Here is a 111804-nt window from a genome sequence, read left to right as displayed (position 1 = left end):
GATCCATGGAGCACGCCGAGCCGGCGGGGGCGCTCGTGTTCGCGCCGCCAGGCACGGGGAAATCCCGCTTGCGGCACGAGCTTTTGCGAAGGCTGCTGGCGCGCCCGCTCGCGATCCTGGTGCTCGTCGGGAGCGGCGCGCCGCTCAGCGCGGGGTCGCCTTATGGGGTGCTCGGCGAGGCATTGCGGAGGCTTTGCGAGGTCGAGGTCGTAGATACGCCGGTTCGAAAAGCGGAAAAGATCCGCCAGCGCATCGGGCTCTCCGTGGCGCCCGCGGAGCAGCGGCGGGTGAGCGAATTTCTGGCCACGATGTGCGGCGTCGCCGTGGAAGAGCCGAGCGCCCTGCTCCGCGCGGCCTTTCGGGATCCGAAAATCATGAACGAGCAGATCCAGCGGGCCTTTCTGGATCTCCTCGCCGCCGAATGCGCGCAACACCCCGTCCTCCTGGTGCTCGAGGATCTCCACTGGGGAGACCCCGCGACGGTGAAGCTCGTCGACGCGGCCCTCGTGGAGCGGCGGGAGTTGCCCTTTTTCGTGCTGGCGTTCGGCCGCCCCGAGGTGGTCGAAGTGTTCCCGCGGTTATGGGAGGGCCGCATCGTCCACCGCGTCCGGCTCGGCGGGCTCCGCGACGGCGCGGCCGGCGAGTTGGTCAAGGCCGTGCTCGGCCCCGAGGTGCCCGCGGCCTCGGTCAAGCGGATCGTCGAGCAGGCCGCGGGCAATGCGTTGTTCCTGGAGGAGCTCATCCGCGCCGCCGCCGACGGCAAAGCGGAAGGACAGCCGGAGACGGTGCTGGCGATGCTCCAGGCGCGGCTCTCGTGCCTCGAACCGGCCTCCCGCCGCGCGCTCTCCGCGGCGAGCATCTTCGGACAAACCTTCTGGCGCGGCGGCCTGCTCACGCTCCTCGGACGAACACGCGACGCCGCGTCGACGGACGAGCGGCTCGAAGAGCTGCTTCATGCCGAGATCCTCGAGCGCCGCGCGCAATGCCGTTTTTCCGGCGAGACGGAGTACGGGTTCCGCCACGTGCTCCTGCGCGACGCCGCGTATGGACTCTTGACCGACGCGGATCGGGCGCTCGGGCATCGGCTTTCGTGTGCGTACCTGGAGCAGATCGGCGAGACGGATCCGATGGTGCTCGCCGAGCACGCCCGCGCGGGCGGCGACCTCGCGCGGGCCGCCGCCCATTACTTCCGCGCGGCGCAGCAATCCTACCAGCAGGACGATATCGACGGGATGGGGATCCGCGCCGAGCGCGGCCTCCAGTGCGGCGCCTCCGGCGAGGTCCGGGGAAAACTCCTCGCGCTCGAGTTCGAGGTTTGTGTCTGGCGCCTCGACTGGGAAACGGGCATTCGTCTCGGCAAGGAAGCGCTCTCGCTCCTGCCTGTCGGGAGCGTCGCCTGGAACCAGGCGGCGGCGTCCTTCCTCGTCATCGCGGTGAACAGGAACCTGCGGGACGAGATGGCCATGCTCGCCCGTGTCCTCCAGGACCTCGCGCCCCCGCCGGATGCGGTCGCCTCGTTCCTCCTGCTCCTCGCGGCGACGACGTCCGCGTTCGGCATGTTGGGGAGCCGCGAGCCCGCGGCGCGCCTGCTCTCGCGGCTGGAGGCGCTCGCGCCGCGCCTGCCGGAGGGGGAGCTGCTCGCCGGCGGCCACATTCACCAGGCGCGGGCGATTTTCACGTTCCTCATCGAGGGGGATCTCTGGGCGACCCACACGTCCTTGCGTGTCTGCGTCGAGCTGTATACGGCGGCGTGCTCCTCGAACTGGTGGGGCATGGCCTTGTGCCTGCACAGCGCGACGCTCGCGGCGCTCGGGGACGAAGCCGCGGCGGAGCGAGGGATCGACGAGGTTCTGGAGAGCGCCCTCCGCAGGAACGACATGTTCCTCGCGTCCACGGCGCGCTTTTATCGAATGCTCGTCCTCGCGGAGCGATGTGCAGCGGATCGGCGGGCGGAAATCGAGGGCCTCGCCAGGCTGCTCATCGAGCAGGGCGCGATGGAAGACACGGTCGCGGTCTCGTACGGCGCGCTCGCCCGGGTTTTCCTGGCCGAGGGGCGCGTCGTGGAGGCCCGAGAGGCCGCGGAGAAGGCCCTCTCGATCCTGCAAAACGTCCGTTGCTGGCGACCGCACATCGAGAGGACGCTGATCGTCGCGTGGCTCCGCGAAGGGCGCCCGGACGAAGCGCGCCGCGTCGCCGAGGAGGTCGCGGGCCGAATGGAGGCGGAAGGCGGCAGCGCCGGGTACGCGGAAATCCCCCTGCGCCTCGCGATGGCCGAGGCGCGCGCCGCGACCGGGGACATGCCCGCCGCCCGCGAGGCGCTCGCGCAGGCGATTCGCCGGCTCGCATGGCGGCTCGAAAGGATCGAGGACCCGGCGATGCGTGCGCTTCATGGAGCGATCCCCGAGCACGTGCGTCTACGGGAGCTCGAACGAGATTGGGCCGAACGCTAGACGTCCCACGACGACCCTGCCGAGCCGCGTGACACGTCCGAGACCGTCCGCGCGCCGGGCCCACGCATGCGCAGGGCCCGCCGATTGCATCCCGAGGACGACGTGGGCAAACCCAGGCGTGTCGAGGTGCGGCGGGGCGCGGCGCAGCCGGAGGGGCCGCCGCCGTCGGGCGTTGCTCCGTCGTCGCATCGACTGCGCGCCACGGAGATCCACGCGCGGCTCGCCCGGGCGATCCCGGCGCCGCGGATCGAGCTGGATTTCCGCAATCCGTGGGAGCTCCTCGTCGCGACCATCCTCGCGGCGCAGAGCACGGACCGGAAGATCAACCTCGTCACGCCAGCGCTCTTTCAATCCTACCCCACGCCGGCCGCGCTCGGCGCCGCGCCGCAAGACGAGGTCGAGCGCCTCGTGCACGAGACCGGTTTCTTCCGGAACAAGGCCCGCGCGATCCGCGAGGCGAGCCGCACCATCGCAGAGCACTTCGGCGGCGAGGTCCCGCGCACGCTCGACGCGTTGATCACGTTGCCCGGCGTGGCGCGCAAGACCGCGAACGTCGTGCTCGCGAACGCCTACCGGATCGCGGAGGGCATCGCCGTCGATCGCCACACGGCCCGGGTCGCGCGCAGGCTCGTGCTCACGGAAGAAGAAGATCCTGCGGCGGTGGAGGTCGATCTCTGCCGCTCGTTCCCGACGAACGAATGGATCGACGTGGGGCTGCGCCTCCAGCTCCACGGGCGTTACGTCTGCACCGCGCGTGCCCCCGATTGTCGCCATTGCCCGCTGAACGAGCTCTGCCCGAGCAAGCGGGCCGCCCCCGAGGGCACGCTGGACGCGCGCGCGGCGCTCGAAGCGCTTCGTATCAAGGCCCAGGGCGAGCCCGAGGCCGATCCGCCCGGATGACCGGGCCGCCTCGGTTCACTTGCAATTCGGGCACTCGCACAGGACGTTCTTGCCCGAGGCCTGGATGCAGGCGAAGCTGTCCCCGCAGAGAGACTCCGCGCAGGCGCACGAAAGCGGCTCCGGCCCGCAAGGATCGAGGGCGCATTCGTACGTGGCCACGAAGGCCTGCTTCGTGACGCAGATATACCCCTCGAGGCATTGGAGCATGTCGCCGCAGGTCATGGCGCCCTGGCACAAGGTCGGCATGTCGCTGTGCCAGAGATTGTCGTCCCCGCACGTCACGGTGAACGACGCGCCGCCCGCCTCGCAGGCATAGGTGCACGGCGAGGTTTGCCCACACGGACCTGCGCAAGCCGCGCCGTCGAGCGGCGGTGACGCGGGGCACGGCAGCGGCGCCTCACACGCGACGAGGGTCTCGACCCAGCTCCCCGCCTCGCAGGTGAACATCTGCGGGCAACATTCGCCGTACGAGCAGGGTTGGTTTTCCGGCACGTCACAAGGCGCGCCGGCGACGGGGAGCTCGGCGGGGCAATCGCCGGAGCCGCCGGCGCCACCGGCGCCACCCGAGCCGCCCTGGCCCCCGCCGCCGGTGCTTGTCGAGGTGTGATCGACGTCGACCTTCCCGCTGCAGGCCACGAGGATGGGAAGGACAAGGAAAAAAGCGCGAGCGATGGGAAAAAGCATGCGCGCGATTCTACACGAGCTCGCACGCTCGGCGCACCTTCTCCGCAGCGGAGAGGCGGGCACCGCCGTTGCAACCTGGGCGCGCATGCCAGCGACCGTCGCCCTCGTGCTCGCCTGTCTCCTCGGTGCGCACCCTGCCCTCGCGCTCGCGTGTCCGGACTGCGCGCTCGCGCGGAGGACACGCGCATTCATCCGGGAGGATCCGAATACGTGGGACCACCTTGCTCTCCTGCTCCTTCCCTTCCTGGTCGTCTGGCTCGTGGCTTTCGTGTTGCACAAGCGCGGACGAACCGCGGGAACGGGAAAGGACGGGTGACGTGATGGGACGAGACAATCAAAAGGACGGGGGCCTCGTCGCGGCGGGGATCCTGCTCGGCGTAGGGCTCGGGGGATTCGTGGACGGCATCGTGCTCCACCAGCTCCTCCAGTGGCACAACATGCTCTCGTCGATCCTGCCTCCGACGAACCTCCGGGACATGAAGATCAACATGTTCTTCGACGGCCTCTTCCACGCGATCGCGTGGCTGACGACCGTGATCGGCCTCGCCGTGCTCTGGCGTGGCATCAAGAAGGACACGATCCCCCGCTCGACGCCGACCTTCGTGGGCGCGATGTCGCTCGGCTGGGGCCTCTTCAACTTCGTGGAGGGCCTCATCGACCATCAGCTCTTCGGCATCCACCACGTCCGGCCCGGCGCGCACGCGCTGCTCTGGGACATCGGCTTCCTCGGCTCCGGGCTTTTGCTCGGCGGCCTCGGGTGGGCGCTCATTCGAAAGGGGCGCGCCCTCAGTACGTCGAGAACCCAGCGCAGCTCGACGTGATCTGCATCGACTGCGAACCGCTCGCCACGAAGCTCGAAATGCCCTGATCCCGATCGTCCACGATCCACACCGTCTTCGGCCCCGCGCCCGAATACGACGACGTCGAGTTCGACCCGAGCGACGTCCGCGTCCCGCTGCCGAACTTCGGGTTGTCCCCGAAGAACAATTTGATCGTTCGCGAGCAACTGTTGTGCAGCCGGAGCGAATACGTGGACCCGCCACCGCCCGTGCTCCCCGCCCCTGCCCGCGCGGCCCGCTCCTGCTCCGAGCGCCTGCGGCTCGCGTCGAAGTCCGCCTGCATCTGCGCCGAGTGCGCCTCCTGCTCGGCCCGGTACGCCGCCTTTTCCCGGACGATCTCGTCCGTCTTCTGGTTGTAGAAATCGATGTCCGCCTGCCCCGCCCACGCGAGCCCCTTCTCCGCGGCGCCGCCATGCGAATGCTGGAGGCAACTATCGAGCAACGTGTACCGCTCCTCGTCATCGCGCGCCGCCGGCCGCGCCTTCTTGCAATGGCCGACGACCTCCCCGGATCGCCCCGCGTCGTCGAGCTCCTTGAGGAGCGGCACGCACGCGAACACCGTGGGCCGCACGGCCATCGAGGCCTCGAGCGTCGTGAGGGCCTCCGCGTTTCGCTTCGCGTGGAGGAACAAGATCCCCTTCGACGCGAGCGCCTCGGCCTTCTGGTCGGGGTTTTTCTTCGTGGCCTCTTCGAGCGCCACATCCACCTCGGCGATCGCCGCCTCGCCATCGATCTTCTTCCGATCGACGAGCCCCAGGATGAAACAAGCCCCCACGCGCTGCGCGAGCACCCGCGCCGCGTTCATGTCGCCCGGGCTCGCTTTCACGGCAGCGCGTGAATCTTCGAGCTGCGCGAGGATCTGCGCGTCGTTCTGCGCCTGCGCGTCGGCCATCACCTGCGCCTGCTGCGCCTGCATCGCCGCGGGATCGAAGAGGCCCGCGTACGGATTGAAGCAACCCGCCGCGGCGAACGAGGCGACCGTGGCCATGAGGAGAGAAAAACGTGTCATCACGAGAAGCCTTCTACCAGAGCGGCGCCGGGCGGGAAGAGAGAAGCTCTCGGGCAGGGCAAACCGCTTCGTGGTATCGTCCCCTCCGCGGGAGGCCCTCCATGACGACCGAAGCCGGGACGTTCCAGAAGACCGCGTGTATCCTCTGCAGCCTGAACTGCGGCATCGAGGTGCTCGTCGAGGATCGCAGGCTCACGCGCGTGCGCGGCGATCGAAAGCACCCAGGATCGCACGGATATCTCTGCGAGAAGGCCCAGCGGCTCGACCATTACCAGAACGCCAAGGACCGCCTGCGCACGCCGCTCCGCCGCCGTCCCGACGGATCGTTCGAGCCGATCGACTGGGACACAGCGATCCGCGAGATCACGGCGAAGCTCGTCGGCATCCGCGATACCCACGGCGGCAGCTCCATCTTTTATTACGGCGGCGGCGGCCAGGGCAATCACCTCTGCGGCACCTACGCCACCGCGACGCTCGCGGCGCTCGGCGCGGTCTACCGCTCGAACGCCCTCGCCCAGGAAAAGACCGGCGAGTTCTGGGTCGACGGCAAGCTCTTCGGCCGCCCCCGCTGCCACACCGCGCCCGATTTCGAGCACGCCGAGGTCGCCGTCTTCGTCGGGAAGAACCCCTGGCACTCGCACGGCTTTCCCCGCGCCCGCCACGTGCTCAAGGAGATCGCAGCCGACCCCACGCGCGCGCTCGTCGTCATCGATCCCCGGCGCTCCGAGACCGCACGGCTCGCGCAGTACCACCTCGCCGTCCATCCCGGCACGGACGCCTTTTGCCTCGCCGCGATCCTCGGCACGCTCGTGCAAGAAGACCTCGTCAATCACTCCTTCCTCGCCGAGCACACGACCGACGCGGAGCCCATCCTCGACGCCCTCGCGCGCGTGCCCGTCGCCGAATTCGCGCGGCGCTCCGGCGTCGAGGAGGCCCTCGTGCGCGAGGTCGCGCGCCGCATCGCCCGCGCGAAGAGCGTCGCCATCCAGGAGGATCTCGGCGTCCAGCAGGCGCCCCATTCCACGCTCGACTCGTGGCTGGAGAAGCTCGTCTACCTCCTCGTCGGAAGCTTCGCCAAAGAGGGCGGAATGAACATCCATTCCCGCATGGCCTCGCTCGGCGGAGGCGGCGGCGGCGGCAAGCGCGGGAGCACCACGCCCGTCACCGGCGCGCGTATCATCACAGGGCTCGTGCCCTGCAACGTGATCCCGGACGAGATCCTGACGGACCACCCGAAGCGGTTCCGGGCGATGATCGTCGAGAGCGCGAACCCCGCGCACTCGCTCGCCGATTCCAAGCGCTTCCGCGAGGCCTTCGCCGCGCTCGACTGTCTCGTCGTGATCGACGTCGCGCTCACGGAGACGGCGCGGCTCGCCCATTACGTGCTACCCACCGCGTCGCAGTTCGAGAAATGGGAAGCAACGTTCTTCACGCTGGAGTTCCCGCGCAACGCCTTCCAGCTCCGCGCCCCCCTCCTCGCGCCGCTCCCGGGGACGTTGCCCGAGCCCGAGATCCATCGCCGCCTCGTGCGCGCAACGGGCGCGCTCGACGGCGTGGATCTCACCCCGCTCGCCGAAGCCGCGCGGTCCTCACGAGGCGAATTCGCCATGGCCTTCATGGGCCTCGTCGGAGCGCGGCCCGACCTCATGGCGCTCGCGCCCGTGATCCTCTACGAGACGCTCGGCCCAACGTTGCCCGAGGGCGCCAAGGCCACCGCCGTGCTCTGGGGCATCGCGCAAACATGCTTCATGACCTTCCCGGAGAGCGTGCAGCGCGCAGGCTTCCCCGACGCCGACGCACTCTTCGACGCGATTCTCCGGGAGCGCTCCGGCATCACCTTCACCGTCGACCCCTACGAAGAGACGTGGGCGCGGCTCGACACCCCGGACAAACGAATTCGCCTCACAGTCCCGGAGCTCCTGCCCGAGCTGCTCGGCCTGGCGACGGAGCCCGCCCGAGCCCGCGACGCGCACTATCCGTTCATCCTCGCCGCCGGCGAGCGAAGATCCTCCTCGGCGAACACCATTTTCCGCGACCCCGCATGGCGCAAGGTCGACCTCGAAGGCGCCCTTCGCATGAGCCCAGCAGACGCAGCGGAGCTCGGCCTCTCCACAGGCAGCGTCGTACGAATCGTGACGGAGGGCGGCAGCGCAACCGCAACGGTAGAAGTAAACGACGGCATGCGAGCCGGCCACGTGAGCCTGCCCAATGGAGGCGGTCTCCTGTACCCCGACGAAGCCGGCAGCGAGCGCAAGCACGGCACAGCACCAAACGAGCTCACCCACCACGCACAGCGAGATTGGCTCGCAGGCACGCCATGGCACAAGCACGTGCCAGCACGAATCGAGCGAATCGAGGCGTCCTGACCGGGCGAGGATCGAAGGCGTCGCGCCGGGGCGCTGCCCCGGACCCCGCGGGGGCTGTCCGCCCCTCGACCCGGACCAGGCACGGCCTGGACCGGTGATGGAAGAACTGCGCGGTGCGCAGTTCTTCCAACGGGCCCGTGGCAAGACCATGGAGGTGGGGTTCAAGCTGGCGACGGGCACGTCGCCGGTTGAACCTGCAGCGCTGCGGCCTTGGTGGGCAGGGTCGTGGCAGTCTTGACCTGGCTGGTCGATGAACTGCGCATCGCGCAGTTCATCGACCCCGCGTCCAGCGCTTGCGCTGGTCCGGGTCCAGGGGTGGACAACCCCTGGTCGGGGTCCGGGGTGAAACCCCGGCTCTGCGCCCCCAAGCGAGGCACGAACGCGGCGCGACGAGCGCGGCGCGCGCGGTTGACGCCGTGCTACTCGTCAGCGCCCACCCCTGGAGGAACCCCCATGCCCGAACGGACCATCGCTTTCCTCGTCTTCCCCGAGATTACGCCCCTCGACCTCGTCGGGCCCTTGCAGGTGCTCCAGGCCCTCGAAGGCTCGTCCGATCTCCGGACCGTCACCGTGGGCGAGCGCATCGAGCCTGTCGCGACGGACCTGCCTTTTCATATCGTCCCTGCGCGTACGCTCGATGAGGTCCCGGAACCCTACGGCATCGTCGTCCCGGGGGGCCTCCTCGGACCCTTTCATGCGATGGCCAGCGATCGACTCATGGGCTGGCTCCAGCGAGCCGCTTCGAAGGCCTCCTTCGTCAGCTCGGTTTGCACTGGCTCGCTCGTGCTCGCGGCGCTCGGCCTGCTCGAAGGCAAGAAGGCCACGACGCATTGGTCGTTCCTGCCGCACCTCGCGCGCTTCGGGGCGACGCCCGTCAAGGGGCGCTGGGTCGAGGACGGCAACGTGATCACGGCGGCCGGCGTCTCGGCGGGCATCGACATGGCGCTTGCGCTTGCCGCCCGCCTCACGAACGAGTCGGCTGCGAAGGCGGCCCAGCTCATCCTCGAATATGAGCCCCAGCCGCCCTTTGGGCCGATCGCCTGGGAGGGCAGCGCGCCCCTCCTCCAGGCCATGGGCGGCGTCGTCGCGCAGAAGCTCCCCACGATTCTCCGCGAAAAGCCGGAGCTCCTCGCGAAGTTCGCGCCGTAGCCCTCGTCCTCGGGGGCGCGGATGTGCAAGGATGCGACACGCATGCCCTTGCCCAACGTGCTCCTCCACTTCAACTGGAAGGAGCTCCAGCCCGGCCCGGTGCGCGACGCATTTGACCGGCTCTTCGCGGACGACGTCGCGGACGAGGAGCGCGTCCGGATCGCCCGGAAGATCCTGGCGCAGGACATCGTCACGGCGCATTGCATGCTCTTTGATGTCTACCAGCGCATGGCCATGGATTCACGCTGGGGTGCCTCGAATCTCCTCGACGAGCTGGTCGGCCCGATGCGGGTGAAGGCCATGGCGATCCTCCGGCGGCCCGACGACCACGACGGCAGAAAACACGCGGCGGCTGCGCAGATCGTCGCACGGACCGCGAAGCCGAAGGACATCCCGCTGCTCCTCGAGCGCCTCGATCATCCCACCCACCCGGAGCTGCCCATGTGGATGTACTGGGCGCTCCGCCATGTCGTGGAGGACCTTCGCGCCACGGACACGACGCTCATCGCTGCCATGGGAAAACGCCTCGTGCCCGGCCGGGACCGGGTGACGTGCAACGAGCGCGTCGAGGCGAGCCGCCTCCTCGGCGTGTATCGCGTGCAGCCTGCCGAGGAGGCGCTCCTCCGCGCCCTGGAAAAACTCGCGCCCGACGAGGCGATCCCCGTCGCGACCGCGCTCCTCTGGCACGATCCCGTCCGCCACCTCCACGCCGCCCGCCGCATCCGCGACGCGCTGCCGAAAGGATTTCCGCGGGACGAGGATCACGAGAACGGTATGGGGTACCCCTTCACCGAGCTCCGCATCGCGATCGAGGAGTCCGAGGAGGAGGGAGCGCTGGCGCTCGAAATTCGCGCGCAGATCGCGGCGATGCGCCGTGACCTCGCAACCGATCCCCGCGCGGCGCTGGCGAAGATCCTGCCGGACCTCGATCGAGACACCTGCTACGAGCTCACGCCGACCTTGTGCCAGCTCCTCGCATCGGCGAACGAAGCCCTCGCGCGGGACGTCCTCCGCGCGCTCGGGCGCGGGGCGGCGCCGACGTATACCTTGTTCCACACGATCGAGCCGTGGCTCCACCACGAAGACCTCGAGCTCCGCGGCCTCGCGATGGGCGCGGCGCTGAACAGCCCGTCCGATCAGGCGCGGGCCCGGCTCCTGGCCCGCTTTCGCCGCGCCTGCGTGAGCGACGCGGCCGACGCCTGCACGATGCTCCGCGCGCTCGCCGCCACGAATCAGCTTTATCTCCTGGACCGGGCCCTCACCGCGTCGAGCCCGCTGCCCGAGGTGCGGCAGACCGCGGCAACGCTCCTCGCCGAGGAGGCCCGACGCCGCGCGGCCGAAGAAGACCACCACGAGCCGGGGGCCCGCCCCCCTCCCTCACGAACCCGGAGCCCGAATCATGACGGATGACGAACGAGGTCGAACCCTCGTATTTGGCCCCCATCACGCGCGGCTCTATCCCCCCGACGTCGTCCGCGTCTTCTGGATCGGCACGATGACGGCCGAGGACATCGAGACCCTCTACACGTGGACGGACGAGGTGGTCCCGGCGCGCGTGCGCCATTTCGTGATCGCCGACATGTCGCGCCTCCAGACGATGACGGCGGCCGCGCGCAAGGCTGCGGCGACGGATCCGCGGGCGCAACGCGTCGCGGGTCTCACCGTCCTCGGCGCGAACTTCCACATGCGCGTGCTCATGGGGATGTTCGTCAAGGCCCTCGGGCTCTTTTATCGCGGCTGGACCTTCCGGATGGAGTTTTTCGAGCGCGACGCCGAGGCGCTTGCCTGGGTGGAGGCCGAGCGCGCCGAGCACGCGCCTACTTCGGAATGATGATCGGATCGCAGTTCGTGAAGCTCAGGGTCGATTGCACCTTGAAGTTCGACCCCGTGCTGTGCCGCTCGGCGTGGAAGAAGTCGAGCGCATACTCGCCGCCGGGCACGATCCCGAGCTCGGCGGCCTTCGCGTCGAGGTTCAGCGTGTCGGTCTGCGGCGGGTGCAGGCCGCCGAGATCGATGGCGAGGCGGTTGTTCACGAAGACCCAAAGGTCGTCGTCGCCGCTGAACGCGAACGTCTCGCCGCCCTTGTACTTGAACGTCATGTGGAGCTCGTACGTGAACCCGTAGTTGTGGTCGAAGCCCTCGTTGCCGAAGAGCTGATTGTCGATCGGGAAAAACGCGGTGCTCTCGAAGGTGGCAATCCCGGTCGCCGGGTCCTCGGTCAACGTGACTTTGAACGGCATCGGCATGTTCACGCCTTCGACGTCGCGGTACCACTGGTCGAACTCCGCAGCGCCGGTCGTGTGCGCGGTGGGGCCGTCGGGCGCGTAGACGGGCTTCTTGTCGGGGCCGAGATCGAACTTCACGAGGCCCTTCAGGCCGTCGCCGCCGAAATGCTCGAAATCAGGGTGGCCATTCGGATACCCCTTGAAATCGCGTACGATGCCGACGAGCTCCGGCGTGCAGTTGCCGCCCGCGCCGCCGCCGCCGCCCGAGCCGCCGGAGCCGACGAACACGATGCCACCGTCACCGCCCTGGCCGCCCATGCCGCCGAGGCCTCCCTGGCCTCCCGAGCCACTCAGAGAGGAAGAACTGCCAGCGCCCTGGCCGCCGGCCGCGCTGCCGCTGCTGTCGCCGCTGCCGCCGCTGCAGCCCATCGCGGCGCCGATCAGCAGGAGCGACGAGGTGAAGGTGAGGGTCAGGGCCGCCTGTCGTAAAAGCATATTTCCTCCTAGGTGAAGCCGAAACACATCCGCCGGAGCAGACGAGCGCGAGGGTACAGCCGGAAATTCTTTCTTGCGAGCATGAACGAGGCTGCTATCTTGCTCGCCCCCTTCGGAGGATTCCGCCCTTGCGCCTGTTTTCCTGAATCCAGCCGTTCATAGACGTGCCGTGACGCCCGGCGCCCCACCCCGACGAGACGAACCGCGGGGAACGCGCCGGCCACCGATTCAGGAGAACAGAATATGTTATCGCTTCATGCGCTTCGCATGGCGTTTTCCCATGGGGATGCCACGTCGCTGCTCGAAGACGTCGAGCTGCACCTCGGGCCCGGATGGGCCGGGATCGTCGGCGAAAACGGCGCCGGCAAGACCACGCTGCTCCGTCTGCTCGCAGGCGATTTGCGCCCCGAGCGCGGCCACGTGCGGCGTGATCCCGCCGAAGCACGCGTCGTGCTCTGCCCGCAGACCGTCGATTCCCTCTCCGATGCAATCCTCCGATTCGCCGAGGATCTCGACGGAGAAGCCGTCGCACTCCGCGGCAGGCTCGATCTCATCGTCGAAGACCTCGAGCGCTGGCCCACGCTCTCCCCCGGCGAGCGGAAGCGTTGGCAAATCGGCGCCGCGCTCTTCGAAGCGCCCGACATCCTGCTGCTCGACGAGCCCGCAAACCACCTCGACGTCGAAGCGCGGCGGCTCCTCGTCGGCGCCCTCCGTCGTTTCGACGGCCTCGGGCTCTTGGTGTCGCACGATCGAACGCTGCTCGACGCACTCACCACGACGACGCTGCGCATTCACCAAGGTCACGTGCACGTCTACCGCGGTCGTTATGCCGACGCACGCGCAGCGTGGGAAGCCGAAGCCGCCCACGCCCAGGGCGAGCGCGAAGCCGCCAAAGGCGAGGAGAAGCGCGCCGCGCGCAGGCTCGACCAAGCGAGGCGCGAGCACGCAATGGTCGACGCGGCGCGAAGCATGAAGAGCCAGATGAAAAACAAGAACGATCACGACGGCCGGGGCATGCTCCGAAAAATCGCGATCGAATCCGCAGAAAAAAGCGCCGGGCGCCACGTCGGCGTGGCACGCGCCGATCTCGCGCGCGCCAGCGCCGAGCTCGCACGTCACCGCATCGAAAAGGAGCACGGCGGCGAAATCTACGTCGGCTGGGAGCGGCCAACCCAGCCCTGGCCCTTCCTCCTGGATCTGCCCGTCCTGCGCGCAGGCGAAGCGGAGCTACTCCACGACGTGCGTCTCTCCGTCCCCCGCGACGGTCGCATCCGCATCGAAGGCCGCAACGGCGCAGGCAAAAGCACATTGCTCGGCGCCCTCGCCGCCGCCGCGCGTATCCCCCGGGACCAGGTGCTCTATCTGCCGCAGGACCTCCCCGCAGAAGCCCGGCGCGCCCTGCTCGCGGACGTTCGCGCCCAGAGCCCCGAGGCCCGCGGGCGCACCCTCGCCCTCGTCGCCGCATTGGGCACGGACCCCGAGCAAATCCTGGCCTCCGCCGAGCCCTCCCCCGGCGAATCCCGCAAGCTCGCCATCGCCCTCGGTCTCAGCCGAAGAGCCGCCGCCCTCCTCCTCGACGAGCCCGAAAACCACCTCGACTTGCCCTCCCTCGAACGTCTCGAACGAGCCCTGGAAGGGTATCCCGGGGCCATCGTGATGGTCAGCCACGATGCCTCGTTCGCCCGACGCGCGACGCGTGTGGTGTGGCGGATCGAGGGAGGTCGCGTCCACGAGAGCGACGTCGACACCGGGGCGCAGCCGGGGCGGGTCGATATCGTCGGGTAGCCTCTTTCGTGCTCCGCTGCGTCGAAGGCGTCGGTCCGCGGCCATCTCGACGAGCGGGAGCGGAAGCGGGGGCGCAAGCGCAAGCGGGAGCGGGAGCGCAAGCGGGAGCGCAAGCGCAAGCGCAGGCGGGAGCCGTGTTCAGGAGATCCCGCTCGGGGACGGCCAGCGTACCGTCGTGCTCGGCCTCTTCAAGGCCAGGCCGTGCTCGCCGTGCTCGCAGCACTGCGTGCTGCTCCGCGCGGCTCCGCGCGGTGCTGCGCAGCCTTGAAGAGGCCTGCGCGCGACGGTGTGGGACGGGGGTCCCGGCGAAAGGGTCGTCGGGCGGAGGTTCTTTATGCTGAGGATTTACGAGGTCGTTCTGGCCATGGCGGGGGACGCGGCAGGCATTGCGGAGCAGATCGAACGGCGGGATTCGGATCTGGCTCGGCAAATGCGCAGGGCCACGCATAGCGTCGCGCTGAATGTGGCGGAGGGAATGGGCAATCAGGGCGGGACGAAACGGCAGCGCTACGCCTCCGCACTCGGCTCGGCAAGGGAAGTGCTCGCTTGCGTCCAGGTCGCCCAGGCCATGCGCTACATCGGCAGCGTCGACGCGCAGGCACTGGACCGAATGGACCACGTCATCGCCACCCTCGGCCGCCTCGTCTACCGCCGCGCATCGTGAAACCAAGGGCGGGCCGACCTCCCTTCAGGTCGGCCCGCCCGTTCCGCCAGGATCACGGCCCCCATTCCAAGGTCCCTCGCCCCATTCCCTTGGGTTCGCGGGGTTTCCCGCGACGAACCAATCTCTGCGTTTGGGGATTTTCTTCCCCGCCAACCTGTGCGACAAAGAAGCGACGCCAGCCGGCGCTTGCAACACCGACCGGCGTCTGACCCGCAAACACCAAACCACCTGGAGTTCACGAGCTGTGAGCAACGTAGACGTCCATCCTGAATCCGCCAAGAAACCTACACTCCTTCCCTCCCCCGAGGCGTCCTTCGCGGGGTTTTACCGCGAATGCCGGGGGTTCGTCCGCTCCATCCTCCGCGCCCGCGGCGTCTCGGATCGCGAGGCTGACGATCTCGTGCAGGAGGTCTTCGTGCTCGCCTGGCAGCGCCACGATCGCCTCGCGCTCGGCGATCAAGCACGACCCTGGCTCTACACGGTCGCGCTCTACATGGCCTCGAACCATCGCAAACTCGCCCGGAACCGAGTCGAGGACCTCAGGGCCGATCTCCCCGAGCCGCCAGTCTTTCCACGAATGATCCAGGCCATGGAGGCGACCCGCCTCCTGGCGAGGGTCCTCGGCAGGCTCGGCCGGAAGGTCGCCGCTGTGCTGATTGCGTACGAGATCGAGGGACGCTCGATGGTGGAGATTGCCCGCAGGTTGCGGATACGGTTGAAGACGGCCTACGCGCGGCTGCATCTAGCGCGGGAAAAACTGGTCAATCTCGCGCCGACCTTCCTGAAATGTCGACATCGATTGCCCCTCGGAAGCTTGGGTCGAAGGATTCGGGCCAGCGAGTAAGCGCATTGTAGAGAGCGCCGCTGAGATTCGCACCGCTGAGGTGCGCGCCGATGAGGTCCGCGCCGATCAGGTGCGCACCGCTGAGGTGCGCGCCGATGAGGTCCGCACCTCGGAGGTGCGCGCCGATCAGGTTCGCGCCGATCAGGTACGCACCTCGGAGGTGCGCACCGAAGAGGTACGCACCGCTGAGGTCCGCACCGAAGAGGTACGCCTCACTAAGGTTCGCCTCGCTGAAGTTCGCACCGCTGAGGTCCGCACCGCTGAGCTCCGCACGTCTGAGGTCCGTACGTTCCAGGCTAACACCCTCTGCGCTGATCCCTGTCGCGTACAAGCACACCCACTCCTGACGCATCCAAAACCATGCCAGCATGGAACGCAGCGCCGACGTCTTGACCTTCAATGGTTCCAGTCCGTGAAGGGAGCACCGGATCGCCAACGCAGCATGTCGAAGTTGAACGCGCTGGTCATCTCGCCATGACCGTTCCTCCTCGTGCTTGCCTTCGTCAAAATCCGGCCGTTCATCGACGAAGCAGCCCTCCGCCCAACCCCCAAGGTTCTTTCTTTCGTCCTCCCTCCACTGGACGCCGTTGAGAATGGCCATCAAAAACTCGAAGCTGCGGTTGTCTTCTTCGATCAACATCGCACCATAAAGCTCACGCTCCAGGCTCCTCTGCCTCGATTCCCTGCGTTCCTGGAGAATCGCCCGCAGCCGATCCGCCCACCAGCGCGCCACCAAGAACTCCCGAAGCTCTTGTGGCCGAACAGGATCACGTGATTCTGATCCCGCAGGTCGGCCTGCAACACGAGCATCGCTCCCATGCGGATCATCTCCTGCACCTGCGACTCTCCGCGGAGGTCGAGCACCTTCCGGAGGAGGTTGTTGACGTCCTGCAAATCGAGATGCTCGCCCCGCGCTTCACGCCTCCGGTGCTCCCACGCAAGACGCGACATGAGCCACAACATCGCATCCTCCAGCGAGGATTCCTTCCCGATGTGGCCATGCTCGCGCAGCTTCTCCCGGAGTTTCTCGGACGCCTCCGCCACGCGAGGATGCCGATCCCGGTCGTGCTTGCACTTCCCGGCGGCGATCTGCTTGAAGAAATGCTCGTAGATCGCCACCTGGCTCGTTTGGTCCTCCTCAATCCGGGTAGGATCCCAGGTGACGGCGATCATGAAGAGCAGGATGGGCGTCGTCGCCAGCTCCAGAAGTTTGGCGTTTTTTAGTCCCTCGACCGTGACGGGCTCGCTTCCGCTGATTTGGTTCCAGCGATCGAGCCAAGCCCCGATCTGATCCTCCTCACGGAAGGGCTGCACATCGATGACGGGAATGCCCTTGAGCTTGTCCTCCTGTGGCAACGCGCCCTTTCGCGAGAACACCACCACCCGATGCCGATCACTCGTCGCCCCCTTCAGCTCCCGAAAAAGCTGCTCCACCTCCGCATGCGACAACGCGACCTCGTCCAGCCCATCCACAATGTACACGACACGCATCGTATCGGGCGGCATCGCCAAAGCCTCGTCACTCCGCAGCAAAGAGATCCCGATCGCCTCGGCCTGGTTGCGGACCGCCTCCCGGACCGTCGCAGCAAAAGACTCGCGCTGAAAGTCTCGCGCGCACTTGATGAAGATCGGATACACGAGCTCCGCGGACGGTTGGTCGACGACCCGCATGTACCTCTGCGCCCACTCAAAGGCGAGCATCCGCGCGGTGAGGGACTTGCCCATACCGAAATCCCCACGCACGACGACGATGGGATGCTTCCCGAGCAGGTCACCAATGAACTCGCGAAGAGGCTTGCGCGTCGTTCCCGATTCGCCGTTCGGCTCCACATACATGAAACCGAGCGGCATCATCGGCACGCCCGGCGTGGCCGTCCCGAAGACGTGCCGCCTGTCCGAAATCGACCCCTCCTCCATCAACCGTCGCCGAAGCTGCCTCCCGCGATCCTTGTCGACCTCCAGCAAAAACCGCCCCAGCTCCTGCCCCGCCCCCGTCACCAGCAGCTCGGCATACGCCATCTGAAACGCGCCCTCGAACTGGAGCCGCGCCCCCTCGCGCCGCATGTCGAGCAATGCCGTGTCCTCGCCCCCCTCGAACCGCCCATCGGCGAACGCCGTGTACAACGCCTGATAAATCGGCGTGGCCATCGGATCGGGATGCATCGCATGCATCGCCGAAAGTCTCTCCCCCGCGGCCCGCTCCTCGAATTCCGACCGCAGCCACCCCAACGCGAGCCGGAGCCGCGTCTGGATCTCCTCCTCCCGCGCAGCCTTGTCGTTCGACCGGAGGGCCCGATGAATCCAGGACCGCTCCTGCAACCCGGGCGCCATCCGCTCGTCCCCCGCCCAGTGCTCGTAAAATGCCGTGCCGAACGCCTGGAGCACGAGCGCCGTATGCAGCGCCGTCATCCGTGTCCGCGGCTTGGCCGTCGCCACCCCGTGCACGGCGCCGAGGGCCTCGACGACGGCGCTGATCGCGCTGACGTCCGACTCGTCAAACCCCTGTTTGGCCTCGCCAAGGTAGCTGAGCGCCCCCGCGGCGAAGACCTTGCCGAGCGTCGTGAGGATCGTGATGGGTTCCATGATTGAACGCTCTCCGTTCAGAGAGAAGAAGATAGCCCCGGTGGGGCCCAAGGCAAAGCCCCAGCGAGGCGCCCCCGCCAAACACATCACCACCCATAATGTTGAAATATGCTTTCGGGCTTGGCGATCTCCACGGGCGTGCGCTGCACGGGATCGCGGTCGCCGAGATCGAACACGCTCCCCCAGCAATACACCTCTCCCTCTCGTGTGCGGCCGCAGTCGCCCCCGAGTTGTACGATCGCGCCGTCGGGGAGCCCCTCGATGCGACGGAAGGAGGCGATCTCGCCTTTTTTCTTTGGCATGCGGTCGAAGCAAAAGACTTCGCCTCGGGTGGTGCTCACGCAATCGGCGTCGACGTCTGCGACGTCGGTCAGGACGACCTTGGGCCCCTCGGGTGCGCCCATGCAGAGGAGACGCGCGCTCGCGTCGACGGCGCAATGGGCTGAGCGCAGCACGGCGCGGAACTTCCCAGGGACCCGCTCATGATCGCCGCTCGTGTCCTTCCGGAGGAAGGTTGTCCCGTTGGCTAGCTTCACGGCGCGGAACTTCGCGGGGACTCGCTCATGATCGCCGCTCGTGTCCTTCTGGAGGATGGCCGTCCCGTCGGCGAGGATGGCGTTGCTGCTCAGGTCGAGGTAGGTGGCGTTTGCCAGCTCGTCCTTCGGGTCGATCCATTGCACGCGGAGGGGCTTCGGGCTTCCCGCGTAATGGAACCTCCCTGCGCCGCCGCTGCGCTTGGCGACTGCGATGCCGCTCCCGTTGTCGATGGACAGGGTGACGTCTTTCACCGGTGCGCCGCCGGTGTCGACGAGCAAGGTGAAGTCGTCCTTCAGGTTCCCTGGGAAAAATGCCTTGTTCCGGCAGTACCAGCGGCCTGACTTTGCGCCGCGCACGCAGAGCCCCACGCCGCCAACGATTGCGTCGACGGCTGGCTCGGGCAGCACGAGATCGTGCCGGGGCACGTGCTCGACGCCGGCGATCGCGCCCCAGCAGGAGACGCGGGTCGTCCCGAAGCGCGCGCAGACGACGCCGTCGTCGGCGCTGATCTCGCTCGCTCCCGTGATCCCGGGGGCCTTTGTGGCCCGTTCGAGCTCGATCTCCTGGCCGTCGCCGAGCCGGCCCCCCATGCGCTCGCCGAAGCACCGCACGCGATGATCCTTCCCGAGCGCGCAGATGTTTCCTACGGACACCGCCACCCCGAGCGACGCATCGACCGACGGGAGTACGTCGAACGTCGTCTGCGTGTCTCCGCAGGGCTGCGCGACGTCGCAGGTGCAGCGCGACACACCGTCCTCGCGGCTCACGCACAGGCTCTGCCCCGGGAGGGTGAAGAGCCGCGTCACCAGCTTGCCCTCGGCGATCTCCCGGAGCTTCTGGTCGACGAGCCAATCGTGGCAGAAGACGGTGCCGTCGGGCCGCCGCGCGCATACCTGCGGCTTGCCCGGCTGGAAGCGGGCGAGGAGCGCTTCTGCCACGGGCCCTTTCAGGGGCACGGACGCCACGCCGTAACCGGGGGCGGGCTTGTCGAGGAGCGTCGTTTCCTGTCTGTCGAGGTTCCAGCAATGGAACCCGCCGTCCACGCCCACGCCGCATGTGGTATCGGCGAGGGTGCGCATGGGCGGGACCGGCACCCGCAAGAACGGCGAGTTCGTGAAATCGCCGCCGATTTGGCAAAAGACCTCGCCCTTGTCGGAGAGCAAGCAATCGTGGCTGCCGGCGACGATGCGTGAGGTCACCTGGGCCGGCACGCCCAAGGAGAACTTCGCGATCTCCTCGGGCGTGGGCTGCACCGAAAGGAAGCCACGCGTGATGTAGAAGGGTTTTGTCGGGTCCTCTCGCACCAAGCGAATCACCGTGCCGGCCGCGTTCCAGCCGACGATTTGCCCCTCCTTGAGGATGGTGAAGCCTTTCAGGTTGGTGAAGCCCGGCATGAGCGTGGGGCGGTAGTGCGTGCGTTTGGCCATTTCGCCGGGGAGGACCACGAGGCCCCAGCAATGGAGAAAGCCGCGCTCCGTGCGGGCGCAAAAGGTGCCGTACCCGGTGCGGACCTCGACGAACGTGGAATCCTGTGCGGATAGCGCGACCGGGGCGGCCTTGGCGGTGGGGGCCGGGGCGGCGATCGAGGCGGAAGGCGCGGGCGTGAGGTCACGCGCGGTGGGCGGCGGCGGCGCGCCGGTCGTGCAGCCGACGAGGACGAGGGCGGAGGCGGGGGCGAATGCGCGGCGCATGGCGGTCACTGTACCGCAGGGGACAGCGACCGCCGAAGGATTTGGCCGGCCGCGCGAATCAGGACGGCTACGTGGTGGAGCCGGGGGCGATGGGCTGCTTGGCGCGCGTCGTGGGCTGTTTGGTTTTCAACGATGCGGCCGCCTTCTCGCGGAGGAAAAATGCCTCGGCGGCGGCCGGTTTTGCCTTGTAATGGTCGCGCAGACGGCCGTGGGCGCTGGCGAGCTGCTCGCGAACGGCCCGGCGCGCCTCGCGCTCCTCGGCGAACCGCAGATCGACCTCGGCCACGGCCAGGTCCAGGGCGTCGAGGGCGGCGCGGTGGAGCATCTCCGCGTAATCGAGGCTCGCGAGGGCGTCGCCCATGTCGCCTTTCTCTGCGAAGGGCGCCATCCGAATGCGCACGGCGGGCAAGACGTCGAGTTGCGCCTGGCCGTCGGGCTTGATCACCGGGCTGATGCCAGCCGGGAAGATCGTGCGTTGCGCCGCGAGGGCGGGCGCCTTGCGGTCGAGCTTCTTGGCCGCGGCGTCGATCTCCCGGATCGCATTTTCGACCATCACCTCCGTGCGCTGGAGCCCGGCGGACGCGGCGGTGGCCCCGTCCTCGGCGTCTTCGCGGGCGCGCTGGCTGTCTCGTAGCTTCGTGTACGCGGCGCTCGCCTCGGCGTGCAGGATGTCGTGAAGCGGGCTCACGTCCTTGCAGGTCGTCATATGAAAATGAATGTGGCGGCGATACACGGGGCTTCCATCCTTCTCACGAAGATGTCGCATGGATCCTCTCTTCCCTACCGCTTGCAAGAAGCGGCGGGGTGGTCATGGGTTCGCGTTTTGGACGTGCGCCGAGGATCAATCATCGCCGTGAGGGAACCCCAAAGCACGAAAACGTCGGGAGCCCGCCCGGAAACGGTGAAACGCTCGCTCCCGAAGTTCGGAACGAGCCACGCGGCGAAAGAAACCGCGCTTCCGGGGGATGGGAACGTGCCCGGACGTGGATCCCGGAGCGTTGCACGGTTCGGGAGCGGGCACAGATGCGGCGTCGATCGGCGTTGCGAAAAAGCGGAAGCCGCTCGGAGGCGAAGCGGGGTGCGCTCCGAGAAAGGGAAAACGGTTCGGGAGGTGGATCGACGCGCGTTCCGGAAAGGAGGAATCGGCGTGGGGGCGGAAGCGGGGGCGTTCCGACAAGGGGGAAGCGGACGCGCGGCGGTTCCGGGGGCGTTGCGAGGGCGTGGAGGCGGCTTGGATGGGGATCGGGCCGCCGTGAGAGAGGGAGGAGGTGGCGGCGGCGGGGAGACCGTCCGCCTACAGAGGCGCGCCCTCCGGATACATCAGCTTCAGTCGTTTCTCCCGCAGCCGGGCTTCTTCGAGACAGACGTCTTCGATCTGCCTGACCAGCTCTTCCGTGATCCCGAGCTTCGCGGCCATGCGGGTCACCGTGGCCCGCTCCAGGTCCGAGTATTGTCCATCCGCGGTGCAAGCTCGAATTGCGTCGTAGACGAGGAAACGCCGTGAAGCACTCGACGCCGGCGTTGCAGCGACGAGCATCTCGATATCCTCGTCCGCTTTGTACGATTTGAGCTCGTCCACCAGCGCATCCGCGGCACCAAAAGCAGCCGCGTGGCCGACCGCCCAGTCTCTCTCTTCGGGCGCCAATTTTCCATCTCCATTGGCGCAGAGGAGGACTGCCTTCATGTACCCTTCGAACCATTCCTTGGACGGAAGGGTGCGAACATTGGCCTTGTCTTTGAACAGCCACAGAAACCCGGCGTCTCGGTTCGTCGTCATGTTCGCACCTTCCGTGTTATGGCAGCGCGCGATCGTGCGCGCACCACCTGATGGTTCTCCCGTTTCGTGCCTTCCAGGAGGAGTCAATCTTTCTCGTGTTACGACGCGCCTTTCTCTTTCTCGCGTCACGAGGCGTCTCTATTCCCCTCTGCCATGTGGTGGTAGAGTCTTTTTATGGGGCGCGCTTCTCCTTCCTTCGCGCCTTCGGCTCCTCGTCTTTCTGAACCCCGAAAGTGACACCTCCTATGAAGAGGAACATTTTTCCCCACGCACGTTCCCTCACAGCCACAGGTATCCTCCTCGCATTGCCCCTCGTGTTCGTCGTCGCATGCAGCGGCGAAAACAACCCCGGAGATCCAAGCGGCGGCAGCGGCGGAAACGGCGCCGGCGCAGGGGGAGGAAGCGCGAGCAGCTCGGGCGCAGGTGCAGGGAGTTCTTCCGGCTCCGGCGGTAACGGTGGCATGACTGGAAACCCCATGCAAGGCCAGTGCAGCACTCCGACGCTGACGGTCACCGAGGTCGAGCTCCCCATCGCCGTCGAACAAAACGAAGACGAGGTCAATCTCCGCCCCCTCGCAATCTCACCAAGGCCCTCCGGCGGCTCCCGCCTCGCCTTCATGGGCGCCGACGACAAAGTCCACGTCGCCGAGCTCGACGTGAGCGACAAACTCGTCGGCGAACTCGTCGATATCAACGCCCACGATTTCGCCGACCTCTACGCCGACGACAAAGGCGGCGTCCTCCTCCTCACGCGCGACGCCCAAGGCGGCGGGACACTCAACTGCGGAAACCCGACAAACCTCTGCGGCAACCCGCCGAGCCCGCCCGTCGCATGTCACGACATGTACATGGTGCGTTTCGACGGCACGAGCGAATCCTGGGCGACGAAGCTCACGAGCTCGAGCGCCGCCCTGCCCCCGTATTCGACCGGCAAGACCGGTCCCGACGTCTTCATGATCTGGTGGTACGCGCACCACGGCCGCATCGCCTCCGACGGTACGAACTTCGCCGGTTATTTCGGCGCAGCGATCAGCGTCTCGCAAGGCGGCTGCATCAACATCCACCAAGGCGATCGCATGAAGGTCGTCTCCCCGACCGGCGAGCTTTTCGCGGGCGGATTCGACTGGGGTTGCAGCCACAGCGGCTACGAGCGCATCACCTGGGATCCGGCCGCAAAGAAATACGTCAGCATCTGCAAAACCGACAACAACAACCGCATCGCCTACGCCCCAGCCGTCTCGACGATCAAGCCGGTCGACCTGGCCTACTCGAATTTGAGCGACGTGGCCCGCGACCCGAACGGCGGCTCCTGGGCCCTGACGAGCGACCGTCAAGACGGCCAGCCCGCCCTCGCGAACGGTCTCGCCGAGGTTCACCTCCTCCATTTCAACAGCGGGGAGGCCGACAAGGACATCGTGATCGCCGGGAAGGCCGGGGAAAACGCACGCGCGCCCTACCTCGCAAACTACGGCGAAAAGTTCCTCCTCGCCGGCTGGGAGACGTCGACCGCCACGGGAGATCTCACCCCCTTCGACGGAAACCGAAAAATGCACGTGCAGGTCCTGAGCGCGACCACCGGCGAGGCCGTGAGCGCCGTGCTCGACGCCGGTGTGCCCGGCAATCGCTACCAGGCCTTCCGCGCCTTCCCCGACGGCAGCGTCGCCTTCGCCGCGAAGGGCACGAAAAACAACACGGTCCGTATCTTCCGCGCGATGCCCTGCGCCGCGGAATGAGCGCGCTTCGGCGCCCCTCCTCAGCCTACTTGCCGATCCAGGCCATCCCGTCCGGCCCTTGACCGGCCGAGAGCCGCCGCACCACCGACATCGTCGCGAGATCGACTTCGGCGACGTTGTCTTCGTTCGTCACGCCGATGAGCGCGTGCTTGCCGTCTGGCTCGACGAAAATGGCTTCGCAGCCGCGGCCCATGGGGACGCTCTTGAGGGTTTGGTGGCTTGTGGGGTCGATGAACAAGAGATCGCCGTGCCAGGGGTCGGTGGCCAGCAGGAGTTTGCCTTCGAGGGCGAATTTGACGCGGGCAATAGGTTGGTTGGGCGTTGTGAAGCGGTCGACCACCTTTTGCTGGGCGAGGTCGACGATGGCGATTTCGTTGCCTCCGCGGCACCCGACCCAGGCTTGGGTTCCTTCGGGGTTGACGTCGATCCCTTCGGGGTTTCGGCCGACGGGGAGGATGGTCTCCTTCCAGGCTTCTGCGGCAAGCGGGTCGGGCTTCGTCAATTGGAAGATGGAGACGGTGCCTGAGCCGCGGTTCGTTGCGACCAGGGTCTTTCCGTCTTTGGTCGCGGCCAGCATGTGGGTTTGGTCTTGGCCTGTGCCCATCACCCAGGCCAAACGGTTTCTTACGGGGTCGTAGGCGCCGATGGCGCGGGCTCCTTCGGCGGTGAAGTAGAAGAAACCGTTGCTTGCCAGAAGACCGTGCGGGTTCCAGAGCGGTCCGAGGTCGACGCGATGGATCTCTTCGCGTTTAGCGACATCGAAGACCGAGAGGCTGTTGCCCGGTTCTTTGTTGCTGCCGGTGTTGCTGACGACGGCGTAACGCCCGTCCGCGGAGACGGCCACCTCGTGGGGCTCCCGGCCGACGGGGACGTGGGCGGCGACTTTGCCGGAGGTGAGGTCCAGGAAGGAGAGGCTGCCCGGGAGGTTCCCGTTGGTCTTGCTCTTGTTCACCACGAGCACGTCGGCGGGTGGGGCCGCGGCGTGGGTGTTGATCTTGTTCCCCACGGGAACGTCGGCCGGTTGGGCCGCGGCGCACGCCATCGTCGAAACCGAAAAGAGAAAACCCGCCAGGGGTCTTGGAATCGTTCGTCCTTGCATGGTTCGAGTCCTTTGCGTGTCGTTTGGCGTGGCGGCGGCCCTGCGGTTGCCGACCCTGGGCGTGCGCGCGCGACGGGCGCACGTATCCATGCGATCCGATTCTCGGCGCGCGAGGACGTCACCGAGGCAATCGTCGAGAAGGTCGCAAAGGGCGACGAGAAGGCGCCGCGCCGCCCGAGGTTGTCATGACGCCGCGGCCAGGACGGACATCAACTACCATGGTAGTTGATGGAAAACAAGGAGAGCGCGGCGACGCGAGCAAGTTTTGGACGTGTCCATCCGCGGGCGTAGCCGGCGAGCGACCGGCCCGCCTCCAGCGTGATGACAGGGGCGTGCGCTGCGTGGCATGATGACAGCGTCCGTAGGCCCCGATCCGCAGCCGGCCGAGCCCCCACGGTTCCCCATATTCCGGATCCCATGCATATGGCTACACTGCGAATCCTCGACATCGTCGTCCGCCTGCCCCAGGGCACATCTTGGACAACAGATACGCCGAAGGAATGCTGGATCACGCATACCCTCGACGGTCCATCTGTCCAAGAGGTGCGCACGGCACTCGAGAGGGAAGCGACAAAGATCGGATACGATCTCAGGCAGATCAATCGCATAAGCTATCTTCGACGCGGGGAACGACGCATCGAAATCTACGACATACAGTCCGCGGGCCTCGGAATACGCGTCGATGATGCCGAGGCGCTGCCCTTCGCACATGTCGTCGAGCAGGGCATCCGCCTCGCGGGCATCATGCTCCCCATTCCCGAGGGAGCACGGGTCGAGCCCGGCCGTGAGCGACATGATCCCGGGTCCACCTCGTGGAGCGCAGAATGGCGCATGTACGATTGCGCGGCGGACAAAGTTGCCTCGTTGATGCACGATTCGCTCACGCAAATGGGGCTTCGTCCAGGTGGGGTCTGGTCGCCGCCCATCGGTGGTATTCCGCGATGGAAGGCTGAAGCATTCTCAGCGCACCAACTCGTGCAGGCTGACATCACGGATGCCGGCGACCACCTTGATTTGATCTTGACAGTGATGGGCCCCTCGGACGACTAAAGTCCTCGCCATGTCCGGCGGCCTGATCCCCCACGACGACGGCCCTCCCATCGCGCGCTGCGTCCGTTGCAGCGCCGTGGCCGCCGGTCCCTGCGCCCGTTGCCAAGCGCCCGTCTGCGGCGATTGCTGCGTCCTCACCGAGGGCGGCACCCGGGTCTGGGCCATCTGTCTCGCCTGCGAGGACCGCGGCGGTCGCTCCCTCCGCCGCGGCTGGATCACCCTCCTCGGCTGGATTGCCCTCCCGATCGCCGGGCTCGGCGTCCTCGTCGCCCTGCTGGAGTGGCTCGCACGGAAGTGATCTGCCCCCCACGATCGACGCCGATCGATTTCGCGTAACCTTTCGCGACCCCCGAACGTGCCTCCCCTGAGAGGTGCGAACCATGACGACGAACACGGCGGCTCGGGTGGTGGTGGTGGGCGGTGGACTCGCGGGGCTCACGGCGGCGGCGTATGCGGCGCGGGCGAGCCGGCGGGTGACGGTGCTGGAGAAGGCGACGGAGCTCGGGGGGCGCGCGGCGACGCATGAGAAGAAGGGATTTTCGCTGAACATCGGGCCTCATGCGCTCTACCGAGGGGGTGAGGCCGAGCATGTGCTCGCGGAGCTTGGCGTGGAGACGAAAGGGAGCCCGCCGCCGACCAGCAGCGGCGCTTATGCGCTCCACGGGGGCCTGCTCCGGGCTCTGCCGACGGGGCCTGTGTCGCTCTTGACGTCGTCGCTCTTGCCGCTCGTCGGGAAGATCGAGGTCGCGCGCTTGCTCGCGCGCCTTGATTCGCTCGATGTCGCGTCGCTCGCGGGGACGAGCTTCGAGGCGTTCCTCACGGCGAAGGTTCGTACGCCCGAGGCGCGGGATGTGATCCGCGCGCTCATCCGGCTCTCGACGTACACGTCGGATCTGGACCGGCTCGCGGCGGACGCGGCCCTCGAACAGTTCAAGATTGCGACGACGCGCGGCGTGATCTACCTGCACGACGGCTGGCGGACGCTGGTGAAAGGGCTCGCCGACGTTGCGCGAGCCGCGGGGGCCGAGATCGTCGCGAGCGCGAAGGCCGTGTCCGTCGTCCGGGAGGACGGGCGCGTGAAGGCGGTCCGCCTCGCGGACGGCGCGGAGATCCCCGCCGACATGGTGATCCTCGCTGCGAGCCCGTCGCTCGCGTCGTCGCTTTTGCCCGACGTCCCGGCCCTCGCGGAGTGGGCCGCGGCGGCGATCCCGGTCACGGCCGCGTGCCTCGACGTCGCACTCTCGCGCTTGCCGCAGCCGCGGAACACGTTCGCGCTCGGGATCGACCAGCCGCTTTATTTCTCGGTGCACTCGGCGTCCGCGCGGCTCGCACCCGAGGGCGGCGCCGTGATCCACGTGGCGCGGTACGGCGCGCCGGACGATCCGCGCGCGGGCGAGCGCGAGCTCGAAGAGGTGCTCGAGATGCTGCAACCGGGCGCGAAGCACCTCGTGGTCGAGCGGCGGTACTTGCCTTCGATCACGGTGGCGCACGATTTCCCGCAAGCGGCGCGCGGCGGCGCGCGTGGCCGGCCCGGTCCTGCGGTGCCGGGCGCGCCGGGGGTGTTCGTGGCCGGCGACTGGGTGGGGCCCGTGGGCATGCTCGCGGACGTGAGCCTCGCGAGCGGCAGGGCCGCAGCGCAGGCGGCGACGCGGCGGGAGGCGAAGGGGCTTGGCGAGGTGGGCAGAAAGGGCTTGGATGCGAGGGCGTGAACGTGGTGATGACGGACGGAGATGGGCTCGCGCGGGAGCACCGGCAATATCTGTGGGGTCTCTGCTATCGGCTGACCGGGTCGGCAGCGGACGCGGATGATCTCGTGCAGGAGACGCTCCTGCGCGTGATCGAGCGTCCCCCCGCCCGCACGGAGGAGCCCGTGCGGCCGTGGCTCACGCGCGTGGCCGTGAACCTCGGGATCGACCGGCTGCGCGCGCGGCGGCGACGCGCATACGACGGGCCGTGGCTGCCCTCGCCGGTCGAGACGGAGGGCGATTTCGCGCCGGAGATCGGGATCGAGCCGGTCGAGACCGAGGGGCGTTACGATCTTCTGGAGAGCGTGTCGATGGCGTTCCTCGTGGCGCTGGAGGCGCTGACGCCGCGGCAGCGGGCGATCGTGCTGCTCTGCGACGTATTCGACTGGTCGGTGAAGGAGGCAGCCGACGCACTCGGGATGACGGAGGCAGCCGTGAAGACGATGCACCACCGGGCACGGCGAGCGCTCTCGGCCTACGAGGCGAGCCGAACGCGTCGCACGCCCGAGCTGGTGGAGAAGACACGCGAAGCGCTCGGGCGGTTTCTGCTCGCGCTCGGGAGCGCGGATGGAAAAGCGCTCGAATCGATCCTGGACGCCGAGGTGCGGCACCTGAGCGACGGCGGAGGCGAGTTTTTTGCGGCGCGGTTGCCCATCCTGGGGCGAGATCGGGTGGGGCGTTTGATGGTGGGTCTCGCCAAGCGGCGCGGCATGGACACGCAATTCGCATTTCGGATGATGAACGGGATGCCCGCCGTGGTGCTGGAGCACGCGCCAGGGCGGAAGCTGGCGCCACGATCGGTGGTGCAATGCGAGATCGGCGAGGACGGGGCAATCCGTGCGATTTATTGGGTGCTGGCGACGAGGAAGCTGACGGCGGTGGGGCCTATCCTCTGAGCCGCTTCGCTGGGGCGTTGCCCCCGGCCCCAGGAGGGGGCTGTCCGCCCCCTCCACCCCGGACCAGCCAGGGGCTGGACCCAAGCTCGATGAACTGCGCTCCGCGCAGCTCATCGAACAGGCCCGGTGAAGACCAGCAGCGGCGTTGCCAACCAAAACAGCCGCGCTGCTGGTTCGGCTGGCAACCCGGCTTCTTCGTCGGCCCGTTTGAAAAACTGCGCGGAGCGCAGTTTTTCAATCACCGGTCCAGGCTGTGCCTGGTCCGGGGTCGAGGGGGCGGACAGCCCCCCGCGGGGTCCGGGGCAGAGCCCCGGCGCGACGCCCTCGACTCAGAACGCCGTCCCGTTCGCGCGTGTGCCTGGCGAACTCCCAGCGGCGACGAGCGCCGTGTGTAGGACGAACGTTGCGCTTTCGGCGGCGTCGGGGCTGCGGTTCATGGAAACGCCGTCGACGGCGGCCAGGGATGCGGGGTAGCTGAAGGAGTCTTTTGTCGTGCCTGCGGCGTCGCGCAGGTAGACGGCGTCGCCGCCGTTTGCGAGGCCCAGGTTGCTTGTGGAGCTCCCGAGCGCGTTGGGTGTGCCTGCGGGGATGGCGGAGGTTGCGCCGAAGATGACGAGGCTTTTGCCCGGGGCGAGCGTCGTGCCTGCGGCGAAGGTGTGCCGCACGGAGGTTGTGTCCGAGATTGTCCAGCCGTCGAGTGTGGCGGGCAGGCCGCCGATGTTGACGACCTCTACGAATTCGCCGGTGACGCTGCTGCCGGGCTCGTTTGCGCAGATCTCGTTGATCACGACCTGCGCGGGCTTGGCGGCGGCCCAGGTGTAGCGGCTCAGGATCGGGAAATGGTCGCTTGTCGTGGAGGCGTAGCTTGGGATGAACGTGGAGACCTTGTAGGCTTCGACGGAGCCGGGGACGAGGGCCAGGGCGAGCTCGTTCGTCACGAGGTGATGATCCAGCGTCGCGCCGCCGCTCGACGTCGAGGAGATGTTTGCGTCCGTCAGGGCTTTCGTGGCGAAATGGTAATCGGCCGTGTCGGAGAGGAAATTGGCGTAGGGCGTCGTGTTGCCCGAGATCGAACCGTCGAGGTCGTCGTTGAAATCGCCGATGACGAATACCTTTTGCGTCGGGTGGTTCGTGTCGAGATAGGATTTCAGTGCGGTGGATGCGTCGACCCTGCGCAGGTAGCTCGCGGAATCGGCGAGCGCCTTCATGTGGAGGATGATGACGACCACGTTCTCCGTCGTGCCGTTCAGCGTGACCGAGAGCTTCACTTCGAGCGGCGGCCGTCCGGCGAACTCGTAGTCGTAGGCGGTCAGGATGACGCGCGCGCTTTGCACCGTGGCGACCGAGGTTTTGTAGAGGAAGCCGAGCTTCTGCTCGGACGTGGTGTAATACGAGGAGCCGCTCGTCACGATCGGATCGTTCGACAAGATGCCGGCGTACCCGACGAGCTGTGATTTGAGCGTGTTCCACTGCGAGACGCTCACGATCTCTTGCACGCCCCAGAGATCCATGTCGGCGCCGCTGATCACGTCGTATGCGTTCTGCCGCTGCAGCGTGTCGTTCGTGGGCCCGCGGCTCGTATCACCGAACCACTCCAGGTTCCAGCCGGCCACGTCGAGCGTCGTTGCTGTCCCCTTTGCCGGGACCGTGTACGCAAAGCTCGCCGTGTCGACGAACGGCTCGTCCTCGTCGGGCGCGACGCACGCCGGCGCCGCGACGATCACAAGCGAAGAGACGAGAACGACGAGCGATGCAGGTGCGCTCATGCTGGATCCAGACCTCGGCCGACCGTGCGCGTATTCCATGGTTTCCATGGTACGCGAGGAGCCGGAGCCGGGGCGAGGAAGTTCCGCTCAGGGGCGCGCCATCGGGTACGAGCCGAGGACTTTGAGGTAACCCGCGCGCGCTTCCAGCTCGACGAGCGCGTGGCGCACGTTGACGTCCTTCGCGTGGCCCTCGACGTCGACGAAAAAGAGGTAATCCCAAAGACCTCGCCGCGAGGGGCGGGATTCGAGCTTGGTCATGCTGACGCCGTGCCGCGAGAAGGGGCGGAGCAGCGCGAGCATCGAGCCTGGGCGGTTCGGCGCTGACATGACGAGCGAGGTTTTGTCGTGACCCGAGGGCGCGGCGCTCGTTTCGCCGATCACCAGGAAGCGTGTGGTGTTCGTCGGATCGTCCTCGACTCCCTCGGCGAGGATGGTGAGCGCGTGGATCGCCGCCGCGCGTTTGCCCGCGAGGGCCGCGGTCCCCGGCTCCCGCGCGGCGAGGCGCGCGGCTTCGGCGTTGCTGGAGACCGCGACGCGCTCGGCCAGCGGGAGTGTATCTTTCAAGAATCGCTGGCATTGCGCGAGGGATTGCGCGTGCCCGTAGACCCGCGTGATCCCTTCGAGCCGCCCCTCGCGCCGGAGCAGGTGCTGGCGGATGGGGAGCGCGACCTCGCCGGAGATGCGGAGCGGCGAGGCGACGAGCCGGTCGAGGGTATGGCCGATCGCGCCTTCGAGGGAGTTTTCCACGGGCACGACGCCGAAGCGGGCGGCGCGCGCCTCCATCCCGTCGAAGACGTCGTCGATCGAGGTGCAGAAGACGGGACGGGCGTCTTGCCCGAAATGGCGCGAGGCCGCCTCCTCGCTGAACGTGCCCGCGGGGCCGAGGCAAGCGACCGAAATCCCCTCCACGGCGCCCCGGGCTCCGATCAAGCGGCGTGAGGCTCGGTCGCCGCCGCCGCGCCCGCGCCGACCTCGCGGACGATCCCTTCGTACGCGTGCCGCACGCTCTCCACGTACCGCGCGAACCGCGGCAAGGCCGAGAGGTCCAAGGCTTGCGGGCCGTCGCAGAGCGCCTCGTCCGGCCGCGGGTGGAAATCGACGAGCACCATGGATGCGCCCGCGATGATCCCCTGCCCCACCACGTGAAAAATGTCCGGCAGGCCGTCGGGCGCGTTGTCCATGCGGCCCACGGCGTGCGAGGGATCGATGCACACGGGCAGGCGCGTCTGCCGGCGGAGGACGGGCACGTGCGAGAAGTCCACCAGGTTCCGGTGGGGATCGCCGAGGTGTGTCTTCACGCCGCGCAGGCAAAACACGATGTTCGGGTTCCCCTCGCTCGCCACGTATTCGCACGCGTTCAAGGACTCTTCGAGCGAGATGCCCATGCCGCGCTTGAAGAGGACCGGGAAACGGCGCTGCTGGCCCACTTGCTTCAGGAGCTCGAAGTTCTGCGTGTTGCGCGTGCCGATCTGGAGCATGACGCCGGTCGGCTCGCCCGCGGAGGCGAGCGCCGTGTTGATCTCGTCGATCTGGCGCGCGTCGGTGACCTCCATGGCGATCACCTGGATGCCGTGCTTGCCCGCGAGCTCGAAGACCCAGGGCAAACAGGTTTTGCCGAGGCCCTGGAAATCGTAGGGGCTCGTGCGCGGCTTGTACGCGCCCATGCGCGTCGTCCGGATGCCCGCCTTTTCGAGCGCGGCCATCATGTGGGCGACGTGCTCGCGCGTGTCGACGGCGCAGAGGCCGGCGAAGACGTGGACACGCTTCTCGTCGAAATGGATGCCGTTGTACTCGAACCCGTGCGTCTCGGCGTCCGGGTGGTGCCGGCCGATGAGCCGGTATTTCCGGGAGACGCGGACGACCTTGTGCACGCCGGGCAGGCTTTCGAAGGGCTCCGTCGGCACGGCGCGCGTCGAGCCGATGAGGTGCACCTCGATGATGGAGGTGGATTCGCCCCGGAAGACGAATTTCTGGACCGAGACCCCCGGATACCGCGCTGCGAGGCGAACGACCGCCTCGGCGCGCGACTCGGGCGCGTCGGGCTCGAGCGTGACAATCATGTAAGTTCCCCCTATGGTCCCTGTTCTGTTGGATGCTGTGGCGGCCTCAGCCGGCCCGGAAAAAGATCAGTCCGCCTCGTCGATGGGTTCGTCGTGCTGGAGGCGCCTGGAGAATCGGAGAATGGCGTCGAAGATTTCGTGCACCGACGCCGGATCGAGATCACGCTCGGCCGCCCAGCGCCGCCGCGCTTCGAAAAGCTCCGCCTCGCGTTCGGGATCCCGCACAGGGCGTCCGAGCTTCGCCTTTTCGCGCGCCGCGCGCCGTGCGAGCTGGGCCCTGCGCCCGAGGAGCTCCACGATTTCGCGATCGAGGTCGTCGATGAGGTCGCGCGTCTCGCGCAAGGCCTGCGAGCCCGCCGCGGAGGGCAAGAGGACGAGCGAGGACGACGGCGGCGGAGCCATCCCGTCCGATCCGGAGAGATTCTGATCGGCGGCGAGGAGCGCTTCGACGAGCTTCCGGCGGGCCTCGGCGGCATAGGGATTTTCGCGGTGGAGCGCGGCATAAAGGTGCCCCGCGTCCGACCGGGCGGCCTCCACGGTCCGCGCGAGCGCTTGAAAGGAGGGAGGCGCGTACGGGATGTCGAGGGGCACGGACGCGTCGAGCATACCCTTGGCCACGAAGAATGCGAGCGCGTGCGTCCAGGCCATGTTGCGATCGTGCGTGGCCTCGTGCTCCAGGACGACCGTGCAGCCGATGCGCTCGTAGAGCGCGACGACCCGCTCGACGGCGCTCGGGTGCGTCGCGTTCGGGCATACCACCGCGACGAGTGGGCGCTCGCCCCGCGAGAGGCTGATCGGGCCGAACAGGGGATGCGTGGCGACCCAGGGGATCGCGGCGCCGAAGCATTCGTTCATGGCAGCCGAGGGGCCGAGCTTGACGCTACCCACGTCGACGACGATCTGCGAGGGCGAGAGGAGCGGCCGCATCGTCGCGAATGCGCGGGGCATGGCGGTGACGGGGACGGCGACGATCACGAAATCGCGGTCTCGAACGAGATCCGGGATCGACGCGACGCGCATTTCGTCCGGCACGGGGGAGCGAGGATCGAAGGCCCGCACGTCGACGTCCGCGTCCCGGAGGAGCGAGGCCATGGCCGCGCCGAAGCGGCCGTACCCGAGCAATGCGACGTTCGTCATGGCGCGTGGGGGGGCCTTCGCCCGCACGAAGCATAGCGGATGAACAGCCCCTTGGGCGAGCCGTCCCCGAAGAGAAAACATTTCCGTCGCGGACGCGCTCGGCCGCATCTTCTCCGGGTTTTGTCGATTGTGGATGAAAATGCCGTTCAGGGGGCGCGGGGCGGCTCGGACTTCGTCACGACGAAGGCCCGGAGCGCGGAGATGGCGTCGTCGCGCCGCGTCTCGATCCAGTACATCCGGAAGGGCGCGGCCGATCCGATACGCCGCGCGAGCCCCGCCGCGACACGATCACAGGCGCGGAGGGGCATTTTCGTGGAGGACGGCGCGGCGCCGGGATCCCGCGGATCGACTTGCTCGTGCTCGCGGTCGAATTCGCCCGCTCCGTCGAGGCCCCACTCGACTTCGCCGTAGGCGCCGAGCTCGATGGTGCCGACCGCCGACCGATCCTCCAGGGCCGCGAGGGCGAGCTCTCGCATGCCGGGAATCGGGAGCAAGGCGGGATCGAGCAGATCGTCGCGCTCGCCGCGGCGGAAGCGGACGGCCCAAAGCGAGGTCTTCGTCCCGAACATCGCGCGGCCGGCCGCGACGATCGAAGGGCGCGTGGGGCGGAGGGCCAGGGGCGCGAGGAGCGTGCGGAGCGTGCCTGCCTTCGGGGGCACGGTCGCGGGATCGATCGCGCGGATCCACGAGGCGTATTCGTCGAACGCTCGTTCGTCGCCCAAGGCGCCTCGCGCCGCGAAGAGCACGGCGAGGCATGGGCCAAGCTCGTCGTCGGCGCTCGGGTCCTTGAGGTCCTTCCACGCTTTGCGCAAAGGGTCGGTCCCCTCGCGGAGCGGGCGCGCGGCGCCCTTCGGGTCCCACAACGCGAGGAGCAGGCCCATCTCGCACGAGGCCCGCAGGTGCGCGGGTGATTTCATCACGGCGAGCTGCTTCATGCGCTGCGCGAGGAGCTCGGTGACCGAGGGATTTTTTCGGGATACAAGTCCCGCGAAGCGAGGTTTGGGCGGACCGTCGACGCGCACGAAGAGCGCGAGGAAATCGGAGGCGTCGGGGCTCCGGCCGGGCGCGTCCGTGGGCCCGACGATTCGCGTGGCAGCCTGGACCCACCGCCCCGGCCCCGCGGTCTCGTCCGCGAGATCGCGGAACCAGCGCTCGTCCACGGGGAGAGATTTGTACGTTTCCGCAGCCTGCTTGAATCGTTCGGCCTTTTGGGTCTTCGTCTCGTTCGGCGGCGCGGGCGCGAGCGGGAGATCCGCGGCGAGCGTGTCGAGGGCGAGCTCCGCGACGTCGCGCACCGTGAGCAGCACGATGCCGTGCGGCTCGTACCATATCGATCGCGTGTAGCGTTCGTCGTTCGCGAGCGCCTCCGCGAGCGGCAGGACAGCGGCTTCACCTTCCGCGAGCAGGGCCTGCAAGATCGGGTCTTCGAAGACCTGGGCCTGCACGCCAGACCGCCCGAACGCAGGCTCTCGCACCTCGCCGAGCGCGGCGACGAGCGTCGTCACGCGCGCCGCTGGATCCGCGGGCAAGGGCGACGGCAGACCCTTCGGGGCCGGTCGCGCGGCACGTTTCTCCTGGTCCACGAGCAAGGGCCCCGGTGGCTCTGCGAGAGTGTTTATGGTTTGTTCGCTGGCCCCGAGCGCGGCGGCGCGCGCGGAAAGCGCAGGCGAGATTCGGCCGAGGCCACGCAAGCTCGCGAGCGCGAGCGCGTCGTCCCCGCGCACGTGGGCCCAGAACCCGCGGTCCCGCAGCCCATGCAGAAAATGCTCGGCGAGGCGCGCGAAAATGTCCCGCTCGCGCCCCGCGATTTCGGGGACGGCGTCGAGCTCGCCGCCCCTGGCCCAGCGCTCCCATACCGAGCGCGTGAGCGTGTCCTCGCCGAGCTGCACGAGGATCGCGACGTGCATCGGCAGGATCTCTTCGAGCCGGTGGGAATGAATCTCCGGCCGGGGCGCGTGCGCCCGGATGCAAGGCATGTCCGGGAAATGCGCGGTCTGCTGTTCGCAGATGCGCTTGTCGCTCGCCCGGAGCGCCTCGATGTCGGCGCGCAGGTCCGCCGCGGGGCCGACGGAGACAAGCGGATATACGAGGCCATTCCACAGGACGCCGAAGCGCGGCTTGTGCTCCGGCCCCGGGAGCACGAAGCCTTTCGTCGCGACGACCTCGCCAGGCCCTTCCGGCTGCGTCGTGAGCGTGATCGAGACCTCGTGATACGGCAGTCCTCGCGGATCGGCGAGCCCGCTTCGAAACAGCGTCTCCACGGCGCGAACGAGGCCCTCGGGCAAACCCGGGCGCGGGCCTGGCTCGGTCGGTGTTCCCTGGGCCGGCGGCGCGGGCAAGATCGTATCGGCGAAAGGCCACGGCGGGGGCGCGTCTTCGGGCGCCTCGCGTGGTGGCTCCGTGAGGCGCGGCGAAGGGACGCTCGTGGGGCCGCAGGCGGCGAGGGCCAGGAGGGCGAGGCGAAACGCGCGGCGACGTATCACAGAACGAACGCTACCGCGGCGCTCGGGCCGCAGGCAATCACGTGCGCCCTGGATCCCGGCGGCATCGCGGGATACCGTGGGCGGGATGGCAAGAACGGGGGACGCCGCGGTGCGGGGGCTGCTCGGGATCACGGCCTTCTGTCACGCCGCGGGAGGCGTCGCGTACGCGCTCTCGCAGCCGCGGGGATTTTCCGTGCCGTCGGCGGCCTTTTTCGAGCATCAGGTCCTCGGGCCCCTCGTCGTCGTGCTCGCGCTCGTCCTCGGTGTTGCGCTCGTGACGCGCCGGGAGAAGCTCGGCGCTGCGGTGACGGCTGCGCTCGCGGGGTTCTGGTTCGTCGTGGCGGCCTTCGGGTTGTTCACGGGCACGACCGCGTATGCGCGCCTGCTCGTGTTCCCTTTTGCAGCGGCATTCCTGCTCGCCGCCCTCGCCCATCAAATGCACCGGCGTGCCATCGTGATCGTGATCCCGGCCCTCGCGGGCGCGCTGGTCGGCGCCGGGGTATGGGCCTCGGCGCGCGCCCCGAGGGCGTCGACGTTTCCTTCGAAAAATGCACCGAAGAGCGGCACGGTTCCCGAGGGCGAACCGGCGCTCGGGAAGGGCGAGCTCCGCGTGCGGGTCGAGGGGACGTCGGTCATCGTCGAGGCCGGCATGCATCGGGCGGAGATCGTGCCCTCGTTCGATTACGACGCCGTGGCGGACGGCTGCGGGCTCACGGTCCTCGACCATCGCGCGGCGAGGCGCCCGCCGTTTCGCGCCGGCCGCGAGGGCGCTCGGATCGTGTTCGCCGGGGAGAACGCCGATTTCGAGGTGTTCGGCGAGGTCGAGATCCTGGGCGCGTCCACCGTGCGGATCGAGGTCTCCACGACCCTACGGCGCGAGCTCTGCGCGCACCTCGGCTCGATTGTCGCCATGCGGCTGTCGCGGGTCCGCGGGTCCGACGACGGGAGAGAGCTCCAGACGGCCTCGATCAACGGTTTTTCCTGGCCCTCGGGGGAGGCAGGGGAGCCCGCGCATTTCGTCGCGTTCCGGGGGGACGAGCTCGGCTTTTTTCGAGCGACGCACGACGAAAAGGGGCCGTTCACGGCGATCGGCAAGATCGACGAGCCGGTGATCACGGACGGCGGGTTTCACATCCGCGTGCCCTCGTGGAAGGAGCAAGCCTCGCGCGAGCCCTCGCCCACGGCCGGCTGGGGCATTTCGCAGGGGGCCATCGAGCATTACGGCGACTGGTTCTTCTGGCACATCGCCGCGACCTCGATCGGCCGCGGATGGCATACCGTGCGGACGGCAAAAGGCACGTACGAGACGACGATCCTCCTCGAAACCCGCTGACGCCTCCCCGCCCCCGACCGTTCGCGGTACAAGGCGGCATGGATCCGCGCCCCGTCACCCTCGAAGGCCGCCACGTGCGCCTCGAACCCCTTACCCTCGCGCATGCGCCGGCGCTGCTCGCCGCGCTCGCGGAGGACGAATCGATCTGGCGGTGGATGTCGATCGAGCCGCCGCTCTCGCTCGAAGCGATGGAAGCGCACATCACGTCGGCGCTGGAGGCGCAGGCGGCGGGGACGACGGTCGCGTTCGTGCAGGTGAGCCTCGCCGACGGGCGCGTGTGTGGCGCGACGCGATACCTGAGCATCAGCCGGCTCGATCGTGGCCTGGAGATCGGCTGGACGTGGATCGGCAAGCGCTGGCAACGCACGGCGATCAACACGGAGGCCAAATTTCTCCTCTTGCAACACGCCTTCGAGGTGCTCGGCGCCGCGCGCGTGCAGCTCAAGACGGACGCGCGAAACCTGCAATCGCAGGCCGCGATCGAGCGCATCGGCGGCGTGCGCGAGGGCGTGCTGCGCAAGTTTCAGAAGACGCGGGGCGGGTACCTGCGCGATACGGTGATGTTCAGCCTCGTCGAGGACGAGTGGCCCGCCGCGAAAGAGCGGCTCGTCGCGAAGCTCGGCGGCTGATCATCCCGCCGTCGCGAGCGCCGCGAGGCCATGGTGCATGCGGGAAAACGTGTTCTGGTGCGCGACGAGCGTGATCGCCGCGAGGATCGCGGGATCGTCGAGGCCGTGCGCCCGGAGCGTCGCGGCCTCGGCGGCGCCGACGGCCCAAGGCGTGCGGGTGAGGTTCGTCGCGTACACCGCGAGGGCGCGCTCGCGCGGATCTTGCGGGATCATGTCCTCGTGGCGAGCGACGGCGCCGGCATCACAGAGCTCGGCGGCGGCGGCGCGCGCGAGGATCCGGCGCTCGCGGCAGGAGAGCAGCACATCACGTTCGAAGTGATACGCGTGCCACTCTTCGAGGAGCGCATGGGCAAAGGCGCGACGCGGAAACACGGGGACGCGGGAGCCGTCGACGGCGGGGTTCCAGTCGCTCGGCGGAGGCCGCGGGAGGGCCTCGCGCGCGAGGTCGATGGAGAGGCGCGGGAGCGGCGACTCGTAATCGAACAGGATGCCCGTGCCGTCCGCGACGCGCGTGTAGTAGTTGAAGAAAGACGCGACGCAGATGGCTTGCTCGACACCGTCCTCGGAGACCCCCACGGCGCGGAGGCGGTCGAGATCCGCGGCGTCGATGGACCACGGCGCCTCGGTCATGACGACCGCGAACCCGCTGAGGGCGCGCTGCCGCGGGGAAGCGCGCTGCATGTCGGTCCCCGTCACGACGTCCGTGGCGAGAGCCTCATCCTCCGAAGCGACACGCAGAAACTCTGCGTGAGCTGACGTTCAGTAAAAGCACTGGTTCGTCCGCGAAGCGGACGCGGCGATGAGCTCACGCTCTGCCCACGAGAGCCCGTCGCCGCGGTGGAACGTGCCGGTCGCGGCGAAGGTGATCCGGAGCAGATCGGGATCGAGGCTGTGCGCGCGGATGATGCCCGCCGGGCCGCCATGCGGCGCGCGGTAGACCGCGGGGATCGGGCGGGACAACATGGCGTCGTAGACGGCGCGCAGGGGGGCGTCTGCTTCGTGGGCCTCGACGATCCGGATGTGGGGCATGGAAGGAGGCTATCACGGATCGGACAGCCGAGTGAAATCCGGACGTGCAGGCAGAAACGCAAAGGCAAGCGCCGAAGATTCCTGTTGTCGTTTGCGGAAAAGCGGAAGGCTCGACGATTATGGCGGCCTCGACCGAACGAAAGGCCGCGTGATATGGACGCGCCCGCGAGAACGTGCCATGGCGAACGGGGCGGAGGGGATGGGGAGCTTGGCGTGAAGAACCGATAACGGCTCGCGCACCTCGAAGGACGAGCACGAAGGACACCATCCGGGGATGGTGACGGACGTGAGGGTTCGTGTAAGCTGCGAGCACTTCGTTCCTGGGAAAGGACCTCGACGGGCGATGGACTCCAAGGAGATGCTTGACAAACGGATCGCGCTTGCAACGAGCACCGACAACATGCTCGGGATGGTGCTCGACGGCGCGCTGAACCACCTCGGCAAGGCCTACGGGCCTGCGAAGGTAGGCTCCATTCGCACGCAGGTGATGGGGGACAAGACCATCCGCTCGTTCTTCTGGTACCCGGTGAGCTCGCTGCTCAAGGTCGCGCGGCGCCTGGTCGACGAGCCGAGCCTCGGCCTGACCTGCAACGAGATCATGACGGGCTGCGGCGAGCACGCCTTCAGCTCCCTGCTCGAGTCCCCCGTCGGCAAGATGCTCGCCCGGTTCGGCCAGGGCAACCCGCAGGCCCTCTGCGCCAACGGCCCCTATGCCTATACGCTGGCCGTGAGCTTCGGCGAACGCGAGTACACGAAGACGAGCGAACGCTCGGCCGACGTGGTCTTCACGCGCGACCTGTTCGGCCCCGCCTTCACCGTCGCTGTCTACCGGGTGGCCTACAAGCTCGTGAGCAACGTGGACGCGAACGTCACCGCCACGGTCGCCAACGACGCCGGGACCGACTTCATCATCCACTCACGCTGGTGAATCACGCTGGTGAAAGGCCCGGCCGCGCCCCCCGCTTGCGTACCAAGAGCAGGTGCAGGCAGCCGGTCGGGTCCGTCCAGACCTCCGCCCCCTCGACGTCCGGGAGCCCCGCCGCCAGCGCCAGCATGTCGGGCTCGTCCCTGTAGATGAGGTACCAGTCCATCGCCGCCTCGATGAAGCGGCGCATGGGGTCGTGGCCGTTGAAGTTGCCGATCGCCAGGAGGCCCCCCGGCGCAAGGTTGAGCCAGAGCCGCGCCGTGAGCGCCGTCGCGAATCGCGGCGACAGGTAGTCGTACAAGCCGATCGAATAAATGAAGTCCTGGTCGCCGGGGACCAGCGTGGTCTTGCCGCGGATCAGCGTGAAGACGGAGCCGGACCAGGTGCGCACGCGGGCGGGATCCATCTGGCGCCCGAGCGCGGTGGTCGCGGCGAACAAGGCGCCCTGATCCTGGTCGAGCAGCGTGACTTCCTGGAACGGGTTCGTCGCGACCACGTCGGCGAGCTCCGACGCGGAGCCCGAGGCGACGTTCATGGCGTGCCGGGCACCGTGGGTCCACTCCTCGCGGAGGAGCGCCACGAGCTTCTCCCGGCGGTTTCGGACCGCCACGAAGCCGGGCTGCTCGAGCACCCATCGGTCCATCCAGCGCCCGAGGACCGTCTCGCCCTTGGGGCGATTCCGATAGACGTCGTCCATCATCAAGAAGTCGCCGGCGTAGCCCCGGGGTTTGGCGAAGCAGCGGTGGATGATGGGGCTCTGCCAGAAAAATGGTCCCAGGACCTCCTGGAAGCGGCGCTGTGCGGGGGAGTTCCGCAGGAGGCCGTCGGGGCTGAGGGCGTCGCTCGCCGCCCAGATGCCCCGCAGCATGTTCCCGAGCCGGGCGCAATCCTCTGGCGACGGGGGCAACGCACACCGGGGGGAGCCCTCGAGCTCCCTGCACCAGGCGGCAAGCTCGGCGAGCCGCCGCTCGCAATCCGAGGAGACGGGAGGTCCTTCGACCTCGTCTTCCACAAACTCACGCGACCGTCGCGTGGCTGACGGTTCTACCGAGGCCGGTTCCTCGGCCCCTTTCGCGATGCTCTCCCTGGCAAGCTGCTGGGCCATGGCCGGGCTCCTGTCCTTGTCCTCTACGAACTGCCGCAGAGCATCGCCGAAAAACCCCCCTTCTGACAACCCTTCAGCAGCCCACGAGCGACGCGCGCGCGCGGGTGAGTTCGACCACGAGCCGCGAGGAGGTATCTGGACATCGGGACGGAGGGAGGTTTGGCTAGAGAACCACCGCGCGCGGCGCAGCAGCACGGCGGGGCGCGCGCGGAGGGGCGTCAACGAATGAACTCGGCCGACGGGTGCGCGCGGGGGAATTTCCGCAGGTATTCGAGGAAGCGCGCGAGCGCGGTGTCGCTCTTCGTCAGGGTACCGGGGCGGAAGTGGACGCCACGGAGGATGGGGGCGTCGTCCGCGAGGATCTGTCGCTGCACGCCCATCGCGAAGTCGAGCAGCTCCTTCTGCGAGGCCTCGTCTCCCTCGGACTTCCGCGTGGCCAGGACGTAGTACACCTTCGTCTGCCCCGGCGCGGGCATGCCGAACGGGGCGATGTATCCATACCAGCGGCCGTTGAAGAAGCTGCTCTGATAAAAGAGCGTCGTCCCGAAGATACCGACCCGGAACGTGACGCGCGGGCCCGCGGGGTGGATGCCGTCGAAGTCGTACATCATCGAATGGTCGGTGATCACCATGTTCTCGGCGGGCTCGCCCTTGTCGAACTTGAAGCCGTGCACGACGCGGATGTGCTGCACGTCCGGCGTATTGCAGCAGACGACCCAGGGATCGACGGGAAAGACCTCTTCATGCGCCTCCACGCGGAAGACGAGATCGTCGTCGGGATAAGGGAAGTCCGGGAGGTCGAAGAGCGGTGTTTCGCCGTTGAAGGCCCAGATCATCCCGTATCGCTCGACGGTCGGGAAGCGGAAGAGGCAAGCGCCGGGCGGCGGCGGGTCGCCGAGGCCGGTCTTCAGGCAGGTCCCCTCCTGGCTGTATTCCCAGTGGTGGAACGCGCAGCGGACGGCGTCCCCGACGATCGATCCCGCGGCGAGGTCGCCGCCGAGGTGCGGGCAGTAGGCGCTCAGCGCTTGCACCCTGCCGCTCTCGCCTCGAAACACCACGATACGTCCGTCGAGGAAGCTCGTGCCGAGGATCTTCCCCGGCGCGAGCTCGCTCGACATGCAGACGGGATACCACGATTGCGTGAAGACCCCGCCCTCCCCTTCGGCCGGGATCGGCTTGCCGAGGAGCCTCCTCCTCGCGCCGGTCGCCGCGCCCGATCCCCCATGGCTCTTGGTTTCCATCGTACGTCGTCTCCGTCCTTCGTCTGCGATCGTCGATTCAATGCGGCAATGCCGCGCATCGAGTAGACGGGAGCGCCGAGGCGCGTGTCAAGCGGACCTTCGCGAGCCAGTTCGACCCGTGAGCCGCCTCGGCTGGTTTCGCGGCGCCAAACTCTTCAGATGACACGGCGGGCTCGCCGTGTAGAATGGGCCCCGACACGAAGGGAGGAGACCATGACGGTGAAGAGCTCGTACGCACCCGGCCAGTTTTGCTGGACGGACCTGATGACCACGGATCCCGCGGCCGCCAAGGCGTTTTACACGACGCTGTTCGGCTGGAGGGCCGAGGAGACGCCGTACCCCGGCGGCGCGTACACGATGTTCCAGACGCGCGAGCACGACGTGGCGGGGCTCGGCGGACAACCGCCCGAGGAGTCGTCGCGCGGGATCCCGCCGCACTGGAACGTGTACATTTCGGTGGACGACGCCGAGGCCGTGTCTGCCAAGGCCGTCTCCCTGGGAGCGACCCTCCACGCGCCCGCGTTCGACGTGATGGATTCCGGGCGCATGGCGATCCTCGCCGATCCCACGGGCGCCGTGTTTTTCCTCTGGCAACCGCGAAAACACATCGGCGCGACCTTGTGGGGCGAGCCGGGCGCGCCCTCCTGGTTCGAGCTGCAGACCACGGATCCGGAGAAGGCAAAAGCGTTTTACACAGCGCTCTTCGGCTGGTCGACCGGCGGCGACGCGACGTACGGGGAGTGGATCGTGAACGGCGAGCACGTGGGCGGGGTTTTGAAGATCGACCCGAGCTGGGGCCCGGTGCCGCCGAACTGGAGCGCGTATTTCACGGTCGAGAACGCGGACGCCACGGTGGCCAAGGTGCGCGAGCTCGGCGGCAAGGTGTACATCCCGCCGAAGGAGATCGGCAGCGGGGGCAGGTTCGCCGTGCTCAGCGACCCGCAAGGCGCGCAGTTCTCGGTGTACGAGGAAAAACGCCGCTGACCCGTCACCGCCCCGGATTGCTGCCGCCCCGGATTTTGAAGACCACCTGGAACTTCACGGGGCCTTTCACCTCGGGGATCACGATCTTCTCCAGTTTCTCGTAGATGGCCTGCGCGAACGGCTGATCCACGACCGGCCGCTGGGCCATCTCGAAGTTCTTCTTCTTGCCGGGCAGGAGCTCGCATTCGACGAGCAGGTCGCTGCCCGGCCCCTTCGACGTGCCCACCTGCGCCTCGACGATGGCAATGATCTGCTTGATGACCCCGGCCGCGTCGTCCACCGTGGTCCGTTGCGCGATCTCCTGCTCGCTCGTCAGGAGAACGACCGCGGCATCGACCTGCCCGCTCTGCTTCGGCGCCGCGCCGTCGCCCTGGGGTCGGACCGTGTCCCAGCCCGATTCGGCTTCGTATCGCTTGCCGTCGATGGGATTCTCGTAGGTCGTCGGGACGTGCTCCACGGCAAACGCCGGTATCTCGCCCTGCCCCGGAATCGTGATCTCTTTGCCCGCGAGGAGCGCTTCGCGGATCCGCTTCCACGTGGCTTCGGGGAACATCATGACGAACCCGTCCTCGGTCACCGCGGCCTCGTTCTCCTGGTTCTTGCCGGTGAGGATCAGGAAGTTGCCCGTGAGATGCTCGCTCCCGGCCGCATGGCCCGTGATCGCGGAGGGGGATGTTTGTCCCGGATACCAGAAGAGGCCCGTGCCCGCCCTCGGATCCATTTCGAGGAGCATGACGAGCCCGTCCTCGTTCCCCTTCGCCGCCGCGGCCTCCTTCAAATCGCCTTGGCCGCGGGGCAGCACGCGCAGGACGATGCGATCACCCGGAATGAAAAAGCTCTTCGTCTTGGAGACGTTCGCGAGGCCGCCCTTTCGCTCCAGGCGCACGGACACGCCGCGCAGATGCTGCCGCGAGGTCCGCGTGATCAAGGTCTTGCCGACCTCCCCGGGCCGGGCCACGGAAGGGCGCTTCCGGTCGGTCCAGAACGGGGTCGGATAAAACCTCGCGTCGGCGCCGAGCCGCGCCAGGATGCGCGCATAGCCGGCCTGCCCCCCCACCTCCTCCTCCTCGTTCGTGACGATCACGGCCGTGAGGAACGGCGCGTTGGCCGTGATTCCCTCCACTGGCTGCGGCGGTCCATAGATGATGCAATGAAAGTCGTCGCGCCCGAGGAGCGGCGGGCCGGCGAGCAGCGATCGGCCGTGGACGTCGACGAACTGCCCCTGCTGCGCGAGCTCGTAGATGAGCCCGTAGAGCTTGAAGAGCTCGCGATCGAAGGCGCCCTCCGCATCGCCGGGCTCACGCTTGATGGTGAAGCGGATCTCGCGTTGCCCGAGCGGCCAGAGGCCCTCGCTCACGTAGGTCCAGAAGTGCAGCGCGCCGTCGGGCGCCACGAGCGAATGCGAATACACCGTGACCGAGAGTTTTCCCGGCACGACCTCCTCACGCAGGAGCATCTGCGCGGTCGACGTGGGCGCGTGGGACGTGGAGGCCCCGGCGCCGGGCGGTGTGCTCGCCGAGGCCGGAGGTTTTTCGTTCGCCGGCCCCGCGCAGCCCGCGGCGAGCGTCGCGGCGAAGAGCGCTGCGCACACGCCGCGACGTGCCTTGAACCATGTTCCCTGCCGATGCATGCGCCTCGTCTCCATCGGCCGACGAGGGTAGCCGCGCGCGAGGCGCGCCGTCACCTTTTTCGTGGGTCGCCTTCGCGCGTCATTCGCCGGGCAACATCCGGAGGATCTCCTGCGCCGCCTCGAGGTGCCCCCGCAAAACGGGGAGGTTTTTCTCCGCGAATGCCTTCACGTCCGCGTCCTGCGAGGCGAGCGCCTGCGACAGGTTCTCCACGTCGAACCGGTGCGCCTCGATGACCGTGTGCAGGTAAACCCGGTCGAATCGATTTCCCCGGAGGCGCGCGAGACGCTGGAAGAGGTTCCCGAGCACCGGATCAAACGCCGTCGGCATCGGGACGCCGAGCTTCTCCGCGAGCGCCTCGATCCCCTCGGTCACGTGGACGTGCTCGGCGAGCTCCTGCAGCGCGAGCGCCTCGACCTTGGAGTTCCGCGCGAGCAGCACGGCGAGCCTCGCGGCCTTCACCGACCAGAGATTGCTCTTCGCCGCCTCCCCCACGAATTTCGCGTCGTCGTGCGCGACCGACAGATCGGCCGTCGCTTCCTCGTCCGGCGTCTCCGCCAGCGCCGGTACCGGTACGGACGACATCGCCATCGCCGCGAGCGCGGCAACCATGAATACCTTCTTCATGATGACATCCCCTCCCCTTCCGCCTTTGGGTGAAAGCCCATTTGGCTGTCCTGGCTGAAACCTGCGACGCCCGGTGCGCCTCCGGAAGGCCCGTGGAACCCATCCGCGCAGCGTTCCGGGCATGACGCCTGCAATCCGGACGGCGGATCGGAGGATGGTCATGAAGAAGCTCGTGGGCGCCGCGACGGCGGCGGCATTGACGGCAGTTTCCGCGATCGGGCTCGCGCAGGCCTTCGAGACGTGCATGGATGCGCGGAACTACGGCAAGAACATCAGCGAAGTGGCCGTGGGGCAAGTCATGGCGCGCGTGAATTGCAATGCCTCCATGCTCCCGGGGGCGGAGGACTCCCTCGTGGCCGCCCTGCAACACCTCGTCGCGACCTGGACCGGGACCACCGACATCAAGCGCTGTTATTACGAGGGGATCTACAAGAACGCCATCGATCGGCTGCGGCGTGATTACGCGCAATGCAGCGGCCCGGCGTTCGAGGGTCCCTCGCTGGCGACGGTCTCCCGGGTCGCCGTGGCGACCTTCGTCGCCATGATCGACACCGGCGAGGGCCTCGTCACGACGTCGAACACGTGGAACGTGTTCGACATGGATTACAGATTTCTCGGGGCGCCCGAGCTGCGCGCGTGCAGGCAGGAGGTCGAGAGCGCGGAGCGCGAGATCCTCGGGATGGAAGTACAGGTGTACACGCGGTATCTGGACGTGATCGAGGCACGAATCTGCACGCCCCGGTGAAGGTGGGCGCGCGGGAATTTCGGTGGACGAGCGAGAGAGGGGGAGTTCATGAAGCTGAACGCAGTATCGCTGGGCGTGTTTCTGGTCGGGCTCTGCTTCGCGGGCGAGGCGCTCGCGGTGTTCCCGCCCGCGCGCTGCAGGCAGCCGCGCGAGCGGCGGGCCTTCGACGCAGGGGTGCGGTCCGGCGCGAGCCTCGTGGAGTCGGCCTGGAATGCGGTGAACGATTGTGATCAGGTGGAGCGGTTCGCCGACCTCGTGATGAACAACCTGGACAGCATCGAGATCCCGCGAGAATCGAGCGATTACGTGCTCTGTCGCGTGGCCGGGATCGTGCAGGGCGCCGAGGAGGTGGTCGATCATACCTGGAATCGCTGCGACTGGGAGTGCCGGAAGGAAGGCGAGCTCATGGCGCGGATCGGCGGAAAGCTTTATTGCGACCTGTCGATCAGCCTCGGGGGCCTCGGCCTCGCGTCGGACATCATCCGGCTGCCGGTGCGGACCTGCGGGCTTGCCTTCCAGATCGGGTGTGACGCCGAGTTCATCGGGTACACGCAGAACTATCCCATGTGCGGGACGTTCACGCGGGATCCCTTCACGCCGGTGTGGAACCAGACACGGAACAACCAATGCGTCTACAACCCCGCCCCGTGAATCCGGAGGGGAAAAGGAGGTTTCCGATGAAAGGCAAAGCTTCCATGTTCGGGGTGCTGCTGGTGGGGCTCGGGCTCTCCGGCACGGCCATGGCGCAAAACGCGCCGCTCGGGTGCAGCGCGCCGCGCGAGGCGCGGGCCTTCGAGTCGGGCCTGCAATCCGGCAAGAGCCTCGTGCAGCAGGCGTGGAACTCGGTGGCCTCGTGCGGGAACCTGGAGAGGTTCTCCTCCGTGGTCATGGAGACCTTGCAAAACGTCAGCCTGCCGCCCGGATCCGACGATTACGTCGTCTGCCGGACGGTGGGCACGCTCGCGGGCGCCGTGGATCAGGTCGACGAGATCTGGGGCCTCTGCGCGACCGCGTGTTGCGACGAGGGCGAGCTCGTCGGGTGGATCATGGGCAAGCTGTACTGTGATCTCTCGATCTGCCTCGGCGGGGTGCGTCTGACGAATTTCCTGGTGCAGCGGCCCATGGGCTTCTGCGGCTCGACGGCGCAGGCGTGCTGCAGAAGCGAATTCACGAGCATCACGCCGTCGTACCAGGGGCTCTTCGGGTCGTGCAGGCCGTACACGCAGGGCATGTTCCGCGCGACGTGGTCGCAATCGCGGGACAGCGTGTGCGCCTACCGCCAGTAAAAGCGAGGAGCACCCGCCAATGAAGTGGGCATTGGGTAGCTTGTTCGTGGCGCTCTTGGGGTTCGGGGGGGAGGCCTCGGCACAACCGGGGCATCCCCCCCGCGCTTGCCGGGGCACGGAGGAGCGAGGCGCATTCGAGGAGGGGCGCGCGCCCGGCCGCGCCCTCACGCGAGGCGCCGCAGGCGAGGAGCGTTGCGCGCACCTCGAACAAGTCGCCGAGCGTATCCTCCGCAAGTCCCGCCGCCTCCGGCCGCCTCGCGGAATGCGCAGGAATCGCGGCGCCGCGTGCAAACACGCCGGCAACGTCGCCGGCGTGATCGAGGAGCTCCACGGGATATGGGCGCGCTGCGGAACGGCCTGCTGCCGCGAGGGGCAGCTCATCGCGGAGATCACGGGCCAGCTTTATTGTGATCTCTCGATCGATCTTGGGGGCGTCGACGCGGACGAATTCATCCCGCGTCCGGTGCAGGCGTTCTGCGGCGAGGCCTTCCAGACCTGCTGCGATGCGCAGTTTTCCGAATTCACGCGCGCGTACACCGACGACGAAGGGCAAAGCTGCAAAGCCTACACCGAAGGAGATTTCTCCTCCGCGTGGGAAGAGGCCCGCGGCGAGCAGTGCAGCTACGATTGAGGCGCAGGCGCCGTCCCTCGCGCGCGGCCGCGTCAGCCGCGTGAGGTCGGCATGATCTCGCTGACCGGCGGCGCTTCACCTTCGGCGAGCGGCCGGCTCACGAGGTCGACGGCCTTCTGCACCGAACCCACGGCTCCCGCGAGGTACACGATGTCGCCGAGCTCGAACGGTTTTTGGGGATCCATCTGTTCGAGGAGCTTCTCGCCGCGACGCACTGCAATGATGAGCGCCCCGGTCCTGCGACGCACGCCGAGCGACGCCGCCGAGCGCCCGACGGCCGCGCTCGCCGCGGTCACGGAGGCGCTCTCGATCTTGAGCTCGGCGAGATCCCCATGCTCGCCGAGCGCCCGCCGCGGGACCTTGTGCGTGCGCTCGGTCGTCTGCGTGGTCGCGCGCGCCTCGTCGACGCGATCGTCGATCACGTTGCGCGGCACCTCGAGCCAGCGAAGGAGCCGCGCGAGGATCTCGACACCGCCCTCGACCTCCTCGGCCACGACATCCGTCGCGCCCATGCGCAAGAGCGCAGGTTTCTCCAGGAGGTAATGGGCCCGCATGAGGATCGGCACGTCGGGCGCGACGCGCTTGGCCGTGTCCACCACGCGCTGCGCGGCCTGCGGATCGTTCATGAGCAAAAGAAGCGCGCGCGCCTTCTCCAGGTGGGCGTGGCCGAGCGCCTCTTCGCTCGTCGCGTCGCCGTAGTACACGGGCTGGCCCGCAGCGCGCGCGGCGCGGACGGTCTCGGCGTTCAGCTCGAGCACCACGTACGAGACGCCACACGCCTCGAGCGCGCGCGCCACGAGCTTGCCCGCGACGCCGTAGCCCACGATGACCACGTGATCGGCGAGCCCGTGCGCCTCGCCCGCGTCCGCCTCGTCGATGCTGCGGACGCCAATGAGCCGTTCGAGCGGCGCGAGCAAGCGCTGGCCCGCGGTGACGTGCGGCGCGACGCGCACGAAGACGGGCGTGAGGAACATGCTGGCGATGCCGGCCGCGAGGAGCGGGCGCGTGGCGTTCGCATCCACGACGCCCGTGCTCTCGCCGAGCCGCGCGAGGACGAACCCGAACTCGCCGAACTGCGCGAGCCCCACGCCCGCGAGCCAGGCGACGCGCGCCGGGAAGCGCATGGCGATCGCGGCGATGGTGGCGAGCAGGCCCTTGGCGACGAGGAAGCCGCCGAGCAAGAGGAGCACGAGGAGCGGCCGTTCGAGGACGATCCGCGGGTCGAAAAGCATGCCGAGCGAGACGAAAAAGACGCTCACGAAGGCGTCGCGCAGCGGGAGCATGTCGCCCATGGCGCGGTGGCCGTACTCGGTGTCGGCGACGACCATGCCGCCGAGGAAGGCGCCGAGCGCGAGCGAGAGGCCGGCGAGCGACGTGAGCCACGCGGTGCCGACGCAGAGCGCGAGGACGGCGAGGAGGAAGACCTCGCGGCTGCGGCTCGCCGCGACCCAGCGCAGGGCCCGCGGGACGACGAGGCGCGCGACGACGATGGTCGCGACGACGACGGCCGTGGCCTTGCCGAGCGCGAGGCTGATGTCCTTCGCCATGTTCGTGCCCGCGGAGCCCTCGCCGAGCATGGGGACGACGAGGACCATCGGGACGACGCAGAGATCCTGGAAGATCAAGGTGCCGACGATGAAGCGGCCGTGGGGCGCGTCGAGCTCGCGCCGCTCGGCCAGGGCGCGGAGGACGATCGCGGTGCTGGAGAGCGCGAAGACGAAGCCGTAGAAGACGCTGCGCCCGGTCGGCTGCCCGAGGGCGCTCCCGACGCACGCGACGACGGCCGTGGTGAGGCCGACCTGGATGATCCCGCCGAGGGCGACCTGGCGGAAGATGCTCTTCAGCCGCGCGAGCGAGAACTCGAGGCCGATCGTGAAGAGCAGGAGGACGACGCCGATCTCTGCGAGGATCTCGATCGCGTGGATCGAGCGCACGAGCTTGAAGCCAAACGGCCCCACGAGCGCGCCCGAGAAGAGCAGCCCCGCAACCGTGGGGAGCGAGAGGCGCGAGAGGACGACGGTCACGAGGACGCCGAGCGCCGCGATGACGGCGATCTCGTCGAGGAGCGGGATGTGGCCCATCGGAGGTAGGACGTAAGGTCGAAGCGGGTTGTTTTGACTACAAACGAACGGCGCGCTCGATCGTCTCCCCTTCCGCGGACCGAAGCAAGCTGCTTCGCGCGGGCGCCGTCAGGACGAGGGCTGCCCGAAGTCGACGGCGAACCAGAGCACGTGGACGGCGCCCTTTTTCGTCTTCACCATGGCCGGGCCGAGCCAGAGATCGGGCGCGACCTCACGGATCTCGTCGCGGATGCGGGCGATGAAAAACGGGTTCTCCGGTTGCTCGTAGTCGAGGTAGACGCAGGGGCGGCCGTCGACCGCGGAGGGCTCGATCCGCGTGCGAAACGGAAACCAGTCGAACCGGAGCGGGAGAAGTTTTACGCGGTTGATGCCCGTGCCCTCGCTCTGGCTGAGCGCGCCGAAGCTTTTCCCATCCCAGGGAAAACGCCGGCGCGACGCGAGGAACTTGATCACGGAGAAAAGCTTCGTGCCGTCGGTGCCGCGCACGGCGAGCATGCGGCCTTTGGGGGTTCCGACGAGGCGCTCGACGCTCAGGGGCGCGGGGGCGCCGCGGTAGAGTCGATCGAGCTCCGCGCTCGAGAGCTTCGCGAGATCGTCCAAGTGTCGCACGAGCACGGCTCCCCCGCCGCGCTCCCCGGTGTCCTTCGCCGACATCGTCGTGGCCATGAAATCCCTCCCCTTCCTTGTCCGGGGCCCATGAAACCACGGGATCCTCGCGCCTGAAAACCGCTTTTCGGGCGCTCTCCCGGCGCGCCCTCGATTCCAGAGGGGACGATCCGGGGGCCGAGCGGCCCGAGCGTTGCTTCCGCCGCATTGCGGAGGAGGCAAGATGAAAGCTCCGTGGCTCCTGCGTGTCGTCGAGCGGCTCCCGCTCGATGAAATCGTCGATGTGTTTCACGTGCCTTTGCGTGGTTTCCTCGCGCGGCACCCGCGCGTGCGAAGGGCGCTCGATGGATCGTGGCTCGGGCATCCGCTGCATCCAGCGCTGATCCCCGTGCCGATCGGGGCCTTCACGACGGGCCTCGTCCTCGATGCCGCGACGCTCCTCGGGTGCACGTGGGCCGCGCGCGGGGCGGATCTCGCCTTCACGCTCGGGCTCGTGGCCGCCGTGCCCGCAGCGCTCACGGGGCTCACGGAGTGGAGTTATCTCGAAGGAAAATCGCGGCGCGCGGCGTTCGTGCACGCAGCGTCGAACGTGGCAAGCACGAAGCTCATGGTGGGATCGGTGATCCTGCGAGGGATGGAGCTCCGCGGCGCGGGAATGGTGGTCTCGACGCTCGGCTTCGTGGTCCTCGGCGTAGGCGCCTGGCTCGGCGGGGAGCTCGCGTACCATTACGGCGCAGGCGTCGGGCGTATTTCGGAAGATCGAGGCGACACGGACAGGTAGCCGCTCCCTTTTCAAACGAGCGGCCCCCTCCCCCCGCGGTGCACGCCGAGCCGGTCGAATCCGCCGCTTCTCGCGTGGGGCTCCTTCGGCTCGAAGAGATTGCCGAGCGTGGGCGGCGAGGGCTCCCTGCGAATCGAGAAGCGACGCGTGAGCCATCCCATGAGGCGCGCCGAGAAGGTCGGGGAAACCCGGCTCAAAAGGGAAAGGAAGGCGCCAGCAAAAGCGATGGTGCGCCGCGGGCGCGGCCGTTCGGCGAGGCCGACGAAGATCTCGGCCGCGTCGTTCGCCGAGGAGACCGGCGGGACCGGCCCGACCTCGTGGCCCGTGAGGTTGCCGGCGCGCTCGTAAATGGGCGTGTCCACCGCGGGCGGGAGCACCACGCACACGTGGATGTCCGGGTAGGCCGCGAGCTCGAGGCGCAGGCTCTCCGAGAGGCCGAGGATCGCGAACTTGCTCGCTGCGTACGAGCTCACGAACGGCGCGCCCACGAGGCCCCAGCCGGAGGCGTTGTTGATGAGAATGCCACGGCGCTGCGCGAGGAAGACCGGCAACGCCGCCCGCGCCCCGTGGAGGTACCCAAAGAGGTTCGTCTCGACGACCCGCTTCCAGGCGGCGCTCGGCGTGTCGAGCAGCGCGCCGAAGAGCAGGAGCGCCGCATTGTTGATCCACACGTCGATCCGGCCGAAGCGGGCGACCGCCGCCTGCGCGAGCGCCTCGACCGCGGCCTCGTCGCTCACGTCGGTCGGCACGGCGAGCGCCTCGGCGCCGAGCACCTCGCACGCGCGCGCCGCCTCCGCGAGAGCGTCCTCCTCTCGCGCCGCGAGCACGAGCCGCGCCCCGCGCCGGGCGAACGCCTCGGCCGTCGCGAGCCCGATGCCGCTCGACGCGCCGGTGATGACCACCACGGACCCCTGGATCGCGCACGAAGACGCCATGAAATGCCCTCCCGGCGCGAGGCGCGCGCCTCGCTTCTCAAGATGGGGCCGCGGCCCCGCTCCCCGGAAGCGGGGGAGCGAGGGCCGGGCGATTTCACGATTCGCGAAGCGCGAAAAGCGCGGCTCGAATCACCTCAGAAGGGACCACGGTCGCGGCGCAAGCAGCCGCGCAGGCAGAAGTTGAACTCGCGCTCGCACCGGTTGCGGCGGAACGACATACGCTCCGGGTAACCATGGCGCCTCCACCGGAAGCTGTACCGGAGACAGTCGCGGTAATCGTCCTGGCAGAAGTCGATACAACGATGGTGCCCACCACGACGGAAGTAATCATCGTAATCGAAGGGGGTCCAGTCCTGGCTCGTCAGCGCCTCGTCGGACTCCGTGATGTTGCGCTCCTCGGTGGCTTCCTCGTCCATGAGCGCGCCCTCGGCCTCGGCGACGATCCCTTCCTCCACCGGCTGTTCCGCGCGGGCCACGCTGGCGGTCCCGACGAGGCCCAGCGACATCACGGCGAAGAACAACGATTTGATCACATTCATCGAACATCCCCCCCCTGCGCCCGGGACGATCCCGGGCAGGCAAGCTGTACGTCGTGCCGCGACGGCCGGACGTCCACAGGGGGAAAACGTTTTTTCGGTGTGTCGCGAGGCCATTCTCCCGGTTTGCCGAGAAAACCCGGGAATCGCGCCTCGTCGTGCGGGTTCAGCGCGAGGCGCGCAAACGGCGGCGCATGCGGGTCGCCAGGAAGGCGCCGGCTACGAGGAAGAGGCCTCCGTGGTTGCCCGCGGGGTCCGTCGTTCCGGCCACGCGGCAGCCGCAGTCGCCCTCGGCCCCGGGATCGTCCGCCGAGGCGCCGCCCGCGCCGCCGGACGCGCTCGCGCCGCTGCCGGATGCGCCCGCGCCGCCTCCGCCGCCGATGCCCGAGCTGCTCGAACCGCCGCCCACACCGCCCGTGGGCGAATCCATGACGAACTCGTACGCGCCCACCGCGGGGGGTTTGGCGCGGAGATATCCATCGAGGTCCGTGGTAAACCCGTCAGCGCTGTGGTCGATGCCGGCGCCGCGCGCGGGCGAGCTTTCCGTGAGGTGGTAATCGTCCGCGTCGGGCGCGACGAACCCGGCCTCGGCGACCGTGGGCACGAAGAGGTTGCCCTCGGCCGCCCAGCCCACGTCGTTGCCTGCGCCGATGGCCGAGCTCGGCCCCACGACGAAATTGTTGTACGCGAACGCGCCTTCGATCTTGTCGCCGAAGACCTGCACCGCGGCCTTGCCGAAGCCGACCAGCGTGTTGTGGGCGATGCGGTAGGACACGGGCCCCGGGTTGTTTTGAATGTTCGCGTAAATGTTCGTCTCGCCGAAGCGCAGCACGACGTTGTCGGCGACGGTGGTGTCGTTCGCGCCGAACACGAAGATGCCGTTCACCGGGCCGTCGGAGATGATGTTCCGGCGGATGTCGCACTTCGAGGGGCCCCCGATCTGCAGGCCCATCCACTGGTAGAGCACCATCTCGCCGCCGACGCGGCGGATGATGTTGTCGTGGACGCTGCAGCCCTCGCGGGCCATGCCGACCTGCGCGCCGTCCCAGCCCGTGTCTTCCACGAGGCAGTGGTCGATCTCGATGCCCTCCAGGAAATGCGGCATGCGCACCTCCTGCTGGCCATTGCAGGTGATGGTGTGGCCGGCGCCCTGGGTGCTTCCCACGTAAAACCCTTCGCCGCCGGTGTCGTGGATCCAGAGGTGGTGCAGGCGCACGTTTTTCTGGATGAACTTGTCCTGATCGGCGCTGCCGTCGCAGAGGGGGTCGGTCTTCGACACGACGCCCGCGAAGCCGGTCTCGTAGACCTCGATGTGATCGACCTCGTAGTCGGTGCTCTTGTCGAGGAACCAGAGGCCCACGCCGGGATACGGTTCCTTGTCCGGCGCGCTGACCCGGAAGCCGTACTCGACGCCGGCTTCCCCGGTTCCGGTGAGATGAAAATGGTGGGAGCTACCCTGGAAATCGACGGAGTAGGCACGATCGAGGTTGCGCACGTTGACGACGCCGCCGCAGTTCTTCACGACGACGGGCGCCTCCTCCGTGCCGCGGATCTCGCGGAAGCGGATGTACTCGTAATCTCCGGCCATGACGCAGACGACGTCGCCGGGTTTGACGCCGAGTTCGGTGCCGTTCACGGACCAGGTACCGGGCGTGATCTCGTGATTGCAGCCGCAATCGGCGGCTGACGCGGAGGCTGGATCGAGGATCAGGAGCGAGAGGGCCGTGCAGGCAGAGAGGGCGAGCGAGGTGCGGGCGTGTTTCGAGGAGGGCATACCCACATGGTAACGGGTTCAACGGCGGCGAAACAAGGTGCCCGTGGGTCGTGGCACGTAAACGCCCTCGCCGCCCACGAAGACCTCGCCGCTCGGGAGGGCGAAAATCGTGTCCACCATGCTGAACGCGGGTTGTGTCCACTTGTTTTGCGCGGCGAGTTCGTCGGTCCAGGTCTTTCCCCCATCCTCCGAGTGCTGGAATGTTCGATTCCGGCCACCCACGAAGATTTCACTCTTGCCGCGACAAGCGAGCGCGCAAAGCTCCATCGAGCCGAACGAATGCGCCTTCGTCCAGGTCTTGCCCCGATCCTTCGACTGATGGATCGAGCCGCTGGCGTCGATGACGTGCATCACCCCGTCGCCGGTGCCGCAAATGCCACGGAGGGGCGCGGCTTGGAGGGCCACGGTCGTCCAGGTCTTTCCACGGTCCTTCGTGTGCACGAGCGCGGTCGTGCTCATCCAGGAGCCATCTTTCGGGGCACCTTCGCCGAACGCCCATACGTCGCGGCCTTTGCCCCATACGCCGTGGAGCCAGCGAAGGCCCAGCGCTTCGCCTTGGCGCTCCCACGTGTCCCCGCGATCCGAGGAGTGGAGGATCACGCCGTCCGAGCCGACGGCATACACGTCCCGATCATCGGCCCAAAACCCGTTGTAATAAGCATTCGCCGGGACCGCGGTGGGTTTCCACGTGGTGCCGCGATCCGTCGAGCGGAGGATGAGGTCTCGCGCGCCCACCCATACCTCGTCGGGCGAGGTGCCCCATACACTCATGGGGGTGGTCTTTGGGGGAAGGTTGACGGGCCGCCACGTGAGGCCCCGATCGTTTGATTGCAAAAATTCGTTGACGGTGGCGGCAAAGACGAGGTCGCCGGCGCCCCATACCTCTCGCACCGGCGAATCGTAGTTGCCATGCTCGCCAGTCCAGGTGCCGGGCGGGCCGTCGAGCAGGATCAAAGCCATGGAGCTCGGCGGTTTGGCCTGGAGCGGAGGCGCAGGCGTCGGTTCGGGCGCGCGCGGCTTTTCTTCCGTCGCCGTGGGCGCAGGGACGACGACCACGGGCGCAGATTCGACCGGCGCCGCGGCCGGAGCAGGTGCAGGGGCCGAGGAGCTCGCGCCGCCGCAGGCCGCCGCGAGGAGGGCCGTCGGCGCAGCGGCCCAGGAAAACAGGCGCTTCAGAAATCGGTGCATTCGCGTGCCTCGTTCGAGCGCGCCACGCTACCCCCACGGCGGGCGGCGGGACAAGGTGCCGGCGCTCCGGAGGATGGAGGTTCGCGCCTCCAGGGATGGAGGCTGGAACCTCCATCCGAGGCGCGAGGCCCCGCCCTCCGTTACGCAATGGACAGAGGCGCCTCCGCTCCAGCCCGGACCATCCGGACGACGGGCACCTCGCCCGTGATGCCCTTGAGCGGCGCAGCCCCGCGGGTGGTGACGAGCTCGGCCGCGTTCACGGCAGGAGCGACGTCGGGCGCATCGAACACCTCGCTCGTGCACACGATCTCCCCGGCCCGCGCGAGGCCCTGGACGCGCGCCGCGATGTTCACGGTCCGGCCGAAATAATCGAGCCGCTCGTTGAGCTCGACCGCGATGCACGGGCCCGTGTGCAGGCCGATCTTGAGCAGGAGGTCCGCCTCTTTGAGCTCGGCGATCGCGCGGTTCATGAGGATCGCGGCGCGCATCGCGTGGATCGGCTCGGCGAAGCTCGCCATGACCGCGTCGCCGATGGTCTTCACGATGGCGCCGCCCTGGGCCGCGGCGATCGAGCGGAGCACGGAAAAATGCTTGCGGACGAGGTCGTAGGCGCGGAGGTCGCCCACGCGCTCGTAAAGGGCTGTGGAGCCGGTGAGGTCGGTGAAGAGCACAGTGACGCGCTTGAGCTCGAGCCCGCCCTCGGACGGGATGCTCTCGGCCCGGAAGAGGTCGCGGAACGACTGCGACGAGACGAGCCGCGCCCCCGTGAGGTACGGGAGGAGCGGATGATTGAGTGGTTTGCCAGGCTCGGCCGGATCGGGCCAGGTGCGGCCGACGGGCGAGACGAAATACCCGACGGCGTGCGTGGTGCGGTTCAACATGCGGAGATCGACACGCCCGGTGCCGACGTCGACGCGGTGTGGGATCGCGCGGCCGTCGAGGATGTCGAAGGACGCTTCGCGCGGGCCGCCTTCCTGCACGCGGACGTACACGGCGACGTGGCCCGCGGGCGCGAGCAGGACGAACTGGCCGCTCTCGACGAAGTCGATGGTCGCCGTGTGGGCCTCGCCCGGGCGCGCGCGGCCCGCAGCGAGGATGCTCTCGCCGAGCGCGCGGTGCGGGCGTGAGGCAGGGGCGACGCTCGACGAGAAGTAGAGCCGGATGGCGTCCTCGCGCAGATCGATGGTGTCGGGCGCATGAAAGCGGATGCGTCGCGCGGAAGGGGCCACGGTGAACGCGACCTCGACGCGATCGTCGATGGATCCTTCGAGGTTCAGGTTGCAGAAGTTGCAGTGTTGCGACTGGAGCGAGCGCAATCCGCCGGCCGTCGTGAGGAAGGCCATGCAGCCGGGGCAAAGCATGCCCCACGCGAAATCGAGGATGCCGACGTGCGTCGCGTGGAGAAAAAGCTCGATGCCCTCTTGCTCGTCGAGGCCGTGGGTCGCCGCGTACCGGAGGGGGCTCATGCGGAAGAGGGCCTCGTCCGGCGCGCTCGTGACGTACGCCGCGAAATCGTCGAGGGTGCCCACGGAAAACCGGCCCTTGCCGCGGAGGACGTCGAGCCGAAGGGAGAGGTCGGAGGGCGTCATGCGCCCCGATCGTACCAGCTCCCCGCGGCGCGGCGAGCGCTCAGGGCGCGTCCTTTTCGAAGGGGTCTGCGTACATCGGATCGACGAGCAGCTTCTCGTCGGTGAGCGTCTTCAAGAACGCGACGAGCGAGGCTTTTTGCTCGGGCGAGAGGTTCAGCTTGCGCGGCTCGGTCGAGCCCTGGACGCGCAGGCGCGGGTCGAGGTTCGGGTGGGGTTTCACGCCGGCGTTGTAATGCTCGACGACCTCGGCGAGGGTCTCGAAGCGCCCGTCGTGCATGTACGGGCCGGTGAGCGCCACGTTGCGGAGCGAGGGCGACTTGAAGCGGCCGTTGTCCTGCGGGTTGCCGGTGATCTCGCCGAGGCCGTTGTCTTCGACGTCGGTCGTGGCGTCGAGGCCGTTGTTCGTGGGGATGGCGATGAAAAAGAACGCGTTGTTCCGGCGCGGCGGCGGATGGGGCGGGCCCTCGTCGAGGTGGCAAGCCGCGCAGCCGCCCGCAGGGCCGAGGAAGAGGGCCTTGCCCGCGTTTTCCTCGGGCGTGAAGGTGGAGAAGTTTGCCTGGATGTCGCCGCCCGCGGCCTCGATGCCCTCGTCGAAGCGAGAGCGGTACGAGACGATCGATCGGACGAACTGCGCGAGGGCGCGGGAGATGCGGTCCGAGGTGATCGCAGGGTCGCCGAAAGCTTTTTCGAAGAGCTTCGGGTAGTAGCTCTGCGCCGAGACGTTCGCGACGAGCTCGTCGAGCGTGAGGCCCATCTCCACGGGATCCTGGATCGGGCGGAGGACTTGATCTTCGAGCGTGGCCGCGCGCTCGTCCCAGAAGAAGCGGCCGTCGCGGTAGTAGCGGGCGCCTTCGACGCTCATCGAGTTGCGCCCGGTCTCGCCGCCCTCGAAGCCGAGGCTCAGGCGCGTCGTGTCGGAGAATGCGTCCTTCTGCTTGTGGCAAGAAGCGCAGGCGACGGCGCCGTTTTGCGAAAGGGCCGTGTCGTAGAAGAGCACGCGGCCGAGCGTCGCGCCGTCGTCGGTGATGGGGTTTTCCGCGGGTGTGTTGTCCTGATCTTGCGCGAGCTGGCCCTGGAAATGCGCAGGGAGCTCGATCGCGGCGTAGTTGTACGGGGTCTCGGGGAGATCGAGCCCGTCGTCGTCGGTCGTCCCCGGGGATCGATCGGATCGGGCGTCTCGGCCGCGGGGCCCTCGCAAGCGGCAAGGGCAACCATGCAGGTCAAGGTGATCAAGCCAATCGTCGTCGTCTTGCGCACAAGGCACCTCTCGTCGTCGCCAGGGGGAAAGCTCGACGGCGAGACAGAGCAAATCAGGTGCCAACGGAGAAAAAGGCCGGTCTCCGCCGAGAATTTGCCCGGCCGGCGAGCGCTCGGTAAAGCCGTCGGGCATGCGCCTCCTCCCCGCGTCCCTTCTGTCGCTCTGCCTGATCTCGCTCGCGGCCTGTAGCCCGAGCTCCGACGAGGTCGCCTGCACCACGATCGCGGCCATCTCCGTGACGGTCGACGTCGTCGACAGCACCGGCGCGCCCGTCACCGACGCCGATCTGACGTACACGGTGAACGGCGGCCCGTCGAAGCCCTGCGAGCAGGTGGTCGAGAATAGCTACGATTGTGGCGTGGAGGAGTCGGGCAACTTCGTCATTACGGCGACGCGCGACATGGCGACGAAGAGCGCGAACGTCACCGTGACGGCCGACGAGTGTCACGTCATCGGACAATCCCTCACGATGACGCTCGATTGAGGCGTTTTCCCATGAAGACCTCCGCCCGCCCGCGCGCCGCGCTCCTGCCCCTCGGGAGCGCGCTCTTCAGCGTCTCCTGCATAGCCCAATCTCCGCTTCAAGCGACCGTCGTCTCGGACCCGCAGTTCGCGCCGGCGCCGCAGCCGCCTCCGCCGGCACAGGCCGCCGCGCAGCCGCCGGCAGAGGCCCACCGGCCCGAGGTCGCGGTGCTGCCGATCGAGGACGACCAGCTCTTCCGCGCCGAGCGTGCGGCCCTCCGCGCGGAGCTCGCGGCGCACCTCGCCCGGATCGCGCCTGATTACCTGATCCTCGGGCCGGCCATGGTCGATCCCAAGCTCAGGCCCGTCTCCCAGAAAACCGGGCACCGATGCGCTTACGAGGGCGAACCCCTGTCGCGGCGCGCCCACGACGAGGGCTGGTTGACGACCGACGTGATGCGGATCAGCGGGGTCGGCAGGGAACGCGGCGAGGTGCTCTGGATCAACCTCGGCGCGCGCTTCGGCGCCCCCGATGTGACGTTCGAAGGGCCCTGGAATCCGCAGCTCGGGCTCGTGGATCGGTATCGCGCGGCGTTCGCTTCGCTGGTCCGGAAAGAACGCGCAGGCGTGGTCGGCGGCCTCATGGCGCGGGGGACCGAGGGAAACGCGCTCCGCGAAGGCCCCATCACGATCTGCGAGGACAAACCTTTTGGCCAGTGTGACGCCGGCTCGGTGGACTGGAAAGACCGCGCAGGCAGCCTCGTCGCGTGTTTTTCGAATGACGACGACGTGCGCCGCGATTTCCTCGTGCAGGGCGACGCGGGCGGGCGGTATTGCGAACAGGAAAACCTCGACCTGCGGGACGGTCGCGAGGGCGCGCGCGAGGCGTGCGTGTGCCAGGCGCTCGTCGGCTCGGCGGCGATGGGCAAGCGGCCCGGGCGGCGCACGATCCACGTGCGGTACGAGGCTCCGGATCTCACCGGAAAGCCGCGGCCGGAGGTGCGCGTGATCGAGGCGAGCACGAACATCCACGTCGAGGACGACTGGCATTCGATGGATCAGGTGGTCGACGGGAAAAAGCGATACACGGCCGTCAAGCGGCTCGTGGTCGACAACGTCGATTCGCTCGCCGCGCCGCTCGCGCGTTGCGCGGCTCCTGCCGGCAGCGTGATCGTGGCGGATCTCGATATCCGCGAGGACGGCGTGCCCGCCCTCGGCAAGGTCGTCGCCGGGACGGCCGATCGCGAGCTTTCCGCGTGTATCGACAAAGCCCTCGGCCGCGGCGCGTTCGTCTGCACGGACGACGGGAGCAGCGCGCGGGTGCGCGTCGCCCTCGCCTGGTGAGCGCGCAGCTCGTCATTCCCGCCGCTCTTTTTGCACTTCATCGACGAGGGTGAGCGCGAGGCGCGCGGCGCGCCCGATCTGGTCGAGATCGATCTGGTCGGGCGTGTCCGTGGGCTGGTGGTAATCGGCGAGCGCGGCGTCGGAGAGAAAAATCGTGGGCGTGTGCGGGCCAAACGGGACGCTGTCGGAGGCGTATCCGAGGCGCCTGAACGCGGCCTCGGGAATGCCGAAGAGGGGCCGGTCCTCGCGCGCGGCGGCGCGATCGAGGAGCGCGCGTGTCTTTTCGCCGTCCCGCGCGCCGACGACGAACCCGAGCGCCTCGGCCGCGCGGGGGACGACGAGACGGAGCGGCGAGCCGTCGAGCAAGGGCCTGCCCACCATGTCGAGGTTCACCATGAGCGCGAGCCGCGCGAGCGGGACCGTGGGCGCCTCGACGAAGGCCTCGGCCCCGAGCACGCCGCGCTCCTCGGCGCCGAACGCGACGACGACGAGGTCGAGGTCGGATCCGCGTAAGGCGTGGACGCGCGCAATTTCGAGCAAAGCGGCGACGCCAGAGGCATTGTCGTCGGCGCCGGGATAGACCTCGCCGTCGCGTTCGCCCTGCGCATCGTAATGGGCGCCGACGAGGACGACGGGGCCGTCGGGGGGAGTTTTTCCGCGGAGATGGGCGATGACGTTCTGATCGCGGACGCCGTCGCGCTCGAAGGGGACACAAGGGTCGTGGCCCTCGGGCGGGGAAAAACCGAACGAGAGGAAGGCGCGCGCGAGCAGATCGGCGACACGGCGGTTGTCGGCCGAGCCGGCGGCGCGGCCGTGGAGGGCGGGATCGGCGAGGAGATCGACCCACGCGCGGAGGTTTCCCCGCGAAGGCTCGGGCGCGCGAAGGTCGAGGCGCGGCGGAAGGAGCGGCGGGAAGTCGGCCGCGACGGCGCACGCAGGCTGAATGGGCGGAGGCGCGGGCGCTGGAGGCGTGGAAGCCGCAGGCGGCGCAGGCGGGGCCGCGGGGGGCGCGGCCGGCGTGCCGCACGAGGCAAGGACGAAAGCGAGGGCGAGCGGGAGGCGCGGCATCGGCGAGAGGGTACGCTGGGCCGAGGCCGAATCACCAGATCTCAATGCTGCGAGGAGGCTGTGGCGCTCGGCGCGGCGTTGTCGTCGAGAGGGAGGATCCAGGGTTTGGGGAGCAAGGAATCCTGGACGGTCGTGAGATCCACGTTCGGATCGATGATCCGCCGGCTCGGCCGGCCATTCATGGTCACCCACGCGTCCGCGTACACGGCCACGTGTTTGCCCCGGCGCGCGTAGTCGTCGGCGACGTGGTGCGCGAATTCGAGGATCATGTCCGGGCTCTGCGCCATCATCTTCGTCTGGAGCGGCGTGAGCCATCGAGACGGCTCGGCGTGGATCGTCCGGCCCGTCGCGTGGTCGTGGATCCGGAGCTCGACGAAGCCGAGCTTCTCCACGAGCATGACCCTCCAGGCAAACCGAAACCCTTCCTCGGTCCAGGCCGTGTTCCCGGGGTAAAAGAAATGGCGGAGCGGGAGCGCAATCTGCACGATCACGTGCGCCGCGACGAGGGCGATCCCGATGCGCTGCCGCGTCCCGAGCGGCCGCGGGGGCGGCTGTGCGGTGAGATCCTCGGGGAGCGAACGGACAAACCGGCGCGAGATGCGCGCGAGGAGCGGCCGCGGCCAGCTCGGCGGGAAGAAGATCAGCGCCGACGCAGACATGATCCACGGGAAGACCCCGATCGGGAAGAGCATGCCCGTCACGAAATGAAACCCGAGCACCGCGGCATAAGCGAAGCGCCGCGTGCGGTCGCGCAGCAGGAAAAACACCACGGTGAGGTCGAACGCGGCGCCCGCGAAGCTCGCCGCGCGCGCGACCCAGCGCTCGGCGAGGAAGGGGCCGACGAGCGGGATGTCCGTGTGCGCCGAGAGCCAGATTCCGAGCGGTTCGCCGCGCAGGAGCCAATCCGGCCCGAGCTTCGCGATCCCCGCGAAGACGTACACGACCCCGATCTGGAAACGCAAAAGTACGAGCACCCAGGCGGGCGCCGTCCGGCTCGCGAGCACCGGGTTTCTCCATGCATCGATCGACGCCGCCCGGTGGAGCGGCAGGAAGATCATCAAAAAGGAGAGGATGCTGATGAGGTAATAGTGATTGAGGTAGGTCGCCTTCTCCAGGAGCTCGACGTACGTGAACGCGACGAACAGGACGGCCGCCGCGGCGCGGTAAAAGAGCCCGACCATCACGAGGGCGCTCGCGAGGCCGAGGACCACGAAATGGGCGTACATGCCCCAGCTCGTCCAGGGCGAGATCCACGAGAAACCGAAGTAATGAAAGTGGAGCGGGGGGGTGATGTAAAAATCGCGGATCCAGCCGTTCGCCCAGAACCGGACGATGCTCACCAGCATGAGCGCGCCGAAGAGGATGCGGAACGCGGCGAGGGACGCGATGTCGACGGGGCGGAAGAGCCTCTCGACGAGGCTCTCCCGCGCCGCGCCGTCAGTCGCCGTCATTGTCGCTCAAGGTGACGGCGACACCGAGGACGCTGGCGACGTCGGTGGAGAGCAGCCGCCGCACGACGCGCAATGCGTCCTGCGCCTTGGTGACGGCCGCGGGATTCTCCGTGATCGCGGTGCGCAGGGGCGCCGGGATCGCCGAGGTCGCGGCCATCGCGTCCGTGAAGGCCTTCTTGACGGAGGAATCGATGGCAGGGCTGCGCGCGGCGACGAGCTCCGAGATGCCACGCCCGCTGCGATCGCCGTGGCGGCCGAGGTAGACGTCCTCGACGCCGCGGAGCGTGCCGAGCAAGTCATCGATCGAGTTGTCGCTGAAACGCGATTCGACGAGCGTGGGATCCGGGCCGGTGCCGCTCACGATGCCGAGCGGGCCCGAGACCCGGTTTTCGCTCACCGCAATCATGGCGGAGATGAGCAGGTTGACGACCCGCGCAATGCCGTCTTGCCCCGTCAAAAAGAGCGAGCTGCCCGAGCCCGCCTTCGCGACCTGATCCACGAACGCGCCGCCCTCCAGGCTCCACGCATCCTGCGCCGTGGTCGTGTTCATGGCAATCGCCTCGGCGAGCGCGCGCGCATACGTACAGCGCTTTTTCCCCGCCGCATCCGCGCCCCCGAGGGACGCGAGGACCGCGGCATTGCCGCCCGCCGGATCAAAGAGCAGGAATTCGAGCGCCGGCAAGCCCTTCGTGCTCACGCCGAGCGAGGCGATGTGCGTGGCCATGACGGGCTCGGGCGCGGCGGTGATCGCGGACTCGATGGAGTCGGTGCGCGCGGGCCAGAAGTCGATGGCGCTGCCGATGCGGAGGTCTTCGACGGGGCCGAACCGGAACGCCTCGGCATGTTTCCACGGCACGCGCGCCGCCCGCCACGCCGCCTGCGCCGCCGTGAGCGTCGCCTCCGTCGGCGCGTCGCAGAACGCCGCGACGGCGGGAGGCAGCGGGAGCGCCTCTTTTTCGAGCTCGTCGTAGATCGGCAGCATCACCTCGTGGGCGAGGTCGTTCATCACCGCGCGTTGCGCCGTGTCGTCGGCGGTCGGCGTCCCGCACGAGGCGGCCGCGAGGGCGAGCGTGAGGGTGAAGCAGAGGGCGGACCGGGAAGGAAAGGCGGGCGGGGACAAGCTCATAACGACTCCAGGAACCAGACGAGCGCGCGGCGATCCTCGGCCGGCAGTGCGCGGAACGCCTCACGAGAGCCTTCCGCCTCGCCGCCGTGCCAGAGCACGGCCTCGACGAAGCCGCGCGCGCGGCCATCATGTAGCAGATTTTCGTGGCCATTGACGACCCGCAGGAGCCCGATCCCCCAGAGCGGCGCCGTCCGCCACTCGCGCCCGTCCGCCTTGAAGTCGGGCCGCTCGTCCGCGAGCGCCTCGCCCATGTCGTGCAAGAGGAGGTCGGTGAAGGGGCGAATCGTCTGGCCCGAGAGCTCGGGGTAGCCGTCGAAGGTCCCGGTGTGGAACACGGGCGTGTGGCATTTGCCGCAGCCGAGCTCCAGGAAATGCCGCTTGCCGGTGAGGACCCCGGGATCGGCGACGTCGCGGCGCGCGGGCACGGCGAGGGTCGTCGAATAAAACGCGACGTCCCCGAGGATCTTCTCGCTCGCCTCGGGGGTGCCGCCGGTCGGGGCGGCCTTGCAATCGGCCTGGGCGTCCGTGCAGTCCTCGGTCATGAACAGCGACGTGGTGATGCCTATGTCGCCGTGGAATGCGCCCGCCGTCTGCTGCATGAGCGTCGGCTGGTTCGCCTTCCAGCCGAATCGACCAAGCGAAGCGGCCCCGCGCACGACGTCCCACACGTGGTTCGCCCGGCCCGAGATGCCATCGCCGTCGGCGTCGTCCGGATCTTCGGCCCGGAGGATGTCCTCCTCGGAGACGGCTTCGAGCAAGCCGAGGCCGATCATCACGGGCGCGACGCGCGGCGAGATCAACGTGCCGGGCTGCATGTCGCCACGCGCCGCGGCGATCGTGTAGATGGGCTTGCGCAGGCTGTACGTCTCGCCGTCCGGGAACGAGCCGGGCATTTCTTCATACGCGACGAACGCGTCCCCCTCGGGGAGGACGCCCGGGATCGCGCGCGGCTGGAGCTGGCCGCCGTAGGTGGGCTCGGGAGCGGGGCCGCCATGCGCGTCCGTGCCGGGAATGCTGAGTCGGAGCAGGACCGAGACGAGTGGTTCGGCCGGATCGTCCGGCGGGCTGCCGCGGCCGTCGAGGAGGTGACAGGACGAGCACGAGCGCGCGTTGAAGAGCGGCCCGAGCCCGTCCCGCCCCTCGGTGGAGGAGGGAGCGATGACCCAGTTTTCCTTGAAAAACGAATTTCCCACGAAGAACGCGCTACGCCGCTCGGCCGTCATGTTGCGGGCCGAGAGCGAATACGCGTTCTTCGAGGTGTCGTGGACCGTGGTCTCACCGCCGGAAAGCTCCTCCCCCGGCTCGGCCGAGGGGCCGGTCTCCTCGGGGGGGGCGTCCGCGCCGCAACCGACGACCACGAAGACGACAGGAAACACGAGCCATCGCATGGCGATCACTCCTCGATGTTGAGCTGGATGCCGAACAGCTTCGCGACCTCGTTGATCGTCGCCGTCTGCTTGCGGAGCGCTTCGATCGCCGTCTTCACCTTCTGCCGGCCGGGCGCCGTGTCGTCGCCGAGGATCGCCTGATCAAACGGCTCTCCAATGGCCTTGATCGCTTCGATGCTCTCCTGCATCTCCTTCTGGAGGCGCGCGTCGAGCGCCGCATCACGCGCGCGCACGAGATCGTCGATCCCGGGCAGGTCGACCTGGCCGCGGCGGCCGAGGTAGACGTTCTGAATGCCAAGCGCGTTGTTGAGAATGTCCTTGTGTGTGTTGTCGCTGAAACAGGAGTGTTCGTCCTCCTGCTCCTTCGTGTCGTACGCGACCTGCATACGCTCGCCGGCGAGCTCCGCGCCGCTCAGGCTGCCGATGCCGAGCAGGATGCGGCGCACCGCCTCCTCGGGCGCGAGCGCGACGAACGACGCCCGATAGGCTCCGCCCTCCGGCGCCCACTCCGCCGAGACCGAGCTGAGGTCCTGCAGAAGGAGTTTTCCTGCCGCGAGGAGGTACTGGCCGCGCCGCTCCTGGTTCGCGGCCGTGCCCATGTCGACCACGTAATCGGTGTACGGCCGCTGCCCGGGGCCGTCGGCATTCGTGTCCTGGCCCCAGAGCAAGAACTCGATCGCGTGGTACCCGGTCGAGATGTCCTTCTCGCCGGGGTTCTCGTTCAGCTCGGCGATCGTGGTCTCGTCGATCGTCGGATAGGTCATGGCATCGTTGATGATGCCCGCGCCCGGCTCGCCCGCCACGTAATCGACGTGCGCCTCGTCCATCGGCCAGGCATTGATGCGGCCCTCGGGACCGTCGTCGTCGTCGATGGGGCCGCCGTAGAAGCGGAAGGCCTCGGTCTGGCCGTACGGATCACGCGCGAGGAGCCACGCCTCGCGCGCGGCCTTGAACCTCGCCTCCGTGGGCTCCGCCACGAACTGCGCGAGCGAGGCGTTGAGCGAGGCGGTCTCGTCGATGGCTTCGACGTACGAGCCGTGCACGAGGTTCGCATACGCCGCGATGACGGGCGGCGCGTCCTCGGAGAGGGGCTTCGCGCCGTTCGTCACGGGATCCGACCCGCATCCGGTGAGCAGCCCGGCCACCGCGCTCGCGAGGGCCACGGACTGCAAGGTTCGTTTCGTAGGCTTGGTCATGTTTTGGCACTCCAGAAAATGAAAGTGACTTTCACTTGTCACAGACGACCGAGCCATGTCAAGCGGCAACGGGAGACAGCCCGTGTTCAGCGACCGGCGGGGCGGACGATACCTGCGGCGCGGAAGGCTTCGTCGAGGTCCGCTTGGACGTCGCCCGTGGGGATCGTCGTGGATCGACCGTCCTCCACGACATCGAGCGCGGAGCACTCGTAACAGATCACGAGGTCGACGGTGTGGCCTTCGCGCACGGCATGCACGCCGTGGCGAGGGTTGAAGCATTTGGCCTGTGTGCCGCCCTTGCGCACGCCGGCATTCACGATGCCGACGATCCGCTCGCGCGCCTTCGGATCGGCGACGTCGCCCTTCGCGAGGACCTGATGTCCGTGGAAGCTCTCCACGCCCGGCGGCGGTTCTCCCGCGTGGTCGGGATCGAGGGCGAGGACCTGGAACGAATCGGCCCCTTCGAGCACGGCCACCGTGGCGTCCGGGAGCGAGCCGCAGCCGAGGACGGATGCGGCGAGGAGGAGGAGGGCCGTGGCACGGGCGACGAAGAAACATCGCATGGCTGCGATCGTGTCTCGCAGATTTGACGTATCCGTGCAAATCGAAACGCGTGATATCCAGCCGGAGTCGCGTCCGTATCGGCGCGCGGAAGGAGAAGTCATGGATCGGTCTTTCCATTTCCGGCGCCGGCTCGCGGCGCAATTGCTCGGCGTGGCGCTCGCGGGGATGAGCGCGGCGGCCGTCGCGGGTTGTGGCAGCGACGTCGAGAAGGAAGGTCAAGGCGGTCAGGGAGGTCAGGGAGGCCAGGGAGGCCAGGGAGGCCTCGGTGGGTCTGGAGGCCAAGGGTCTTTCTTCAACACGGTCACGGAGTGCTTCGCCTGGCCCCAAGAAGGCAGCGGCGGCGCAGGCGGGAGCGGCGGCGCAGGCGGTGCAGGCGGCGCGGGCGGCTCGATGGTGCCCCCGTGCCCGCCGAAGGGAGACGCGCTCATGCACGTGGAGGGCATGAGCGACCCGGGGATCTGCGGCGTCGTGGTGAACACCGAGGGGACCTTCGATGACGGCCAGTGCTGCTACGAGGTGACGTACGAAAGCTGCGGCGCCGCCGGTCGGCCCTTCCTCGTGGAAGGCCGCGCCCGCGCGGCGAGCCGCGCCCGAGGTCGATCGACCTGGATGGAAAGCGCCCTCCCCGCGCCCGATCTCGCCGGTTTGTCCCCGGACGAGCGCGCCCTGCTCGCCGCCGCCTGGACCCGCGACGGCCTGCTCGAACATGCGTCGATCGCCTCGTTCGGCCGGTTCGCGCTGGAGCTGCTCGCCGTGGGGGCGCCGGCCGATCTCGTGGCGCGCACGCACGAGGCCGCGCTCGATGAGGTCCGGCACGCGCGCCTCGCCTTCGCGCTGGCCTCGGCCTACGCCGGGGAGCCCCTCGGACCGGGCGCGTTCCCGTTCGTCGGGGGCAACCTGTCCGTGAGCGCGGATCTCGCGGACGTGGCGGCACGCGCGGTGCGCGAAGGATGCATCGGCGAGACACTCGCGAGCCTGGTCGCGGCCGAGCAAGCCGCGCGGGCGACGGATCCGGCCGTGCGCGAGGCGCTCGCCGCCATCGCCGAGGACGAGGCGCGGCATGCGGAGCTCGCCTGGCGGGCCGTGGCGTGGGCGCTCGGGAGCGGGGATGCGGCCGTCGCGCGGTCCGTGCGAGCGGCCTTCGTGGAGGCGCTCGCCGTGGGAGCCTCGTTCGAGGTGCAGGTGGGCGGAGCGGGCGCGCTCGAAGCGCACGGGCGTCCGGAAGCGGCGGTGCTGCGGGCCTCGATGACGCGCGCGCTCGACGAGGTGGTGCGACCGGCCGCGGAGGCGCTCCTCGGCAGCCTACCAGCGCCGGCGCGTGAAGGCCGTGAACGCGCGGAGCACGGGTAGCGCCGCGAGGCCCACGGCGAACGCCGCGGTCAGGCCGAGGACGCTGCGCGCCTTGGCCACCTTCGGAAGGTGCGCCGCGCCGGCGAGGGCCATCGCCGGCGGCGCGCTCCGCTGCGGCGACGACGCGGCCGGCGCCCACGGCCGCTCGGGCGTCGGCTTCGAGCCGGTGAAGAAGTCCACGAGCGCGCTCGTGAACACCGGCAGATCCTGCGGCCCGCGACTCGAAATGATGTTGCCGTCCCGCACGACCGCCTCGTCGCGCCAGGTCGCTCCCGCGTTCACCAGATCGTCCCGGATCCCGGGCCACGACGTGATGTGCCGCCCGCGGAGAATGCCCGCCGACGCGAGCACCCACGCCCCGTGACAGATCGCGCCGATGGGCTTGCCCGCCGCGTCGAAGGCCCGGACGAACTCCCGCACTTCCTGGCTTTGCCGCAGGAAATCCGGCGCGATGAAGCCGCCCGGCACGAAGAGCGCGTCGTACTCGGCCGGGTCCGCCTCCCGGATCGTCCGCTGCACGCGCACCCGCCGCCCCGGGACGTCGACGTTCATCCCCACGATCTTCCCGGGCCGGAGCGACAGCACCTCGACCTCTCCGCCCTCGGCGCCGATCGCGCGTGCCGGCGTGAAGAGCTCGACCTGTTCGAACCCGTCTGCCGTGAGCACCGCGATCTTCCGGCCCGCGAGCCTCCGATGCCGCGCGGGGCGTGCCGCGAAGAAGCTCGCGCCCCCGAGGGCGAGGTACTTGGCGAGCGTGCCGGCGGTGCCCATCGCGCGGCGAAAATTCGGGACGAGGCGCTCGGGCATCACCAGCGCGTCGACGGCATATCCGCCGAGGGCCGAAAGCGCGCTGGCGAGGAGCACGCCCCCGGGTCGCTCCGGACGGGCCCGCGCGAGCACCCCTTGGTACACGAGGCCCCAGCCGAGCAGGCCGCCGGTGAGCAGCAGGAACCCGAGGGGCGTGGCGTCGCCCTGGAACCGGAGGCCGACCCGCCGTGTCGGCATGGCCGCCGTGGCCATCGCGTTGAGCCCCGCCCACGGGGAGCCCCGTGCGATCGTCGAAGAGCTCATCATGGCCGTCGCGGTCGCCGCCGTCAGCGCGGCGCCCGTCCACAGTCCTCGCGTCACGATTGCTCGCATGGTCCCTCCTGTCGCGTCGTGCCCACGGGGAGAGCCGCGGATTGCATCACGAGTGCCACGTCCGGGCGCAGCCGGGCGCTCTCGGCGGGGATTTGCGCAGCCGCCAAGCGCGTGACGGGGGTTTGGGGGGAACGACCGCGATGCGGCGGACGAAACTCCGGGCAATGGGTCGTCCGACCTGCTACGGTGCGTCCCTTTGCAACACCCCGGGGGGCGCTGCTCGGACGAACCGAGCTCTTGCCCCCCGTTCCTTGTCCCCGATCCGATGACCGAACTCGACGCCCTTTCGCCTGCCCTCGCGGCTGCCTTCCAGAGCCGCGGCTACACGTCCCTCACCCCCATCCAAGAAGCCGTCCTCGACCCGGCCCACGCGGGGCGCGACCTGCGCCTCTTCTCGCAGACCGGCTCGGGCAAGACCGTCGCCATCGGCCTCGTCCTCGCCCCCGACCTCGAGCGCATCGTGGCGGAGCGGGCGAGCGCGACCCCGCCGTCCGCGCCGTCCGCCGCGGCCACGCCGGCCACGATCGTGATCGCTCCGACGCGCGAGCTCGCCGCCCAGCTCGCCCGTGAGCTCTCGTGGCTCTTCCGGCCGCTCGGCGCCAGCGTTTGTGCCGTCACCGGCGGGACCAGCATCCCGCAAGAGCTCTACAACCTCCGCCAGGGCCCGCTCGTCGTCGTGGGTACGCCCGGGCGGCTCGTCGACCACCTCGAGCGCGGCGCGATCGATCCCTCGCGCGTCTGCGCGGCCGTGCTCGACGAGGCCGATCAGATGCTCGACATGGGCTTCCGCGAGGAGCTCGAGACCATCCTCGGCAAGATGCCCGAGGCGCGCCGCACCCACCTCGTCGCGGCCACGTTTTCGCGCGAGGTCTCGGCCCTCGCGAACCGCTACCAGAAGGACGCCATCGCCGTCGAGGGCACGAGCCTCGGCGAGGCGAACCAGGACATCACGCACGTCGCGCACCTCGTCAAACCCGACGAGCGTGACGCCGCGGTCGTGAACCTTCTCCTCCTCGCGCCCACCGACCGCGCGCTCGTCTTCGTCCGCACCCGCGAGGGCGCCTCCGAGCTCGCCGAGCGCCTCGGCCAGGCCGGTTTTTCCGCGCGCGCCTTGAGCGGCGAGCTCGAGCAGCGCGAGCGCACCCGCACCCTCGCGGCCTTCCGCTCTGGCGCCGTCACCACGCTCGTCGCGACCGACGTGGCCGCGCGCGGGCTCGACATCCCCGATGTCAACCGCGTCATCCACGCCGATCCCCCGAGCGACCCGGAGACCTTCACCCATCGCAGCGGCCGCACCGGCCGGGCCGGGCGCAAGGGCACGAGCGTGATGCTCGTCCCGCCGCAGGCCCGCGACTACGTGGCGCGCCTCTTCCGCGGCGCCGGCATCCGCGCCACCTGGTCGCCCGCGCCCTCGCCGGACGACGTTCTTCGCGAGGCCGACGCTCGCCTCGCGGCCGAGCTCCGCGCCCCCGCGGCCGAACCTGCCGATCCGCGGCTCCAGGCCCTCGCCGCGTCCTTGCTCGCCGACATGGATCCGGCGGCGCTCGTCACCACGCTCCTCGCCCGCTCCCGCCACACCGGCCCCTCGGCGCCGCTGGCCATCACCCCGCTCGTCCCGCACGAGCCGCTCCCGCGCCGCCCCCCGGAGCATCGTGCTCCGCGCAACGCGCCGAACGCGGGCGCCTTCGTCCCGTTCCAGGTGAGCTGGGGCGGCCGCCATGGTGCCGATCCGCGCCGCCTCCTCGCGCTCGTGTGCCGGCGCGGCGGCATCCGCAGCGATCAGGTCGGCGCGATTCACGTCGGCGACTTCTCGTCGAGCGTGGAGGTCGCGACGCCTGTCGCCTCCGACTTCGCCCGCTCGGCGGCGCGCCCGGACGAACGGGATCCGCGGGTCCGCATCCGGCCCATGCCCGAGTTCCACGGCGAGACCGCTCCCCGCTCGGGCCCGGCGCCTCGCCCGCGCGGCCGCGGTCCTCTCGGCGGCGACGAACCCCCGCGCCGCTTCCGCCATCCCTCCCTGACGCGCTGACGGGCGCCCCTCGAAAGCCTGGACACGCGCGCGGGCCGCGGCGAAAGTGGCCTTCATGCCGCGCGCGTTCGCCCGCCCACGCGTCTTCCCGCGCCTCTGCGCCGCTGCCCTGGCCCTCGCCGCGATCGGCCTCGGCTGCGGCCCCTCCGGGACGAACCCCCCTTCTCCAGCGCGCACCCGGATCGCCCTCGACTTCACGGGACACGGCGGCTTCTTTGGGTCCCCCTTCCCGAGCGACGCCCGCCTCACCACGAGCGGCACGGCCGACCTCGCGGCCTTCCCCAACCCCTCGAACAACGGCATCGCCGCGCAGATGATCGACCTTGCCGGCGCCGTCCGCGGCTTCGGCACCACCACGGCCATCTACTTCGGCCTCGACGGCCCCTTGCCCGCCGGCGAGCTCGTCGCGCCGCTCGAAAGCCTCGCGCTCGACGCCCCTGCCCTCCTCCTCGACGTCTCCCCGTCCGCCCCCAATGCCTTCCGCCGCGCCCCCCTCTCCGCCCGTTTCCTCGAAGACGGCGGCCCCTACGGCGCGCCGAACCTCCTCGCCCTCCTCCCGGTCCAAGGAATCCCGCTCCGCCCGAACACCACCTATGCCGCGATCGTCCGGACCTCCCTGAAAGATCACGACGGCGCCCCGCTCGGCGTCTCCCCGGCGATGGCCGATCTGCGCGCCGGCAAAGCCCCGGCGGGCATGTCCGACGAAGCGCTCGCCACCTACACGAACGCGCTCGCGGCCCTCGACAAGGCCGGCATCCCGGCGGACGAAATCGCCGCGCTCACGGTCTTCACCACGGCCACGCCCACGGACGATTACGCGCGTGTCACCGAGGCCATGCTCGCCGAGCCGCTCCCCGCGCCGCTTTCACCGTTCGCGCGGAACGAGCTCTTCGACGACTATTGCGTGTACGAAACCACGATCGGCCTCCCCGTGTACCAAAGCGGAGAACCCCCGTACACCGCGGCGGGCGGCAACTGGGTCTTCGACGCCGCGGGCAACCCCGTGTTCCAGCGGTTCGAGGAAGCCAACTTCGTCGTCACCGTCCCGCGCCGCCCGATGCCTGCGGCGGGATACCCCATCGTCCTCTTCTCGCGCACGGGTGCGGGCGGCGAGCGACCCCTCGTCGATCGCGGCGTCCGCGCCGAACCCGGCGGCCCTGCGCTCGAACCTGGCACCGGCCCTGCGCTCACCTTTGCCCGCGCGGGCTTCGCGGGCGCCAGCGCCGACGGCCCCCACGGCGGCCTGCGCAACAAGACCGGCGGCGACGAACAGTTCCTCGTCTTCAACGTGGGAAACCCCGTCGCCTTGCGCGACAACATCCGCCAATCCGCGGCCGAGCTCGGCCTGCTCACGCACATCCTCGGCACGATCGAAATCGACGTCGCCGATTGCCCCGGCGCCGACGTGGCCGGCGGAAAAGCCCGCTTCGACACGAACACCCTCGCCCTGATGGGCCACTCGATGGGCGCCTCGATCGTCCCGCTCACGGCGGCCTTCGAGCCTCGCGTGCGCGCCTTGCTCCTCAGCGGCGCAGGCGCGAGCTTCCTCGCGAACATCGTCCACAAGCAAAAACCCCTCGCCACGCGCCCGCTCGCCGAATCCCTCGTCGGCGTCAGCGGCACGGGATATTCCCTCTCCGAGTTCGACCCACTCCTCAACCTCCTGCAATGGGCCGGCGAACCCGCCGACGTCCAGCCGTATGCCTCGCGGATCCTGCGCGAGAACGACGGCCCCCCGCGGCACGTCCTCATGATGCAGGGCATCGTCGACCATTACATCCTGCCGCCCATCGCGAACCCGATGAGCCTCTCGCTCGGCCTCGATCTCGCCGGTCCGCCGCTCGACGCCGCGCACCCCGAGCTCTCCGTGTACACCCCGCTCTCCCCGCTCCTCTTCCTCAACGGCCGCAGCGAGATCCCCCTGCCCGCGTCGGGCAACCTCGACGGGTCCACCGCAGTCGTCGTGCAACATCCGGAAGACGGCGTGGAGGACGGGCACGAGGTCGTCTTCCAGACCGAGCCCCCGAAACACCAGATCCAATGTTTCCTCGAGAGTTTCTCCAAAGGCACGCCACGCGTCCCGCCTTCGGCGTCCGTGAGCGCGGCTTGTGATTGACGCCATGGAAACCCGCCAGCACCGCTACGAACGTTACCGGAAAACCCTCGCCGGTGAGGCGCTCCCCGTCGCCCTCGTGGATCTCGGCGCCGTCGACGCGAATGTCGACGCCGTCGTTTCGCTCGTCCGCGGCAGCGGAAAAACGCTCCGCATCGGTACGAAATCCGTTCGGTCGGTGGATCTCCTCCGGCACATGCTCACCCGCGGCGGCCCCTCGTTCCGCGGGCTCATGGCCTATGCCCCCGCCGAAGCGCGGTTCCTCGCGGCGCAGGGCTTCGACGACATCCTCGTCGCCTACCCCACGGCCCAGGCTGCCGACGCGCGCCTCCTCGCCGAAGCGAACCACGACGGAAAGCGCGTCTCGATTGCCGTCGAGGAGCCCATCCACCTCGACATCCTCGAAGCCGCGGCCGCGACGTACGGCGTTCGTATCCCCGTCGTCGTCGACATCGACGTCTCCCTCCGCCGCTTCGGCGGCCGCGTGCACCTCGGCGTCCGCCGCAGCTCGCTCCACGAGGCCCGCGGCGTCGCCGATTTCGCCGAGCGCGTCGTCTCCTCCCGCCACCTCGCCTTCGCCGGCCTCCTCGGCTACGAAGCGCACATCGCAGGCACGCCCGACCAAACCCCGCTCGGCCCTCTCCCGCCCAGCGCCAAGCGCGCCTTCAAGCGAATCGCCTGCGCCGCCGTCACCACGCTACGAAGTGAAATCACCACCGAATTCGAGCGCCGCCGTCTCCCCCTTCCCCTCTTCAACGGCGGCGGCACCGGCAGCGTCGCCTCCTCCCTCCGCGACCCCTCCCTCACCGAGATCACCGTCGGCTCCGGCTTCCTCGGCAGCCACCTCTTCGACCATTATGACGATTTCCGCCCCGCGCCGGCCGCCTTCTTCGCCCTCCAGGTGACACGGAAACCTGCGCCCGGCTTCGTCACCTGCCAGGGCGGCGGCCTCATCGCCTCGGGCGCCGCCGGCCCGGATCGCCTCCCGATCCCCTACCTCCCCGAAGGCCTCCGCTTGCTCGACCTCGAAGGCGCCGGCGAAGTCCAGACCCCGCTCGCCGTCCCGCCCCGCGTCCACCTCGCCCCGGGCGATCCCGTCTTCTTCCGCCACGCCAAGGCCGGCGAGCTCGCCACGTTTTTCCGCGACTACCTCCTCGTCCGCGGCGACCGCGTCGAATCTCGCGCGCTCACCTACCGCGGCGCGGGCGAGTGTTTTCATTGAAACCGAAAGCTCATTCGTGTGCAGGCACCAAAACACAATGCTGCGGCGTGACCTGCCAGCGAAGGGATTTGCCTTCCTCGACCTCGCCAGCGCGAGGCTCAGGCGGCCGTGGCCTCGAGCAGATGGCTCCCCATCCATCGGGCCCCTGATCCGCCGGCCTCACGACGAGCTGACTCCATGTCGGACCGGCGTCGAGCTGCGACAGCCATCGGATGTCACCACATCCGTCGATCCCGGTGGTGACCTCAGGAAGAGCAGGTCCGGTGGGCATGGCTGATTCCCACTTGTAGACGGAACCGGGGACGGCGTGCAGGGCTTCGGACGTCACGCGTGCTCCCACGAGCGGCGCCCCTTTTTCATCCGCGAAGCACATGTGCACAGGGGGCGACGACATGACCGCGGTTGCCGAATCATCTGCGGAGCGTGGTGACGTACAGCCAACAAGGAAAACTGCGAGGCCGACGGACAAGAGGCAAAAATTCGTGTTCACGTCGTCCCCTGACGTGGATTTCCAGACGAAGATTCAATCAAACGCGCGGGGGCGAATGTTCTCATGGAGACCTCAATCCTCGCTCCCGCCGAGAACGAGGCGTTTCTTCGTACGCAACGTCGCGATCCCCGCCCCGGCGAACAGGAGCCCCACGGCCGACATCCCCAGCAAGAGCCAGACGCTCATCGGCGGCGGCGCTTCCCCCCTCGCCTGCACGAGCACCGCGTTCGTCGGATCGGCCGGATCGTACCAGCACGGCACCCGCTTGTTGAGCAAGAGCTCGCGCTTCATGGACGCGGCGACGCCGTTGTCGACGTCGGTCCCTTGCCAGGAAAACCCGCTCGCGACGAACGTCCCCTCCTGCCCCGGGACGTGCACCTGGTAGTCGACGGAGACCCGCGTCCTGCCGTACTCCGGATCCGGCTCTCCCCAGGCGATATCCTTGATCGTGCACGTCGCCTCGGAGAACGTGCGCATGCGCGCGAACCGCTCTGCCCGCGCCTCTGCCTGGCTCCGGAGCACCCACGGCATCCCGAGGGCGACGCAGCCGAACACGGTCAGCACGACCGCGAGCATCCCCTGCGAAGACCGCGACATCAGGACGCGCCCCTGCTCGTCGAACGCGACCTTCTCGCCGTCCGGCATCTTCAAGGTCTGGACGCGCTGCCGTTTCCGTTTGCCCATCAGTGCACCTCGATCGGTACCTCGATCGCGTACGCATTCGGGCAATCCTCGTGCAGGATGCCCACGCGCGCCGTGACCGTCACGACCGTGCCCGGCGCGACGTCGCTCGGCACTTTTACGTACCCATCGGCGGACATCGCGTCGCAAGCGGAGATGCCATAAAACCAGAATGCGTCACCCACGTCGACGCCGGGGTGGTCGCTGGTGAAGACCACACCGGGATACCCGTAAAAGCTCTTGCCGACGGTCTCCACGAGGCTCGTCTTGATCACGGCGGCCTCGCCCGCCTCCACGAGGCCGTCGCCGTCCCCGTCCATCACCGTGGCCTCCCCGAGCGCGAGCCCCGCGATGTCCGCGCAGCTCGGCTGAACGGGTGAAGGCTCGTCCGGCCCCGGCACGCACACACCGCCCGCGCCGCTCCCGCCTGCGCCACCGCTCCCGCCTGCGCCGCCGCTTCCGCCTCCGCTTCCGCCGCCGCCTCCGCTCCCGCTTTCGCCTCCGCTCTCGGCCTCCACGACCTCGCTGCCGCAGCCCCCCAAGAGCAGACACCCCACAAGCAAGAGAAGCGCTCGATGCATGCCTCCATGATGCGGCAATGCCCCTTCGATTTCCATCCCCGCGGCTTGACCTCCCTCGCATTCTCGAAGAAAGCTCGCCTCCCGATGTCCCTCGCGCCGCGCTTCCTTCTGTCCCTGCTCCTCGGCGTCCCGCTCCTCGGATGCGCCGCGCCTCTCCCCCCGCCGAAGGCGCCCGATGCCACCCCCTCGCAAGGTGCCTCCCCGACGACGCTCGAAATCGCCGGGGAGGAGCCGCTTCCGCCTCCACCTTCGAGCACCAAGCAAATCGCCGCGGCCGATTGCAGCGCCTCCCCTGCGCCGCCTGGCCTCGCCGCCTGGTATCGTTTCGAGGAGCTCGACGGACCCGTGCTCGACAGCTCCGGCCGTGGCCATCACGGCGCCGCCACGAGTTCGGGCCTTGTTCGCGGGGCGCCCGGGCGCGTGGGGCGAGGGCTCTCGTTTTCCGGTGGCCATGTCCGCGTCCCGGCGTCCCCGTGCCTCGACTTCACGACGGCCGCGACCATCGAACGATGGGTTCGCATCGCTCCCGAGGGCGCCGGGAACGTGCTCTCGACAGTGAGCCGCGGGACCGGCAACAGGGACGACAACGTCCTCATGAACGCGAGCTGCGGCAACATGCAGCTCATCTTTTCGCGCAAGGACCTACAGGATTCCACGAATGTGACCAGCGATTGCGGCGTGATCCCCGCGGGCCAGTGGACCCACATCGCCTACGTGAACGACGGCCACATGCTCGTGCTCTACGTGAACGGCATCCCCACCACGAAGGGCAAAGGCGGCTTCCTCGGCCCCATCCCCTCCGACCTCTACATCGGCCGCCGCGAGCAGGGCGTCTTCCCCTTCGCCGGCACGATGGACGAGATCCTGTGGTGGCGCGAAGCGCGCACGCAGGCGCAGATCTGCGGCGATGCGGGCGGGCGCTGGTCGGACGGCCGTTGCCTGCTCCGTCCTTGACAACCCCTGGATTTCCCCTTTGCTTTGACGCGTGTCATCGGCAGACGTGCGAGAGGTGTACGCGGAGGGCGGCAACTACAGCATGACCCTCGGCGACGGGGTGGCCGCGTGCCGCGTCTGGCGACGGCCCGACGTGAGCCGCGACGTCGGCGCGGCGTATGCGCGCGAGATGGTCGGGATGTTCCAGCGCGTCGTCCGCGAGCCCGCTCTGCGCGTCCGCGGCGCCGTCATGGACCTCCGCGAGGCGACCCTCTCCTGGGGCCCGGTCACGCAGGCCGCGCTCGGCGAGATGTTCGGCACGCTCGAAGCCGCCTCGCGGCGGATCGCGGTGGTCGCGGCGGACAACGCCATGCAGATGATGAGCATCTCGAGCCTGCTCAAGGCGCACGCGCCGAAATTCGGCCGCGTCTTCGGCTCCCCCGACGACGCCTTCCGCTGGGCCGGCCTGAACCGTCACGTCCTCGGGTGACGGGCCTCGAAGATCGTTTCGAACGTCCGCGGCGCCCTCCGCGTGCGCATGCACCGCGTCTCGCCGCGCAGATAACACACGGTCACGGCGCGCCGCGGCTTGTCCGTCGTGTTCGTCCCCGACCGGTGCCAGACATCGTTGTGGATGAGCATCGCGTCGCCGGCGCGCGCGGGCACGAGCACGGAGCGCGCCTCGGCCTCGGCCGCGCGCGTCACCTCCGCCGGGATCACCCCGCCGAGCGGCGTCGCGAGCCCGCCTTGATGCGAATGCGGCACGATTTCCACACACCCGGCCTCGGCCGGCGCGTCGTCGAGCGCGGTCCAGATCTGCACGAGCGGCGCTCGATCGAGCCCCCAAAAGCTCCCCCCGTCCTGGTGCCACGGCAGCGCCGTCCCTGCCCGCGCCGCCTTGTTGAACAGAACCGCGCGATACAACGTGACGGACCCGTCCGTCAGGGCCCGCGTGATCCGCTCGAAGAGTGGATTGCCGAGGAAAGCTCGAAAAACGGGATCCTTCTCCAGCTTTTCGAGCTTCCGATAATGGATCGAGGGCCCGACCCACCCTTTTCGGTGCTCGAGATCCTCGTACCGCCCGCTCGCCGCGTCGTGCTGAAAAAACAGCCCTTCGTGCACCACGTGGCCGAGCATGAGGTCATCGGCCCGAGCGGCGAGCGTGGCGATCCCCTCGTCCGAGAGCACGCGCCCGAGCCGCGCGAACCCTGTCGCCGCGAGCTCGGCGAGGGCCGCTTCCACCTCGACGCCCGAGGCCTCCGGCGCGAGGAAATTCATCGCGCGTAACTCGCGTCGGTCCCCTGGAAATCGCGGTAGAGCTCGCCGACCCGTTGCCGCACCTCCGCGGGCAGCTCCTTCGCGCAGGCGTCGATCGCGGCGTCGAGGTGCGCGATCGACCCGGGCCCGACGAGGATCGAATCCACGCCCGGCGTCCCCGCGACGTACGCATAGGCGAGCTCGACGAGCGTCATCCCCGCGCCCTCGGCGACCTCGCGATAAGCGGAGGCGAGCTCGAAGAACCGATCGGTCCAGTACCTTCGTTGATACAGCGGATTTTTCTCGAACCGCGATCCCTTCGCCGGCTCGGCCTCGGGCGCGTGTTTCCCCGAGAGCAAGCCGCCCGCGAGCGGATTGTACACGGTCGAGTGCAGCCCGTATTTCCTCGCGAACCGGAAATACTCGATATCGAGCTGGCGGATGAGCACGTTGTAAAGCACCTGCGACATCACGGGCCGAGGCATCCCGCGCTTCTCGGCGATCTGGAACATCTCGAGCACCTGCCAGGACGCGTAATTCGACACGGCCCACGCGCGGATCTTCCCCGACGCGAGGAGCGTCTGCACGGCGTCCAGCGTCTCTTCGAGGGGCGTCGCGGGGTCCGGCACGTGGAGGTAATACACGTCGACGACATCCATCCCGAGCCGCCCGAGGCTCTCGTCGATGGCGGCGAGCACGCGGCCCCGCGAGAGCCCCTCCGGCTTGCCGGCGGTCCGCCCGAACCCGACCTTCGTCGCGACGAGCGCTCGATCGCGCCGATCGGCGAGCGCCTTGCCCAGGATCCGCTCGGCGTTCCCGTCGACGTAGGCGTTGGCCGTATCGAAGAGCGTGAGCCCGCGATCGAGCGCGTGATGCACGAGCCGGATGCTCTCGGCTTCGGGCGTGCGCTTGCCGAAGTTCATGGTGCCCACGGCGAGCAGGGGTTTTTCCGAAGGGTCACGCGGGCGGGTCCAGGGCGCGAGCAGGGAGGACATGGGCGGGAGGCGTAGCGCAAGGGCGGCGAGGACGGTAGCGGAAGCAGACGAAGGTTGCCCGCGGACGGCTCCGTGGGCCATCATCCGGCACGCCGATGATCACCTCCGTTCGCCTCCAGAACTTCAAGGCCCACCGGGATACGACGGTCGAGCTGGGACGGTTTACCGTGCTGGTGGGGCCGAATGGGAGTGGGAAGACGAGTGTTTTGGAGGCGCTGCTTAGGACGAGCGGGCTTCTGAACAAGGCGCCCAATCAGGCGTTCCGTTGGCCCTACGACCCCGACGATATTGCAAGCCGAAACGCGCCTGATGGCCCGATCGGTGTCGAGCTCAACAGCGCGGACTCTGTCCTCGCCATCGAGTGGGTGCGCATGAGAGATCGAGGACCCGCTATCGATTGGGTCCCCGCGCTTCGTTGGGAAATACAGGGAACCGAGAGCGGAACTGGCGAAGCGCGGGACAAGCAAATCGATCGCTCGGTCGCTATGGCACTCGCACACATCATGGGTGACTCGGCAATATATCATTTCGACGCAACTAGGATCGCATCTCCCGCACAAAGTGAACACGAGCGGCCCAGCGTGGCGTCCGATGGCTCCAATACCGCCGATGTCCTGGCGTCGATGAAACTGGAGCAGGAAGAGAGGTTCCGTCGAATCGAGGGCGAGCTGCGCAGCGTCGTTCCTAATGTCGAGCGAGTTCGCATCCGCCGCGCGAAGGCAGCCAATGCGACCATTGGTCATCAGATACTTCTCGATTTCCGCGGGGCTCCCGGCGTCCCCGCGCACGCTGCAAGCGAAGGAACCCTTGTTACCCTGGCTCTCTTGACGGTATTGCACAGTCCAAACAGTCCTCGGCTCATCTTGCTCGACGACATCGATCAATCCCTGCACCCTCGGGCTCAAATCGAACTCGTCCGCCAGATCAAACGCCTCCTCGACGAGATGCCCGATCTCCAAGTCGTCGCCACCACGCACTCCCCGTACATCCTCGACGAGCTCGACCCGAAGGACGTCCATGTCTTCGCCCTCAAGAATGACGGGACCGTCGCCCACAAGCGGCTCTCTGAGCATCCAGAAGCTGCTTCAGGGGTCCTGACGTCCGGCCAAATCTGGAGCCTCGATCCCGAAGAGGAATGGGTCGCCGCCGAGGAGAAGACGTGACCGTACTCGTCACGTTCTGCGAAGCTTCGGCGGACTTTCGCGCCATCGAGATCCTCGTGGATCGAGTGCTGCACGAAGAAGGCCCCGACTGGCTGGCCGACAACTTCGACACGAAAAAGGAGCGCGAAGCCTTCCGCACCTTCAAGGGTGAATCCGACGATCGCCCTTTTTACGACGTTCACGACGTGTCGAGGCACTTCGCCAAGCTCGAAAAAGACACGGGCAGCAAGGTCCTCGTCCCTCACGCGAGCTTCGATGGTCGACGCTTGCCCAAGGCCATGCAGGTGTACACCATCCTGCACTTCGTCCGCGCCCTCTCGAAAATCGAGCGCGTCGACGGCGTCCTGATCGTCGTCGACATGGACAAGCACGGCAAGGAAGGACGCGCGGGCATGGACAAGGCCCGGGCCGCACCCTTCGTCAGCAAACCGTTTCGCGTCGCCCTCGGCTGCCCCAATCCTTGCCGCGAGGCCTGGATCGTCGCCGGATTCATCCCCGCGTCGAGCAACGAGCGCGAGGCGCTGAAGAACCTCAAGCTCGGCTTCTCGCTCCCCGACGAACCCCATCGAATCCACGAAGCCGGAGACCCTCACAAGGTCATCAAAAAGCTGACGAACGACGTTCGCGCCCGCGAAGACCGCTGCCTCGAAGAACCCCCGCTCGACACCCTCGCAACCCGCGGCAAAGACGCCGGCCTCGCCGATTTCCTGAACGAGCTCCGCCGCGAGATCCTCCCCCTCTACGCCCGCCCCGCCTGATCGGTCTTCCCCTTCAACTCCCGCCCGGCCCCCGCCCCCTCGGCCGAAGCTCCTCCCGCCACCGCCACGGCGGATACACCCGGTCCCGCCAATCCGGCGGCGCGCACCGGATCCGCGCGCAAATGGGCAAGCACCTCCCCCGCGCACACGTCCTCCTGCAAAGCTCGCAGATCCCCTGCGTGACCAGCGCCTCCGACGCCTCGTCCACCGCCGCGCGCTCTTCGCCGACGTCCTCCGCGTCCTCCGCGCGCGCCTCGCCCCCCGCGCCGACGACCATCGCTCCCATCACCCAGGCCAGGACCCCCGCCCACGGACGCATTCGCATCGGCCACCTCCCCTCGAATTTCCTGGGGCCCGGCCGGCCAGCGTCAACCGCGCGTTACTTCCGTTCGACGATGCTCGCCTTCCATTCGCCGTCCTCGAACCAATGCAGCTCCGTCGCCGTGACGAACGATCCCATGGCCACGCGGCGCACGCTGAGCGCGGGAGGACGGCCCGGCAGGGTCTCGAAACTCGAGCTCTCGTAGCAACCGTGCGTGACCGGATTGACCTTCCGCATCGCGCCGACCGCGGGCGTCCCCGCGGCGGGCCGCCGCTCCACCACGCGGCCCTCGTGCGGCACGAGGCGCCCGCCCTGGATGCGCCAGAACGCGTGCGAATCGCCGCACCAGCAGCTCGCGAGGCAATGAATGCGCTCGATCATCTCGATCAGGAACACGCCCGGCCCCATCGATCGCAGCTCGACGTCGAGCTCCGGCAAGAAACGCTCGACCTGCACCGTGGCGCCCTTCTCGTCAATCAGCTCCACCCGGCTCGGAAGCAAATCGCAGGGCGGCTGGGTGGGATGCGTGCCCGCGCGCGGGGCCCCGGGCTGCGTGACGCGCGAATCTTCGAGCACGCGCAGCTTACCGGCGCCGCCGTGCGCCCCGAGGTCCACGGGAAACGTCCGCCAGACGGCATAAAGCCTGCGATCGGGCGACGGAATCGGCGGGGGTTTTTCGGGATCGCAGGCGACGATGACGGTCGCGTCTGCGTCCGGAGGAGCGGCGCTCAGCGAAGGCGCGGGGGCCGGCGCGGGGGTCGGCACGGGCGCCACGACGGCCGAGAAAGCGCTGTTCGGCGGGGCCACAGCGGCCTCCCCGGTCGTCGAAGCCGGCGCGTCCCCCCGCGTGCAGGAAAGGAGCAAAAGCCCCATCGCCGCGAGGAAAGGCCCGCCCGGGAGCGTCATCACCATCCGCACGATACGCTCGATCCCCCCTCGCGCATCCAGAAATCTCCCTCCTCCCCACGACGCTCCCTGCGCGCGCAGTCCCTTTCGGCCTCATCCTTGCAATCGCCCTCGACGTGTACCCGCCAGCTCCCGTGCTCGTATCGCTCTCCGCCGCCGCCCTCGCGCTCCTCGCGCACGATCACGCCCGTGCCTACGCGCCGGACGACACGTGCGGCCACGATAACATGGCGGTCTATTTCCCGACGCCACTCCCCGAGCGCTTCGATTTGCTCCTCGATGGCAAGCCCTGCGTCTCGGTTGTCTCCTCAGGAGGAACCTGCACGGTCACAGCCCCGCCAAGGGCAGCCTGTTACGAGCTGGGGGAGCTCACGCACGCGCCAAGCGGCTGCTTCGACGACGACCACGGCAAGCTCGTGGCATTCCAGGTTCACCCCGGGCATCAACCGCGTCTCGGCGTCCCCTTCACCATGGTGGCGCGCATCCGGACCCCGGAGGGCGTCACGGTGCGCGAAGGGAAAACAGCCATGGACTTCTGGGTCCCGCAGTTTTCAGACGTGCGATGTTACTTCGGCGTCGTGCGCTTCTGAGCCGTCGCGCCGGGGCGCCGCCCCGGACCCCGCGGGGGCTGTCCGCCCCTCGACCCGGACCAGGCACGGCCTGGACCGAGGGTGGAAGAACTGCGCAGCGCGCAGTTCTTCCAACGGGCCGGTGGCAAGACCATGGAGGGGGGTTTCAACCTGGCGACGGGCACGCTGCCGGTTGAACCTGCAGCGCTGCCGTCTTGGCTGGCAGGATCGTCGCCGGTCTTGCCACCGGCTGTTCGATGAACTGCGCGGAGCGCAGTTCATCGAGCTTGGGTCCAGCCCCTGGCTGGTCCGGGTGCAGGGGCGGACAGCCCCTGCTGGGGCCTGGGGCAACGCCCCAGCGAAACCGCCTCCCTCAGAAAACGCCGAGCACCCCGATCTGTGTATACAGCGCCGTGAGCCCGACGGTTTCGCCGTTGTCGGTGCTGCTGTCGGGCTCGAGGATCCTGTAGTTGCCGGAGATGCCCGTCACGAGGCTCATGGCGACGTGCGGATGGACCCAGTAGCGCACGCCTGGGGCCAGACGCCACCGCACGCGAAGACGCAACACGTCATCGAGGGGCACTGGCTGTGGGTTGATGTCGGGGTCGACTGTCGTCACGGAATCCCACGTCCCGAGGCCTACGGATACCACGCCGAAGAGCTCGGCTCGACGGTCGGCGGATCTTGCGAGGGCGACCTGGAGCTCGGGCGCCACGATGAAGGAATAGGAGGTCGTCGTCCGGTCGCCGATGACCTCGTTGCCGGTGCTGGGGTCTGTCACCCGGAAATCTTCGGTCTCGCTCCAGTTCGAGAAATCGAAGCCGATGCCGAACACGAATCGATCGTACTTGTATCCGAAGGAGAGCCCGCCTTCGAAGGAGGGGAACCCGGAGAAGTCGTCCCCGAGCATGAGTGGCGTGCTGACGAGGCTCGTTTGGAGGGCGAAGCCGCTGTTCACGGGCCGCCCTTCGGGCTCGGCGGTGGTCTGCGCGGCTGCGACCTCGGCGGTGAGGACTGCCGACAGAGAGACGGCAAGGGCGAGCATGGGTCGAAGCTGGATGGGCATGCGTGGTGTCTCCGGCAAGGAAGACGACACCTTTATCATGGAACGTTTCGGCCTGAGAAGAAGCGACGGCGCCTTGCGGGGGGACGCGTGATCATGCGGGGAGGATGACGGCAGGGACTGATGAGCATTCGTCTCATCTCGAAGCCGCTTTACTGGGGCGTTGCCCCAGGCCCCACCCGGGGCTATCCGCCCCGGGACCCGGACCAGGGCCAGCCCTGGACGCCGGCTGTTCGATGAACTGCGCTCTGCGCAGTTCATCGAACAGCCGGCGTCAAGACCCCCAACGACCCTGCCAGCCAATGCCACGGCGCTGCAGGCTCAACCGGCCGCGTGCCCGTCGCCAGCTCGAGACCCACCTCCATGGTCTTGCCACCGGCCCGTGGAAGAACTGCGCATCGCGCAGTTCTTCCATCACCGGTCCAGGGCTGGCCCTGGTTCGGGTCGAGGGGCGAAGAGCCCCCGCGGGGCCCGGGGCAGCGCCCCGGCGCGGCGGCTTGCGATGAGGCCAATGCTCAACGGCCGGAACGGTCCCGAGCTCCGGGCGCACCACGTCACAGAGGGCCTGGAGGAGCGGCGACAGGGCCATGGCTCAACCGAAGCGCGCGGCGTAGATGGCTTGGGCGTCGGCGTTGAGGGCGGCGATTTCGTGTTCGATGGTCTCCACTTGGAATCCATCGACAGAAACGGGAACCAGTTGCGCAGTTTGTTCCTTGAACAGGTACACCCCGAGCTTTTCCGGCGGGAGGATCGAGGCGCGGTCGTAGCCGAGCTCGTCGATGACCCGGGAGACACTCTCCTTGGGGTCGGAGAGCATGACGAGGTGGTTCAGCTCCCGCAGGACGTAGTCGCTGTGGGTGCTCATCATGATCTTGAACCCGCGGTTGACGGCCTTGGCGAGGACGCGGGCGATCTTGCGCTGGTTGTCGGGGTGGAGGTTCAGCTCGGGCTCGTCGATGATGAGAAAGTCGCCCGGCTTCGCCATGTGGCGGAAGTAAAAGACGAGGCTCGCCAGGGACTTCACGACGGAGGCCGTGAGGTGGACGGGGAGCGGGCGCGCGCTCCCGCCCTCGTGCGCGAAGGAGAGCTCGCCGAGATCGGAGACGACGACCTTTCCTCCGAGGACGGCACGTTCGAGGTCGTCCGCGAGGTCGGTGAAGGGGCTCGTGTTCTTGGCGAGGTTGGCCAGGTCATTCGCGACCTGGAGGCTGTCGCGAATCGGCCAGGCATAACGACCTGCGCGGCGTTTGAGGACCTCGGCGGGATCCGTGCCGGCGCCCGCCTCCAGCAGTTCGCTCACGAGCTCGGTCCGGTTGAGCGCAAGCTCCTTCGCAAAGATATTGACGGCAATACGCTAGGCGGGGAAGAGGATGCAATGAGGAAATTGCGTCTCCCATAGTCGGTGGGCTAGCCCCAGCTGGAAGCCGAGCAGCATCGCTTCGCGGTGCGGGGGAGAATCAATGCTGGCCAGTAGATCTCTGAATTCGCCTAGCTTCAATGTCATGTCTGCCGCTGCCGGCGCTGCGTCGGACAGCGATACTTTGGTCTGCTCAAACGCTTCGGGAGCAGCCGCAAAGACGCGTGAGAGCTCCGACTTGACAAGCCTTGTCACCCTCTCAAAGACACTGTTCCAATCCACCGGCAGGGAGCTGAGGTCGAGCGCATGCGTATCTGATGCTTCGACAGATTTCATGCATGCGTCGAGCGGCCCACCTTGGAAAGCCTCCGATCTGCCCCGGAGCCGGTGCACCCCATATACGCTCCACGCGAGGTACGTCTTGCCCGTGTTGTTCGGCCCGGTCAGGACGATGAGGTCCTTTCCGATGTCGATCTCGGCCTCGCGCAGCGGCCCCAGGTGTTCGACGCGGAAGCGCATCGGATTCTCCTCGTCGCGGAGGCTACCCGCCGGTTCCCAGGCGGGCAAGTGCGGCGACTCCCGCCCCCGCCCCTCGGAACGCCCCCCACCGTCTTCGTTTTCGCGTTCCACCTTTTTGCAACGGTCCCCTCCTCCGCCCATACGCCTCTTCCGCCTGCGTGCAACGCTCCCCCCTCCCCGAGCACGACCGTTGCGCCTTCTCGCAACGCTCCCCCCTCCGCCTCCGCGCCCGTTCCACCTTCTCGGAACCGCCCTCCTTCATGCCGCAACGCCCGTTGCAACATCTCGCAACCACCCTCCTGCCCCCCTCCGCCCTCGTTCCCCTTTCTCGCAACCGCCCTCGCTACGTTGCCCCGCCTCCTCCCCTTTCGCGCAACCCTCCTCTCGGCGGTTCCGCGCCCATTCCGTTCTCGCGGAGGCGCATTTTCCCGCTCCCCCGTGCGCTTCCTCGATCGTTCTCTGCTCCCGGGAGGGTTCCTGCGTCGGTTGCGTCCCGCCGTTGGGACCTCGTCGAAGCACCTGGGGGAGCGACCTCGTCGTCGGAAGCCGCTTCGCCGGAGCACTACCCGCTCTTGATCGAAGAGCTGCTGCGCGCGGGCGTCGATCCGACCGTCGAGAGCTGGGACGGGACCGCGGCGCACGTCGTGGGCGAGCGCGTCGATACTCCCAACGCCCGGGGCTACCTCCCCGTCGACCGCTTCCTCATCGCCATGCAGCAATCGGGGGCCGCGCTCGCGCCCGGCTGGGAAGATCACGTCGACGAAGACGGCCTCGAGGACGAGGTTTATTTCGAGAAGCTCAGCTTCATGGGATCGGCGTCGGCGCAGACGTATGCCCGCGAGGTCGTGCGTTTCCTCGTCGAGCGCGGCGGCGCGAGCCCGCGCATGCTCTCCTTGGCGGCCACGGCGCAGCTCCCCTCCGCGCTTGCCTTCATGCTCGACCACACGAAGGCCGACGCGACGGCGCCGGTGAACGCGGAGGGCGACACCTTGCTGCATGCGGCGTTCACGCCCCACGAGAATCGGCCCCTCTTCAGCAGCGCGATGACGGCGCGTTTGCTCGCGTTCCTCGTCAAGCGCGGCTGCTCCCCGGAGCAAAAGAACGCGGCAGGCAAGAGCGCCATCGACCTGTACGCCGTCGCGAAGCAGAACATCCCCGCCCCGCGCCGCGCGCAGATCGAGCGCGTGTTGGGCATCGGCAAGGGCGCAAAGAAGGCGCCTGCGGGGAAGAAGGCCGCGAAGCCTGCGAAGAAGAAGTAACCCGGGGCGAGGCGGAGACGAGGGCGGCGCGTTGGGAAAATGCCGGCGCCGCTCGGTCCTTCACGCGGGCAGGAGGGAACGAAGGGTCAGCCCCCGTGTGGGAGGGGGCCCGGGGGGACAGGGGCGAGCGTTCAGCCCCGCAGGTTCTTCGCGACGAAGTCCCAGTTCACGAGGCTCGTGAGGAACGTCTCGATGTACTTGGGACGCAGGTTCCGGTAGTCGATGTAGTACGCGTGCTCCCACACGTCGATCGTCAGGAGCGCCTTCTGGCCGTGCTTCATCGGCAGATCCGCGTTGCCCGTCTTCGTCACGGCGAGCTTGCCGTCCTTCAGCACGAGCCACGCCCAGCCCGACCCGAACTGCGTGGTCGCCGCGGCCGTGAACTCCTCCTTGAACTTCTCGAACGAGCCGAAGTCACGCTTGATCGCGTCGGCCAGGTCGCCCGTGGGCTCGCCGCCGCCCTTCGGCTTCATGCTGTGCCAGTAGAACGTGTGGTTCCAGACCTGGGCGGCGTTGTTGAAGATGCCGCCGTCCGAGCGGAGGATGATCTCCTCCAGCGACAACGACGCCTCGGGCTTGCCGTCGATGAGCTTGTTGAGGTTCGTGACGTAGGCGTTGTGGTGCTTGCCGTGGTGGTATTCGAGCGTCTCGGCGCTGATGTGCGGCGCGAGGGCATCCTTCGCGTACGGGAGATCGGGGAGCGTGAAGGCCATGGTCGCGTGTCCTCGTGAAGTCTCGTGGTTCACTTGTTCGCCGGCCAAAAGGCCAGCAGGCGGCGAGACTCTACTGATCCGGTCGGCCCTGGGGAAGTCAGAGAGTTCGGAAGGGCCAAACTTTCATGGTCATCGCCCCGGACGCACGAAGCCCTTGCCCCTGCCCCCCTGCTCCTCCTACGTTCCCCTGCCGTGAACGAGCTCGTCCGCTTCGCGCTCACGACGTATTACCCACGCGTGGACGATCTCCCCGGCCTCGCCGAGCTCGGCGTGGACGAGAAGATCCAGCGCCTCCGCCGTGAATCCACGCTCCTCTTCTGGACCGGCATCGTCGCCGCCTCCGTAGCCTTTCAGATCGCGCCGCTCCTCACGATCCGAAAGCCGCTCTTCGCGAGCTGGCTCTCGGACGAAGACCTCGACCAGCACGCCCACAAGATGGCGTCGCACCCGGTCTACCTCGTCCGGCAGGTGACGTTCCTCCTCAAGCTCGTGGGCGGCATGTTCTGGGGGCAATCGGCCGAGATCCGCGCGTTCCTCGACCTCACGCCCTACCCGGAAGACCCGGGCACCCGCCGCCTCGAAGCCTTCGTCCCGCCGCAAGGGCCGCTGCCCGGCGGGGCGCCGGACAAGCTCTTGTCGCTCGGCAAGAAGGAGCGCGCGCGCGGGCGCGACAAGGACCGCGGCAAAGGACTCCAAGCATGAGCACCGCCCGAAGCACCACACCAAGACCGCTCTCGGACACGGCGCGCGGCCGCCATGCGACGTTCACCTCGTTCGCGCAGCCCGGCCTCGAGACCGAGGTCGACTTCGTGGTCGTCGGCAGCGGCGCCGGCGGCGCGGCCGCGGCCGTCGTGCTCGCGCGGGCCGGGTATCGGGTCGCGGTCGTCGAGGCCGGCCCGTGGCGCGCGCCCGAGGATTATCCTTGGACCACGTACGGCACGATCCGCGATCTCTTCCCCGACTGGGGCTCGCTCGTCACGCAGAGCCGCGCGCTCTGGCCGATCGTCCAGGCCTCCTGCGTCGGTGGCTCCACCGTGATCAACAGCGCCATCGTGGTCCGCACGCCCGGCGACGTTTTTACGCGGTGGGAGCGCGAGTACGGCATCGACGGGCGCGCGCTCGAAGCGCGCGTGTGGGAGCACCAGGATCGCATCGAGCGTGAGCTCTCGGCGACGGTCGTCCCGCCCGACGCGCGCGGGCTCTTGAACACGCTGGCCATGGATGCAGCGGAAAAGCTCGGCTGGTCGTCGCATTACATGGTGCGGTACGCGAAGGACTGCGAGGGCGCAGGGCAGTGCCTCCAGGGCTGTCGCAAGGGCCGGAAGCAGAGCACGAACGTCAACTACATCCCCGAGGTGCTGGAGCGCGGCGGCTACGTGCTCTCGACCGCGCCGGTCAAGGATCTGCTCTTCGACGGGCGGCGCGTGATCGGCGTGACGGGCCGCTTCCAGGACCCGGAGACGCGCAAGTTCGGAGCGCGCTTCACCGTCCGCGCCCGCAAAGCCGTGTTCGTGGCCGCGTCCGCGACGCAGACGCCGGTCCTGCTCGCGAAGAGCGGCATCAAGAGCCGCGCGCTCGGCACGCTCTTCCGGGCGCACCCGGGCACGGGCGTGTTCGGCGTGTACGACGATCCGGTCGACCAGAACGTCGGCGCGACGCAGGGCTGGGCCTCGACCGCGTTCCGGCAGGATCCAGGGCTCAAGCTGGAGACGCTCGCCATTCCGCCGGAAATGGTGGCGGGGCGTCTGCCGGGCGGCGGGACCGAGCTCATCCGGAGGTTCCGCGAATACCGGCACGTCGCCATGTGGGTCGCCGCCGTGCGGGCCGAGTCCGTGGGGACGGTGAAGCCAAGCCTCTTCGGCGGCCCCGTGGTGAAATACCAGCTCGACGAGGCCGACATGCGCAAGCTCCGGAAGGGCCTCTCGATGGTGACGCGGATGCATTTCGAGGCCGGCGCGCGCGAGGTCATCCCCGGGATCTTCGGGCTGCCCTACAAGATCGGCCCGGACCAGATCCACCTCATCGACGAGGGCCCGACCGATCCGCGCTGCTACGTCGCCATTCTCTCGCACCTCTTCGGCGGCTGCCCGATGAGCGCGGACCCGCGGCAAGGCGTGGTCGACGAGCGCGGCAAGGTGCACGGCTACGAGGGGCTCTACGTCGCAGATGCGTCGGCGATCCCGACGACGATCGGCGTGAACCCGCAACACACGATCATGGCGCTCGCCTCCGTGTGGGCGGAGAACCTGGTGTCTTAGGGCGACGGCGCCGCGCTGGGGCTTTGCCCCAGGCCCCAGCAGGGGCTGTCCGCCCCTGCACCCGGACCAGCCAGGGGCTGGACCCGGGGTCGATGAACTGCGCTCCGCGCAGTTCATCGAACGGCCAGGGTCAAGACCAGCGACGACCCTGCCAACAGCGACCGCGGCGCTGCAGGTTCAACCGGCGGCGTGCCCGTCGCCGGCTTGAAACCCACCTTCATGGTCTTGCCACCGGCCCGTTGGAAGAACTGCGCGGAGCGCAGTTCTTCCACCTTCGGTCCAGGCCGTGCCTGGTCCGGGTCGAGGGGCGGACAGCCCCCGCGGGGTCCGGGGCAGCGCCCCGGCGCGACGCCCCAGCTAAAACGATCCCGCAATCCCGCCCGGCCCGATTGACACCGTCACCGTCTTTCCGGGCTCCTCCGCCGGCTTCTTCGGTTTGCTCTTCGCGAGCTGCATTCCTGGCAGCATCATCACGAGCCCGAGCCCGGCGATCCCGAGCCCGGCGAGTGACACGACGGCGCCTGCGCCTCCGCTCAGTTCCTTGTTTGTCAGGCCGAGCGCGCCCATCACCACGCCGCTCACGAAGATCGGCATTCCCGTCCCGAGGAGCACGCCGCCTGCGACTCGGTCCCGCACGAGGTAATCGTCGTAGGAGACGCGGACCTCGGTGATCTCGGCGAACGGGATCTCGCGCTGGTCGTCGCGCGTGCGCACGACGAGCCGATCGCCGAGGGCCACTGCGCGGATCGGCGCGGGATACACGAGCGCCGCTGCGCCCTTGCGCAGGAGGGTGACGGTTTCGAGGCGGCCGTAGACGACCTTCTGCGTGCCGTCCTTGGTGGTGATCGTGGGAAAGGGCCCGGAAGGACCGGGCGAGGCGTTTGCGAGCGCCGGCAGATCCGCGGGCGCGAGCGTGACGTGGCTCGTGCACGCGGCGAGCCCGAGCGAGCTCGCCATGGCCAGAGCCACTGTCATCGCATCCGTTTGCGCGCGGGACATCATCCTCCCCGAGCGCGATGCTTTCATGGCCTGCTGCCGCCGGCAAGAAAGCTCGAGCTCGGGGCAAGGTCCCGTCTCACCCTGTGGGCTGCGCCGCTGGGATCGGCACACGTCCGATCGCGTAAGGCAGGATCCGCGCGATGTTGCGCGCGTCGTCGATGCCTCGATGATGCGTCCCCAGGAGTGGGAGCGCGAGGCGTTCGAGTGCGCTCGCCATGCCGTAACGCGTCGTCTCGCCGAGGGCCGCCGAGAAGCGCTTCTTGATGTTCATGTGCCCCTGGAGCGGCAAGGGCACGCCCCAGCGGGTTGCGTCGATCTCGAACTGCTTGCGGTCGTAGTCGCCCCACGAGCCGAAGAGCGCGTCGCGATCCCCGACGAAGCGCCCGAGCGCCTCGATTGCCGCCGGGAACGTGGGCGCGCCGTCGACGTCCGCTTGCGTGATCGTCGTGAGCTTCTTGCAAAACGCCGTGAGCGTCGGCCGGATGACCGGGCGCACGAACGTCGCGAACTCGCCCACTGGCTCGAGCGTCGCGCCGTCCACGAGGACCGCGCCGATCTCGATGATCTCCATGATCTTCTCGGGGATACGCCCCTCCTCGTCACACGTCGCTTCCAGATCGATCACCAGGAAAAATGCAGGTTCCTTCGACATCGCCGTCCTCCTTGTTGCTTGCTCGGGAACCTTGATACGCTCCCCTCGACAAAAATGCCCGGACACGAACCCGGACACGCGGCGCGTCGACGCTTGGGGGCTTCGCTCCGACAAGCGGAGCTGCGCCCCCAAACCCCCGGCTTTTCCTGGGAGGATTACGTCGCCTGGCTCGTCGCGCAGCACGGCTCGCTGACGGCGGTCGCCGAGCGGCTCTCGTCCCTCCGCGGCTACGAGGACGACGTCTACTCGATCGAGCGCGCCTTGCGCCGGCTGCGGACGCGGGGCCAGCGCGACGGCGGGACCTGGGGGGCACGCGCGCTCGCGGCCTTTGGCCTGCCGGACGCGCTCACGGAGCGGGCCCGCTGGATGGGCGCGTATCACTCGCGCTTCACGGACCTGCCCTTGCCCCTCGCCCAGGATCTCCTGCGGTTATGGGATCGCCCGCCGGTGAGCGAAGACCCGACCTCGCACGTGTTCCTCGCCCTCGCCCACGCCACGTGCGTGCTCCGCGCGGACGACCGCGACGCCGCCCGGACCCACCTCGCCCGGATCCGCCCCCTGCTTGGCAAAGCCCCGCCCGAGGCGCGGATCGAGGCGCTGCTCACGGAGGCCTTCGTCGCGAGCCGGGAGGACGTCACGCGTGTGCCCGGCCTGCTCGACGAGATCGAGCCCTTGTTCGAGCTCTCGATGCCCGCCCACGACAAGGCCTGCCTGTTCGCGCGGTGGATCGATCAACGCGCCTTCGAGCGGAACCGGTCGTGGGGCGGCAAGCAGCCGGATCCGGCGGGCGCGGAGGTGCTCTACCGGCTCATCCCGGAGGACGGGCCGGCGTTCGCGCGGGCGCGGCGGGCGAATGGGCTCGCCTACGCGCGGTGGAAACAAGGGTCTTTGGAAGAAGGCGCGGCGCTCGCGCGGCAGGCGTGCCAGCACGCGGGCGACGGCGGGCACATGCGGATGCGCGCGATGGCGCTCAACATGCTGGCGCGGATCGTCGGCGGCGAGGAGGGCGCGGACGCGAAGCGGCGGGCGATGGCGATCGCGAACGAGCTGGAGGACGAGGTGCTGCGGCTCAGGTTCGAGCGGCGGAGGGGGGACAAGGCGAAGGGGTGATCAAGCCGCCGCCTGCTCGACCTTTTCTTTCTCGGCCACCGCCGGCACGCCCGGCAGCGGCTTCTGATCGTCGCGCAGCTTGTCCACGAACACGTTGAACACCTCGGCAGCGTGTTCCCGCGCCGTCTCCGCGCGCCAGCCGGACGTGTCGATCGCCGGCAGGACCTCGATGTCCACCGTGGTCGGCTGCACGTAGAGCGTGTGCTTCACCCAGTTCTTGTGCACGCCGTGGAGGACGACCGGCACCACGGGCAGGCCCGTGGCAATGGCGAGGTGCACGAACCCGAGCTTGAGCGGCCGGAGGCGCCCGTCGCGGCTGCGCGTGCCCTCGGGCATGATCCAGATGGAGAGCCCGTGCTTTTTCACCGTCCTCGCGATGCCGGACATCGCCGCGATGGCCGAACCCTTGTTCGCCCGATCGAGCCAAAGGTGCCCCGACAGGAGGTAGAGCTGGCCGAAAAAGGGAATTCGGAGGACCTCTTTTTTCATCACGCCGCACCCGCCCACCGGGCAGAGCCAGATCGACAGGAACGCGTCGAGCGTCGAGGTGTGATTGGCGACGTAAATGGCGGGGTGATGCTTGCCGATGCGCTCGCCGTCGTGGAGGACGGGCGTGACGCCGGCGATTCGCGTGATCGAATAGCCGATGAACTTGCCGTAATAGTTGCAGAGCTTGATGCGCAGGACCCGGAACGGCAGGAGCAGCAGCGCGATCAGGATGGTCAAGGTGGACGCCACCGCGACCAGCGTGAAGCCGACGACGAAACGAGCGGCCGAAGAGAGCGCGGTCAGGGTCGTTCGCCCCGACGAGGAATCATGGTCCGACATGAAGAAGCGGATCTCCGGAAGGGAAACGTGCGCACCGTACCACGGACCCACGTTAGGATTGCGTCATGATCACGTCCGAGGCCGTCGAGCGAGCCCTGCACGATCTGTTCATCGTCGCGGAAGGCACGAAGCTCCGGCGCGAGGACCAAAAAAAGTCGGTCGAGATGGCCGCGCTGCTGCGCGAAATCGAGCGGCATCGAAAAGATGGGCTGCTCGTGGACGCAGCCGCCGGCAAAGCGTACGTGGGCCTGCTCGGCGCCGCGCTGCTCGGGTTCACGCGGATCCACGTGATCGAACGCGAGCCTACGCGGATCGCGGCCTGCGAGGCGGCGGCGGCGCGGCTCGCGGCGGGGATCGAGCTTCGGCTCGCGGCGGGCGACGTGGGCGACACCGCGTGCTGGCCCGAGGCGCCCGAGCTCGTGGTGGCGCTGCACGCGTGCGGGGCGGCCTCCGACGCGATCCTCGACGCGGCGAGCGGCGCGGGCGCGAAATGGATCTACCTGGTCCCCTGCTGTTATGCGGCGAGCGTGCCGTTCGCGAAAGCGGCCGAGGCGAAGGCCGACACGCTCGGGATGCCGCGGCAAGCGGAGGTGCGGCGGCGGTTCCTCATGTCGCTCGTCGATGCGGAGCGGACGCTCCGGCTGGAAGCGGCGGGCTACGAGGTGACGATCACGGCGTTCGTCCCGCCCACGGTGACCCCGCACAACCTGCTCTTCCGCGCGCGGCGCGTCCGCGAGCCCGGCCGCATGCGCGAGGCAGCGGCGCGGCTCGCGCGCCTCCGGTCTTGAACGGCTACTTTGCGTCCCAGTCGTTGATCCCGCCGAGGTTCGTGACCTGCGTGTACCCCGCGTCGAGCAGGATCTTCTTGGCGCGCGCGGCGCGCGGGCCGGCGGCGCAGTGCACGACGATCGGCTTCGTCTTGTCGCCGCCCGTGAGCTTTTCGACCTCGGAGAGGCGTGTTTCGAACTCGCCCACGGGGATGTTCGTGGCGTTGTCGAGGTGGCGGTCGGCGTACTCCTCCGGGGTGCGCACGTCGATCAGGACGCCGCCCTCGGACACGAGCTTGCGCGCGAGCGCGGGGTCGCGGTCGGGCAGGCCCGTCTGCGCGGTCGGCTGCTGGGACGGCCCGGGCGGCGCGGCCGACTCGTCCTTCGAGCAGGCCGGGAGGACGGCGAGGAGGGAAACCAGGACGGCGGCGGAAAACGCAGGGGCTCGCATGGCTCCCCACTCCCTGCCATCCCCCGCGCCGAGGCGCAAGACACGCCTTGACGCACGCGCTCCGCGTCGTATCCCGTCGCTCGCCCGATGTATCGCCTGCTGTTCCGCCTGCTCCTCCGTCGTATGTCCGCCGAGACGGCCCACCACCTCGGCTTCGGCCTGCTCCGGTGTTTGATGGCCCTGCCCGGCGCGCGCGCCCTCGGGAAGTGGCTCTTCGGCCCGCGGGATCCGCGCCTCGGGGTGCGGGCCTTGGGCCTCGATTTCCCGGGCCCGCTCGGCCTCGCCGCCGGGTTCGACAAGGACGCGCGGGGGTTCGAGGCGCTCGGCGCGCTCGGGTTCGCGTTCGTGGAGATCGGCACGGTCACGGGCGAGGCGCAGGGCGGAAACCCGAAGCCCAGGCTCTTTCGTCTGGAGGCGGATCGGGCGCTCGTGAACCGGATGGGTTTCAACAACGAGGGCTCGCGCGCGGCGGCCGAGCGGCTCGCGAAGCGGCGGCCAGGCGGCGTGATCGTGGGCGCGAACATCGGCAAGACGAAGGTCGTGGCCGAATCCGAGGCCGCGGCCGATTACGTGGCGAGCGCCGAGCGCCTCGCCGCGCACGCCGATTACATGGTGGTCAACGTGAGCTCGCCGAATACGCCGGGCCTGCGGGATCTGCAATCCACCGAGAAGCTACGCCCGCTGCTCGAAGGCGTGCGCGCGGCGCTCGATCGCGCCTCGCCCGGACGGCGCGTGCCGCTGCTCGTGAAGATCGCGCCCGACCTCGCGGACGAGGACATCGACGCGATCGGCGACCTCGCGCGGGAGCTCGGCCTTGATGGAATCATCGCGACGAACACGACGATCCGCCGCGACGGCCTGGCGACGGAGGCCGCCGAGGTCGCGGAGATCGGCGCGGGCGGGCTCTCGGGTCGGCCCGTGAAGGCGCGCGCGCTCGCGGTGCTGCGCAGGCTCCGGGCGCGCGTGGGCGATTCAATGGTGCTCGTCGCCGCCGGTGGTGTGGAGAGTGCGGACGATGCGTGGGAGCGCATCGCCGCGGGGGCGACGCTGGTGCAGGCGTACACGGCGTTCATCTACGAGGGCCCCGCGTTCGCGCGGCGGATCCACGAGGGGATCCTGTCGCGGATGCGCGCCGAGGGGATCGGCTCGATCGCGGAGCTCGTGGGCAAAGACGCGCGTTAGTCCCGAGGGGGGCGCTCTCGTCAGGCCTCGAACCGCTCGATCGAGGCGAAACGTTCCGCCATCACGCGCGGCGCCTCGTGGAGCGGCGCCGTCGTGCGCAGGAGGGTCGTCATCGCGAAATCGACGCCCTTCATCGCCCACTCCGGCCCGAGGCCCGCGGCGAGCCCATGGCGGCTCGGCGCAGGGATCACGGGGCGCACGACCGTATCGGCCCAGGCCCAGCGCGGCAGCTCGTACCGATAGCGGAACGAGCCGTCCGGCTCCTCGAACGCGAGGAGCAGCCTGCGCACGCCCTCCCCCGTCGCACCGATCTTCGAAAGCACGGCCCCCGGCGCCTCGGGCACACCCGGCCCGTGGTGGAACACGCGGATCGGGCCGACGGCAAAGGAAACCACGTCCCCCGCGTTCGCGCGCCGCTCGGCTTCGAGCAATGCGGAATACGACGTCCCCCAGAGATCCTCGCGCGTCTCGATGGTGCGCACGAGCTCGCCGAGCGCGGCGAGCGCGATCGGATACGCGCTCGCCTCGGGCTTCAGCGTGACCAACCGCCGGATCGCGATGTTGAGCCAGATCCCGCGCGTCTCGGCCGGCCATTCGTCGAAATCGCCCGCCTCGGCCGCCGCGACGAGGAGCCCCGCGTGCGCCGCGGCCGTCTCCGGGTCGAGCAGCGACCAGACGGCGAGCACGCCATCCGCGTCGAAATGGTTGTTCACGACGACCGAGGGCGCGTCGGCCGGCGAGGCCTCGCGGACGAACGCGAGCGCGATTTCGACGGAGGTATCGGCCTTGAAGGCCTTCGGCGTTCGATTCTTCGCCCAGTGGCTCAGGTCGAGGGCCGCGCCCGCGACGAGCCCGTCGCAGGAGACGGCGCCTTCGGGCGCACGCTCGCCCATGGGAATGAACTCGAAATGTCGCGCGGCCATGGGCGGAGGGTAGCATGGAACGATCGACCGAGCGGGGTCCCGGGCGGACGCACGGGGGCGTCCGATTGACGGGGGCGCTCGTCGGCTCGACACCCTCCCGAAAGAGCCGCGGGCCCGCGCGGGTAGGGAGAGCGCCCATGAATCACGCACGGAATACCTCGTTTTTCGCGGCCGGCACGATCGCCGGGATGCTTTGGGGCGTGCCGGTCACCGCGGAGGTCGCGGACGTCGCGTTGCCTCTTCGGGGGAGCGATGTCCGCCTGAGGAACGTCGCGACGGGCCTTTGCATCGCGCTCAACGAGGAGCACGCGGTTCGAGCCCTGCCTTGCTCCGCGGACGTGTCCCGGCGCTGGAACCTGATGCCACGCCGCAACGGCATGACGCAGATCCGATCCTGGAGCCCTGGGCGCACGGCCATGTGCCTGCATTATCCCCCCGCGCCGAGCGAGAACGACCCGCTCATCTCCCTGGCCCCCTGCTTCGTCCCGCAATCCCTGACCCTGTGGGCGATCCCCTTCTTCACGGATCCCGCGAGGATCTGCGTCCCCGATCAAACCCCCACGCTCTGTCTGGAGAGCGGCGATCCCGGCGAACCCCTCCGGTTGCGACGCGCGGGGAGCGGCGCGGAGCAGCTCTGGCAGGCCGTGCCCTGAGGGCTCACGCCCGCCGCGGGGCGAACGCGAACCCGACGAGCGGCGCGAGCGCGGCGAGGCCGAAGAAGAAGAACCCCGCGCCCCACGAGGGAGCGGTGAAAAAGGGCTTCGGCGAAAAACGGAGCGAGACGCCGAGGACGAGCCCGCAGAGCCAGATCCCCCCGACGACGTGGCTGAAGCGATGAAAGCCTTTGCGGAAGAACCCCCGCACGAGGCAACCGAGCGCGCCGAGGGCCCCCACGAGCCCGACCCAGACGAAGGGCTGGTAGCGGGCCGTCGGCTCGATGAGGAGCAGGAGCGTCACGACGAGGACCATCCCGAGCGCCAGGAGCGTCGACGCGACCGCGGGCACGCCGAAGAGCCACCGGCCCGGCGCCACCCGCTTGTAGCCCCGCACGAGCCCGACGACGCCGGCCAGCAGCGGTGGGAACGCGAGGCCCGCGAGGAGGACCACCGGCGCCGTGCCCCCGTCCGCCGCTTCGAGCAGCGACGCGGGGCCGCCGAACGGCAAGACGATCGGCGCGCAGAGCAGGAAGAGCGGCACGCCCGCGGCCATGGCCACGAGGCGATGGCGCTCCTCGGAACGATCGAGCGTCGCGTCGCTCGCGTCTCCAGGGGCGGTGTTCATCGAGGAAACCGTGATGCTACCACCAAACGGACGACCGGAAGAGGCGGGCGAAGGCGGGGGGCGGAGGCGAAGGGCACATTTTCCACACCGTCCAGCCTCGACTCGGCTCTTCCCTTCGACGCGCTGCATCTGGTAAGTGATAACTTATCACTCCAGGAGGACGAGCCATGCACGCCATCACGCACAACCCGCTGACCCTGCTCATCCTACAGATGACCATGGTCGTCGCCCTGTCACGGGTGCTTGGCGCGTTCCTCCGGCGCATCGGCCAACCCATGGTGGTCGCCGAGATCACCGCGGGCATCCTCCTCGGCCCCTCCCTGCTCGGGTGGCTCTCCCCGGGCGTGATGGACACGGTCTTCCCCAAGAGCTCGATGTCCCTGCTCGGCATGCTCAGCCAGGTCGGGCTCGTGCTCTTCATGTTCCTCATCGGGCTCGAGCTCGACCCGAAGCTGCTCAAGAACCGCGGCCACGCCTCCGTGGTCATCAGCCACACGAGCATCATCGTCCCCTTTGCGCTCGGCGCCCTCGTGGCCCCGTGGCTCCGCAGCCGCCTCTCCGAGCCCGACGTCCCGTTCAGCTCCTTCACCCTGTTCATGGGCGTCGCCATGAGCATCACGGCCTTCCCGGTCCTCGCGCGGATCCTCGCCGAGCGACGCCTGCTCCGGACCAAGGTCGGCGCCCTCGCCATCACCTGCGCCGCCGTCGACGACGTGACGGCCTGGTGCTTGCTCGCCTTCGTCGTCTCCGCCGTACGCGCGACCGGCCTCGACGGCGCCGTCCGCACGACCGTGCTCGCCCTCGGCTACATCGCCGTGATGCTCCTCGTCGTGCGGCCCTTCCTCGCGCGGCTCGGCGCGCGGAGCGGGACGCAGCCCGTCAACCAGAACGTCGTCGCCCTCGCGATGCTGCTCCTCTTGGTCTCCAGCATGGTGACCGAGGCCATCGGGATCCACGCGCTCTTCGGCGCCTTCGTCCTCGGCGCCGCCATCCCCAAGGACGGCGGCCTCGCCGAGGCGCTCGCCCACAAGCTCGAGGACGTCGTCGTGGTGCTGCTCCTGCCGCTCTTCTTCGCCTACAGCGGCCTGCGGACGCAGATCGGGCTCCTCTCGAGCCCCCAGCACTGGGCCATCTGCGCTTTGCTCATCTTCCTCGCGTGCGCGGGCAAGTTCGGCGGCAGCGCCCTCGCCGCGCGGTTCACCGGCCTCGGCTGGCGCGAGTCGAGCGCCATCGGCATCCTCATGAACACGCGCGGCCTGATGGAGCTCGTCGTCCTCAACATCGGGCTCGATCTCGGCGTCATCTCGCCCACGCTGTTCACCATGATGGTGCTGATGGCGCTCTTCACGACGTTCATCACGACGCCGCTGCTCCAGTACGTCTACCCGTTCGAGCGCTTCGCCAAGGAAGTCGCGGGGACCCCCGAGGCGACGCCGATGCCCGTGGCGCAGGCGCCCGTCTTCACGATGGTGATGTGCGTCGCCGACGACCGCACGGGGCCCGGGATGGTCACGCTCGGCAGCGCGCTCGGCGGATCCGAGGCGGCCGAGCGGCTCTACGCCCTGCACCTCATCGAGCCCGACGATCGCGCCTCGTTCCTCCTCCGCCAGGAGCACGGCAGCACCGCGGGCGAAGGCAAGGTGCTCGAGCCGCTGCTCGCGCAGGCCAAATCCCTCACGCTGCCCGTCAAGCCCCTGAGCTTCGTCTCCGGCGAGCCCGCGGTCGACATCTGCCGCGTGGCCGAGGCCAAGCGCGCCGACCTCCTCCTGCTCGGCTGGCGCAAGCCGCTCATCGGCCGGTCGGCGCTCTCGGGGACGGTCTACGAGGTCATGAAGCGCGCGCCCGCCGACGTCGGCGTGCTCGTGGATCGCGGACTCACGCAGATCCGCCGTGTCCTCGTGCCCTTCCTCGGCGGCGCGCACGACCGAGCGGCGTTGCGCCTCGCCAAGCGCATCACGCACATCGCCGGGGCCGACGTGACCGTGCTGCACGTGGTTGCGCCCGACCGGAGCGGGGGCAAGGGGAGCGGCGCGAAGGCGCGCATGGAGGAGGTCTTCCGGGAGCCCGGCGCCTCGGGCCAGGTGACCTTCGAGGTCGTGGAGCACGACGTCCCCTCCCAGGCGGCGCTCGCCGAGGCCAAGCGCGGGTACGACCTGGTCATCGTGGGCGCGGGGGCCGAGTGGGGCCTCGAGGAGCGCCTGTTCGGGCTGCACTCCGAGAAGATGATCCACGCCTGCCCCGTGTCGCTCCTCGTGGTCCACCAGCATGGCGACGCCCGCGCGGCCGCGAAGGCCTCGCGCGCGGTGGTGGTCCCGGCGACGCAGGAACAAGCTCCCTCCTGAGCATCCAAGAGAGAACGACATGCACCTCGGAGCGACGATCCGCCTGCTGCGCCTGGACGCAGGTTTCTCCCTGCGGGACCTCGCGCAGCGTATCGGCGTCTCGAGCGCGTACCTGTGCCGCGTCGAGCACGGCCACGACGCCGTCCCGACCCCGGATCGCCTGGAGGCCATCGCGCGCGCGCTCGGCGTGCCTCCGTACTTGCTCGTCGGGGCCGCGCACAAGGTGGGCCCCGCGATCGAGGGGTACGCCGAGGAGGTGCCGAGCGCGGGCATGTTGTTCCTGGACATCGCGCGAAGGAGGCTCGGGCCGGCGGAGGTCGCGCGCATCCGGGCGTTCGTGGCGCGGGAGTTCCCGGCGCCCGAGCATTCCGAGGAGCGCCCGTCGCTCGCCCGGCTGCTCTCGCCCGAGCGCGTCATCCTGCAGCTCACCTGCCCCGGGCTCGAGGACGCGATCGAGATCGCGGCGAGCCGGTTCCCGCGTCCGCCCGGCGGGCCGAGCGTGCAAGAGCTCGTGACGGAGATCCTCGCACGAGAGCAGGCGGCCTCGGCGGCGCTCGGCGGCGGGGTGGTGCTCCCGCACGGGGTCTTTGGGTCGATGCCCACGTCCGCGGTGCTGGTGACGCTGGCGCGGCCGTTCTCGTTGCCCGAGGCGCCCGACGACGAGCCGATCCGGCTGGTTCTGGTGCTGGTCCTCGGCGAGCCCAGCCGCGGGCACCTGGCGTTGCTCGCGCACGTCGCGCGCCTGTCGAGCGACGGCCTCGCCGACCGGATCGCCGCGGCGAAGAGCCCCGAGGAGGCGATCCGGGGCGTCGAGGAGATGGAGGACGGGGGCTAGGGCGGGCGGATCAGCGGCCCATCGCGCCGGCCAGAGGGATGGCGAACGCGAACGTGCTGCCCTTGCCGACGGCGCTCTCGACCCAGATGCGGCCACGGTGCTGCTCCACGATGGCCTTGGCGAGGAAGAGCCCGAGGCCCAGGCCCACGTACGAGCCGCTTTGCACGCCGATGGTCGGCACGCGGTAGAAGCGATCGAAGATGTGCGGCAGCGCATCCACCGGGATGCCAGGGCCCGCGTCCTCCACGCGCACGATCCCCTCCTCGTGCCCTTCCACCCGGAGCGTGAGCTTCACCGGTCGGTCCGGAGCCGAGTACTTGATGGCGTTCGACAGCAGGTTGGCCACGACCTGGCCGAGCCGATCCGCGTCTGCGACGACGGGGACGGGCGCGTCGGGCAGATCGAGCACGAGCGCGCGATGACTCACCTGGATCAATTCGTTGGCGGCATCCCGGCAGATCTGGCCGAGATCGCAGCGCGTGGTGTGGATCGTGAGCTTGCCCTCGGTGATGGCGGAGACGCTGAGCATGTCGTTCACGAGGCGCGTCATGCGGTCGATCGATCGATGCAACCCCGCCAGGCGCGTGGCCAGCGGGGAGCCCTGGGCCGCGAGCTCGCGCTGGCAGAGCTGGACGTTGAGCTTGAGGCCCGTGAGCGGGGTGCGGAGCTCGTGGGAGGCGAGGCCGAGGAAGACGTCCTTGAGTCGGGACTCGGCGCCCTCGCGGCGCGCGCGGGCGAGCTCCAGGTGGGTGCGCACGCGCGCGCGGAGTTCGCGGCCCGAGAAGGGCTTGACGAGGTAATCGTCGGCGCCCGCGCCGAGCGCGCCGATGGTCGCGTCCTCCCCGCCGCGGGCGGAGATGAGGACGATGGGGATCTCGCGCGTCGCGGGGTCGGCGCGGAGCGCGCGTACCACGTCGAGGCCGTTTCCGTGCGGCATGGCCACGTCGGAGAGCACGAGATCCGGCGGGCGCGCCCGAGCGAGCGCGAGCGCGGCCGCGCCGTCCGGTACCACCTCGACATCGTGCGCAAGGCCGAGCAGCCGCGTCAGGTAGGCGCGCATCTCGCTGTTGTCCTCGGCGATGAGGACGCGGCCGCGCCGCGCTTCGTGCGGCCCCTCCACGGCGTGGGCGGCCTCGGCGGGCGCCTCCTCCGCGAGCCAGCCGAGCGCGTCCTCCACGAACGGCGCGACGCTCTGCGCGACCGCCTCCGGGGCGGGCGAATCGCGCAGACGCACGGCGGACGCGGCGATGCCGCGCGGAATCTCGACGGTGAAGGTGGTGCCTTTGCCCAGTGTACTGCACACCTGGATGGATCCCGCGTGCAGCTCGACGAGGCTCTTCACCAGAGCGAGCCCGATGCCCACGCCCTCGTGACTGCGCGCGCGCGCGTTGGGCACACGATAGAAACGCTCGAAGACGTGCGGCAGCGCTTCGGCCGGGATGCCCGTGCCCGTGTCGCGGACGGTGAGCAGCGCGCGCTCGGCGACGATGCGAAGGGAGATCTCGATCTCGCCCGTGAAGGTGAACTTGAGCGCGTTGGCGAGCAGGTTGAGGACGATCTGCTCCCACATGTCGCGCGCCACGAGGACGGGCTCGGACGTGGGCGGACAGTCGATTCGAAGAGGGAGCCCGGCCCGCGCCGCCGCGGGCTCGAAGGCCCGGGCGATCTCCCGCGTGAGGCCGGCGAGATCGGTGGGCTCGAACGAGACCGCGGCGCGGCCGGCGTCGACGCGCGTGAAGCTGAGCAGCGCGGTGACGTAGCGCAGCACGCGGTAGGCGCTGCGGCGGACGCCCTGGAGCTGGGTGCGCTGCGCGGGCGAGAGGGGCTCGACCTCGTCGAGCAGATCCTCGACAGGGCCGATGAGGAGCGTGACCAGGGTGCGGAACTCGTGGGTGATCTCGGCGAGGAACCGGGTCCTCTCCCGCTCGAACTCGGCCAGCGCCGCGGCCCGGAGGTGCGCGTGGTCGAGGCTGCGCACCCCCGTGAGCGCCGTCCCGATCTCCTTGGCGATGCGCCGCACGAAGGTGGCGTAGGCATCGTCGAAGGCCTGGACGGGGCTGAGCCCCGCGATCAGAACCCCGACGGGGCTCGCTTGCGGCGAGCACGTCACCGGCACGATCGCGGCCGTGCGTGGGGGCTCCGCGAGCGCGGCCGCGGCCGACAGCCGCACGGCCGGGGACGGGACCAGGCGGAGCCGGCGCTCGCGCACCGCTTGCCCGAGCCCCCAGGCGTCGTCGGCGTCGGCGCTCAGATCGATCTCGCTCGGGAGCTCCGGCGCGTCCGCCACGAGCCCCACCACGACGCGCCGCGACGCACGGCGCTCCTCCGGGTCGAGCACGTAGAGCGCCGCGAAGGCGACGTCCTTGACCAGGGGCAACAGGACCGCGCCCATACGGCCATAAAGGTCGTTCTCCGTGCGCGCTTCGCTCAGGCCGTGGGCAATCACGCGGAGCGCGCGCTCGCGCCGCTCCCCGATCACCCCCCGGGTCGTCTCGATGCAGCAGATGAGCGCGCCCCAGACGGTGTCGTCGCCCCAGATTGGGCTGAACGAGATCGAGGCGTGGATTTCCTCCGGCTGTTCGCAGCGCTCGACGCGGAGCAAGAGATCCTTGCCCGTCACCGGCCGACCCGTCTGCCAGACCTGGCGCAGCGCCCACTCGACGAAATCCCATATCTCCGACCACACGTCGCGCGCGCGGCGCCCCATCGCGTGGGGGTGCTTTTGCCCGAGGAAGGGGATGAACGCGTCGTTGTAAAGGAACAGCGCATTCGAACGGTCGGGGCCGAGCACCATGCCGAGCGGGAAGCCACTCGCGACCATCAGCTCCACCGCGGCGGCCGCGGAGGCTGGCCAGCGATCCATCGGGCCGAGGGGTGTCTTCGCCCAGTCGATCGAGCCTAGAAGCGCGCCGTTCGCGCCGCCGTTCGCGATGATGTCGCGTCGGTTCATCGCGTTTCACATCCAGCCAAGAGCTATCCGCCCGGCTTGAGGATGACCTTGGCGTAGCCCTCCTCTCGCCGCGCGAGCTTGGCGTATGCGTCGGGCGCCGCTTCGAGCGGCATTCGGTGGGTGACAACGAAGCTCGGCCGGGCCTGGCCAGAAGCAACGAGATCGCGCAAGCGCGGCCCGTAGCGCAGCACCGGCGTCTGGCCTGTCCCGAAGGAGATCCCCTTTTCCCACAGCTTGCCAAACGAGATCTGAATCTCGCCCTTTTTCGCGTGCGGGTTGATCCCGCCCGGATCCTCGGGGACATAGAGACCGACGATGCCGATGTGCCCCGTGGGGTTGACCAGGCGAATGAGATCCTCGATGACGCGGTTTGGCTTCTCGTCCTGGGGATGCTCCCAATCGACCGCCTGGAAGCCCACCGCCTCCACGCCGCACATCACGCCCATCATCTTGTCGGCCAGGCCCATGTCCGCGCCGAGGTCCCCCTGCCGCGCACGCCGGATCGCGATGATCTGCTCGACCGGATCCCCGCGCGTGAAGTCGATCGCCGTCGCGCCGATCGCCTCCGCGCGCTGGAGCCGATCGGGCACGTAATCGACGACGTAGACCTCGTTCGCGCCGCGGAGCTGCGCCGCGTACGCCGCGAGGAGCCCCACCGGGCCCGCGCCGAAGACGGCCACGCTCATCCCCGGCTCGACCGCCGCGAGATCCGCGCCGAAGCAGCCGGTGGGGAACACGTCCGCGAGCAGAACGAAATCGTCCTCGAGGTCGTCGCCCGGCACGCCGGGCAGCGGGAGGCAGTTCGTATCCGCGAATGGAACGCGCAGCCGCTCGGCCTGCCCGCCGCGATAAGGGCCCATTCCGACGTAGCCGTAGGCGCCGCCATGGGCGCTCGGGTTGACCGTCAAGCAGGCCGCGGTATAGCCGCGCGCGCAGTTGAAGCACCTGCCGCACGAGATGTTGAATGGCATCACCACGCGGTCGCCAGGCCGGACCTTCTCCACCGCGGGGCCGACCTCTTCCACGACCCCGAGAGGCTCGTGCCCGAGGACCGTGCCCGGCAGCGCGGCCGTGCGGCCGTCGTACATGTGGAGATCACTCCCGCAGATGGCGGCCGACGTGATCCGCACGACGGCGTCGGTCGGTTGCTCGATGCGCGCATCGGGCACCTCCTCGACGACGACCTCCATGCGCCCCTTGAAGACGACTGCTTTCATGCACGCGCGGCGGGAGTCGCCTTACGGGGTTCGCCTGGCCCGCCTTCCCCCTCGAAGGCGAAGCTTAGGGCAGGAGCCTGGGCAACTCCAAGGGGGCCCATCACGCGCGGCCTCCTCGCCCTCGGTTTCTTTTTCTCCTTTTTTGGCGGACGGAGGCGTTCAGCTGCAACCGAGCCCCGCGAGCGTCGCCCGCACCGCCTCGTCGAGCGGCGTGTGCGGCTCTTGGCCCAGCACCACGAGCAGCCGCCGGTTGTCCATGCGGATCGGCTGCTGCCACAGGTAACGCATCTCCTTCATCTCGCGGAACAGCGGCACGAAGGGCGCGGCGAGCCCGAGCGCCCACCACGGGAAGGCGCGGACCTTGGGCGCCGCGCCGCCCGTCGAGGCCGCCACCACGCGGCGGATCGCATCCACCATGCGCGTGCCGTCCTCGTCCCAATGGCCGGCCATGTGGTAACTCGCGAAGGCCGGGAGCGCCTCCTCGCGCTCGATGAGCTCGACCATCGTCTTCGCCACGTCGGGCAGGTAGGACCATTGGTGCCCGATTCCACGGCGGCCCGGGTCCTGGATCGTCCGGACCGGCTTCCCCGGCTGCACGAGGCCTTGCGAGAACCAGTTGTTGCCCGCCCGCGGGCCGAAGAAGTCACCGGCGCGCACGATCAAGGTGCGCACCCCAGAGGCGGCCGCGGCGCGCAGCCGGCGCTCCATCTCGACGCGGATCGCGCCTTTGCGCGTGACCGGGTCTTGCGGCGAATCCTCGTGCAGCACCGGGAAAGCATTGGGCCCGTAATTGTAGATGGTCCCCGGCAGCACGAGACGCGCGCCGACGGCCCGCGCGGCGGCGAGGCTGCTCTCCAGCATCGGCAGCACGAGCTCGCTCCAGCGCCGGTAGCCCGGCGGGTTCACGGCGTGCACGAGGATCGACGCGCCCTCGGCCGCCCTCCGCACGTCCTCGCCGCGCATCGCGTCGCCTTGCATCCACACGAGCCCCTCGTCCCGCGCCCCCACGCGCGCCGCATCCCGATGCAGGGCCCGCACCGCAAAACCTCGATCGCGCAGCGCTCGCGCCACCTCGCCGCCGATGCCGCCGGTTGCGCCCAGCACGAGGACCGTCTTCTTGCTCGCCATGATCTCCTCCTCGGTGTCGATGGCTGCAAGTGTGGGCGCCTTTCGCTCCTATGAAAATTGCACGAGGTTATGCATCGACTATACGCTTTTGTATGACGACGGCGGAACCCGGCTGGGAGCTCTATCGCTCGTTCCTCGGCGTGGTGAAGGAAGGCTCCTTGTCCGGCGCGGCGCGCTCGCTCGGGCTCACGCAGCCGACCGTGGGCCGGCACATCGAGGCGCTGGAGCAGGCGCTCGGCCTCGCCTTGTTCACGCGCTCGCAGCACGGCCTCGCGCCCACGGAGGCAGCGCTCGCGTTACAACCCTACGCCGAGACGCTGGCCGCGACCGTGGCGGCCTTGCTGCGCGTGGCGTCGAGCCAGGGCGACGGGGTGCGCGGCACGGTGCGCATCACGGCCAGCGAGGTGGTCGGCGTCGAGGTGCTGCCGCCCATCCTGGCCGCGCTGCGGGAAGAACACCCCGGGCTGCGCATCGAGCTCACGCTGGCGAACCGCCTCGAAGACCTGCTGAAGCGTGAGGCCGACATCGCCGTGCGCATGGTGCGCCCGAGCCAGGACGTGCTGGTCGCGCGCCGCGTGGGGGACATCGAGCTCGGCCTGCACGCGCACGAGGACTACCTCACCCGCCACGGCACGCCGCGGAGCTGGAACGAGCTGATGAACGGCCACGCGCTCATCGGATTCGACCGCGAAACAGCGTTCCTCCGCAGCTTGCGCGAACAACTCGGCCCCCTGCGCCGCGACACCTTCGGCCTCCGGGCCGACAGCGACCTTGCCCAGCTCGCCGCGATCCGCGCCGGCTGTGGCATCGGCATCTGCCAGGTCGGGCTCGCCCGGCGCGACGCGCGCCTCGTCCGCGTGCTGCCCAAGGCCTTTTCGATGCCGCTCGACACCTGGGTGGCCATGCACATGGACCTGCGGGACAGCCCGCGTTGCCGTGTCGCCTTCGAGGCCGTGGCAGCAGGGCTGAAACGCTACATCGAGGCGTGAATCCGGGACAACCCGACCCGGACATCGCGGGCGACCGCGCAGAATCCTGGGAACTCGCGCCGCCTCCCAGGCGTCTGCCCCCTCCCGCGAGGTACCGCCATGCTCCAGCCAAACGCCGCCGTTCCCGCTTCCGTCGCCGCTCCCGCTTCCGCTTCCGCTTCCGCTCCCGCTTCCGCTTCCGTTCCCGCGCCCAGCACCCATCGCGAGGGCTGCCCCGCGGGTGAAGAGCTTCTCGGGAGCGTGCCATTCGGCGTCGAAAGGCGCAATCTGCTGCGCCCGCTGAGGCGGGCGGAAGCGGAGCGCAAACGCAAGCTTCTCCTTGATCGACCACCCCTGATTCGCGGGGCCTGCTCGCATGCTCGGCAGCAGCCGGTCAGGCGCTGCGGTCGTCGTGCCGCCGCAGCGCCGAGGGGGTCCGTCCGGTTCGCCGCTTCAATGCGCGGCGGAGCGAGCGCGCGTCCGAAAAGCCGACGCGCTCGGCGATGTCCTGGAAGTCGGCGCATGGCCGCTGGAGGAGATCGATGGCCATCTCGCAACGGACTTGCTCGAGCAGCGCGCCGAACCGAACGCCCGCATCGGCCAGGCGCCGTTGCAACGTGCGGCTCGTCATCTTGAGGGTTCGTGCCGCACCGCCGAGCGACGCCTGCGCGCCGCGCTCGAGCTCCGCGCGCAGGCTCTGGCGGACGGCATGGCCGATATCGTCACCGCCGATCTTTTCGATCAGCGCATCGGCATGGTGGCGCAGGTATGCGGCGAGGCCGGGATCGGCATTCTGGTGGCGGATATCGAGAATGGACGCTGGTAGCGCGAGCCCTGCGAACGGCGCCTCGAAACGAATGTCGGTCGTCCCGAAGAGCGCCACGTGCGGGCCGACGTCGGCGGGCGCTGCGTGGGGGAAGCTCACGCAAACGGCCTTGATGTCCACACCCGTGAAGCGGCGCACGAGCACGAGCACGGTGGCGACGTCGGCCTCCACGAACTGGCGTGGCCAGGATGCCTCGTGCGGATCGCGGCTGTGGATGATGTGAAGCAGGCCGTCATCGCTCTTGTGAATGCCAACCCCCGGCGCGGTGGGGTTCAAACGGCGACCATAATAGCTACCGAGCTCGAAAGCCTCGCGCACGCTTGCGAGGTTCATGCCGAGGATGCCCGGGATGCTCATCCAGCTCGGGTCGGCCTCGCGAGCGAGGTGAATGCCGAGGTTTTCGTCGCCGCACTGCGCGCAGATCTCGCCGAGCACCGCGCTCGCCCCGGCCTGCGGGACGCGGGCCGTGAGATCGTCGAACGCGGCGCGGTGGATGCCATGGCGCACACACAGGTCCGTGAGCGCCTCGTCGGACCACCCGGTGCGCAAAGCGTGGCGCACGAAGGGCGCGATCAGGCTCACGATAACGGTCTTCCTCACGGGTGGCGCCAGCGCCTTGCGCCGCTCCCTCGCATGAGGGGGCTGCGCGCTGCTCGGGCCCCGCTGGCTCGACACGGGCGCACCCGCCGTGGACCTGTGCTCCTCCTGTCGTGAACTGTCCGTAAAGTGTCGCATCGGGTCCTTGGAAGATGACATGCGGTGTCTCAAGATCGACGCTCAGGAGGACAGCATGAGGACTTCCCAGCATGCAATCACTTCGGTGGTCGCTCTCGTCGGCTTCATCGGCTGCAGCGGCGCAGAGGATTCGAACGGTACTGGACAGACGAGCGCCGCGGAGCCCACGTACTACAAGGACATCGCGCCCCTCGTGAACGCGGAGTGCGCCGCCTGCCATCAGCCGGGCGGCATTGGGAAGTTCTCCCTCGCCAACGCCGCGGTCGCGGCGAAGATGGCCCCCGCGATGGCGGCGGCGACCGAGGCGCGCACGATGCCGCCCATGCCGGTCGACAACGACGGCTCCTGCAATACGTTCGAAAATGCCCGGTGGCTGAGCGACGAGCAGATCGCGCTGTTCCAGAGGTGGGCCAAGGCCGGCGCGCCGCTCGGCGACCCCGCGGACGCGCCCCCGCCGACCGAGGGGGACGGGCCCGAGCTTTTCGGGGAGCTCGTCGAGTTCGACCTGGGCGTCGATTACACACCTCATCCGAGCGGGGCCGAGCCGGACGACTACCGTTGCTTCGTCGTCGATCCCGGCGTCGGCGCGGAAGCGTTCATCACGGGCTACGACATCCAGCCGGGCGACGCGCGCATCGTGCATCACGTGCTCCTCTTCATGCTGCAGGACGACCAGGCCGAGGCCGATGCGCTCGCCCTGGATGCGAACGACGAGGGGGCGGGATACAGTTGTTTCGGGGGCGCCGGGGTCGATGCGTCGATCGTCGGCATCTGGGCTCCCGGCAGCGGCGCGACGGTTTTCCCCGCAGGCACGGGGCTCCGCTATGCAGCGGGTCGCAAGCTGATCATCCAGATGCACTACAACGTGCCGGCGACCGGGGGCCCGTTCACCGACCGCTCCAAGATGAAGTTCCAGCTCAGCAAGGACCCCGGGCTGCAACCGGCATTCTTTCTGCCGACGGGCACGGCCGATATCTCGTTGCCGCCCGGCCAGGCACACACCGAGGCCAATGGCGACATGCCGCTGTCGGTCCTCGCCCAGCAATGGCTCCCCGAATTCAAGGGTATCCGCTCCTGGGGCGTGCTGCCCCACATGCACACGGCTGGCCGCACATTGCGCAGCGCGGCGAAGACACAAGGCACCGAGCAATGCCTCGTCGACGTCGATCGATGGAACTTCCACTGGCAGAACCTGTGGTGGAACGAGACGCCGCTCGATCTCGGCGCCGACAGCACCATCAGCACCACGTGCGCCTACGACACGCGCGGACGCACGGGCATGACGACGTTCGGTGAAGGGACGGGCGACGAGATGTGCGTCAATATCCTGTACGCGACGCCGCTCTGAGCGCTCGAGAGAACGCCGCATCGTGGTTACCATGTCCAGCCACCCGATCACCGTCATCACCGGCGCCACGAGCGGCCTGGGCCAGCGCGCGGCCATCGCGCTGGCAC

104 protein-coding genes (2 of these 104 only partly in view) are annotated in these 111804 nt (G+C 68.8%); 48 read left to right on the top strand and 56 right to left on the bottom strand.

Annotation, left to right across the window (positions count from 1 at the left end; genetic code table 11):
• On the top strand, nt 1–2450 hold the 3' portion of the coding sequence (locus POL67_RS24580; protein WP_271921142.1) for a protein kinase domain-containing protein. It extends 1525 nt beyond the left edge of the window; 2450 of the gene's 3975 nt are visible here — the last part of the coding sequence; its start codon lies off the left edge, out of view; the stop codon is at nt 2448–2450.
• Nucleotides 2451–2516: 66 nt separating this feature from the next.
• On the top strand, nt 2517–3350 hold the full coding sequence (nth, locus tag POL67_RS24575; RefSeq protein WP_271921140.1) for an endonuclease III: 834 nt from the start codon (nt 2517–2519) through the stop codon (nt 3348–3350).
• Nucleotides 3351–3365: 15 nt separating this feature from the next.
• Here nth and POL67_RS24570 read toward each other — a convergent pair whose 3' ends face one another.
• Entirely contained in the window at nt 3366–4034 is a 669-nt protein-coding gene (locus POL67_RS24570) for a hypothetical protein (RefSeq protein ID WP_271921138.1), read from the bottom strand.
• Here POL67_RS24570 and POL67_RS24565 point away from each other — a divergent pair.
• Together POL67_RS24565 and POL67_RS24560 are read left to right on the top strand one after the other, a co-directional pair.
• Nucleotides 4033–4350 carry a hypothetical protein gene (locus tag POL67_RS24565; protein ID WP_271921136.1) on the top strand — a complete coding sequence of 106 codons (318 nt, stop codon included), beginning with the start codon at nt 4033–4035 and terminating at the stop codon, nt 4348–4350. The genes POL67_RS24570 and POL67_RS24565 overlap by 2 nt on opposite strands.
• A gap of 4 nt (nt 4351–4354) precedes the next feature.
• Complete coding sequence (locus POL67_RS24560; protein WP_271921134.1) at nt 4355–4855, top strand: DUF2243 domain-containing protein; 501 nt, start codon at nt 4355–4357, stop codon at nt 4853–4855.
• Here POL67_RS24560 and POL67_RS24555 read toward each other — a convergent pair.
• Nucleotides 4821–5882 carry a hypothetical protein gene (locus POL67_RS24555; RefSeq protein WP_271921131.1) on the bottom strand — a complete coding sequence of 354 codons (1062 nt, stop codon included), beginning with the start codon at nt 5880–5882 and terminating at the stop codon, nt 4821–4823. The two genes, POL67_RS24560 and POL67_RS24555, sit on opposite strands and share 35 nt — an antisense overlap.
• Before the next feature lie 101 nt (nt 5883–5983).
• Between POL67_RS24555 and POL67_RS24550 the strand changes: the two genes are divergently transcribed.
• The 4 genes from POL67_RS24550 to POL67_RS24535 all read left to right on the top strand — a co-directional run bounded on the left by POL67_RS24550 (nt 5984) and on the right by POL67_RS24535 (nt 11228).
• A complete protein-coding gene (locus POL67_RS24550) occupies nt 5984–8248 on the top strand; it encodes a molybdopterin-dependent oxidoreductase (protein ID WP_271921128.1) in 2265 nt (754 codons plus the stop codon).
• A 453-nt stretch (nt 8249–8701) separates the two neighbouring features.
• Nucleotides 8702–9397, top strand: coding sequence for a DJ-1/PfpI family protein (locus POL67_RS24545; protein ID WP_271921126.1), 696 nt, complete (start codon nt 8702–8704; stop codon nt 9395–9397).
• Between the two features lie 42 nt (nt 9398–9439).
• A complete protein-coding gene (locus POL67_RS24540; protein ID WP_271921124.1) occupies nt 9440–10807 on the top strand; it encodes a hypothetical protein in 1368 nt (455 codons plus the stop codon).
• Nucleotides 10797–11228: an STAS/SEC14 domain-containing protein gene (locus POL67_RS24535; RefSeq protein WP_271921122.1), complete on the top strand. Its 432-nt coding sequence runs from the start codon at nt 10797–10799 to the stop codon at nt 11226–11228. The genes POL67_RS24540 and POL67_RS24535 overlap by 11 nt, the downstream gene beginning before the upstream one ends.
• Here POL67_RS24535 and POL67_RS24530 read toward each other — a convergent pair.
• A complete protein-coding gene (locus tag POL67_RS24530) occupies nt 11215–12117 on the bottom strand; it encodes a fibro-slime domain-containing protein (protein ID WP_271921120.1) in 903 nt (300 codons plus the stop codon). The genes POL67_RS24535 and POL67_RS24530 overlap by 14 nt on opposite strands.
• 267 nt (nt 12118–12384) lie before the next feature.
• On the opposite strand from POL67_RS24530, the gene POL67_RS24525 reads away from it, so the two are divergent.
• The 3 genes from POL67_RS24525 (at nt 12385) to POL67_RS24515 (ending at nt 15410) form a co-directional block, all read left to right on the top strand.
• Nucleotides 12385–13902, top strand: a complete 1518-nt coding sequence (locus POL67_RS24525; RefSeq protein ID WP_276075955.1) for an ATP-binding cassette domain-containing protein — start codon at nt 12385–12387, stop codon at nt 13900–13902.
• A 334-nt stretch (nt 13903–14236) separates the two neighbouring features.
• Nucleotides 14237–14566, top strand: coding sequence for a four helix bundle protein (locus POL67_RS24520; RefSeq protein ID WP_271921116.1), 330 nt, complete (start codon nt 14237–14239; stop codon nt 14564–14566).
• A 244-nt stretch (nt 14567–14810) separates the two neighbouring features.
• Nucleotides 14811–15410, top strand: coding sequence for an RNA polymerase sigma factor (locus POL67_RS24515; protein WP_271921114.1), 600 nt, complete (start codon nt 14811–14813; stop codon nt 15408–15410).
• On the opposite strand, the gene POL67_RS24510 is transcribed toward POL67_RS24515, so the two are convergent.
• The 5 genes from POL67_RS24510 to POL67_RS24490 form a co-directional block, all read right to left on the bottom strand.
• Nucleotides 15328–16050 carry a pentapeptide repeat-containing protein gene (locus POL67_RS24510; RefSeq protein WP_271921112.1) on the bottom strand — a complete coding sequence of 241 codons (723 nt, stop codon included), beginning with the start codon at nt 16048–16050 and terminating at the stop codon, nt 15328–15330. The two genes, POL67_RS24515 and POL67_RS24510, sit on opposite strands and share 83 nt — an antisense overlap.
• A complete protein-coding gene (locus POL67_RS24505; RefSeq protein ID WP_271921110.1) occupies nt 16044–17993 on the bottom strand; it encodes an NACHT domain-containing protein in 1950 nt (649 codons plus the stop codon). The genes POL67_RS24510 and POL67_RS24505 overlap by 7 nt, the downstream gene beginning before the upstream one ends.
• An 86-nt stretch (nt 17994–18079) precedes the next feature.
• Nucleotides 18080–20221: an RCC1 domain-containing protein gene (locus tag POL67_RS24500; protein ID WP_271921108.1), complete on the bottom strand. Its 2142-nt coding sequence runs from the start codon at nt 20219–20221 to the stop codon at nt 18080–18082.
• Between the two features lie 67 nt (nt 20222–20288).
• Nucleotides 20289–20987 carry a hypothetical protein gene (locus tag POL67_RS24495; RefSeq protein WP_271921106.1) on the bottom strand — a complete coding sequence of 233 codons (699 nt, stop codon included), beginning with the start codon at nt 20985–20987 and terminating at the stop codon, nt 20289–20291.
• A 528-nt stretch (nt 20988–21515) separates the two neighbouring features.
• On the bottom strand, nt 21516–21998 hold the full coding sequence (locus tag POL67_RS24490; protein ID WP_271921104.1) for a tellurite resistance TerB family protein: 483 nt from the start codon (nt 21996–21998) through the stop codon (nt 21516–21518).
• A gap of 314 nt (nt 21999–22312) precedes the next feature.
• On the opposite strand from POL67_RS24490, the gene POL67_RS24485 reads away from it, so the two are divergent.
• Complete coding sequence (locus POL67_RS24485) at nt 22313–23731, top strand: hypothetical protein (RefSeq protein ID WP_271930885.1); 1419 nt, start codon at nt 22313–22315, stop codon at nt 23729–23731.
• Between the two features lie 25 nt (nt 23732–23756).
• Here POL67_RS24485 and POL67_RS24480 read toward each other — a convergent pair whose 3' ends face one another.
• Complete coding sequence (locus POL67_RS24480) at nt 23757–24830, bottom strand: YncE family protein (protein ID WP_271921101.1); 1074 nt, start codon at nt 24828–24830, stop codon at nt 23757–23759.
• 417 nt (nt 24831–25247) lie between these two features.
• On the opposite strand from POL67_RS24480, the gene POL67_RS24475 reads away from it, so the two are divergent.
• The 4 genes from POL67_RS24475 to POL67_RS24460 all read left to right on the top strand — a co-directional run bounded on the left by POL67_RS24475 (nt 25248) and on the right by POL67_RS24460 (nt 28521).
• Nucleotides 25248–25880, top strand: a complete 633-nt coding sequence (locus POL67_RS24475; RefSeq protein ID WP_271921099.1) for a hypothetical protein — start codon at nt 25248–25250, stop codon at nt 25878–25880.
• Nucleotides 25881–25890: 10 nt separating this feature from the next.
• Nucleotides 25891–26178, top strand: a complete 288-nt coding sequence (locus tag POL67_RS24470) for a hypothetical protein (protein WP_271921097.1) — start codon at nt 25891–25893, stop codon at nt 26176–26178.
• 82 nt (nt 26179–26260) lie between these two features.
• Nucleotides 26261–27589 (top strand): phytoene desaturase family protein, encoded by a 1329-nt coding sequence (locus tag POL67_RS24465; RefSeq protein WP_271921095.1) that lies wholly within the window; start codon nt 26261–26263, stop codon nt 27587–27589.
• Nucleotides 27586–28521, top strand: a complete 936-nt coding sequence (locus POL67_RS24460; protein WP_271921093.1) for a sigma-70 family RNA polymerase sigma factor — start codon at nt 27586–27588, stop codon at nt 28519–28521. Before POL67_RS24465 ends, POL67_RS24460 begins: the two co-directional genes overlap by 4 nt.
• A 110-nt stretch (nt 28522–28631) precedes the next feature.
• Here POL67_RS24460 and POL67_RS24455 read toward each other — a convergent pair whose 3' ends face one another.
• The 6 genes from POL67_RS24455 to POL67_RS24430 form a co-directional block, all read right to left on the bottom strand.
• The gene (locus POL67_RS24455) at nt 28632–28763 is read right to left on the bottom strand and encodes a hypothetical protein (RefSeq protein WP_271921091.1); all 132 of its coding nucleotides are present in this window, start codon (nt 28761–28763) and stop codon (nt 28632–28634) included.
• 87 nt (nt 28764–28850) lie between these two features.
• Complete coding sequence (locus POL67_RS24450) at nt 28851–30287, bottom strand: lamin tail domain-containing protein (protein ID WP_271921089.1); 1437 nt, start codon at nt 30285–30287, stop codon at nt 28851–28853.
• Between the two features lie 87 nt (nt 30288–30374).
• Nucleotides 30375–31196 carry a prephenate dehydratase gene (gene pheA / locus POL67_RS24445; protein WP_271921088.1) on the bottom strand — a complete coding sequence of 274 codons (822 nt, stop codon included), beginning with the start codon at nt 31194–31196 and terminating at the stop codon, nt 30375–30377.
• Nucleotides 31197–31213: 17 nt separating this feature from the next.
• Nucleotides 31214–32347, bottom strand: a complete 1134-nt coding sequence (locus tag POL67_RS24440; protein WP_271921086.1) for a 3-deoxy-7-phosphoheptulonate synthase — start codon at nt 32345–32347, stop codon at nt 31214–31216.
• A 66-nt stretch (nt 32348–32413) separates the two neighbouring features.
• The gene (locus POL67_RS24435) at nt 32414–33484 is read right to left on the bottom strand and encodes a prephenate dehydrogenase/arogenate dehydrogenase family protein (protein WP_271921084.1); all 1071 of its coding nucleotides are present in this window, start codon (nt 33482–33484) and stop codon (nt 32414–32416) included.
• Between the two features lie 146 nt (nt 33485–33630).
• Nucleotides 33631–35967: a hypothetical protein gene (locus tag POL67_RS24430; RefSeq protein ID WP_271921082.1), complete on the bottom strand. Its 2337-nt coding sequence runs from the start codon at nt 35965–35967 to the stop codon at nt 33631–33633.
• Nucleotides 35968–36052: 85 nt separating this feature from the next.
• Between POL67_RS24430 and POL67_RS24425 the strand changes: the two genes are divergently transcribed.
• Both POL67_RS24425 and POL67_RS24420 read left to right on the top strand, forming a co-directional pair.
• The gene (locus POL67_RS24425) at nt 36053–37300 is read left to right on the top strand and encodes a hypothetical protein (RefSeq protein WP_271921080.1); all 1248 of its coding nucleotides are present in this window, start codon (nt 36053–36055) and stop codon (nt 37298–37300) included.
• Between the two features lie 38 nt (nt 37301–37338).
• Nucleotides 37339–37929 (top strand): GNAT family N-acetyltransferase, encoded by a 591-nt coding sequence (locus POL67_RS24420; protein WP_271921078.1) that lies wholly within the window; start codon nt 37339–37341, stop codon nt 37927–37929.
• Here the strand turns inward: POL67_RS24420 and POL67_RS24415 are convergent, their stop codons facing one another.
• Together POL67_RS24415 and POL67_RS24410 are read right to left on the bottom strand one after the other, a co-directional pair.
• Nucleotides 37930–38610 carry a carboxymuconolactone decarboxylase family protein gene (locus tag POL67_RS24415; protein ID WP_271921076.1) on the bottom strand — a complete coding sequence of 227 codons (681 nt, stop codon included), beginning with the start codon at nt 38608–38610 and terminating at the stop codon, nt 37930–37932. It abuts the gene before it with no gap.
• Nucleotides 38611–38688: 78 nt separating this feature from the next.
• Nucleotides 38689–38958 (bottom strand): carboxymuconolactone decarboxylase family protein, encoded by a 270-nt coding sequence (locus tag POL67_RS24410; protein WP_271921074.1) that lies wholly within the window; start codon nt 38956–38958, stop codon nt 38689–38691.
• 343 nt (nt 38959–39301) lie between these two features.
• Here POL67_RS24410 and POL67_RS24405 point away from each other — a divergent pair, with 343 nt between their 5' ends.
• Complete coding sequence (locus POL67_RS24405) at nt 39302–39886, top strand: TIGR02265 family protein (RefSeq protein ID WP_271921072.1); 585 nt, start codon at nt 39302–39304, stop codon at nt 39884–39886.
• Nucleotide 39887: 1 nt separating this feature from the next.
• Here POL67_RS24405 and POL67_RS24400 read toward each other — a convergent pair whose 3' ends face one another.
• Nucleotides 39888–40751 (bottom strand): class I SAM-dependent methyltransferase family protein, encoded by an 864-nt coding sequence (locus POL67_RS24400; RefSeq protein ID WP_271921070.1) that lies wholly within the window; start codon nt 40749–40751, stop codon nt 39888–39890.
• A gap of 455 nt (nt 40752–41206) precedes the next feature.
• Entirely contained in the window at nt 41207–42229 is a 1023-nt protein-coding gene (locus POL67_RS24395) for a Rieske 2Fe-2S domain-containing protein (RefSeq protein WP_271921068.1), read from the bottom strand.
• Between the two features lie 213 nt (nt 42230–42442).
• Between POL67_RS24395 and POL67_RS24390 the strand changes: the two genes are divergently transcribed.
• The gene (locus POL67_RS24390; RefSeq protein ID WP_271921066.1) at nt 42443–43213 is read left to right on the top strand and encodes a VOC family protein; all 771 of its coding nucleotides are present in this window, start codon (nt 42443–42445) and stop codon (nt 43211–43213) included.
• Nucleotides 43214–43217: 4 nt separating this feature from the next.
• Here the strand turns inward: POL67_RS24390 and POL67_RS24385 are convergent, their stop codons facing one another.
• Together POL67_RS24385 and POL67_RS24380 are read right to left on the bottom strand one after the other, a co-directional pair.
• Nucleotides 43218–44858 carry a TGF-beta receptor interacting domain-containing protein gene (locus POL67_RS24385; protein ID WP_271921064.1) on the bottom strand — a complete coding sequence of 547 codons (1641 nt, stop codon included), beginning with the start codon at nt 44856–44858 and terminating at the stop codon, nt 43218–43220.
• 64 nt (nt 44859–44922) lie between these two features.
• Nucleotides 44923–45468: a DUF4142 domain-containing protein gene (locus POL67_RS24380; protein ID WP_271921062.1), complete on the bottom strand. Its 546-nt coding sequence runs from the start codon at nt 45466–45468 to the stop codon at nt 44923–44925.
• A 160-nt stretch (nt 45469–45628) separates the two neighbouring features.
• Here POL67_RS24380 and POL67_RS24375 point away from each other — a divergent pair, with 160 nt between their 5' ends.
• Genes POL67_RS24375 through POL67_RS24360 form a run of 4 tightly spaced genes read left to right on the top strand, consistent with a single transcriptional unit; the run spans nt 45629 to nt 48130 of the window.
• Complete coding sequence (locus POL67_RS24375; RefSeq protein WP_271921061.1) at nt 45629–46213, top strand: hypothetical protein; 585 nt, start codon at nt 45629–45631, stop codon at nt 46211–46213.
• 48 nt (nt 46214–46261) lie between these two features.
• The gene (locus POL67_RS24370) at nt 46262–46864 is read left to right on the top strand and encodes a hypothetical protein (protein WP_271921059.1); all 603 of its coding nucleotides are present in this window, start codon (nt 46262–46264) and stop codon (nt 46862–46864) included.
• 26 nt (nt 46865–46890) lie between these two features.
• Nucleotides 46891–47499 (top strand): hypothetical protein, encoded by a 609-nt coding sequence (locus POL67_RS24365; protein WP_271921057.1) that lies wholly within the window; start codon nt 46891–46893, stop codon nt 47497–47499.
• 19 nt (nt 47500–47518) lie between these two features.
• Entirely contained in the window at nt 47519–48130 is a 612-nt protein-coding gene (locus POL67_RS24360; protein ID WP_271921055.1) for a hypothetical protein, read from the top strand.
• A 32-nt stretch (nt 48131–48162) separates the two neighbouring features.
• Here the strand turns inward: POL67_RS24360 and POL67_RS24355 are convergent, their stop codons facing one another.
• Nucleotides 48163–50211: a monovalent cation:proton antiporter family protein gene (locus tag POL67_RS24355; protein WP_271921053.1), complete on the bottom strand. Its 2049-nt coding sequence runs from the start codon at nt 50209–50211 to the stop codon at nt 48163–48165.
• Nucleotides 50212–50319: 108 nt separating this feature from the next.
• On the bottom strand, nt 50320–50877 hold the full coding sequence (locus POL67_RS24350; RefSeq protein ID WP_271921051.1) for a hypothetical protein: 558 nt from the start codon (nt 50875–50877) through the stop codon (nt 50320–50322).
• Between the two features lie 163 nt (nt 50878–51040).
• Here POL67_RS24350 and POL67_RS24345 point away from each other — a divergent pair, with 163 nt between their 5' ends.
• Nucleotides 51041–51598 (top strand): DUF2231 domain-containing protein, encoded by a 558-nt coding sequence (locus tag POL67_RS24345; protein ID WP_271921049.1) that lies wholly within the window; start codon nt 51041–51043, stop codon nt 51596–51598.
• 11 nt (nt 51599–51609) lie between these two features.
• Here the strand turns inward: POL67_RS24345 and POL67_RS24340 are convergent, their stop codons facing one another.
• From POL67_RS24340 to POL67_RS24315, 6 genes are all read right to left on the bottom strand, one after another.
• Nucleotides 51610–52533 (bottom strand): SDR family NAD(P)-dependent oxidoreductase, encoded by a 924-nt coding sequence (locus tag POL67_RS24340; RefSeq protein ID WP_271921047.1) that lies wholly within the window; start codon nt 52531–52533, stop codon nt 51610–51612.
• A gap of 134 nt (nt 52534–52667) precedes the next feature.
• Nucleotides 52668–53072 carry a hypothetical protein gene (locus POL67_RS24335; RefSeq protein ID WP_271921044.1) on the bottom strand — a complete coding sequence of 135 codons (405 nt, stop codon included), beginning with the start codon at nt 53070–53072 and terminating at the stop codon, nt 52668–52670.
• A 163-nt stretch (nt 53073–53235) separates the two neighbouring features.
• On the bottom strand, nt 53236–54843 hold the full coding sequence (locus POL67_RS24330) for a right-handed parallel beta-helix repeat-containing protein (RefSeq protein ID WP_271921042.1): 1608 nt from the start codon (nt 54841–54843) through the stop codon (nt 53236–53238).
• An 18-nt stretch (nt 54844–54861) separates the two neighbouring features.
• Entirely contained in the window at nt 54862–56031 is a 1170-nt protein-coding gene (locus tag POL67_RS24325) for a sialidase family protein (protein WP_271921040.1), read from the bottom strand.
• A gap of 140 nt (nt 56032–56171) precedes the next feature.
• Nucleotides 56172–57620, bottom strand: a complete 1449-nt coding sequence (locus tag POL67_RS24320) for an adenylate/guanylate cyclase domain-containing protein (RefSeq protein WP_271921038.1) — start codon at nt 57618–57620, stop codon at nt 56172–56174.
• Nucleotides 57621–57660: 40 nt separating this feature from the next.
• A complete protein-coding gene (locus POL67_RS24315) occupies nt 57661–58818 on the bottom strand; it encodes a cytochrome-c peroxidase (protein WP_271921036.1) in 1158 nt (385 codons plus the stop codon).
• Between the two features lie 190 nt (nt 58819–59008).
• Between POL67_RS24315 and POL67_RS24310 the strand changes: the two genes are divergently transcribed.
• Both POL67_RS24310 and POL67_RS24305 read left to right on the top strand, forming a co-directional pair.
• A complete protein-coding gene (locus tag POL67_RS24310; RefSeq protein ID WP_271921033.1) occupies nt 59009–59362 on the top strand; it encodes a hypothetical protein in 354 nt (117 codons plus the stop codon).
• Nucleotides 59363–59373: 11 nt separating this feature from the next.
• Nucleotides 59374–60684: a hypothetical protein gene (locus POL67_RS24305; protein ID WP_271921031.1), complete on the top strand. Its 1311-nt coding sequence runs from the start codon at nt 59374–59376 to the stop codon at nt 60682–60684.
• Nucleotides 60685–60696: 12 nt separating this feature from the next.
• Here POL67_RS24305 and POL67_RS24300 read toward each other — a convergent pair whose 3' ends face one another.
• The 6 genes from POL67_RS24300 to POL67_RS24275 all read right to left on the bottom strand — a co-directional run bounded on the left by POL67_RS24300 (nt 60697) and on the right by POL67_RS24275 (nt 67476).
• Nucleotides 60697–61752: a M28 family metallopeptidase gene (locus POL67_RS24300; protein WP_271921029.1), complete on the bottom strand. Its 1056-nt coding sequence runs from the start codon at nt 61750–61752 to the stop codon at nt 60697–60699.
• 41 nt (nt 61753–61793) lie between these two features.
• Nucleotides 61794–63203 carry an HTTM domain-containing protein gene (locus tag POL67_RS24295; RefSeq protein WP_271921027.1) on the bottom strand — a complete coding sequence of 470 codons (1410 nt, stop codon included), beginning with the start codon at nt 63201–63203 and terminating at the stop codon, nt 61794–61796.
• On the bottom strand, nt 63190–64329 hold the full coding sequence (locus POL67_RS24290) for an imelysin family protein (protein ID WP_271921025.1): 1140 nt from the start codon (nt 64327–64329) through the stop codon (nt 63190–63192). The genes POL67_RS24295 and POL67_RS24290 overlap by 14 nt, the downstream gene beginning before the upstream one ends.
• On the bottom strand, nt 64326–65717 hold the full coding sequence (locus POL67_RS24285; protein WP_271921022.1) for a di-heme oxidoreductase family protein: 1392 nt from the start codon (nt 65715–65717) through the stop codon (nt 64326–64328). Before POL67_RS24285 ends, POL67_RS24290 begins: the two co-directional genes overlap by 4 nt.
• 5 nt (nt 65718–65722) lie before the next feature.
• Nucleotides 65723–66913, bottom strand: coding sequence for an imelysin family protein (locus POL67_RS24280; RefSeq protein WP_271921019.1), 1191 nt, complete (start codon nt 66911–66913; stop codon nt 65723–65725).
• 86 nt (nt 66914–66999) lie between these two features.
• Nucleotides 67000–67476 carry a hypothetical protein gene (locus tag POL67_RS24275; protein WP_271921017.1) on the bottom strand — a complete coding sequence of 159 codons (477 nt, stop codon included), beginning with the start codon at nt 67474–67476 and terminating at the stop codon, nt 67000–67002.
• Between the two features lie 100 nt (nt 67477–67576).
• Here POL67_RS24275 and POL67_RS24270 point away from each other — a divergent pair, with 100 nt between their 5' ends.
• The gene (locus POL67_RS24270; RefSeq protein WP_271921014.1) at nt 67577–68827 is read left to right on the top strand and encodes a ferritin-like domain-containing protein; all 1251 of its coding nucleotides are present in this window, start codon (nt 67577–67579) and stop codon (nt 68825–68827) included.
• Here POL67_RS24270 and POL67_RS24265 read toward each other — a convergent pair.
• Complete coding sequence (locus tag POL67_RS24265) at nt 68780–69967, bottom strand: type 1 glutamine amidotransferase domain-containing protein (RefSeq protein WP_271921012.1); 1188 nt, start codon at nt 69965–69967, stop codon at nt 68780–68782. The two genes, POL67_RS24270 and POL67_RS24265, sit on opposite strands and share 48 nt — an antisense overlap.
• A 265-nt stretch (nt 69968–70232) precedes the next feature.
• On the opposite strand from POL67_RS24265, the gene POL67_RS24260 reads away from it, so the two are divergent.
• The 3 genes from POL67_RS24260 to POL67_RS24250 are packed head-to-tail and all read left to right on the top strand — an operon-like array spanning nt 70233 to nt 75331.
• Complete coding sequence (locus POL67_RS24260) at nt 70233–71996, top strand: DEAD/DEAH box helicase (RefSeq protein WP_271921010.1); 1764 nt, start codon at nt 70233–70235, stop codon at nt 71994–71996.
• A 55-nt stretch (nt 71997–72051) separates the two neighbouring features.
• Entirely contained in the window at nt 72052–74112 is a 2061-nt protein-coding gene (locus POL67_RS24255; RefSeq protein ID WP_271921008.1) for an alpha/beta hydrolase family protein, read from the top strand.
• A gap of 4 nt (nt 74113–74116) precedes the next feature.
• Nucleotides 74117–75331, top strand: coding sequence for an alanine racemase (locus tag POL67_RS24250; RefSeq protein WP_271921005.1), 1215 nt, complete (start codon nt 74117–74119; stop codon nt 75329–75331).
• Nucleotides 75332–75893: 562 nt separating this feature from the next.
• Here the strand turns inward: POL67_RS24250 and POL67_RS24245 are convergent.
• Nucleotides 75894–76505: a DUF3592 domain-containing protein gene (locus tag POL67_RS24245; protein WP_271921003.1), complete on the bottom strand. Its 612-nt coding sequence runs from the start codon at nt 76503–76505 to the stop codon at nt 75894–75896.
• Complete coding sequence (locus POL67_RS24240) at nt 76505–77083, bottom strand: hypothetical protein (RefSeq protein WP_271921001.1); 579 nt, start codon at nt 77081–77083, stop codon at nt 76505–76507. Before POL67_RS24240 ends, POL67_RS24245 begins: the two co-directional genes overlap by 1 nt.
• Before the next feature lie 84 nt (nt 77084–77167).
• On the opposite strand from POL67_RS24240, the gene POL67_RS24235 reads away from it, so the two are divergent.
• Both POL67_RS24235 and POL67_RS24230 read left to right on the top strand, forming a co-directional pair.
• Nucleotides 77168–78037 (top strand): LamG domain-containing protein, encoded by an 870-nt coding sequence (locus POL67_RS24235; protein ID WP_271920999.1) that lies wholly within the window; start codon nt 77168–77170, stop codon nt 78035–78037.
• Between the two features lie 31 nt (nt 78038–78068).
• Nucleotides 78069–78506, top strand: a complete 438-nt coding sequence (locus POL67_RS24230; protein WP_271920997.1) for a hypothetical protein — start codon at nt 78069–78071, stop codon at nt 78504–78506.
• Here the strand turns inward: POL67_RS24230 and POL67_RS24225 are convergent.
• Together POL67_RS24225 and POL67_RS24220 are read right to left on the bottom strand one after the other, a co-directional pair.
• Nucleotides 78491–79294: a phytanoyl-CoA dioxygenase family protein gene (locus POL67_RS24225; RefSeq protein ID WP_271920995.1), complete on the bottom strand. Its 804-nt coding sequence runs from the start codon at nt 79292–79294 to the stop codon at nt 78491–78493. The two genes, POL67_RS24230 and POL67_RS24225, sit on opposite strands and share 16 nt — an antisense overlap.
• A complete protein-coding gene (locus POL67_RS24220; protein ID WP_271920993.1) occupies nt 79291–80268 on the bottom strand; it encodes an aldo/keto reductase in 978 nt (325 codons plus the stop codon). Before POL67_RS24220 ends, POL67_RS24225 begins: the two co-directional genes overlap by 4 nt.
• A gap of 95 nt (nt 80269–80363) precedes the next feature.
• Here POL67_RS24220 and POL67_RS24215 point away from each other — a divergent pair, with 95 nt between their 5' ends.
• Together POL67_RS24215 and POL67_RS24210 are read left to right on the top strand one after the other, a co-directional pair.
• Nucleotides 80364–81431 carry an AAA family ATPase gene (locus POL67_RS24215; protein ID WP_271920991.1) on the top strand — a complete coding sequence of 356 codons (1068 nt, stop codon included), beginning with the start codon at nt 80364–80366 and terminating at the stop codon, nt 81429–81431.
• Entirely contained in the window at nt 81428–82189 is a 762-nt protein-coding gene (locus POL67_RS24210) for a hypothetical protein (RefSeq protein WP_271920989.1), read from the top strand. Before POL67_RS24215 ends, POL67_RS24210 begins: the two co-directional genes overlap by 4 nt.
• A 13-nt stretch (nt 82190–82202) precedes the next feature.
• Here the strand turns inward: POL67_RS24210 and POL67_RS24205 are convergent, their stop codons facing one another.
• Together POL67_RS24205 and POL67_RS24200 are read right to left on the bottom strand one after the other, a co-directional pair.
• Nucleotides 82203–82514, bottom strand: a complete 312-nt coding sequence (locus tag POL67_RS24205; RefSeq protein ID WP_271920987.1) for a hypothetical protein — start codon at nt 82512–82514, stop codon at nt 82203–82205.
• A gap of 54 nt (nt 82515–82568) precedes the next feature.
• A complete protein-coding gene (locus POL67_RS24200) occupies nt 82569–83417 on the bottom strand; it encodes a hypothetical protein (protein ID WP_271920985.1) in 849 nt (282 codons plus the stop codon).
• Nucleotides 83418–83551: 134 nt separating this feature from the next.
• On the opposite strand from POL67_RS24200, the gene POL67_RS24195 reads away from it, so the two are divergent.
• A complete protein-coding gene (locus POL67_RS24195) occupies nt 83552–84007 on the top strand; it encodes a hypothetical protein (RefSeq protein ID WP_271920983.1) in 456 nt (151 codons plus the stop codon).
• Nucleotides 84008–84359: 352 nt separating this feature from the next.
• Here POL67_RS24195 and POL67_RS24190 read toward each other — a convergent pair whose 3' ends face one another.
• The 3 genes from POL67_RS24190 to POL67_RS24180 all read right to left on the bottom strand — a co-directional run bounded on the left by POL67_RS24190 (nt 84360) and on the right by POL67_RS24180 (nt 86925).
• Entirely contained in the window at nt 84360–85052 is a 693-nt protein-coding gene (locus POL67_RS24190; RefSeq protein WP_271920981.1) for a hypothetical protein, read from the bottom strand.
• A gap of 589 nt (nt 85053–85641) precedes the next feature.
• The gene (locus POL67_RS24185; protein ID WP_271920979.1) at nt 85642–86349 is read right to left on the bottom strand and encodes an AAA family ATPase; all 708 of its coding nucleotides are present in this window, start codon (nt 86347–86349) and stop codon (nt 85642–85644) included.
• A 54-nt stretch (nt 86350–86403) separates the two neighbouring features.
• Nucleotides 86404–86925, bottom strand: coding sequence for a hypothetical protein (locus POL67_RS24180; RefSeq protein ID WP_271920977.1), 522 nt, complete (start codon nt 86923–86925; stop codon nt 86404–86406).
• Between the two features lie 572 nt (nt 86926–87497).
• Here POL67_RS24180 and POL67_RS24175 point away from each other — a divergent pair.
• The gene (locus POL67_RS24175) at nt 87498–88184 is read left to right on the top strand and encodes a hypothetical protein (RefSeq protein ID WP_271920975.1); all 687 of its coding nucleotides are present in this window, start codon (nt 87498–87500) and stop codon (nt 88182–88184) included.
• Nucleotides 88185–88315: 131 nt separating this feature from the next.
• Here the strand turns inward: POL67_RS24175 and POL67_RS24170 are convergent, their stop codons facing one another.
• Nucleotides 88316–88897 (bottom strand): superoxide dismutase, encoded by a 582-nt coding sequence (locus POL67_RS24170; RefSeq protein ID WP_271920973.1) that lies wholly within the window; start codon nt 88895–88897, stop codon nt 88316–88318.
• Nucleotides 88898–89089: 192 nt separating this feature from the next.
• On the opposite strand from POL67_RS24170, the gene POL67_RS24165 reads away from it, so the two are divergent.
• Together POL67_RS24165 and POL67_RS24160 are read left to right on the top strand one after the other, a co-directional pair.
• Entirely contained in the window at nt 89090–89599 is a 510-nt protein-coding gene (locus POL67_RS24165; protein WP_271920971.1) for a hypothetical protein, read from the top strand.
• Entirely contained in the window at nt 89596–91155 is a 1560-nt protein-coding gene (locus tag POL67_RS24160) for a GMC family oxidoreductase N-terminal domain-containing protein (protein ID WP_271920969.1), read from the top strand. The genes POL67_RS24165 and POL67_RS24160 overlap by 4 nt, the downstream gene beginning before the upstream one ends.
• Nucleotides 91156–91512: 357 nt before the next feature.
• Here the strand turns inward: POL67_RS24160 and POL67_RS24155 are convergent, their stop codons facing one another.
• A complete protein-coding gene (locus tag POL67_RS24155) occupies nt 91513–92112 on the bottom strand; it encodes a hypothetical protein (protein WP_271920967.1) in 600 nt (199 codons plus the stop codon).
• A 118-nt stretch (nt 92113–92230) separates the two neighbouring features.
• Nucleotides 92231–92806 carry a 3'-5' exonuclease gene (locus tag POL67_RS24150; RefSeq protein WP_271920965.1) on the bottom strand — a complete coding sequence of 192 codons (576 nt, stop codon included), beginning with the start codon at nt 92804–92806 and terminating at the stop codon, nt 92231–92233.
• A 93-nt stretch (nt 92807–92899) separates the two neighbouring features.
• Between POL67_RS24150 and POL67_RS24145 the strand changes: the two genes are divergently transcribed.
• A complete protein-coding gene (locus tag POL67_RS24145; protein ID WP_271920963.1) occupies nt 92900–93916 on the top strand; it encodes a hypothetical protein in 1017 nt (338 codons plus the stop codon).
• Here the strand turns inward: POL67_RS24145 and POL67_RS24140 are convergent, their stop codons facing one another.
• Nucleotides 93917–94744 (bottom strand): lysophospholipid acyltransferase family protein, encoded by an 828-nt coding sequence (locus POL67_RS24140; protein ID WP_271920960.1) that lies wholly within the window; start codon nt 94742–94744, stop codon nt 93917–93919.
• 65 nt (nt 94745–94809) lie between these two features.
• On the opposite strand from POL67_RS24140, the gene POL67_RS24135 reads away from it, so the two are divergent.
• On the top strand, nt 94810–95532 hold the full coding sequence (locus POL67_RS24135; protein ID WP_271920957.1) for a methyltransferase: 723 nt from the start codon (nt 94810–94812) through the stop codon (nt 95530–95532).
• A 4-nt stretch (nt 95533–95536) separates the two neighbouring features.
• On the opposite strand, the gene POL67_RS24130 is transcribed toward POL67_RS24135, so the two are convergent.
• A complete protein-coding gene (locus POL67_RS24130) occupies nt 95537–95962 on the bottom strand; it encodes a rhodanese-like domain-containing protein (RefSeq protein WP_271920955.1) in 426 nt (141 codons plus the stop codon).
• An 87-nt stretch (nt 95963–96049) separates the two neighbouring features.
• Between POL67_RS24130 and POL67_RS24125 the strand changes: the two genes are divergently transcribed.
• Nucleotides 96050–97144, top strand: coding sequence for a quinone-dependent dihydroorotate dehydrogenase (locus POL67_RS24125; RefSeq protein ID WP_271920952.1), 1095 nt, complete (start codon nt 96050–96052; stop codon nt 97142–97144).
• A gap of 20 nt (nt 97145–97164) precedes the next feature.
• On the opposite strand, the gene POL67_RS24120 is transcribed toward POL67_RS24125, so the two are convergent.
• Entirely contained in the window at nt 97165–98067 is a 903-nt protein-coding gene (locus POL67_RS24120; protein WP_271920950.1) for a DUF6687 family protein, read from the bottom strand.
• 137 nt (nt 98068–98204) lie between these two features.
• On the opposite strand from POL67_RS24120, the gene POL67_RS24115 reads away from it, so the two are divergent.
• The gene (locus tag POL67_RS24115; protein ID WP_271920948.1) at nt 98205–98720 is read left to right on the top strand and encodes a ricin-type beta-trefoil lectin domain protein; all 516 of its coding nucleotides are present in this window, start codon (nt 98205–98207) and stop codon (nt 98718–98720) included.
• A 4-nt stretch (nt 98721–98724) separates the two neighbouring features.
• Here POL67_RS24115 and POL67_RS24110 read toward each other — a convergent pair whose 3' ends face one another.
• On the bottom strand, nt 98725–99348 hold the full coding sequence (locus tag POL67_RS24110; RefSeq protein WP_271920946.1) for a hypothetical protein: 624 nt from the start codon (nt 99346–99348) through the stop codon (nt 98725–98727).
• Between the two features lie 167 nt (nt 99349–99515).
• On the opposite strand from POL67_RS24110, the gene POL67_RS24105 reads away from it, so the two are divergent.
• Together POL67_RS24105 and POL67_RS24100 are read left to right on the top strand one after the other, a co-directional pair.
• Entirely contained in the window at nt 99516–101690 is a 2175-nt protein-coding gene (locus POL67_RS24105) for a cation:proton antiporter domain-containing protein (RefSeq protein WP_271920944.1), read from the top strand.
• A gap of 19 nt (nt 101691–101709) precedes the next feature.
• Nucleotides 101710–102525, top strand: coding sequence for a helix-turn-helix domain-containing protein (locus POL67_RS24100; RefSeq protein WP_271920942.1), 816 nt, complete (start codon nt 101710–101712; stop codon nt 102523–102525).
• 10 nt (nt 102526–102535) lie between these two features.
• Here POL67_RS24100 and POL67_RS24095 read toward each other — a convergent pair whose 3' ends face one another.
• From POL67_RS24095 to POL67_RS24085, 3 genes are all read right to left on the bottom strand, one after another.
• Nucleotides 102536–105475, bottom strand: a complete 2940-nt coding sequence (locus POL67_RS24095; RefSeq protein ID WP_271920940.1) for a hybrid sensor histidine kinase/response regulator — start codon at nt 105473–105475, stop codon at nt 102536–102538.
• Between the two features lie 23 nt (nt 105476–105498).
• Complete coding sequence (locus POL67_RS24090) at nt 105499–106692, bottom strand: glutathione-independent formaldehyde dehydrogenase (RefSeq protein WP_271920938.1); 1194 nt, start codon at nt 106690–106692, stop codon at nt 105499–105501.
• A 159-nt stretch (nt 106693–106851) separates the two neighbouring features.
• Entirely contained in the window at nt 106852–107820 is a 969-nt protein-coding gene (locus POL67_RS24085; protein ID WP_271920936.1) for an SDR family oxidoreductase, read from the bottom strand.
• 92 nt (nt 107821–107912) lie between these two features.
• On the opposite strand from POL67_RS24085, the gene POL67_RS24080 reads away from it, so the two are divergent.
• Nucleotides 107913–108809 (top strand): LysR family transcriptional regulator, encoded by an 897-nt coding sequence (locus POL67_RS24080; RefSeq protein ID WP_271920934.1) that lies wholly within the window; start codon nt 107913–107915, stop codon nt 108807–108809.
• Between the two features lie 373 nt (nt 108810–109182).
• Here the strand turns inward: POL67_RS24080 and POL67_RS24075 are convergent, their stop codons facing one another.
• Nucleotides 109183–110214 (bottom strand): AraC family transcriptional regulator, encoded by a 1032-nt coding sequence (locus POL67_RS24075; protein ID WP_271920932.1) that lies wholly within the window; start codon nt 110212–110214, stop codon nt 109183–109185.
• Nucleotides 110215–110404: 190 nt separating this feature from the next.
• On the opposite strand from POL67_RS24075, the gene POL67_RS24070 reads away from it, so the two are divergent.
• Together POL67_RS24070 and POL67_RS24065 are read left to right on the top strand one after the other, a co-directional pair.
• Entirely contained in the window at nt 110405–111697 is a 1293-nt protein-coding gene (locus POL67_RS24070) for a monooxygenase (protein WP_271920930.1), read from the top strand.
• 31 nt (nt 111698–111728) lie between these two features.
• A protein-coding gene (locus POL67_RS24065; protein ID WP_271920928.1) for an SDR family NAD(P)-dependent oxidoreductase crosses the window boundary here: on the top strand, nt 111729–111804 show its start. It continues 785 nt past the right edge of the window; only the first 76 of its 861 coding nucleotides appear in the window; it begins with the start codon at nt 111729–111731; the stop codon falls past the right edge of the window.

Origin of the sequence: Polyangium mundeleinium (assembly GCF_028369105.1) — a bacterium.
Lineage (GTDB): Bacteria > Myxococcota_A > Polyangia > Polyangiales > Polyangiaceae > Polyangium > Polyangium mundeleinium.
Note: the sequence above shows the minus strand (reverse complement) of the source record. Positions and strands in the feature narration are given on the sequence as shown.

What these genes read in the sequence shown, in the direction of transcription:
- nth (WP_271921140.1), top strand. Translation starts at nt 2,517, where the DNA reads ATGCGCAGGGCCCGCCGATTGCATCCCGAGGACGACGTGGGCAAACCC.
- POL67_RS24565 (WP_271921136.1), top strand. Translation starts at nt 4,033, where the DNA reads ATGCGCGCGATTCTACACGAGCTCGCACGCTCGGCGCACCTTCTCCGC.
- POL67_RS24570 (WP_271921138.1), bottom strand. Translation starts at nt 4,034, where the DNA reads ATGCTTTTTCCCATCGCTCGCGCTTTTTTCCTTGTCCTTCCCATCCTC.
- POL67_RS24560 (WP_271921134.1), top strand. Translation starts at nt 4,355, where the DNA reads ATGGGACGAGACAATCAAAAGGACGGGGGCCTCGTCGCGGCGGGGATC.
- POL67_RS24555 (WP_271921131.1), bottom strand. Translation starts at nt 5,882, where the DNA reads ATGACACGTTTTTCTCTCCTCATGGCCACGGTCGCCTCGTTCGCCGCG.
- POL67_RS24550 (WP_271921128.1), top strand. Translation starts at nt 5,984, where the DNA reads ATGACGACCGAAGCCGGGACGTTCCAGAAGACCGCGTGTATCCTCTGC.
- POL67_RS24545 (WP_271921126.1), top strand. Translation starts at nt 8,702, where the DNA reads ATGCCCGAACGGACCATCGCTTTCCTCGTCTTCCCCGAGATTACGCCC.
- POL67_RS24540 (WP_271921124.1), top strand. Translation starts at nt 9,440, where the DNA reads ATGCCCTTGCCCAACGTGCTCCTCCACTTCAACTGGAAGGAGCTCCAG.
- POL67_RS24535 (WP_271921122.1), top strand. Translation starts at nt 10,797, where the DNA reads ATGACGGATGACGAACGAGGTCGAACCCTCGTATTTGGCCCCCATCAC.
- POL67_RS24530 (WP_271921120.1), bottom strand. Translation starts at nt 12,117, where the DNA reads ATGCTTTTACGACAGGCGGCCCTGACCCTCACCTTCACCTCGTCGCTC.
- POL67_RS24525 (WP_276075955.1), top strand. Translation starts at nt 12,385, where the DNA reads ATGGCGTTTTCCCATGGGGATGCCACGTCGCTGCTCGAAGACGTCGAG.
- POL67_RS24520 (WP_271921116.1), top strand. Translation starts at nt 14,237, where the DNA reads ATGCTGAGGATTTACGAGGTCGTTCTGGCCATGGCGGGGGACGCGGCA.
- POL67_RS24510 (WP_271921112.1), bottom strand. Translation starts at nt 16,050, where the DNA reads ATGTTGATCGAAGAAGACAACCGCAGCTTCGAGTTTTTGATGGCCATT.
- POL67_RS24505 (WP_271921110.1), bottom strand. Translation starts at nt 17,993, where the DNA reads ATGGAACCCATCACGATCCTCACGACGCTCGGCAAGGTCTTCGCCGCG.
- POL67_RS24500 (WP_271921108.1), bottom strand. Translation starts at nt 20,221, where the DNA reads ATGCGCCGCGCATTCGCCCCCGCCTCCGCCCTCGTCCTCGTCGGCTGC.
- POL67_RS24495 (WP_271921106.1), bottom strand. Translation starts at nt 20,987, where the DNA reads ATGCGACATCTTCGTGAGAAGGATGGAAGCCCCGTGTATCGCCGCCAC.
- POL67_RS24490 (WP_271921104.1), bottom strand. Translation starts at nt 21,998, where the DNA reads ATGACGACGAACCGAGACGCCGGGTTTCTGTGGCTGTTCAAAGACAAG.
- POL67_RS24480 (WP_271921101.1), bottom strand. Translation starts at nt 24,830, where the DNA reads ATGCAAGGACGAACGATTCCAAGACCCCTGGCGGGTTTTCTCTTTTCG.
- POL67_RS24475 (WP_271921099.1), top strand. Translation starts at nt 25,248, where the DNA reads ATGCATATGGCTACACTGCGAATCCTCGACATCGTCGTCCGCCTGCCC.
- POL67_RS24470 (WP_271921097.1), top strand. Translation starts at nt 25,891, where the DNA reads ATGTCCGGCGGCCTGATCCCCCACGACGACGGCCCTCCCATCGCGCGC.
- POL67_RS24465 (WP_271921095.1), top strand. Translation starts at nt 26,261, where the DNA reads ATGACGACGAACACGGCGGCTCGGGTGGTGGTGGTGGGCGGTGGACTC.
- POL67_RS24450 (WP_271921089.1), bottom strand. Translation starts at nt 30,287, where the DNA reads ATGAGCGCACCTGCATCGCTCGTCGTTCTCGTCTCTTCGCTTGTGATC.
- POL67_RS24440 (WP_271921086.1), bottom strand. Translation starts at nt 32,347, where the DNA reads ATGATTGTCACGCTCGAGCCCGACGCGCCCGAGTCGCGCGCCGAGGCG.
- POL67_RS24435 (WP_271921084.1), bottom strand. Translation starts at nt 33,484, where the DNA reads ATGACGAACGTCGCATTGCTCGGGTACGGCCGCTTCGGCGCGGCCATG.
- POL67_RS24425 (WP_271921080.1), top strand. Translation starts at nt 36,053, where the DNA reads ATGGCAAGAACGGGGGACGCCGCGGTGCGGGGGCTGCTCGGGATCACG.
- POL67_RS24420 (WP_271921078.1), top strand. Translation starts at nt 37,339, where the DNA reads ATGGATCCGCGCCCCGTCACCCTCGAAGGCCGCCACGTGCGCCTCGAA.
- POL67_RS24415 (WP_271921076.1), bottom strand. Translation starts at nt 38,610, where the DNA reads ATGCAGCGCGCTTCCCCGCGGCAGCGCGCCCTCAGCGGGTTCGCGGTC.
- POL67_RS24410 (WP_271921074.1), bottom strand. Translation starts at nt 38,958, where the DNA reads ATGCCCCACATCCGGATCGTCGAGGCCCACGAAGCAGACGCCCCCCTG.
- POL67_RS24405 (WP_271921072.1), top strand. Translation starts at nt 39,302, where the DNA reads ATGGACTCCAAGGAGATGCTTGACAAACGGATCGCGCTTGCAACGAGC.
- POL67_RS24400 (WP_271921070.1), bottom strand. Translation starts at nt 40,751, where the DNA reads ATGCTGCGGGGCATCTGGGCGGCGAGCGACGCCCTCAGCCCCGACGGC.
- POL67_RS24395 (WP_271921068.1), bottom strand. Translation starts at nt 42,229, where the DNA reads ATGGAAACCAAGAGCCATGGGGGATCGGGCGCGGCGACCGGCGCGAGG.
- POL67_RS24390 (WP_271921066.1), top strand. Translation starts at nt 42,443, where the DNA reads ATGACGGTGAAGAGCTCGTACGCACCCGGCCAGTTTTGCTGGACGGAC.
- POL67_RS24385 (WP_271921064.1), bottom strand. Translation starts at nt 44,858, where the DNA reads ATGGAGACGAGGCGCATGCATCGGCAGGGAACATGGTTCAAGGCACGT.
- POL67_RS24380 (WP_271921062.1), bottom strand. Translation starts at nt 45,468, where the DNA reads ATGAAGAAGGTATTCATGGTTGCCGCGCTCGCGGCGATGGCGATGTCG.
- POL67_RS24375 (WP_271921061.1), top strand. Translation starts at nt 45,629, where the DNA reads ATGAAGAAGCTCGTGGGCGCCGCGACGGCGGCGGCATTGACGGCAGTT.
- POL67_RS24370 (WP_271921059.1), top strand. Translation starts at nt 46,262, where the DNA reads ATGAAGCTGAACGCAGTATCGCTGGGCGTGTTTCTGGTCGGGCTCTGC.
- POL67_RS24365 (WP_271921057.1), top strand. Translation starts at nt 46,891, where the DNA reads ATGAAAGGCAAAGCTTCCATGTTCGGGGTGCTGCTGGTGGGGCTCGGG.
- POL67_RS24360 (WP_271921055.1), top strand. Translation starts at nt 47,519, where the DNA reads ATGAAGTGGGCATTGGGTAGCTTGTTCGTGGCGCTCTTGGGGTTCGGG.
- POL67_RS24355 (WP_271921053.1), bottom strand. Translation starts at nt 50,211, where the DNA reads ATGGGCCACATCCCGCTCCTCGACGAGATCGCCGTCATCGCGGCGCTC.
- POL67_RS24350 (WP_271921051.1), bottom strand. Translation starts at nt 50,877, where the DNA reads ATGGCCACGACGATGTCGGCGAAGGACACCGGGGAGCGCGGCGGGGGA.
- POL67_RS24345 (WP_271921049.1), top strand. Translation starts at nt 51,041, where the DNA reads ATGAAAGCTCCGTGGCTCCTGCGTGTCGTCGAGCGGCTCCCGCTCGAT.
- POL67_RS24340 (WP_271921047.1), bottom strand. Translation starts at nt 52,533, where the DNA reads ATGGCGTCTTCGTGCGCGATCCAGGGGTCCGTGGTGGTCATCACCGGC.
- POL67_RS24335 (WP_271921044.1), bottom strand. Translation starts at nt 53,072, where the DNA reads ATGAATGTGATCAAATCGTTGTTCTTCGCCGTGATGTCGCTGGGCCTC.
- POL67_RS24330 (WP_271921042.1), bottom strand. Translation starts at nt 54,843, where the DNA reads ATGCCCTCCTCGAAACACGCCCGCACCTCGCTCGCCCTCTCTGCCTGC.
- POL67_RS24325 (WP_271921040.1), bottom strand. Translation starts at nt 56,031, where the DNA reads ATGCACCGATTTCTGAAGCGCCTGTTTTCCTGGGCCGCTGCGCCGACG.
- POL67_RS24320 (WP_271921038.1), bottom strand. Translation starts at nt 57,620, where the DNA reads ATGACGCCCTCCGACCTCTCCCTTCGGCTCGACGTCCTCCGCGGCAAG.
- POL67_RS24310 (WP_271921033.1), top strand. Translation starts at nt 59,009, where the DNA reads ATGCGCCTCCTCCCCGCGTCCCTTCTGTCGCTCTGCCTGATCTCGCTC.
- POL67_RS24305 (WP_271921031.1), top strand. Translation starts at nt 59,374, where the DNA reads ATGAAGACCTCCGCCCGCCCGCGCGCCGCGCTCCTGCCCCTCGGGAGC.
- POL67_RS24300 (WP_271921029.1), bottom strand. Translation starts at nt 61,752, where the DNA reads ATGCCGCGCCTCCCGCTCGCCCTCGCTTTCGTCCTTGCCTCGTGCGGC.
- POL67_RS24295 (WP_271921027.1), bottom strand. Translation starts at nt 63,203, where the DNA reads ATGACGGCGACTGACGGCGCGGCGCGGGAGAGCCTCGTCGAGAGGCTC.
- POL67_RS24290 (WP_271921025.1), bottom strand. Translation starts at nt 64,329, where the DNA reads ATGAGCTTGTCCCCGCCCGCCTTTCCTTCCCGGTCCGCCCTCTGCTTC.
- POL67_RS24285 (WP_271921022.1), bottom strand. Translation starts at nt 65,717, where the DNA reads ATGCGATGGCTCGTGTTTCCTGTCGTCTTCGTGGTCGTCGGTTGCGGC.
- POL67_RS24280 (WP_271921019.1), bottom strand. Translation starts at nt 66,913, where the DNA reads ATGACCAAGCCTACGAAACGAACCTTGCAGTCCGTGGCCCTCGCGAGC.
- POL67_RS24275 (WP_271921017.1), bottom strand. Translation starts at nt 67,476, where the DNA reads ATGCGATGTTTCTTCGTCGCCCGTGCCACGGCCCTCCTCCTCCTCGCC.
- POL67_RS24270 (WP_271921014.1), top strand. Translation starts at nt 67,577, where the DNA reads ATGGATCGGTCTTTCCATTTCCGGCGCCGGCTCGCGGCGCAATTGCTC.
- POL67_RS24265 (WP_271921012.1), bottom strand. Translation starts at nt 69,967, where the DNA reads ATGCGAGCAATCGTGACGCGAGGACTGTGGACGGGCGCCGCGCTGACG.
- POL67_RS24260 (WP_271921010.1), top strand. Translation starts at nt 70,233, where the DNA reads ATGACCGAACTCGACGCCCTTTCGCCTGCCCTCGCGGCTGCCTTCCAG.
- POL67_RS24255 (WP_271921008.1), top strand. Translation starts at nt 72,052, where the DNA reads ATGCCGCGCGCGTTCGCCCGCCCACGCGTCTTCCCGCGCCTCTGCGCC.
- POL67_RS24250 (WP_271921005.1), top strand. Translation starts at nt 74,117, where the DNA reads ATGGAAACCCGCCAGCACCGCTACGAACGTTACCGGAAAACCCTCGCC.
- POL67_RS24245 (WP_271921003.1), bottom strand. Translation starts at nt 76,505, where the DNA reads ATGGGCAAACGGAAACGGCAGCGCGTCCAGACCTTGAAGATGCCGGAC.
- POL67_RS24240 (WP_271921001.1), bottom strand. Translation starts at nt 77,083, where the DNA reads ATGCATCGAGCGCTTCTCTTGCTTGTGGGGTGTCTGCTCTTGGGGGGC.
- POL67_RS24235 (WP_271920999.1), top strand. Translation starts at nt 77,168, where the DNA reads ATGTCCCTCGCGCCGCGCTTCCTTCTGTCCCTGCTCCTCGGCGTCCCG.
- POL67_RS24225 (WP_271920995.1), bottom strand. Translation starts at nt 79,294, where the DNA reads ATGAATTTCCTCGCGCCGGAGGCCTCGGGCGTCGAGGTGGAAGCGGCC.
- POL67_RS24220 (WP_271920993.1), bottom strand. Translation starts at nt 80,268, where the DNA reads ATGTCCTCCCTGCTCGCGCCCTGGACCCGCCCGCGTGACCCTTCGGAA.
- POL67_RS24215 (WP_271920991.1), top strand. Translation starts at nt 80,364, where the DNA reads ATGATCACCTCCGTTCGCCTCCAGAACTTCAAGGCCCACCGGGATACG.
- POL67_RS24205 (WP_271920987.1), bottom strand. Translation starts at nt 82,514, where the DNA reads ATGCGAATGCGTCCGTGGGCGGGGGTCCTGGCCTGGGTGATGGGAGCG.
- POL67_RS24200 (WP_271920985.1), bottom strand. Translation starts at nt 83,417, where the DNA reads ATGACGCTCCCGGGCGGGCCTTTCCTCGCGGCGATGGGGCTTTTGCTC.
- POL67_RS24190 (WP_271920981.1), bottom strand. Translation starts at nt 85,052, where the DNA reads ATGCCCATCCAGCTTCGACCCATGCTCGCCCTTGCCGTCTCTCTGTCG.
- POL67_RS24180 (WP_271920977.1), bottom strand. Translation starts at nt 86,925, where the DNA reads ATGCGCTTCCGCGTCGAACACCTGGGGCCGCTGCGCGAGGCCGAGATC.
- POL67_RS24170 (WP_271920973.1), bottom strand. Translation starts at nt 88,897, where the DNA reads ATGGCCTTCACGCTCCCCGATCTCCCGTACGCGAAGGATGCCCTCGCG.
- POL67_RS24160 (WP_271920969.1), top strand. Translation starts at nt 89,596, where the DNA reads ATGAGCACCGCCCGAAGCACCACACCAAGACCGCTCTCGGACACGGCG.
- POL67_RS24155 (WP_271920967.1), bottom strand. Translation starts at nt 92,112, where the DNA reads ATGGCGAGCTCGCTCGGGCTCGCCGCGTGCACGAGCCACGTCACGCTC.
- POL67_RS24150 (WP_271920965.1), bottom strand. Translation starts at nt 92,806, where the DNA reads ATGTCGAAGGAACCTGCATTTTTCCTGGTGATCGATCTGGAAGCGACG.
- POL67_RS24140 (WP_271920960.1), bottom strand. Translation starts at nt 94,744, where the DNA reads ATGTCGGACCATGATTCCTCGTCGGGGCGAACGACCCTGACCGCGCTC.
- POL67_RS24135 (WP_271920957.1), top strand. Translation starts at nt 94,810, where the DNA reads ATGATCACGTCCGAGGCCGTCGAGCGAGCCCTGCACGATCTGTTCATC.
- POL67_RS24130 (WP_271920955.1), bottom strand. Translation starts at nt 95,962, where the DNA reads ATGCGAGCCCCTGCGTTTTCCGCCGCCGTCCTGGTTTCCCTCCTCGCC.
- POL67_RS24125 (WP_271920952.1), top strand. Translation starts at nt 96,050, where the DNA reads ATGTATCGCCTGCTGTTCCGCCTGCTCCTCCGTCGTATGTCCGCCGAG.
- POL67_RS24120 (WP_271920950.1), bottom strand. Translation starts at nt 98,067, where the DNA reads ATGGCCGCGCGACATTTCGAGTTCATTCCCATGGGCGAGCGTGCGCCC.
- POL67_RS24115 (WP_271920948.1), top strand. Translation starts at nt 98,205, where the DNA reads ATGAATCACGCACGGAATACCTCGTTTTTCGCGGCCGGCACGATCGCC.
- POL67_RS24110 (WP_271920946.1), bottom strand. Translation starts at nt 99,348, where the DNA reads ATGAACACCGCCCCTGGAGACGCGAGCGACGCGACGCTCGATCGTTCC.
- POL67_RS24105 (WP_271920944.1), top strand. Translation starts at nt 99,516, where the DNA reads ATGCACGCCATCACGCACAACCCGCTGACCCTGCTCATCCTACAGATG.
- POL67_RS24100 (WP_271920942.1), top strand. Translation starts at nt 101,710, where the DNA reads ATGCACCTCGGAGCGACGATCCGCCTGCTGCGCCTGGACGCAGGTTTC.
- POL67_RS24095 (WP_271920940.1), bottom strand. Translation starts at nt 105,475, where the DNA reads ATGAACCGACGCGACATCATCGCGAACGGCGGCGCGAACGGCGCGCTT.
- POL67_RS24090 (WP_271920938.1), bottom strand. Translation starts at nt 106,692, where the DNA reads ATGAAAGCAGTCGTCTTCAAGGGGCGCATGGAGGTCGTCGTCGAGGAG.
- POL67_RS24085 (WP_271920936.1), bottom strand. Translation starts at nt 107,820, where the DNA reads ATGGCGAGCAAGAAGACGGTCCTCGTGCTGGGCGCAACCGGCGGCATC.
- POL67_RS24080 (WP_271920934.1), top strand. Translation starts at nt 107,913, where the DNA reads ATGACGACGGCGGAACCCGGCTGGGAGCTCTATCGCTCGTTCCTCGGC.
- POL67_RS24070 (WP_271920930.1), top strand. Translation starts at nt 110,405, where the DNA reads ATGAGGACTTCCCAGCATGCAATCACTTCGGTGGTCGCTCTCGTCGGC.